The sequence below is a fragment of the Parasynechococcus sp. genome, from assembly GCF_045559935.1.
Classification (GTDB): Bacteria; Cyanobacteriota; Cyanobacteriia; order PCC-6307; family Cyanobiaceae; genus Parasynechococcus.
The window spans coordinates 1-88560 of sequence record NZ_JBJLJL010000003.1 but is presented as its reverse complement, the minus strand read 5'-3'; the positions used below and the strand labels follow the sequence as shown (position 1 = coordinate 88560).

The following is an 88560-nucleotide window of genomic DNA, read 5'->3' as shown; positions in this document are numbered from 1 at the left end:
CCATGGGCGAAGCCCTCCGGTACCCAGAGCTGACACCTGTTCTCCGCGCTCAGCTCAGCCCCCACCCACTGGCCAAACGTCGGCGATCCCCGGCGGATGTCCACGGCGACATCAAAGATCGCACCGGCACTCGCCCGCACCAGCTTGGCCTGGGGCTCCGGCGGCAGTTGGTAGTGCAGTCCCCTCAGCACGCCGCGCAGGGAGCGGGAGTGGTTGTCCTGGGAGAAGACGATGGCGTCACCGACGGCCTCATCGAAGCGGCGCTGGTTCCAGCTTTCAAAGAACCAGCCGCGTTCGTCTCCGAACACCCTGGGGGTGATCAGCAGCGGACCGTCCAGCCGCTGACCCTGCTGGCTGGAGAGCTGTTCAACCTGCATGGGCGGGCACCTCAAGGCTGCTCTGCAGCGCCGCATGGTCGCTGACGCTTTCGGAGAGCAGCTGCAGCAGATAAGTGCCGTAGCCGCTTTTCTTCAGAGGTTGAGCCAGCGTCTCCAGCTGACCGTCTCCGATCCAGCCCTGCCGCCAGGCCACCTCCTCGGGACAGCCCACCTTCAGACCCTGCCGGTGTTCGAGGGTGCGGATGTAGCCGCCGGCGTCATTGAGGGAATCGCAGGTGCCGGTGTCCAGCCAGGCCATGCCGCGCCCCATCAGCTCCACCCGCAGCAGGCCCTCTTCGAGATACATCCGGTTGAGATCGGTGATCTCCAGTTCTCCACGGGCGGAAGGCTTCACCTGCCGTGCCCGCTCAACCACTGAGGCGTCATAGAAATACAGGCCGGTGACCGCATAGCGACTCTTGGGCTGCTTGGGCTTCTCTTCCAGGCTGAGGACCTTGCCGCTGGCATCGAACTCAGCCACCCCGTACCGCTCAGGGTCACTCACCGGATAGGCGAACACCGTCGCCCCCTCCGGGGCTTGATTGCTTCCAATCAGCTGCGGCACCAGGTCGTGGCCGTGGAAGAGGTTGTCGCCGAGCACCAGGGAGGCCGGACGGCCGTCCAGGAACTCAGCACCGATCAGAAACGCCTGGGCCAGGCCGTCGGGGCTGGGCTGGATCGCGTAGTGGATCTCCATTCCCCAGCGGCTGCCGTCCCCGAGTAACCGCTCGAAGGACGGCTGGTCGTGGGGGGTGGTGATGATCAACACCTCCCGGATGCCCGCCAGCATCAGCGTGCTGAGCGGGTAGTAGATCATCGGTTTGTCGTAGACGGGCAGCAGCTGCTTGCTCACCGCCTGGGTGATCGGATGCAGGCGGGTGCCGCTGCCGCCCGCGAGGATGATTCCCTTGCGATGGCTGGGATTGATCGCCATCCGGCCCGCGACAGGTCGGGTTATTTCAGCATGGGGCTTCCCGTGAATCAAGCGGCGCCAGTCGAGGCCGGGCAGCCGGGGAACGATGGCGGGCGTGCTCGCCATGTAAGAGAGGTAATCCGGATGGCGCTCAGCCAGTCCCTGTTCCTCCCGTCGCGCCTTGCCACGGAGCACCGCCGCCAGAGCCAGCAGCAGGCTCAGGTGCAGCAGGCTGCCGGTGGCGATCACGACCCCCAGGGATGCCATCAGCACCGCCTGATACAGGGGGTGTCGGCAGTGGCTGTAGGCCCCGTTCCGGATCAGTTGGTTGTCATCACGGGGTGCGGGAAGGGGGGAGAGGCTGGCTCCCAGCGACAGCAGCGAGCGGGCGGCGAGCAACAGAGCGGTCAGCAGGATCAGCACACCTGTCAGCCGAAGCAGCGGGGGCCAGGCTGTCAGTCCCCAGACAGTGACCGGTGGGGCGGCAGGCAGCAGATGGGCCGTGATCAGCAGCAGCTGAGCCAGCAGCCACCACTCTCCGCGGCGGTTGTCCAGCCAGCCTCCCCAGCTCAGCCCCCAGCCCGATGGCATCACTCGTTCACCACAAGGGCGGTCACCTGATGGCGCTGGATCAGCTCCGCCAGCTGCAGCATGTCGGCTCGATGTACCAGTCCGACGCAGCCGAGGGTGCCGCTGTTGGCGTTGCGATTGGCACTGGGATCGAGGTGGATGCCGAGGTGGCCTCGTCCTGTGGGGAAGAGCGGTTCGATGCCGATCCAGATCGGCCCCAGTTCTGCGGGGTCGCCGGGGCCAAGCGGTTCGATCGGCCCAAGGCTGTAACGGCCGACGGGCAGCGGGGCCCTGGTTCCGGTGCGGTGGCGGTCAGCGGTCTGCCGATGGGCACGGCCGGTGACGGCGTCGAAGCGCTGGATCTGTTCGCCTGCGGCGATCAGCCGCAGATCCCAGATCGGATCCTTCGTGCGCGAGAGCTGTCGCGATGTCCGTTCAAGAACCAGCAGGGAGTCCGTGGAAGGCAGGGCAGCCAGTTCCGTGGCGCAGACCGGCACAGCGGTGGCGCTGCAGAGCAGGCAGCTGGCAAGCAGACGGGCCGGCGTCATCGACGGAACAGGGCTGAGCGGCACCCTATGGAGCGGTTTTTCCCTTCAGGAGAAAAAGAGTCGGTTGCTCAGGCGTCTCCCACTGGACACAGGCCGGGATTCAGAGTTCCTCTCGGACGAGTTTGTCTGCAGCTGCTGCATCCAGCCCTGTGAGCTGGCAGGCCTCGTCCAGTTGGTTCTCGAGCATGGCGGCAGCCTTGCGGACCTGGGGGTTGGCCAGCACGGCGGGGCTGATGCCCAGCTCCTGCAGGGCGATGGCCATCGCCTGATCCGCTTGACGACGCTTCAGCCGTCCTCGCGCCACCTGGCATTCGCCATGGGCCAGGGTGGCTGTGGCAAAGGCCCGGATGCTGCGCGCCAGTTCGAGGCGGGCCACCCGGCGGCTGGTCGCCGGGTCAGGTGCCTGCTCCTGGCTCCATGTCGGTCCGATGGTCACCAGCAGGGCGACCATCAACAGGCGGGTTCTCCAGGAGCCGGGCATCGGTTGCATCGGTCGCTGCGTCAGTCAAGCCCGGGAAAGCGTGCAGCGATGGGGTCACCGGTGTAGTGGGGAACCCAGCCCTCGTTGTCGCGGAAGAAGCGCAGCACGCAGAAGGCGGGCCGGGGACCCATGTCGAACCAATGGCGAGTGCCGGCGGGGATGCTGATCAGATCGCCGTGCTCGCAGAGCGTGAGCAGCACCTCCTGGTCGATGTGGAAGCAGAACAACCCCTGCCCCTCCACGAAGAAGCGCACCTCATCATTGTCGTGGCGGTGTTCCGCCAGAAACTGCTTCCGTCGCGCCTCCCGCTCGGGATGCTCCGGTGTGATCCGCATCGTGTCGACGATGCGGCAGCCGCTCTCCTGCTGCACACGGGTGATGGCAGTGCCGTAAGCCGCCAGGATCTCCGCGTCGCCAGCTCCCGGCGACAGATGCAAAGGCGTCGGCCACTGGTCGAAGCGGATGCCGCGTCGGTCCAGTTCCGATCGGATGATCGCCGGGTCGTTGCTGACCAGCAGCGGAAGCGGTGAAAGGGGCCGGGCTGCATCGGAGCGCTCTGGAAAGATGCTGAGACGACTCATCGTCTGGTTTCCGGGCGACAGAACCGCTGCCCATCCTCAACCAGTCACCCGCGGGTGGACTCACCCTTGTGGGGGTTGGCCCCGGGGATCCCGACCTGCTCACCCTCGCCGCCGTGGGGGCGATTGAAGCGGCTGACCTGATCGCCTGCCCGGTGGCTCGCAGCGGAGCGGAGAGCATGGCGGCTGCGATCGCCGCACGATGGATGCGGCCGCATCAGCGGATCGTTCCCCTGCTGTTCCCGATGGTGGATGCGGCGGAGCCGCGGCGTCTTGCCTGGCACCAAGCCGCGGACACCCTCGCGGCGGAGGTGGCCACCGGTCAGCGCGTCGTGCTGCTCTGTGAGGGGGATGCCTCCCTGTTCGCCACGGGCAGCTATGTGCTGCTGGCCCTGCAGCAACGGCATCCAGATTGCCCATGCCGTGTGATCCCCGGCATCACGGCCGTCTCTGCGGCGGCGGCGGCGGCGAACTGGCCCCTGGCGCTTCAGCAGGATCAGCTCCTGATGAGGCCATGCCCGGAGCGGGAGGACCAGCTGTCGCAGGCTCTGGACCATGCGGCTGGACAGGCCAGGGTGCTGGCTCTGCTCAAACTGGGTCGACGCTGGCTCTGGGTGCGGCAGGTGCTGGAGCGCCGGCAGCTGCTGGAGTCGTCTCTGTTCGCCGAACGGGTCGGCTGGCCGGATCAGACCCTGCGGCCAGCCCAGGATGTACCGGGCGGTGTACGCCCCTATTTCTCCCTGCTGCTGATCCGTCAGAGTTGGCCGGAGGTGCTTCCCTGAGCGGCGAGCGGAACCAGGCTGCGGCGGAAGGCTGCGGGTGCCGGCGTGCCGAACAGAACCCGTTTGAGCAGGGCCAGCAGCGCTCGCCACTCCTGAGGTGCCAGCCGATCACGCCAGCAGCCGGAGCGGCCGTACAGCCATTGCATCAGGGCATGCTGCTGCCGCGCTGTGGTCTTGCCCCAGGCGACCGCCCGGGCCAGGGGGCGTTCCGCTGAGATCTCGATCGGCAGCGGCGGCACGGCCGTGCTCCAGCGGAGTGCGCTGCTGCTCACCAGGGGTGGAACGTGGTTTCGGAAGTGGAGTTCGGCGCCGGTTTCGCTGATGGCCTTGATCCGGCACGGATGCCGGTGTCCGCCGGCATCGAGCACCTCGCCCTCCATGTCCACCGCCAGCCAGGGGGCCGGGTCCCGCATCGGTGGATCCCAGCAGGCCCGCAGAGCCGTGAGTGTGCCCAGCAGATTCAGAACAGCCCAGGCCAGGCCGGCGAAACGTCCGTCATCCCCCCAGGCCTCGCCGTTGCCGAGTTGCTGCAGCAGCCCTGCCAGGTTGGCGGCGTTGAGGGCCGTGAGCACCAGCAGAGGCAGGGCCAGGACCCAGCTCCAGCCCCCCTGGCCGCGGCTCTGGTGCTTGGGGGTGACGCGGAATCCGAGGCGGCGCCCGAGAGCAGTGCTGATCAGGGTGGAGGTCAGGGGAACGGTGAGCACCCAGCCGGTGAGCTCGCTCAGCAGGGCGGCTCGGCTCCCTCTGTTGAGCCAGCCGATGCTGAGCAGCACCGTGGCCCACATCGGCAGCACCAGCTCGAGGATGGCCCTGCCGGTGAGATGGATCGGCAGGATGTTGAGCAGGCCGTAGCTGAGCGGCATCAGCATCAACACCAGCCTGGGCAGGTTGTTGATCCAATGGATCACACCTTCGAGGTAGGCGAGGCGCTGGCCCAGGCTGAGGCCGCCGGCCCGGATCGGTCCGCTCGACAGGCGGAGGCTCTGCAGGGTGCCGGCGGCCCACCGCTGGCGCTGACGCACGAAGTCGGCCATGGTCTCCGCCGCCAGGCCGGCGCTCAGCTTCTCCTGCAGGTAAACCAGTCGCCACCCCTGTTGACGCAGGGCGATGCCGGTGACGAAATCCTCCGAGAGGGCCTGTTCCACGAAGCCTCCCACCTGATCGAGGGCTGCGCGACGCACCACGAAGGATGTGCCGGCGCAGACCACAGCCCCCCAGCCGTCCCGCACCGGTTCGATCCAGCGGTAGAAGCTCTCCTCATCCGGCAGCAGCCAGGGTTCCATGCCCAGATTGCGCATCACCGGATCGGCGTTGAGGAAGCTCTGGGGTGTCTGGACCAGGGCCACCTCCGGGTCCTGCAGAAATCCGATGCAGCGCTCCAGAAAGACCGTCTGTGGAATGAAATCGGCGTCGAAGACCGCCACCAGTTCGGCCTCGATGCGGCGCAGTCCGTCGTTGAGGTTGCCCGCTTTGGCATTGGAGCGCTGCGGCCGGTGGCGGTAGCGGCATCCCAGCTTCCGTGCCAGTTGCCGCACGTCGTCGCGGCCGCTGTCATCCAGCAGCCAGACGGTGCAATGGGGATACGACTGGGCCAGGCAGCCCTGCAGGGTGCGTTCGAGAACGTTGAGGGGTTCGCCGTAACTGGGAACGAGAATCGCGACCTTCGGTTGCCAGCGGTCGGCTTTCCAGCGGCGTGTCAGATCCGCCACCTGGGTTCGTCGATCCGGGAAGGCTCTCCAGGCCAGCCAAAGGGGCAGGAGCCCGGTGACCAGCAACCAGCCCTCGGCCACCAGCATCAGCAGACTCAGGGCGGTGGAGAGCCCCGAGTCGAGGTTGAGGCTGTCCGTGCAGCGCCAGTGCAGGTAGCGCAGCGTCAGCAGGCTGATCAGCAGAATCAGGCTGCGGCGGGCCCAGAGCGGAGAGTCCGCTTCCGGACGACGGGTCAGCCAGAGGGGCCAGAGCAGCAGCAGCAGGCTCACCCCAGGCTCAGACGTTGGGCGTCGAGCAAAGCTAGGGCGTCTGCAGGGGTGGGTGCGCGCATCAGCGCATGGCGCAGCCGGGGAGCGCCGGCGAAGCCGGTGCAGGTCCAGCCCATGTGCTTCCTGGCAATCAGCAGGCCATGGTCACCGCGAGCCTCCACGAGGGCGATCAGCTGTTCCCTGGCCAGTTCCAGCCGCTCGAGCGGCTCCGGCGTCGCCGGCACCGGCCGCCCCGCCAGGGCGGCATCGATCTGACCGACCAGCCACGGGGCTCCCATCGTGCCGCGTCCCACCATCACCCCTTCGGCGCCGGTCAGCGCCAGGCAGCGCAAGGCCTCTTCTGGGGTGTTGATGTCCCCGTTGGCGATCACTGGGATGGTCAGAGCCTGCCTGACCTCGCCGATGGCCTGCCAGTCCGCCTTCCCCTTGAAGCCCTGCTCGCGGGTGCGTCCATGCAGGGTGAGCAACTGAGCGCCGGCGTCCTGGAGCTGGCGGCACCAGGTGACGGGATCGGCGTCGCTGCCGCACCAGCCCAGTCGTGTCTTGACGGTGACGGGCAGGCGAACGGCCCGGACCACCGCATCGATGATCCGCGCCGCCAGATCCGGGTCCCGGATCAGTCCGGAACCTCCTCCTTTTCGGGCGATTTTGCGGACCGGACATCCCATGTTGATGTCGATCAGAAAGGCGCCCGCGTCCTCGGCGCGGCGGGCGGCATCGGCCATCGCCTCAGGACGGTGATCGAACAGCTGGACTCCGATCGGGCCGTTCTCCTCCGACAGCTCCTCGACCTTGCCGCGGCCATGGCCCAGTTCCAGGCTGGTGGCATTGACCATCTCCGTGAACAGCAGCGCCTCCGGTGCCCAGCGCCGCACCAGGCCTCGGAAGATGCGATCGCTCACTCCCGCCAGGGGGGACTGCAGCACGCGGCAGGTCAGCTCGCGCGGCGTGCCACGGCCGGGAAGCTGAAGCGGGGAGGACGCCACCATGGGTCCATGCTGCCGATCGATGTGTCCGCGTTCTGGCCCCTGAGCCGTCCTCTGCTGCATCAGATGCTCGAGGACCGCTGCAGTGACCGCTTCGTCTGTGAGCGGATCTGGGAGCGACTCGGTTACGACTCCGGCGAGGCTGGCTGGCGGGCCGGCGTGCGGACACCGCCGGACTGGGCAGAGGCCTTCCCGCTCGGCCCGGAGGTGATTGCCCTGCGCCCCGCCTCGGTGCGCCTGACGCGCTCGATCGCCAAGCCCCACAAGCAGCTGCTCAAGCAGCAGCTGGCCTTCAGTGGCTACCGGATCGGAGAGCTCTACCCCCGTCGAACCAGGCGGGCCACCGCCGTGAACTGGCTGCTCGCCTGGCTGGCGGACCGGGGGGAGCCCCTTGCGGAGCAGGGGCCGATGGCGCCGGAGTTGCCGCCCCCGGAGAATCCGGTGCAGGGGCATCCCGGGGACCTGCCTGTGAGCTGAGGCCGGCGGATCAGGCCTGAATCGAGACGGGGGTGCCTTTGGGGGTGTTCTCGAACAGCCAGCGGGCCTGGGCCAGGGGCATGCGCACACAGCCGTTGCTGCGCGGCACACCGAAGGCCTTGCCGGCGTTCTCCTGCCACGGGGCTGCATGCATGCAGATGGCTTCGTTGGCGGAGACGCACATGGTGTACGGAACCCCAGGCACCGTGTAGGTGCGGCCTCGCAGGGTGACCGCGCGGTACTTCGTGAACACCTTGGTGTCGAAGATCGGCGTCGGTGTCGAGGCCTTGCCGGTGCTCACGGGGATCACCCGCACCACATCGTGATTGCTGTTGTAAACGGTGAGCTTCTGGTCGGAGAGGTCGACGACGAGGCTGGCCACAAGATCGAGCATGGCGCTGAACAACGCTTCACCCGGACTAGCTGTCTCATTTGAGACTGATTGGTCTCGTTTCGAAAGGTTTCCGTTTCCGCGGGTCTGTAGGGTCAGGAATTGATCGGAGTCCCGCCCCGTGGCGCGTCCCGTCGTTGCGATCATCGGACGTCCCAACGTCGGCAAGTCCACGCTGGTCAATCGTCTGTGCCGCAGCCGTGAGGCGATCGTCCATGACGAACCCGGAGTGACGCGGGATCGCACCTATCAGGACGGGTTCTGGGGAGACCGGGACTTCAAGGTCGTGGACACCGGCGGTCTGGTGTTCGACGACGACAGTGAGTTTCTGCCCGAGATCCGGGAGCAGGCCAACCTGGCACTCGAGGAGGCCAGCGTCGCCCTCGTGATCGTCGACGGTCAGCAGGGCATCACCGCTGCCGACGAATCCATCGCCGAGTTTCTGCGCACGCACACCTGCCCCACCCTGTTGGCGGTGAACAAGTGCGAGTCCCCCGAGCAGGGGCTGGCGATGGCTGCGGAGTTCTGGAGCCTCGGGCTGGGGGAGCCGTATCCGATCTCCGCCATCCACGGCGCCGGGACCGGCGAACTGCTGGATCAGGTGCTCAACTTCCTGCCTCCGAAGGATGAGGAGGGTGATCAGGAGGAGCCGATCCAGCTGGCGATCATCGGGCGTCCCAATGTCGGTAAATCCAGTCTGCTCAATGCGATCTGCGGAGAGCAGCGCGCCATCGTGAGCCCGATCCGCGGCACCACCCGCGACACCATCGACACCAGCCTCGAACGGGAGAACCGCTCCTGGCGACTGGTGGACACCGCCGGCATCCGCCGCCGTCGCAGCGTCAATTACGGCCCGGAATACTTCGGCATCAACCGCAGCTTCAAGGCGATCGAGCGCAGTGATGTGTGCGTTCTGGTGATCGATGCCCTGGATGGGGTCACCGAGCAGGATCAACGGCTGGCAGGTCGGATCGAGGAGGACGGACGGGCCTGTGTGGTGGTCGTCAACAAGTGGGACGCCGTTGAAAAGGACAGTCACACCTTGCCGGCGATGGAGAAGGAGCTGCGCGCCAAGCTCTACTTCCTCGACTGGGCGCCGATGCTGTTCACATCAGCGCTCACCGGACAGCGGGTGGACAGCATTTTCGCCCTGGCGGCCCTGGCGGTCGAGCAGCACCGGCGCCGGGTCAGCACCTCCGTGGTGAACGAGGTGCTCAAGGAGGCGCTGAGCTGGCGAAGCCCTCCCACAACCCGTGGTGGACGCCAGGGGCGGCTCTACTACGGCACGCAGGTGTCGAGCCGTCCGCCGAGCTTCACCCTGTTCGTCAATGATCCGAAACTGTTCGGAGAGACCTACCGCCGTTACGTGGAGCGTCAGATCCGGGAAGGACTCGGCTTCGATGGAACCCCGGTGAAGCTGTTCTGGCGTGGCAAGCAGCAGCGCGATGCGGAACGGGATCTGGCACGCCAGCACCAACGATCCAGCTGAGCCATGGACTGGCTGCGTCAGATCCCCATGGGGCAGTACGTCGACGGCGCCGAGGGCTGGCCGCGACGGCTCGATCCGCGCCTGAAGCTGGCCTGGTCCCTGGTGTTCCTGCTGACCCCTGTGCTGGCTGGCCCCCTGTGGCGCCTCGCCCTGGTGCTTGGACTGCTGCTGATCACCCTGATCAGCGGTCTGCCGGTTCGCCTCTGGTGGAGATCCTTGCTGCTGCTGACCCTGCTCTCCATCGCCGTGGGTCTGCTCTCCCTGCTGCTGCCGGCGGTGGACCCTCCGTCACCTCTGAATCTGCGCGATCCGCAGGAGCTGCCGGGTCTCGGCGCGGACTGGCCGAGCTGGGATCTGCTGCGCCTCGGGCCTGTCCAGCTGGGTCCGCTGACCCTGGGGCCTCTGGTGGTGGATCGGGCTTCGGCGCTGCTGGGCCTGCGCACCTCGACGCTGATCTTCACCGTGATCCACAGCGTCAATCTGGTGCTGCTCACCACGATGCCGGAGGACCTGGTCTGGGCTCTGACCTGGTGCCTGATGCCGCTGGAGCGGTTGGGATTGCCGATGCAGCGGCTGGGATTCCAGCTGCTGCTGGCGTTGCGGTTTCTTCCTCTGGTGCAGGAGGAGCTGCAGAACCTGCTGCGGGCCCTCGCCAGCCGGGCTGTGAGTTTCCGTCTCCTGGGATTCAAGGCTTCCTTCGGCCTGGTGCTCTCCGTCGGCGAACGACTGCTGGCCAACATCCTGTTGAGGGCGGAGCAGGGGGCGGATGCTCTGGTGGCCCGCGGCGGCAGGATCCTCAGTCCGGCGCGGCTGCGACTGCCGGTGGAATCGCCGGCGCGACTGCTCAACGGCGCGGCGGCCATGTCGCTGTTGATCGTGCTGTTTCTTCGCAGCAGGTACGGTGCGTTCTGACTTGCGATCCGGGTGATGGCAGCAGAGCGGTATCTCAATCACCCCACCTTCGGGATGCTCTACCGGGTGGCACCGGCCGGCGAAGGTCGAGACGTCTACGCAACCCTCTACGCGCAGCGGATGTTCTTTCTGGTGACGCTTCAGCCGCGCGGGGCTCAGTTCGAGGTGATCCCGTATCAGGACGCGCGCCATCATGCGGATGTGCACCTGAGCCGTTGCCGCCGCGATGGGTCGCCCGATCTGGAGGATTGGCGGCAGCTGTTTGATCAGACCTTCATCTGAACCGATGACAGCCTCTGCGGTCGATCGCTGGCGGGAGCTGCAGGAGCAGCTGCCCGGATCGGCCCGGCTGCTGGCCGTGAGCAAGGGGCATCCCCCCGAGGCGGTGCGGGCTCTGGCCGGGCTGGGGCAGCGGGCTTTCGGGGAGAGCCGACTGCAGGAAGCGCTTCCGAAGCAGGAGCAGCTGGAGGACCTTGCGCTGGAGTGGCATTTCATCGGTCGCCTGCAGAGCAACAAGGTGCGGGGGGTGGTGCGCGCTTTTCCCGTGATCCATTCGGTCGATTCCCTGGCCCTGGCTGAACGGGTTTCCCGGATCGCAGGGGAGGAGGCCTGTCATCCGCAGGTGTTGCTGCAGGTGAAGCTGCGCCCGGATCCCAGCAAGGGTGGTTTCTCGGCGGAGGGCCTGCTGGAGGCCTGGTCGGCTCTCGCAGCGCTCCCGCATCTCTCGATCACCGGCCTGATGACCATGGCGCCGCTCGAGGCTCAGGAGGAGGACCGCAGTGCCTTGTTCGCGGACTGCCGCGCCCTGGCCGACAGGCTGGAGCTGGCGGACTGTTCCATGGGCATGAGTGGTGACTGGCCCCTGGCGGTGCGGCAGGGCGGCACCTGGTTGCGCATCGGTTCGGCCCTGTTCGGTCCGAGGCCAACGTCACAGGATGGGGCTGAGTGACTTGCTTGAGCGGGGCTGAAACGCTATCCAGGGACAAGGTTGTCCGGCTCGCCCCGGACTTCGAACCTGCCTGCTCATCCACGTCTCAGCCTGAGAGGAATCCAAGGTGTCGCTGATTTCCCGCCTACGTGCCGTCGTCGCCGGAGACGACTATCTCGATGGCGATCTTGACGATCTCGTCTACGAAGACGAGCAGCAGGAGCAGGACCAGCGGGCCACCCATGCCGATGGGGGTGCGCTGGCGACCATTGCCGACAGCAACCCCTTCGATCTCGGCGACAGCCTGCCCGGATCCAATGTGATCGGCATGCCGGGCATCAGCACCGCCGCTGCGGAGGTGAATCTGATGGAGCCGCGCAGCTTCGATGAAATGCCCCGCGCCATCCAGGCCCTGCGCGAGCGCAAGACCGTCATCCTCAATCTCACGATGATGGAACCGGATCAGGCTCAGCGCGCGGTCGATTTCGTCGCGGGAGGCACCTTCGCCATCGACGGACATCAGGAGCGCGTCGGCGAGAGCATCTTCCTGTTCGCCCCCAGTTGCGTCACGGTCACCAACACCAGTCACGAGGAGACCTCCGCCCCCACGGTCGTCAGCCGCGAAAGCGACTCCAAGGAGGAGGAGAGCAGCTCAGCGCCCTCCCCCGCCTGGGGTGCGACCGCTCTCTGAGATCCGAGGTCTTGACTCCCGACGTGGGTGTGATCGGCCTGGGCCGCATGGCCCGGGCCCTTGTTGAACCCCTGCTCCAGCGTGGCGAGCTTGATCCTGGGGGCCTGATGGCCGTGGTCGGACGTGCCGCTTCGATCGAGCCCATCTCCCGTGAGCTGCCTTCCGGCGTGCGGCTGTTCTCTGCTGATGCAGCGACCGCCCGTGAGGTCTGGACAGCACCGCTCCAGCTGCTGGCGATCAAACCCCAGCAACTGGATGCGGTGGCGGCGGAAGCGCCCGCCGTCGTCGGGCAGCCTCTGCTCATTTCCGTGCTCGCCGGGGTCAGTCTGGCGCGATTGCAGCGGCTGTTTCCAGGACATCGCTGCATCCGGGCTGTGCCGAACACACCGGCCCTGGTGGGGGCCGGGTTGACGGCTCTGGCCTGGGGAGACGACATCAACCCTGAATCACGGACCCGGGTGCGTCATCTGTTCGCATCCGTCAGTGAAGTGCTGGAGCTGCCGGAGCCCAAGCTGGACGCTTTTCTGGCCCTCACCTCCTCCGGTCCCGCCTTTGTGGCGGTGGTGGCCGAGGCGATGGCGGATGGAGCGGTGGCGGCTGGACTTCCCAGAGATCAGGCGCTGCATCTGACCCATCGCACCCTGGCGGGCAGTGCCGCTCTGCTGCAGGAGCGACAGCTGCACCCGGCTCAGCTCAAGGACATGGTGAGTTCGCCCGCGGGCACAACAATCGCCGGTCTGCGTCGACTGGAGCAGGCCGGGGTCCGCTCCGCCCTGATCGAAGCCGTGCTGGCGGCGGCTGAGCGGAGTCGGGAACTCGCCTGAACTCAGGCCGCCAGTGGCCTGGTGGCCAGAAGGGTGCCGTACAGCTGCTCGATCGCGTCGATGTTGCGGCTCAGTCGGTAGCGCTCAAGCGCCCGCTGTCGTGCCCGGCGTCCGAGCTCCGCGGTGAGCACCGGTTGATCGCGCAGCACCGGCAGCAGGGTGCGCAGCTGGGTGGCCACTCCCTGGGTGCTCAACACGATTCCGGCCCCACCGTCCAGCACTTCGCCATCGGCACCCGCGTCGGTGGCGATGCAGGCCGTGCCGGTGGCCATGGCCTCCAGCAGCGCCAGAGACAGTCCTTCCACCAGGCTGGGCAGCAGGAAGACTTCGGCGCACTGCATCAGGGCGATGCGGGTGTTCAGGTCCGCTTCGTATCCCCACCAGAGGATCCCTGGCTCGTTGAAGCTGTTCTGGAGGGTGCCGCGCAGCGGACCGTCACCGACGATCACCAGTCGGCATCCCTGGGGTGACACCAGGCGCCAGGCCCGCAGCAGCGCCTCCACGTTCTTCTCCGTGGCAAGGCGGCCCATGTAGAGGAACGTGCGCTCCGATCCGAGGCGCTGCCGAACCCGTTGCAACAGCACGGCATCACCACCGTGACGGGACGGTGCCCAGCGATCGGTGTCCACGCCGTTGGGGATCACGGCCAGGCGGTCGGCCGGCACCCCGAGGCGGATCAGCACTTCCGCCTGCAGCTGGGAGAACACGATCACCCGGTCGTAACGGGCAAGCGCCGGGGCATAGAGCTGGTAGGAGAGCTGCTGGGTCCCGGCGGTGAGGTTGCGCATCCCCGCGTCGAAGGGGGGATGGAACGTGGCGACGAGGGGGACCCCCAGCTGCTGACAGAGGTCGGGTAAGCGGAAATCCAGCGGCGAGAGAGTCAGGCTGGCGTGGACGATGTCCGGCCTGATCCGTTCCAGGGAGTCCCTCAGTTCCCTCTGGGCGCCTGGAGAAGGGATGGTGTAAACCTGCGATTTCACCAGGTAGGGCAGGCTCACATCCGGATCATTGGCCAGCAGTGAGGTGGAACCGCTTTCCGGGCTGCGGGGATTGTCGAAATGAATGAAGTGAGTCTGGTGACCGCGTTCACGCAGGGCCTCCGTGGTGCTCAGGCCGTAGGAGACATTGCCGCAGAACGGAGATTTCTTACCCAGCCAGGCAATCTGCACCAAGCGCTCTGCGGTCCTCCTCTGGCAAGGCAGCAAGTTAGCAGCGCTTCCAGGGTCTCTCCAGCACTGCCGCGCCGAGGGCCAGGGTCGCCAGCAGCAGCAGCACCGGCCTGAGTCCGACGCTGCTCACGAGGGTCCCCGCCAGCACCAGCGGCAGGCTGAGGGCGATGTTGATCAGGTTGTTCTGCAGGCCGAACACGCGGCCCCGTTCCCGTTCCGGGGTGTCCTCCTGCAGTGTCGTCTGGGCTGGGATCGCCACCAGGGCGGCACCGATGCCGAGCAGGGTGCAGAGGCTCAGTGTGATCAGCAGGCGCCCCTGGAGCTGGCCGAGCAGCACCAGGCAGCAGGTGATGGCAGCCAGTCCGGCGGCTCCGAGATGGTGGCGGCTGATGCGATGCCCGAGCTGGGCGGTCAGCACCGCTCCGATCGCCATACCCAGGCCACTCATGGCCAGCAGGCTGCCGAATCCCGTCGGCCCCAGGCTGCTGATCGACCCCGCCAGGCTGATGGCGAGCACGTACATCGCGGCCAGCAGGCTGTAGAGCAGCACCAGATTGCGCATGGCCCGCCGCACGGTCGGCCGTTTCACCAGCACCTGCAGTCCTTCACGGATCTCTTCCCCGATGCCGATGTTGTTCGGCCGCGAGGGGGTCTCGCGCAGACGGATGGTGCTGAGGCTGAGAGCCGCCATGCCGTAGCAGAACGGCAGCAGCAGGAATTCACCTCCCGACAGTCCCAGGCTGGCGAGGCTCTGATTGAGCAGTCGCAGGATCGGTTGACCGAGGGCGAAGCCCACGATGGTGGCCGCCATGCTGGTGGCCTGGTAAAGCGAATTGGCCGCCAGCAGCAGTTTGTTCGGCACCAGCAGCGGAATGGCCGCCTGTTCCGCCGGGGCGAAGAACTGGGTGAGCACCGACTCCAGGAAGGTCATCAGCAGCAGGGCCCAGTACCCCCAGCTGAGCCCGAGCAGTTCAGGACCCGGCAGGAGACAGACAGGGGCCAGCAGCACCAGCAGGGCCCGCATGGCGTTGGAGGCCACCATCACCCGCCGTTTCGGCCAGCGGTCGGCCCAGACCCCCGCCAGCATTCCCAGCAGCACGGCGGGCACGGTGTTGGCCACGTAGATGCCTGTCGCCAGCAGGGTGATGCGCTGAGCTCTGGTCTCGATGTCCATGCGGATGGCGGAGGCGACCTCCGCCATGGCGCCGCTGCTCTGAGCGTCCTGACTCACCCAGTGCTGGGCGATCAGGAACACCATCAGCACGATGTAGAACTTGTCCGCCAGCTGGGAGAAGATCTGGCCGATCCAGAGCCGGCGGAAGTCCTCGAGCCGCACCACGGCCATCAGACCCTGGCGTCCCTCCTCCCGCGCGCTGGAAACCGTGCCGCTCAAGATCCGCCCGCGTCGGGCACATGATCGCTCACCGCAGGGTGAGCCAGCGATTCCCGCAGCATCGGCAACGCCCGGCTGCCTCTCGGCAGATGGCTGCGGATCCAGAGCTCCACGACGGAGAGCAGCCTGAGCCAAACCGGTTCGGGGCCCATCAGCTCCCCGGAGCGTCGGCAGGGCAGATCCGGGCGGGGCAGCCGCTGCAGCAGGGCCAGCTCCGACGGATTCAGCATCAGCCTCGCCGTGGGTTCCGCCCCGATGGCGAAGCCGTCCTCGGGCAGAAGGCTGCAGCGCCAGTCCCACTGACCGATGGGGGGATCCAGCGGGGCGCCGCTGCGGCAGCAGCTCTGCAGCGGCAGCCCGTAGCCCCCGAGGCTCAGCAGGTGGACACAGCCCTGAACGGTGCTCGCCAGCACCATGGTCGGGGCCTCGGCCCGTTGCTCGAGCCGCTCCAGATGCAGCATCAGGGTCGCCAGCATTCCGGTGATCGGATCGTCATCAGCGCCCATCAGCAGGCAGAGATCACTGAGGGCCTGAGCGGCGGCCAGGGTCTCCAGCCGCCGGCCCAGACCGCTGAAACTGCGCTGGACGCGCAGTTGCCGCACCCGGGCCAGTCCGCTGCGGCCTCCCACCTGAAGCTCCAGGAGGGTGAGCGGGGCAGCGGCGGCCAGGCTGCTTTTTGGTCGTCGCGCCCCAGGGACCGCCAGCCGGCTCACCCCCTCCGCCTCGCTGAGCAGAGTGAGCAGCCGGTCGTGCTCCCCCAGGGGACCCACCTTCAGGACGAGCCCTTCCAGCCGTCGTTCCGCCATGGGGTCAACCGATGGGCTGGCGCTGGGCCTGGAGCAGTTGAGGAGCACTGCTGGTGCCGAGCAGGTTGGCGCCGGCGGCCACCAGATCGTGCACCAGCTCCAGGCTGTGGATCCCGCCAGCGGCCTTGATCGCGCAGCGGCCGCGACAGAGCTGTTTCAGCTGGCTCACCTGATCGGGATGGCAGGCGGGGCCGAAACCGTTTCCCGTCTGCACACCGCTGGCCCCGGCATCGATCGCCGCCTCCACCGCCAGTTCCAGCTGCGCGTCGCTGAGCCTGGCCATGTCGAGCACCACCCGCAGGGGGAGGCCCAGGTCACACAGAGCGGCCAGGTCCTCGGCGAAGCGGCCGGAGTCGCCATCGGCCAGGGCGCTGAAATCCGGCACCACATCCAGCTCGTCGGCGCCGTTGGCTGCTGCCCACTGGGCCTCAGCCAGTCGCAGACCGGCGGGGAGGGTGCCGAACGGAAAGTCGATGGCGGCGATCAGTCGTGGACCGTCACCACCCCCGAGTCGATGGCGCAGGGCCGGCAGCCTGGCCAGGGTGCCGCAGATGGCCCGGATGTTGCGTTCCCGGCTGGCATCGCAGCATTCGATCAGCTGCTCGGCATTCAGCAGCGGGTCGAGGATGGCCTGATCCAGAAGGGGAGGCAGATCCGGAAGGTCCTGAAGGGGATCGGCCATGGCGGTTGCGGTCTTCAGTCCCGAGCCTGAATCACGCCGTAGCCCCCATGGTTGCGCCGGTAGATCACCTGCAGCTCACCGCTGTCACTGTCGCGGAAGAGGTAGAAGTCGTGATCGATCAGATCGAGCTGATGACGGGCCTCCTCCAGGCTCATCGGCGGCATCGCGAAATATTTGCGGCGCACGCCGGGGTCGGGGAGCTCGGCATGGCGGCCCTTCAGGAGTGAGCCGTCCACCGGTTCGTCATCGGTGATCGATTCGGTGCCTGGCGTCAGGCTGGCGCTGTGGCCGTGGCTGTGGTGGTGATCGCTGTGGCGCTCCTTCCAGCGCCGCAGCTGACGCGCCAGCTTCCCAGCGGCCATGTCGATGCTGGCGTAGAGGTTCTCACTGCGCTCCTGAGCCCGGATCACGGTGCCGTTGGCGAAGACCGTCACCTCCGCGGTCTGCTGAGGAACACGGGGGTTGCGGGCCACTGAGAGATGCACATCCGCCTCGCGCACCGCCTCAGCGAAGTGATGCGTCGCCCGTTCGAGCTTGGTCTGGGTGTAGTCCCGCAGGGCAGGCGTGATCTCGAGGTTGCGACCATGGATCAGCAACTTCATGCAACGCTCCTGTGCCGATTGTTGACGGCAAATTAGGAACGGTTGGCGATTCGGCACAGTCCTCCGGTGCAATTCTTTTTGAGCCTGCGGAGCCGGTGCCGTTCGAGCAGGCCTGGAGCGCTCAGCGGCTCTGGCAGCAGCGTCTTCTGGAGAATCCCTGCCAGCCGCAGGCGGTCTGGTTGCTGCAGCATCCGGCCTGTTACACCCTCGGTCGCGGTGCCAGCGCTGAGCATCTTCACTTCGATCCGCAGGTTCCGCCGGCTCCGCTGCACCGGATCGATCGCGGAGGGGAGGTGACGCACCATCTGCCAGGCCAGCTGGTGGCTTATCCGGTGCTGGATCTGCGTCGTCACCAGCCGGACCTGCACTGGTATCTGCGTCAGCTGGAACAGGTGCTGCTGGATGTGCTTGCGGAGTTCGACCTGGTGGGAGAGCGCATCCCGGGCTTCACAGGGATCTGGCTGGAAGGTCGCAAGGTGGCGGCCATCGGAACCGGATGCCGTCGCTGGATCACCCAGCACGGTCTCGCTCTGAATGTGTCCTGTGCGCTGAGCGGGTTTGAGCTCATCACCCCCTGCGGTCTCCGGGGCAGCCGGGTGGGTCGTCTGTGCGACTGGCGGCCTGGGTTGACGGTGGAACAGGTTCAGCCCCGGCTGCGGGAAGCCCTGCGCCGACGTTTCGATCTGGTCTGGTCCGCGGAAGCGTGATAGGCCTGAGCCCATCGATGGATCGCCTCCGATGACGGCCAGCTGGACCCCGACACGCCAGGAGCAGGACTCGCTACGACGCCATCAGCACGTCCTCGAGCTGCAGCGGGTTGATGCGATCTGGCCCTGGCTGGCGGATCACCACGGCACCCTGACGGCCCTGGATGCGCCCCATGTGGCTCATCCGGAACGGCTCAGCTTCGCGGAACTGGCTCAGTGCATCGCCACGGCGGCTGCTGCTTTCCGGGAGCAGGGTCTGGAAGCCGGCGAGGTGGTGGCGCTGTTCGCCGAGAACAGCCCCCGCTGGCTGGTGGCTGATCAGGGGCTGATGCGGGCCGGAGCTGCCGATGCCGTGCGGGGGGCGTCCGCTCCGGTGGAAGAGCTGCGTTACATCCTGTCGGACTGTCGGGCCACTGCCCTGGTGGTGCAGAACGCGGAGGTGTGGCGACGCCTGGCGTTGACACCGGAGCAGCGAGCCCCGCTTCGCTTCGTGCTGCAGCTGGAAGGGGAGCCTCAGGACGGGGTGATGAGCTGGGACGCCTTCCTGGCGAGCGGGCGTGGTCGCCCGTCGGTGCCATGCGACGCGGATCGTGAGCCGTCACGTCAGGCGGTGGCCACGGTGCTCTACACCTCCGGCACCACCGGCCAGCCCAAGGGGGTGCCGCTGACCCACGCCAACCTGCTGCATCAGATGCACTCTCTGGCCTGTGTGGCCTATCCGGCACCGGGCTCGCCTGTGCTCAGCGTGTTGCCGATCTGGCACGCCTATGAGCGCAGTGCCAGTTACTACTTCCTGTCCTGCGCCTGCACGCAGACCTACACCACGATCAAGCAGCTGAAGAAGGATCTGCCGCGGGTGCGGCCGATCGCCATGGCCACGGTGCCGCGTCTGTGGGAAGCGGTGCAGGCTGGGTTCGAGGATGTGCTGAAAACCTTTCCGCCGTCGCGACAGCGGCTGTTGAGAGCGGCCCTGGCCAACAGTGCGGCCCAGCGGCGTGCGATGCGGACCGCGCGCAACCTGCTGCTGGAACCGATGGCTCCGGCCGCCCGGCTGGCGGCGGCTGCGGAAGCGGGGCTGCGCTGGCCTCTGCACGCCCTTGCCTCCACGCTGATCTGGCCGAAGCTGCGGCTTCAGCTCAGCGGCGGACAGCTGCGGTACCCCATCAGCGGTGGCGGAGCCATTGCCCCTCACATCGATGCGTTCTTCGAAGCGGTGGGGATCGAGCTGCTGGTGGGGTACGGACTCACGGAGACCAGTCCGGTGGTGAGCTGCCGCCGACCGTGGCGCAACATCCGCGGCAGTGCAGGCCTGCCGATGCCGGAGACCGAGTTCCGCATCGTCGATCCGGAGTCAGGGGAGGATCTGGGACTGCGCCGCAGGGGCCGGGTGCTGGTGCGCGGTCCCCAGGTGATGGGGGGCTATCTGGGCCGGCCGGAGGCCAGCGCCAAGGTGCTCGATGCTGAGGGCTGGTTCGACACCGGTGATCTGGGACTGCTGCTCGCGGATGGTTCGCTGGCGTTGACCGGCCGCGCCAAGGACACGATCGTGCTGAGCAGCGGTGAGAACATCGAGCCCGGTCCACTGGAGGAGGCTCTGGTGGCCAGTCCGCTGATCGAGCAGGTGATGCTGGTGGGTCAGGACGAACGCCAGCTCGGAGCACTGGTGGTGCCCAGGGTGGAAGCGCTTCAGACCTGGGCCTCGGAGCAGGGGATGGCCCTGGCGGAGGATCTCGGAGGGCGCCCGGGGGATGCGCTGTTGTTGAAACGGCTGATGCAGGAGTGCAACCGGTTGCTCAAGGGACGATCCGGGTCCCGCGGGGATGAGCGCTTGGCCGGGGTGGTGCTGGTGGATCCCTTCAGCATCGAGAACGGTCTGCTCACGCAGACGCTCAAGCAGCGTCGCGATCGCATCACGGCCCGGGATGCTGCCCTGATCGAGCAGCTGTACGGCCGATGAGGGGATGATCATGGAGGTGATTGACCTGAGGCCGCACGGCTGAGACGCTTGCTGCTTCTCAAGCAGTCCCATGGCCGACGGCACCATCCTGACGATCAAGCGCCCGATCACCGTTCGTGCCGTGGTGACCCCCACCTGGAAGGAGGAAGCGGAGCGGGAGATCAGCAACGGCATCGCCAACTGCGATCAGCAGCTGGCCCAGCTGGAGCAGGAGGGTCAGCAGGTCGTGGATGAGGTGCGCCGTCAGAGCGCCAACCCGCTCGATCCCCGGGTGCAGGAGCAGGTGGCTCAGATTCAGCAGCAGGTCGCCGCCAAGCGTTCCGAGATCGAGGAGCAGAAACGCGGGTTGCTGCAGCAGCAGGCTCAGGTGCGTGAGCTCGAGCTGGAGCAGATCGTGGAGCAGGGCCAGTTGGAGAGCACCTGTGAGCTCGCCGTCGGCGACAACCTGGTGCAGAAGATGCAGGTGTCGATCGTCGTGCGGGACGGTGTCGTTCAGGCCATTGAGGAGGCCTGATCAGCAGCCATCAGCTGACTCGTAAACTCCCCTGATCTGCCCTCTCGGAGACGGTTTTGGCAACCCACGACATCTTCATGCCTGCCCTCAGCTCCACCATGACGGAGGGCAAGATCGTGGAATGGCTGAAGCAACCCGGCGACAAGGTCGGACGGGGGGAGTCGGTGCTCGTGGTCGAGTCCGACAAGGCCGACATGGATGTGGAGTCCTTTCAGGACGGCTATCTGGCCGCGGTGCTGATGCCGGCCGGCAGCACCGCGCCGGTGGGCGAGACGATCGGACTGATCGTGGAAAGCGAGGCGGAGATCGCTGATGCCAAGGCCTCGGCTCCGGCAGCCCCCGCTGCCGCTGCTCCTGCACCGACGGCCACAGCTCCTGCTCCCGCACCGACGCCTGCCCCCGCACCGGTGGCTGCGGCAGCTCCCGTGGCAGCTCCGCCTCCGGCAGCCATTCAGCCGTCTGCTCCGGTTGTCAACGACGGCCGCATCGTCGCCAGCCCCCGTGCCAAGAAGCTGGCGTCTCAAATGGGCGTGGATCTGGCCACCGTGCGCGGCAGCGGCCCCCACGGCCGGATCCAGGCAGAGGACGTGGAGAAGGCGAGCGGTCAACCGATCTCCGTTCCGAGGGTCGCCGAGGGCACAGCTCCTGCCGTCACTGGAGGCGCGTCCTCTGCTGCAGCGGCACCGGCCGCACCGGCTGGCAGCAGCTTCGGGCGACCCGGTGAGACCGTGCCCTTCAACACCCTGCAGGGGGCGGTGAACCGCAATATGGAAGCCAGCCTGGCGGTGCCCTGCTTCCGTGTCGGGTACACGATCACCACCGACAAGCTGGATGCCTTCTACAAACAGGTGAAGCCCAAGGGCGTCACCATGACCGCCCTGCTGGCCAAGGCCGTGGCCGTCACGCTGGCTCGCCATCCCCAGGTGAATGCCGCCACCACGGCGGCCGGTATGGCCTACCCCGCCGACGTGAACGTGGCCGTGGCCGTGGCCATGGAGGACGGCGGCCTGATCACGCCGGTGCTGCGCAATGCCGACCGCACCGATCTCTATGAGATGTCACGCCAGTGGGGTGATCTGGTGAAGCGCTCCCGCAGCAAGCAGCTGCAGCCGGAGGAATACAGCACCGGTACCTTCACCCTCTCCAATCTCGGCATGTTCGGTGTCGATCGCTTCGATGCGATCCTTCCTCCCGGCACCGGCGCGATCCTGGCGGTGGCGGCATCACGCCCCACCGTGGTGGCCGGCAAGGACGGTTCCATCGCCGTGAAGCGTCAGATGCAGGTGAATCTGACCGCCGATCACCGGGTGATCTACGGGGCTGACGGTGCGGCCTTCCTGAAGGATCTGGCGGAGCTGATCGAGACCCGCCCCGAGAGTCTGGCGCTCTGATCGGAGTGTCCGATCCCAGGGACCGGCAGCTCAGCAGCTACGACTATCCACTGCCGCCTGAGCGCATCGCGCAGGCCCCGGTCGAGCCACGGCACAGCGCCCGGCTGCTGATGGTGCCTCCTGCGGGCAGCGGCGTGGCGTCGACCCGGCATCGTCAGGTCTGGGATCTGCTCGAGGAACTGCAGTCCGGTGATCTGCTGGTGGTCAATGACACCCGGGTGCTCAAGGCGCGTCTGAGGGTGCGCCGCGCCGGTGGCGGACTGTCGGAACTGCTGGTGCTGGAGCCCCGCGGTCAGGGGTTGTGGCTCTGTCTGGCCCGGCCGGCCAAGCGGATGCGGGCTGGGGACGTTCTCACCATCGATGGAACTGAGATCAGGCTCACCGTGGCGGCAGAGGATGCCGCCAGCGGCGGGCGCATCGTTCAGTTTCCGGACGACTGCACCGATGCGGCGACGATCGAGACCCTGCTCAACCGGTGCGGTGAGGTGCCGCTGCCGCCCTACATCGAACGGCACGACCCCGGAGATGCCGAGCGGTATCAGACCCGCTACGCCGAGCGACCCGGAGCCGTCGCAGCCCCGACGGCGGGGCTGCATTTCAGTGATGCACTGCTGGACGCGTTGGCCCGCAAGGGAGTGGAACTGGCCCGGATCACCCTGCATGTGGGACTCGGCACGTTCCGCCCCGTGGAGACGGAGGATCTCACCACGCTCGAGCTGCACAGCGAGTGGATCGAGGTCAGTCCGGCGGTGGTGGAGACGATCCGCCACTGCTCAGGTCGGGTGATCGCCGTCGGCACCACCAGCGTGCGGGCCCTCGAGGGAGCAGCGCAGGTCCATGGCGGAGAGCTGAAGCCGTTCACCGGCCCCGTGGATCTGGTGATTCAGCCCGGCTATCGCTTCCGCGTGGTGCAGGGGCTGATCACCAACTTTCATCTGCCGAAGAGTTCGCTGCTGTTGTTGGTGAGCGCACTGATCGGCCGGGAGACGCTGCTGGGGCTCTACAGCGAAGCGATCAGCAGGAACTACCGCTTCTTTTCCTATGGCGATGCGATGTGGATCGCGCCGGAGGCGGTGCTGGATGCAGCCAGACCCCCGACGCGCTGATCGAGCTCAGACAGCAACAGGTTCCTCGATGATGCCCGTGGGCACCTCGCTGAACATCACCGAGGAGAGGTAACGCTCGGCCAGATCGGGAAGCACCACCACAATGGTTTTTCCGGCGTATTCATCCTGTTCCGCCAGGCGGATGGCTGCAGCTGCAGCGGCGCCGCAGGAGATGCCCACCAGAAGTCCCTCCTCCTCGGCCAGGCGCAGAGCCATGGCGATGGATTCGTCGTTGGTCACCTGCTCCACCTTGTCGACCACGGAGAGGTCGAGGTTCTTGGGGATGAATCCGGCGCCGATGCCCTGGATCTTGTGGGGTCCGGGCTTGACGTCCTCACCATTGAGGGTCTGGGTGATCACCGGACTGTGGCTGGGCTCCACGGCCACCGATTCGATCGCCTTGCCGGCCTCGTTCTTGATGTAGCGGGAAACGCCGGTGATGGTGCCACCGGTGCCGACGCCGGCCACGAGCACATCGATCGCTCCGTCGCAGTCGTTCCAGATCTCCGGACCGGTGGTCTTGAAGTGGATCTCAGGGTTGGCGGGATTGTCGAACTGGCCGGGCATGAAGTACTTGGCCGGGTCGGTCTCGGCGATCTCCTTGGCCTTGGCGATGGCGCCGGGCATGCCCTTGGCAGCTTCGGTGAGAACGATCTCGGCGCCGAGCACGGCCATCACCCGACGTCGTTCGATCGACATCGATTCGGGCATGGTCAGGATCAGCTTGTAGCCGCGCGCAGCAGCCGTGAAGGCCAGGGCGATGCCGGTGTTGCCGGACGTGGGCTCGACGATCACCTTGTCCTTGGTGAGGGCGCCGCTCTTCTCGGCGTCCCAGATCATGTTGGCGCCGATGCGGCACTTGACGCTGTAGGCAGGGTTCCGGCCTTCGACCTTGGCCAGCACGGTGGCCTTGCAGTTCTTGGTGACGTGGTTCAGCTTCACCAGCGGGGTGTTGCCGATGGCCTGGCTGTTGTCGTCGTAGATGCGGGACATGAAGCGTCTGTAAGGGCCCGAAAGGTCAACCTAGAAACACAACCCGCTCGGGAGCCTGGTTGTTAAGGGCTTTTTCAGGCTTCCCTCCCGCTCTCAGGCGTCCAGGGCGTCGCGGAAGCGTTCCCAGAGTTCCCCGGGGTCCTCCAGTCCCACCGAAACGCGCAGCAGGTGGGAGGGCACTCCGCACTCCGCGGCCCATCCGAGTTCGTCGTAGTGCGCCAACTGGGTGTAGGGACAGGCCAGGGTGAATGAGGTGCCCAGGCTGGGTCCCTTGCAGACCCTCAGGGCGTCGTACACCCTCGATGCCTTGGCTTCCCCCTGCTTCAGCTCAAGGGACAGCAGGCAGCCGTGGCCTCCATCCGGGCGCATCAAGGCCAGGAAATGGGGGCAGTCCTTCGGGTGCTGCACACGCGCCACCGCCGGGTGTCTCTCCAGCCGTTCCGCCAGCGCAAGGGCATTGGCATCCAGCTGCGGCACCCGCTGGTCAACGTCGCGGCTCGCCTCCTCCAGGGCGATGGCATCGCCATCCGCCAGCCGGGCAACCGGGGAGATGGCCGTCAACAGTTGATCACTCCAGGGGGAATGGGGGCTCACGAGCAGGCTGCCGGCCATCACATCGCCACGGCCGGCGAAGCTCTTGGTGAGCGAGGTGAAGATCAGATCCACATGGGGCAGGGCCCTGAGGTTGAGGCCGGTGCCGATGGTGTCGTCGGCGATCACGGGAATGCCATGGCGGTGGGCCAGCTCAGCCACGGCCGGCAGATCCACACAGCGCAGCAAGGGATTGCTGGGCAGTTCAACGATCACAGCTGCGGGATCGCGACGCTCCAGGGCATCCTTCAGCTCCTCCAGGTTGTTCCCCTGCAGCAGCTCGCCGCCGTGGAACACCACCTGCGGCTGCTTGAGCACATCCACGTAGGGGAAGCCCAGCTGCAGGGTGGGGCGATTCGGCTTGAGGCTTTGGATGGCGGAGAGCGCCGCATGCAGTCCGGCCATGCCGGCTGGGTGCAGGCTGATCCGATGGGCCTCGATGCCGTGGATGGCGGCCAACCGCTGTCGCACCGCTGTGCGGGCCGCTTCAGCCGTTGCTGGCGCCGGAGCTGATTCCCGTCCCAGCGCAACGGCGGCCTGACGGGAGGAGGCCCCCAGACCCGTGTGCTGCCAGAAGGCCTTGGCGTGGGGGCTGGTGCTGGCGTCGGTGTGCAGGGCCACAAGCGTCTCGTCACGGGTCAGCCGGGTGTGACCATCCGGTTCCTGGCGTTGGCAGTGGGCCTGGGCTGCACGGGCGGCTGCTTCTGTGGAAAACGGCCATGCGGTCAAACCATCCACGGCCATCTGGACGGACAGCTCCTGCAGCAGGGGGTGCAGCCCGAAGCGGGGATAAATCGTCTGCAGGGCCTTGCGACAGGCGGGATCCTTCTCCTCGTAGGCGATCACGTCCTGCCAGCGCGGCAGTGTCATCGAGACGGCATGGGTCGCGTCGGGGAGCGGTTGCCCCAGATCCTTTCCCTGCCAGCAGGGATCGTGCAGCAGATCGCGGGGACTCACACCAGCTGCTCCAGGGCCTGCTGCAGATCCGTCTGCAGATCCACCAGGTCCTCGCAGCCAACGGAGAAGCGCACCAGCCCGTCGTCGATGCCCAGCCTGGTCTTCACCTCTGAAGAGACAGCGGCGTGGGTCATGGTGGCCGGATGGCAGATCAGGCTCTCGATGCCTCCCAGGCTCTCGGCCATGGTGAACCAGCGCAGCCGTTTGCACAGGGCGTAGGTCTGCTCCTGGCTGGCGTCGAAGCTCACCGTCACGATGGCGCCTCCGGCGGCCATCTGCCGGCTGGCAACCGCATGCTGAGGGTGATCCGCTCGGTGGGGGTAGCGCACCCAGTTCACCCTGGGGTGCTCCGCCAGCTGGTCGGCAAGAGCGGCAGCGTTGGCCATCTGCTGCCGCAGCCGCAGCGGCAGGGTCTTGATGCCCCGGGTGATCAGCCAGCAGTCGAACGGCGAGGGCTGCAGACCCAGCGCCTTCTGGGAGAACACCATTTTCTGGTGCCAGTCGGGGTCGTTGGTGCAGACGGCTCCGCCCAGAGCATCGGAGTGACCGTTGATGTATTTGGTGGTGCTGGTGAGTGACAGGGTGGCTCCCAGCTCAAGCGGTCGCTGCACCAGGGCCGTGGCAAAGGTGTTGTCCACCAGCACGGGGATACCGAGGGACTGGGCCACGGCGCAGACCTCCTGGAGGTCGATCACCTTGAGCAGGGGGTTGGTGGGACTCTCCAGCCAGACCATCGCAGGCTTGTGGGATCGGATCTCCTGCAGGGCCTCCGGGCGGGTGAAATCCACCCAGGCGGTGCGCAGGCCGAACTTGGCGAACACCTGCTCGAACAGACGCACGGTGCAGCCGTAGAGGTTCTCTTCGCACAGCACCAGATCTCCCTGCTTCAACTGGGAGACCACGGCGGTGATGGCGCTGACGCCGGAGGCGAACACGGTGGCATGGCTGCAGCCCTCCACCGAGGCGAGCACAGCGTCGAGGATGCGGAAATTGGGGTTGCCGGAACGGGTGTAGTCGAAGCCGGCGGAATTGCCGTGGGCAAAGGTGGAGGTTGGAAAGATCGGAGGCATCACGGTGCCGGTGTCCCCAGCGAAGCTGTCGCCGTGATGGATCACCCGGGTGTTCAGACCTTCGTTGCCGCCTTCCTTCAATGCCACTGAAGCCACAGTGACAGGCTAAGAAATCAAGGTCAGCACGATTTCGTGAGTAAATGCACTCGAAATCTTCACGATTTCGTGCCAATAGAAAGCCCTCGCCGTTGGGCGAGGGCTGATGGACGATCGCAGGCTGAACCGTTGAAGGATCAGTCGAGGTCGGGCATGCCCAGCACAGGCTCAGCCTCACGGCTGATGCCTTTCTCGAAGCCAGCAGCAGCAGCGCGAGCGCGGCCGGCGTGCCAGAGGTGACCGATCAGGAAGAAGAAGGCGAGCACGAACTGCGCTGCACCCAGCCACTGGCGAAGGTTCACGTAGTTCACCGAGTTGGGCTCGGTGATGATGCCGCCCACGGAGTTGAGAGACGCGTTGGGAGCGTGGGTCATGTATTCAGCGGCGCGGCGAACCTGCCAGGGCTGAATATCGTTCTGCAGCTTGTCGAGGCTGAGACCGTTGGGACCGCGCAGAGGCTCCAGCCAGGGACCGCGGAAATCCCAGAAGCGCATGGTTTCTCCTCCGAAGATGATCTCACCAGTTGGGGAGCGCATCAGGTACTTACCAAGACCGGTGGGGCCCATGGCCGAACCGATGTTGGCGCCGAGGCGTTGGTCACGCACCAGGAAGGTGAAACTCTGAGCCTGGGAGGCCTCAGCGTTGGTGGGTCCCCAGAACTCGGAGGGGTAGGCGGTGTTGTTGAACCAGATGTAGGCAGAGCAGATGAAGCTCATGAAGCTCAGGGCTCCAAGGCTGTAGCTCAGGTAGGCCTCACCGTTCCAGATGAAGGCGCGACGCACCCAGCCGAAGGGCTTGGTGATCACGTGCCAGATGCCTCCGAAGATGCAGGTCAGGCCGAGCCAGATGTGGCCACCGATGATGTCCTCCATCGAGTTCACACCGATGATCCAGCCCTCGCCACCGAAGGGGGCGCGGAACAGGTAACCGAAGATCACGCCCGGATCGAGAGTCGGGTTGGTGATCAGGCGGACATCTCCGCCGCCGGGGGCCCAGGTGTCGTAGACGCCGCCGAAGAACATGGCCTTGAAGACCAGCAGCAGGCAGCCGACGCCCAGCAGGATCAGGTGATAACCAATGATGTTGGTCATCTGGTTCTTGTCGCGCCAGTCCTGAGAGAAGAAGGAGGAGTAGTTCTCCAGGATCTCCGGACCGCGCAGGGCGTGGTACAGACCGCCGAGGCCGAGCACGGCGGAGCTGATCAGGTGCAGAACACCGACCACGAAGAAGGGGAAGAGATCAGTGACCTCACCGCCGGGACCCACGCCGTAGCCAAGAGTGGCGACGTGGGGCATGCAGAGGAAGCCCTGCTCATACATGGGCTTGTCGTAGGTGAAGTGGCTCACCTCGAACAGCATCATGGCGCCGGCCCAGAACACCATCAGACCGGCATGGGCCACATGGGCACCAAGCAGACGGCCTGAAAGGTTGATCAGACGGGCGTTACCGGACCACCAGGCGTAGCCGGTGGAGTCGAGATCTTTGCCGCCAGTGGCGCCAAGACCGGGATTAGAGAGCGTTACCACGGGGCAGAACCTCTTCAGGGAAGACGAAGTTTTCGTGCGGCTGGTCAGCCGGTGCCATCCAGGCACGCAGACCTTCATTCAGAAGGATGTTCTTGGTGTAGAAGGTCTCGAATTCGGGATCTTCTGCAGCGCGGATCTCCTGCGACACGAAGTCGTAGGCGCGCAGGTTGAGGGCGAGGCCGATGATGCCGATGGAGCTGGTCCACAGGCCCATCACAGGCACGAACAACATGAAGAAGTGCAGCCAGCGCTTGTTGGAGAAGGCGATCCCGAAGATCTGACTCCAGAAGCGGTTGGCCGTGACCATGGAATAGGTCTCTTCTTCCTGAGTGGGCTCGAACGCCTTGAAGGTGTTGGCCTGCTCGCCGTCCTCAAACAGGGTGTTTTCCACGGTGGCGCCATGGATGGCGCACAGCAGTGCGCCGCCGAGGATGCCGGCCACGCCCATCATGTGGAAAGGATTCAGGGTCCAGTTGTGGAAGCCCTGAAGGAAGAGGAGGAAGCGGAAGATCGCCGCCACGCCGAAGCTTGGCGCGAAGAACCAGCTGCTCTGGCCGAGGGGGTACATCAGGAAGACACTGACGAACACCGCGATCGGACCGGAGAAGGCGATGGCGTTGTAGGGGCGGATGCCCACCAGACGGGCGATCTCGAACTGACGCAGCATGAAGCCGATCAGCGCGAAGGCACCGTGCAGGGCCACGAAGGCCCAGAGGCCGCCGAGCTGACACCAGCGAACGAAGTCGCCCTGGGCCTCAGGGCCCCAGAGCAGCAGCAGGCTGTGACCCATCGCATCAGCGGGGGTGGAGACAGCTGCGGTGAGGAAGTTGCAGCCTTCCAGGTACGAGGAGGCGATGCCGTGGGTGTACCAGGAGGTGACGAAGGTGGTGCCTGTCAGCCAGCCACCGATGGCCATGTAGGCCGTTGGGAAGAGGAGAATGCCGGACCAGCCGACAAAAACGAAGCGGTCGCGCTTGAGCCAGTCATCGAGGATGTCAAACCATCCCCGCTGAGGCGCGCGTCCTACAGCGATCGTCATGGAGGAAACGGAGCGGAAGAGCCGCAGGCTGTGGGATACCGGGCGACCTTAACAATCCTGAAGCGGAGCGCGGGGCCTGTTTGCTTCAGCTGAAATCCCTTGTATCGCTTTGTTTCTTTGGGATTTCTTCCTGTTTGGCCGCGGCGGCCTGCCGGAGGTCACAATGACGCTTCCCTCAGGGTCGGCCATGTCCACCGATGTGCTCGAGCAATCCGTGCTCGGCTCCCGGCGCATTTCCAACTTTCTCGTCGCCGCCGCCGTCAGCATCGGTGGCATCGGTTTCCTGCTGGCATCTCTCTCCAGCTATCTGGGCCGAGATCTGCTGCCGATCGGCCATCCGGCGGCGTTGATCTTCGTGCCTCAGGGTGTGGTGATGGGTCTCTACAGCATCGCGGCCGCCCTGCTCGCCACCTACCTCTGGTATGTGATCGCTGTGGATGTCGGCTCCGGCAGCAACCGCTTCGATCGGAAGGCCGGGTTGGTGACCATCAGCCGCCGAGGCTTCCGCAAGCCGATCAGCGTTGAGATCCCGATGCGGGATGTGAAGGCGGTGAAGGTGGAGGTGAGGGATGGTTTCAATGCCCGCCGCCGGGTGTCCCTGCGCATTCAGGGACGTCGCGACATGCCTCTGACCCGTGTCGGAGAGCCACTCCCTCTTGCCCAGCTCGAGCAGGACGGTGCCGAGCTGGCCCGTTTTCTCGGCGTCAACCTCGAAGGTCTTTGAATCACATGCGTGCGCTGACCCGTTCCCTTCTCTGGTGTCTGCTGCTGCTGCTGACCCCTCTGGTCGTCAGTTGCAGTCCGTCCCCGACGGCTGCGGTGGCACAGGGCTGCGCCGAGGCAGATTCCGCCTGTCTGCAGGGCAAGGCCACCGTTCTGATGAGCACCAGCCGCGGCGACATCACCATCGAGGTGGATGGGGATGCGGCTCCTCTGACGGCGGGCAATTTCGTTGATCTGGTGCGTCGCGGTACCTACAACGGAACCCTGTTTCACCGGGTTGTGCGCGAGCCGGTGCCCTTTGTCGTGCAGGGTGGTGACCCCCAGTCCAGCGACCGCTCTGTTCCTCTGAGCCAGCTCGGAACCGGCAGTTTCGTGGATCCAGCCACCGGTCAGGCCCGTCTGATCCCGCTGGAGATCAGCTTCGAGGGTGAGGACGGCCCCCGTTACGGGCGTGTCAGCACCAATCCGAGCGAGCTGAACAAACTGGCCCTCCGGCACGATCGCGGCGCTGTGGCCATGGCCCGTTCCCAGGCTCCCAATTCGGCCAGCGCCCAGTTCTACATCGCGCTCAAGCCACTGCCGGAACTCGATGGTCGTTATGCCGTCTTCGGCCGGGTGAGTGAGGGGCTGGAGGTGGTGGACGCCATCCGTCAGGGGGACCGCATCACCAAAGCCACCCTGGCTCCCTCCTGATCGCCTCTGCGCTCAGGCAGGAACTCTGCTGTCGCTTGGCGACACCTTGAGCAGCTCGGTGTTCACACCCGAGGCCCGTTCCAGGGCCACCTTGCCGGTGCGGGCGATCTCGAGAATGCCGAAGGCCGTCATCAGTCGCTCCAGAGCCACCAGCTTTCCAGGGTCCCCGACCACCTCCAGCGTCAGAGCTTCGTCGGCCACATCCACCACCTTGGCCCGGAACACCTGCACCAGGTCGAACACGGCGCTGCGCGTCTCCGGGGGGGCGGCCACCTTCAGCAGCATCAGTTCCCGCTCCACGGCAGGTCTCTGGGTGAGATCGAGCACCTGCAGCACATTCACCAGCTTGTCCAGCTGCTTGGTCATCTGCTGCAGGGTCTGGTCATCTCCCTCCACCACCATCGTCAGGCGTGACTGCCCACCGCTTTCGGCCGGGCCGACAGCCAGGCTGTCGATGTTGAAGCCGCGTCGGGCGAACAGGCCCGAGATCCGGCTGAGAGCGCCGGATTCATCTTCCACCAGCACGGAAAGGGTGTGCTTCATCTCCGCTGTTTGTCCCCTGCCGGGCTGCTTTCATCCAAACTACGGTCCAGCCAGGGCAGCACTGCCTGAAGAAAGGCGTCCGGCGTTTCGTCATGCGGGCAGTGCCCGGTCTGATCGATCACCTGCAGCGACAGCCAGGGGTGCCGTTCGGCGGTTGTCCGGCCGATCGCGAGCGGAACGAAGCGGTCCTGCCGCCCCCAGACCAGCAGCAGCGGCAGTCGGCCGTTGAGTTGTCCGAGCAGGGCCGGTGCGGTGGCTCCCCTCGGCCTCAGCGCCATGCCGATGCTCATCGCCCGCAGTGATCGTGCGGCGGTGGCTCGACGGGCCGGGGCGGCGATGAGTTGAAGAAGTTCGCGGTCGTTGGCAACCGAACGGCGATAGGCCCCTTGCAGTCCGGCCCGCAGCAGCGGGGTGCGGCTGATCAACGGCACGATCAGCTCCAGAGGCAGCAGCCGCAGCAGGCCCACCACCAGAAGACGCTGCAGACGCCGGGAGGCAGGTGGCCGCCGGCGCGGCACCGGTTGCATCAGGGCAGGATCCGGCAGTGGCGCGGCCACCACCGCTGTCACCAGTTCAGGCTTCAGCAGCGCTGCGGTCAGAGCGGTCAGCCCCCCGAGTGAGTTGCCCATCAGCACGCAGGGACGCTGGACGACCTCCTGCATGAAGCCGATCACCTGACGTCCCCACAGTCGGTTGTCCACGGGGCGGGAGGAGTGATAGCCGGGTTGTGATGACGCTCCGAAGCCGATCAGGTCCAGCGCGTAGACCCGATAGCCGCGGGTGGCCAGCAGGGGGGCACAGCGACGCCAGTGCGCACTGCTGGCTCCGAAACCGTGGAGCAGCAGCACGGCCGGACCGTGCTCAGGGCCGAGGCAACGCCAGTGGCAACCATGGCCCTGCCAGAACCAGCGGCCATGCTCTCCCCAGTGGGCACTCTGGAGAGCAGAGGTCATCACGGCTCTGGAGAGTTCTTCTGCTCACTATTGCGAAGGGCGGGCCCGGTTGTCGCTCGGCGACGGATTCTTCCGGGCGCAATCGCGACCGGCCCGGGACATCTCGGTGCTGCTGGCCCGGTCTCTGGCCCGGCGTCCCCGTGGAGAAGGAGGCCAGCGCTGGCTGGATCTGATGGCAGGCTGCGGCATCCGGGCTCTGCGCTGGGGGCTCGAAGCGCTTCCGGAGGTCGGTTCCGGGGTGGAGCTGTGGGTCAACGACGCCGACCCAGACCGTCTGCCGTTGCTGAAGACCAACCTCGCACCGCTGGCTTCACGGGTTCAGGTTCTGAAGCTCAGCGCGATGCCTGCCGAGGTGCTGCTGGCGCGTGCCTTCGCGGAGAAGCGCTTCTTCGATCTGATCGACCTGGATGCCTTCGGCAGCCCCTCGGCCCTGATCCAGCCCGTGCTGCAGGTGTTGGCGTTCGACGGTGTGCTCCTGCTGGCCAGCACCGACGGCCGTTCCCCCACCGGCCATGACCGTCCGGGAGCCATCCGCAGTTTCGGCGCCGCAGCCCGGGCCCATCCAGCCAGCTGGGAGCTGGCGCTGCGGCTGCAGCTGGGTCTGCTGGCCCGGCAGGCCTGGATGCTGGGGCGGGGGGTGCAGCCCTTGCTCGCCTTCAGCGAAGGCCGCACGTTCCGCCTGGCGGTGAGGCTTGCGCGGCGCCCGACCGCTGCGGAGGAGGAGCACCTCGGACTGGTCGCCCGCTGTGAGCGCTGCGGCGATCAGCAGCTGCAGCCGCTGCTGCGGTTGCAGGGCTGGCCCCGCTGTCACTGTCCGGACGGGGCCGGTCGCTGGGCGATCAGCGGACCTCTCTGGCTTGGAGCGCTGCAGGATCCATCAGCGCTCCAAGCGCTGATGGATCCCAGGGAGGACCTGGAGACCAGGACCCAACGCCTGATCCAGCGCCTTCAGGCTGATCCCGGTGTCCCTGCCCGCGTCTGGCCCACGGATGAACTGTCCCGGCGGCTCGGCATGGATGGTCCTCCAGGGGTTGCTGATCTGGTGGAGACGCTCAGGCGTGCGGGGCATCAGGCCTGGCCGAGTGCCGTCATGGCTGGTCAGGTGCGGACCGATGCCGATCTTCCCGAGCTGTTACAGCTCTGTGCCGGGCTTCGCTCGGAAGGTCCTTAAATGGGTCGGTGAACATTGAGCCCTGACCATGGCTTCTGAGATCTTCGGTATTGCAGCCGTTTTCTGGGTTCTGATCCCGGTCGGTCTGGCCGGTGGTGCCCTGCTTCTCAAGCTTCAGGGCGACTGAGCCGCGACAGGTTCCATCCCGGGACCATTAAGCTCCCACCTTGAATGTTGGGCCCCATGCAGGTTCTTGTGGTGGGTGGCACGGGCACCCTGGGGCGGCAGATCGCTCGGAACGCTCTTGATGCCGGTCACCAGGTCCGCTGCATGGTGCGAGCGCCGCGCAAGGCGTCCTTTCTGCAGGAATGGGGCTGCGAGCTCACCCGCGGCGATCTGCTGGAGCCCGACAGCCTCGACTACGCCCTGGATGGCGTGGATGCCGTCATCGACGCCGCCACCAGCCGGCCCACCGATCCACAGAGCGTTTACGTCACCGACTGGGACGGGAAGCTGAATCTGCTGAGGGCCTGTGAACGGGCAGGTGTCTCCCGCTTCGTTTTCGTGTCGCTGCTCGGTGCTCACCGTCACCGCGATGTTCCTCTGATGGACATCAAGGCCTGCACGGAGAACCTGCTCGAATCGTCCGATCTCGACTACACGATCCTGCAGGGCGCTGCCTTCATGCAGGGCGTCATCAGCCAGTTCGCCATTCCGGTTCTGGAGAGTCAGACGGTCTGGGTGAGTGGCACCCCAACGGCCATCGCCTACATGAACACCCAGGACATGGCGCGTTTCGCCGTGTCGGCCCTGGGGCGTCCGGAAACCATCCGTGGCAGTTACCCGGTCGTCGGCCCCAAGGCATGGAACACCGGTGAGCTGGTGCAGCTCTGCGAGCGCTACAGCGGCAAGACGGCCCGGGTGTTCCGGGTTCAACCGTTGCTGATCCGTTTGATGCAGGGCGTCGCGTCGTTCTTCGAGCCTGCGGTGAATGTTGCGGAACGTCTGGCCTTCGCGGAGGTGACCGGAGGGGGGCAGGAACTCAACGCACCCATGGACACCTGCTATGCGGCTTTCGGGCTCGATCCCGAGCAGACCACGTCGATGGAGGCCTACATCCGTGAGTACTACGACACGATCCTGAAGCGGCTGAGGGAGATGGAGGCGGATCTGGACAAGGACGCGAAGAAAAAGCTGCCGTTCTGACCAAGTCGATGGTTCCTTTGTACTATTGATCGAGTCCCTGTTTTTCCATGTCCGTCGCCCAGCTCAAGAATCTGCAGCGGCGACTGCTGCTGCTCTCCGATGAGGCGGAGCAGGGTCTCAACCGTGCCTGCGGGCATGAGCTCTGGAAATCCCTCGGGCCTGACGCCATCGATGGTCTGGAGGATCCCGCCCGCCGTGCTGAAGCGAACTACTGGTATGGGCAGTGGAACGTGGTTCGGGAACTGCAGGAGGCGATCGGATGATCGATGACCCCGGCTGCTGTGGCTCTGCTCCACTGGATCAGACCAGGGCGGTGGAGGATCGCTACGGCGCTGCTGCCCAGGAGTTGGAGACCTGTCTCTGCACACCGGTCGGCTTTGACGCCGAGCTGCTGAAGGTCATCCCTGAGGAGGTGGTTGAGCGGGACTACGGCTGCGGCGATCCCACCCGCTGGGTTCGCAGCGGTGACAGGGTTCTTGACCTCGGCAGCGGCAGTGGCAAGAACGCCTTCATCTGTTCCCAGGTCGTCGGTGCTGATGGATGGGTGACGGGTGTGGACCGGAACGCCAGCATGCTGGCCCTGTCGAGGGAGGCGGCCGCACGGGTTGCTGAGGCAATCGGCTACGCCAACGTCCGGTTCCTGGACGGGGCGATCGAGGCGCTGGATGCCCCCGGATCGGATGGGGCGCCGCTTGTTGCGGATGCCAGCGTTGATGTGGTTCTGAGCAACTGTGTTCTGAATCTGGTGAATCCCTCCGCCCGGGATCGGTTGCTCGGCAACATTCAGCGTGTTCTGGCACCCGGGGGCCGGGTCGCCATCAGTGACATCGTCTGTGATCGTCCTGTGCCCCGGCATCTTCAGGAGGATCCGGAGCTGTGGAGTGGCTGCATCAGCGGCGCCTGGCAGGAAGAGGCTTTTTTGGAGGCCTTCCGGCAACGCGGGTTTCAGGATGTGCGCTACGCCGATCGCAGCCTTGATCCCTGGCGGGAGCTGGAAGGGATTGCGTTTCGCGCCGTCACCCTGGTGGCGACCCATCCCTCGGCCGGCCGCGCCTGTTGCTGATCAGGCGCGTCAACCGCTTCTGCTCCTCCGCTGTTGTCGGCCGCCAGCAGCCCTGAGCCAGTCCCTCAAGGTTCAGGCGCGGGCCTCCATCCATCAGGTCGATGCTGCTGCGGACCAGCCGCAGTGTCGGCAGCCCCACTGCGGCGGTCATCCGGCGCACCTGGCGGTTGCGTCCCTCCCGCAGGGAGAGCTCGATCCAGCTGGTGGGAATGGAGGCTCGCCAGCGCACCGGTGGCGTTCGCTCCTGCAGGGCGGGGATGGCATCTCCCTGGAGCCAACGCGCCTTTGCGGGCCGGGTCAGCTTCTCCTGGATCACCACGCCGTCACGGAGCTGCTGCAATCGCTGCTCATCAGGCACCCCTTCCACCTGAACCCAGTAGGTCCGCCAATGTCCGAAACGCGGATCGGTCAGCTGCTGCTGGAGGCGCCCGTTGCTGGTGAGCAGCAGCAGTCCCTCACTGTCTGCGTCCAGGCGACCTGCGGCATACACATCAGGAACGTCCACAAACTCAGCCAGGCATCCCCAGCGGCTGCCGGATTCACGGGTGAACTGGCTGAGCACGCCGTAGGGCTTGTGCAGCAGCAGGGTGGTCAACCGGCGTTCTCGCGTGCTCTCCACAGGTTCACGACACCGATCGAGATCAGCAGCAGCCCGAGATCCATCGTCAGGGGAGGAAGAATCATGGCTGCACACTCAACGGTGGGGCACCCTAAAGGGCTTTCCTTACGGACGGGCCTGCGACCCACCCTCGTAAAGTGGTTTGAGGCAAACCGTTTAAGGGCGAATGATTGAAACCTCGGGAGTGATCGAGAAGGAACAGGGAAACGGGTTCTATCTGGTCACGCTCGAGCAGCCTGCCGGTCACCAGTGCCTTTGCCGAGCAGCAGGCAAGCTCACGAAGTTCAGGATCAAACTGCTCGCCGGTGACAAGGTGCTGGTGGAGATCAGCCCCTACGACCTCACCCGCGGTCGGATCACGTACCGCGAGCGGAACGCTGGAGCCCCCGGCGGGCGCCCGGGTGGCAACCGTCCCGGTGGGCCCCGCCGCCGCTGATCTTCAGGCTGGTTCCAGCAGCGCTTCGATCGCCGATTTGAACGTGCTGCGCTGTTTGACACCGCGCCACTGTTCCACCATCGATTTCCGGTGGAAGAGCTGGACTGTCGGGGTTCCGTTCACGCCGGCCTGTTCAGCAATGTCCTGATCGGCCTCGATGTCGATCACCACGGCCTGGGCCCGGCCTTCCAACTCGGTGATCACCCGCTTCAACTGCGGTTTGAGCACGTGGCAGGGCCCGCACGAGGGTGAGGTGTAGATCACAAGCAGCGGGCGGCTGCTGTCGTGATACAGCTTGCGCAGGGCATAGCTGCCTTTCTGCCAGGGAGCATCCGGGGCATAGGTCTCCTCGGTCGTGACGGCCACATTCACCGGCATCTCCGCCTTCGCGGGGTCAACCGAGCGTCTCTGCACCCGTTGCGCCAGATCGTGATGGGTCAGCCAGCGCTCAGCGGCCAGGGCCGCCTTGCAACCGCTGCCGGCTGCTGTGATCCCCTGCCGCCATTCGGCATCGGCGACATCTCCGGCAGCGAAGACACCTTCGATGGAGGTTTCCGGTCGGCCTGGCTCGGTGATCACATACCCCTTGGCATCCAGAGACAGCTGCTCCTTCAGCAGATCCGTGTTCGGTGTGTGGCCGATCGCATAGAACAGGCCCTTGGCAGCAAGGCTGGCCTGATCTCCGGTGGAACGGTCGCGCAGGGTCAGGCTCTCCATCCAGCCGTTGCCGCTCACGTCCACCACTTCGCTGTTCCAGTGAAGGGTGATGGCGGGGTTGGCCCGAACCCGGTCGGCCATGGCGGCGCTGGCCCTGAGTTGCTCGGAGCGCACGATCTGGTGAACGTGACTGCCGTATTTGGTGAGATAAACCGCTTCTTCGCAGGCGGAGTCGCCTCCTCCCACCACGGCCAGTTCAGCGTTGCGGAACTGAGGAGTCGCTCCGTCGCAGATGGCGCATGCACTGATGCCGCTGCTCCAGAAGCGCTCCTCTGAGGGCAGGCCGAGTCGGTTCGCGCTTGCACCCGTGGCGATCACCAGGGCATGGGTCAGCAGAGTGCGTCCATCCGCCTTGATCCGGAAGGGCCGCTGACTGAGATCGATCTCATCGGCATCCGCTTCCAGCAGGTGTGTTCCCCAGCGCACGGCCTGGGCACGCATCAGATCCATCAGGTCCGGGCCCAGGACTCCGTCGGGAAAACCAGGGAAATTCTCGACATCGGTGGTGGTCATCAACTGACCGCCAGGAATACCGCCGCGTTGGAAGCCTGTGATCAGCAGCGGTTGCAGGTTGGCCCTGGCCGCGTAGATCGCTGCGGTGTAGCCGGCCGGGCCCGAACCGACAATCACGAGATTCTCGACAGTCTCCGAGGCGCTGCCGGCTGCCATGGCCTTATACGGAATGAATATGAGTTGACTTTAAAAGGAGGAGCCGCTCACCGCGCGCAAGCCGGTCAAGAAAAAAATCGGCGGACAATGATTCCAGGAATTTAAGGATCTCTTCAGATTTCGAGGGGATTGTCGCTGCTGTTCTGGCCAAGCAGCCTGTATCGCTTGTCGGGATTGCGGGGAACGGCGTGCACGCTCTCCTCGAGCATGTCGCTGTTTTCTCCCAAACAGGTGATCCACTCGCGGAATTCCTGGGTCACCGCATAACTGTCCTCATAGCGCTCTTCGCTGTCCAGAACGGCGATCCTGGTGGACGCCCAGCCGGTGGCAACGCTCACCCGGCGTTCCATTGCTGCGTCCATGTTCACTCCTTTGCCGAGGTACAGGTTGAAGGATCGAGGTCCAGGGAAAGACCTGATTTCGCAGAAATTCGCATTTTTCTACCGATAAAGATGTCGTCAGCGCTGCAGAAATGTAGGCAGTTGCGGAGTTTTCAGGCGGATCACCTCACCAGCCCCGTCCTCCACTGCCTCCAGGGGCAGCTGCAGTGTTGCGCCGGATGCGGTGCTGGGATCAGCTGCGTCTCCCTCCTCCGCCGGATGGCGGAGGACGTAAGGCTCCGCCACGGACCAGGTGCGGGCGTAACCCATCAGCAGAGGGTCAGCCGGTGCATAGACATAGGAGGGGTGGCGCGGAATCGGTTCCGCAGCGGCCAGGTCCGCCGTCATCCGCACGGCCCGGGTGATGCCCTGCACGAAGCGGCTGCGGGTCACCACCGTCGTGAGATAGGCGACCACCCGCAACCGAGGTGCGTCGAATCCCTCCGCACACATGTCGATGCTCACCAGCCAGTCGGCCTGTCCCGTCTGGAACAGCCGCAGTCGATCGGAGGCCTCACGCTCCTGGGAGTGCACCAGATCCACCCGGTTGCCGTCGTCCTCGAGGATCTGGGTGATCGCTTCGGCATGGGCGATGTCTCTGGCGATGACCAGGCCGGCAGCCTGGGGATGGCAGCGGCGGATCTGCTCGAGTTTTCTCTGGGCCCGCAGCAGCACCTGCTGACCGATGCAGCTGCTGTCCGCCAGCCGGATCGCGCGACGCAGGTTGCGGGCCCGCCAGCTCTCCCGCCGTTCGCCGGACAGCGGGGAGACATCCCGGTCCGGCACCCCCTCACGACCGTGCTCCACCCAACCGTCCTGGAAATGGAACTCCAGGGGACGCACGTCTCCGGCGGCGATCAGTTCGCGCGGCTCCACGCACAGGTCGGGACTGATCAGCTCCACCGGCATCCCGCCCTGGACGCTCCGTACCCGGCGTGCGGCACAGAAGGCGAGGTTGTCCGCCCGGAACGGCGTGCCGGTCAACCCCAGCCGCAGGCGGCTGCGGCCCGTCAGATCAAGGAATGTCTGCCCCCAGGCCAGACCGTCGGGCTCGTCGGGATCCACCCCGAGGTGATGGGCTTCGTCCGCGATCGCCAGACAGGAGGTGCCCATCCAGGGTTCCAGGGTCTCGCTGAGATGGCCCAGCTGCCGGCGTGCCCCCTGGTAGGTCAGCACCAGACCGTCGGGGGGCTTGCCATCGGGGCCTTCGCCGTCGGCTGGCCATGGCCACTCCTTCAGGTTCAGCCCGAGCCGCTCCCCAGCGCTCAGCCACTGATGAAGGATCGAGGTGCGGTGGCAGAACACCAGGCAGCGCTCCAGCTGTCTGTCCTGCTGGAACGTCCGGAATGCCAGCAGGGCACCGAGGGTCTTGCCGGCTCCCGGACCGGCGAACACCAGCACATCCTGTTCGCGCTCGGCCGTCGTCAGCAGACGTCGCCGCAGCAGCTGGATCAGCTGCTGCTGCCAGCGTCGCGGCCGCAGGGAGGAGGGGGCCGCAGCACGCGGCAGATCAAAGGACGGCGCGGCGATGGCGTGCCTGGGGAAGATGAGTCTTTTTAACCATTCCTTTCGGCAGCGGCATCTCTACGGTCCGGCCATCGGCATCCGTCGGGTCCTTTCCCGTCACCGCCATGGCCAAGCGTCGTCCCTCACCTGAATTCCGAGATCAGTTGCGCCAGCAGCTCGATCGCTGCTGGCAGAACGATTGCGATATCGATCCCTTGATTCTTCGCGCACGACAGCTGCGCCGGCTCGGACGTTTCCGGCTGGCGCGCTGTCTGGATCAGGAGGTGCTTCCGATCGTCTGAAGCCCTTTCAGAGCGCTTCGGCGTGGTTCACCACCAGACGCTCCACCTCCATCAGGGCATCCTCGGCCGCTCCGAGTGCGGCCTGGAAATCTCCTTTGGCCGTGACCAGAAGCTGCTGAGCCAGCCGGTCGAGAAGCTCCTGACGCCTCTCTTCCAGCATCGCCACGATCTCCGTCTCCACCAGGGTGCGGACGGCCTGGATCCGGAGGTCATCGGCCGCTGCTTCGGCGAAGGTTCCCTGCACCAGTTCCTGGATGAACAGACGGTGCACCTCACTGCTGCGCAGGAAGCTCTCGGTGGCGTTGATGATCCCGTCGACCAGGGTGCGGTCCGGTTCCGATTCCTGCTCGTTGAGCTTGAACTCCCAGTCGAGATGCCGGCGCTGCCAGCCCGCGGAATGCAGGCTCGGCATCACGCTCTGGGAGAAGGTGTCGACGGAGATCTCGTAAATCCGTTCGGCCAGGCGCTCGCACCAGTCCTTCCCATGGCTCTCCAGGGTCGACTGCATGGTTTGCCGCTCGACCGCATGGCCACCGTGATGGCTGTGGCAGACGCCGTCAGGACATTCGATCGCGGTGAGGCCCATGGAAAGCACGGTGGTGTTTTCCTCACGTAGCCAGAGGTCCTGTCGTCGCTCGGTTTTCTTCAGGAAACCTCCCGGTCTCCCGGGGGTGACCTCGTAGTCTCGCTCGGGTCGGTGGATCTGCTCACCTTGCCCAGACTTCTCATTCCTGTGGAGGCAACGCCGGGTGAAACCCGGGTGTCGGCCACGCCCGAGACGGTCAAGACGTTCGTCTCTCTCGGCTGCAGTGTCTGCCTTGAGCGGGGTGCCGGTACCCCTGCCGGTTATCTCGATGCCGCCTATGCCGATCAGGGGGCTGACCTGGTGTCGCCAGGTGATGCGGATGCCTGGTCCGGTGCCGATGTGCTCCTGTGCGTTCAGACGCCCAGCAGCGACGCCCTGGGACGGCTGCGCCGCGGCGCCCTCGTGGTGGGTCTGCTGGAGCCCTATGCGAACGAAGCTCTCTCCGCTGCCCTCGAGCGCGGTGGATTGTCCGCCATGGCGCTGGAGCTGCTGCCGCGGATCAGCCGGGCTCAGGCCGCCGATGCGCTGTCGTCCCAGGCCAACATCGCCGGCTACAAAGCCGTGCTGCTGGCCTCCGGGGCGCTCGATCGCTATTTCCCGATGCTGATGACGGCGGCGGGCACGGTTCAGCCGGCGAAGGTGGTGATCCTCGGTGCCGGTGTCGCCGGTCTGCAGGCGGTGGCCACAGCCCGACGCCTGGGAGCGGTGGTCTACGTGAGCGATATCCGTCCTGCGGTGAAGGAGCAGGTGGAGTCGCTGGGAGCCCGCTTCATCGATCCCCCTGAGATGGACGACAAGCCGGCGGAGTCCGGTGGCTATGCCAAGCAGGCCTCCGATGCCTTCCTGGCAGCCCAGCGCCAGCAGCTCTCGGATCAGCTGGCGGAGGCGGATGTGGCCATCTGCACCGCTCAGGTTCCAGGCCGGCGCGCGCCGCGCCTGATCAGCGAGGACATGCTCGATCGCATGCGTCCCGGTGCCGTGGTTGTGGACCTGGCGGTGGCCCAGGGCGGCAACTGCGCCGACACCGTTCCCGGCCGCACCGTGGACCGCAACGGCGTCAAGCTGATCGGCGGCAATGATCTGCCCTGCACCGTGGCCAACCACGCCAGTGCCCTTTATGCCCGCAACCTGGTGGCACTGCTCAAGCCCACCCTCGCCGATGGCGTGCTGACCCTCGACACCGAGGATGAATTGATCGCCGGTTGTCTCGTCGCTCAGGACGGTGGCATCCGCCGTGGTGACGTTCTCACACCAGGAGCCAAGTGATGGATCCCACCTTTGTTGAATTCCTCTGGGTGCTTCTGCTGGGCAGCCTTCTCGGTCTGGAACTGATCGGCAAGGTGCCTCCCACCCTGCATACGCCTCTGATGAGCGGCGCCAATGCGATCTCCGGCATCACCGTGCTGGCAGCGCTCACCGCCATCATCAAGGCCGGCGACAACATCGTTCTGCTGCTGCTGGGTTCGGTGTCGCTCGGCTTCGCTCTCTTCAACGTGATCGGTGGCTTTCTGGTCACCGACCGCATGCTGGCCATGTTCAGCCGCAAGCCTGCCCGCAAGGAGAACCGCTGATGACCGACATCCTTCGCTACGCCATCGAACTCGGCGCCGTCCTGCTGCTGGCGCTCGGCATCAAGGGACTCTCCAAGGTGCGTTCCGCCCGCGGGGCCAACCAGCTTGCCGCCGTGGCCATGGCCCTTGCGGTGCTGGGTCTGCTGTTCAATTCCCTGGCCACCACCGGGATCAGTGCCTCTGCCTGGATCTGGATTCTTCTCGGCACGCTGGCCGGTGGTGTGCTCGGCGCCATCACGGCCCAGCGGGTCCCGATGACATCGATGCCCGAGACCGTTGCGCTGTTCAACGGCTGCGGTGGCATGTCGTCGTTGCTGGTGGCTCTGGCGGCAGCGCTGTATCCCCAGGCCCTGGAGGCCACCGGGGCTGTGGCTCTGGTTTCGATCGTCGTCTCGGTGTTCGTCGGAGCGATCACCTTCACCGGTTCGATCGTGGCCATGGCCAAGCTCCAGGGCTGGCTCTCCACGCCGGGCTGGATGCAGAGCCGGCTGCGACATGCGGTGAACATCGCTCTCGCCGTGCTGGCCCTGATCGGCGCGATCGAGATGTTGCGCACCTCCGGTGGTGCCACCGGTCTCTGGATTGTGGTGATCGCCTCAGGTCTGCTGGGTATCGGCGTCACCCTGCCCATCGGCGGTGCCGACATGCCCGTCGTCATCTCCCTGCTCAACAGTTATTCCGGCGTTGCGGCCGCTGCAGCAGGCTTTGTGGTGGGCAGCCAGCTTCTGATCGTGGCGGGTGCCATGGTCGGGGCCGCTGGCCTGATCCTCACCCAGGTGATGTGCGACGGCATGAACCGTTCGCTGCTGTCGGTGCTGTTCGGCGGCGCACTCGGCGCCTCGGCGACCTCCGGTGGCGGCGGTGGTGAATACACCAACATCACCAGCTGCAGCACCGAGGAGTGCGCCCTCACTCTCGAAGCCGCTGAACGGGTGGTGATTGTGCCTGGCTACGGCCTCGCCGTCGCCCAGGCCCAGCACACCCTGCGGGAGGTGACACGGGTGCTGGAGAGTGCCGGAATCGACGTCACCTACGCGATTCATCCGGTCGCCGGCCGCATGCCCGGTCATATGAACGTTCTGCTGGCCGAGGCGGACGTTCCCTACGAGCAGCTGATCGAGATGGACCAGATCAATCCTGAGTTTCCGGCCACCGATGTGGTGCTGGTGCTCGGGGCCAACGATGTGGTGAACCCTCAGGCCAAGAGCGATCCAAGCTCTCCTCTCTATGGCATGCCGGTGCTGGATGTACAGGAGGCCCGCACGGTCTTTGTGGTCAAGCGCGGCATGAGCGCCGGTTACTCAGGAATCAAGAATGATCTGTTCGAGCTGGCCAACACCTCGATGGTGTTCGGCGATGCCAAAAAGGTGCTCGGGGATCTGCTGGTCGAGTTGAAGGATCTCGGACTCGGCAAGACGTGAACGATCGGGCCGTCAATGTCATCGATGACCCCCAGCTGCTGCTGCAGCTGGGGGTTTCTGTCTATCGGCAGCGCTGGCCTTGGTTGGGGGGCGATCTGCAGACCCTGAGGGACACGCTCCGGCCGGCGGCTTTCCCCGTTGATGGGGGGGAGCCCGTTCAGATTCCTGTGCCTCCGCTGGCGAGTGGTGCTGCTGATGCAGGAGAGCTGCTGGCCTATCTCGATCGTCCGCTCCGAACGGGTGAAGGTGGTTCAGCGACGCACGCAGCGATCGCGCCGAAAGCACTGGTGGTGGTGTTGCACGGCCTGGGGGGCTCGAGCCGCAGACAGGGGTTGCGCAGGTTGACACTCAGCCTTCAAGGGGCTGGGTTTGCTGTGTTGCGGCTGAATCTGCGCGGTGCCGACCCTGGCCGCCATCTGGCCGGTGGCACCTATGCCGCCGCTTGCAACAGCGATCTGCTGCCGGTGCTGGAGCGGGCTCGGCATCTGGCCGCGGCCTTGGCCCTGGAGGCTGGCCTGTCCCAGCCGGTGCCTCTGCTGGGCGCAGGGATCTCCCTGGGGGGAACGATGCTGCTGAACGCCTGTCTGGATCAAGCCGGGGCTCTGGATGCGTTGTTTTGTGCCAGCAGCCCTCTGGACCTGGCTGCCTGCAGCGCCTCGATCGAACGCCCGCGCAACAGGGTTTATCAACGCTGGCTGCTGCAGCGTTTGGTGCGACAGACCCTCGCCGATCCCTTCGGGGTGAGTGCTTCAGAAGAGCGTCAGCTGGGTGGCAATCCTCCGCGCTCGATCCGCGCGTTTGATGCGGCTGTCACGGCGCCGCGCTGGGGATTTTCTTCGGTGGATGAGTATTACCTCAGTGCTTCTCCCCTGCAGCGTCTGGCCAAATCGCCGCAGGGACTTCCTCCGACGTTGCTGTTGCAGGCCCTTGATGATCCCTGGGTTCCGGCAGCTTCAGCACGGCAGTTGCAATCGTCGCTGGCTGAGCGTTCGGCACAGGGATCGCAGACGCCCGTGGAGATTCTGTTGACGGCCCGTGGTGGACACAACGGCTTCCATGGCCCCGGGGACAATCTCAGTCTCGGTTGCTGGTCGGATCGGTTGGCTCTCGCATGGTTCAACCGCAGCATTCCATCTGCGGTTTGTCGTCCTTAGATGTGCGGTAATAAAAGGCCTGATCGGTTGCATCCTGATAGACAGTTCCACACGTTGTGGCAATACGCCAAAGGGCTTGAGGAATCGGGGTTGAGTCGTAACGAACGAGATCGGGAAAACGTTGCCTCAGCAGGGCTGTGCCGCGCCAGGCGTTGTAGTGAGGGATCGTGGAATTGATGTGATGACAGACATGAGTTGATCCGATGCCATGGTGCAACAAGTTCAGAATGCCGCCGTAGGGGCGATCAACTGTTTGCAGCGCGCCTTTCGACCAGCTCCATGTCTCGTCAGAGAAATGAGGAATGTTGCGATCAGTGTGTTGCAGCCAGGTGTATGTCGTCAGCCAGATATTGATGACAACGTAGGGAAGTCCGTAGAGGCATAGAACCCGCAAAGGTGAAAAATAACTCCCCGCTGTGATCAGAAGCATGATCATCGCAATCAGGCCCAGGTTCGAGCGCACCATCAGAGGGCGAAAAGAAGCCGGAAAGAGTTCACGTTTGCCGTTCGTGAATGGAGCTCCATTCCAGAAGTGAGAGGTGGGAAAGCCGTAGTCTTCACCTCCAGTGGCGCCTGAAAAAAGATAAATCTGCCAGCCGATGATCAAGTGATTAAACAGCGAAATGATGCCAAACAATCGCCTGTTGAGCTTGCGCTGCAGATGTTCCATTGCCTGCCCCTGAGGTGAGCTTGCTCGCGGTGGAACATGGGTTTCGCCGCCCTCGAGATGGTTGCAGTGAGCATGGTGAACGGCATGACTGCGCGCCCAGCTGTAGTAAGGAACCAGCAAGGTGCTGTGCAGAACAAATCCGACGACTCCTTCAATCCGCCTGTTCGGGTGAAAAGCGTTATGGCCGCATTCATGAGCCAGCACCCAGCAGCCCATGGCGATGGTGCCGGTGACAGCGGCGTAGACCAGCCAAAGTGGGATGGCCTTGAGCGTCAGCGGAATGGTTGTACCAATGCCAACAGCTGCAAGGGAAAGGCTCACCGACATCGCCAGACTTCCCCAGGCTTTGCGAGGATTGAAGGTGGTGAGGTCAGTGGGTAAGACGCTCAGAAGCTCTTTCTTGCTTGGATAGCTTGGGGCTGCGGTGGTTGTCGCTAACGCGCCCTCAAACGGTGGCGAGGGAGAAGTGAGTGTCAAATGAAAAGATCAGGCAGGCCAAGAAATGCCTGGTCTGTTTAAAACGCCCCGGCAGTCTAGGTATCGCTCCTGGTTGCTGTGGATGCCAGAGAAAAGCAGATCAGACGTTCATGTTTAAAAGCTCGATGTTCTGAGGATCCACTCCTGAATGGGTTGCCTGTTAATGATGTGTTGATGAATGATTTGATTGATCCTCTCGACGGTCACTTCCGAGTACCAGACGCCATCAGGCCAAACCAGAAGGATCGGACCTTTCTCGCAGATCCTCAGGCAGTCAACTTTGCTTCTGAGGACGACTCCTTCCGGTCGATCACTGTGTTCCAGTCCAAGCTCCCTGACGAGCCTTTTCAATTCATTCCAGGTCGCCAGGCCTGCTTCCGGGTCGCAGCATTTTGCCTTGGTGGGAGTCGCGCAGAGCAGCAGATGGTGGCTGACCTGGTGGGTGCTCATGCCGCCAGGGCGGCGACCGGCACGCGCCGGGTGCCTCGGCTGACCTGCTCACGGACGGCCTCGCGGGCCCAGCGGTCGACGCTCAGCACATCCTCGAGCTGGGGATGGTTCATCAGATCCGGTTTGTGGCGTTCACAGGCAGCCTCGATCACCTCCGGGATATCCAGGAAGTGGATGCGTTCCTCGAGGAATTGAGCGACGGCTTCCTCGTTGGCCGCATTCAGCACGGCAGGCATGGTGCCACCCGCACGCCCGGCGGCGTAGGCCAGTTCCATGCAGGGATATTTGGTGGTGTCAGGAGCGCGGAAGGTCAGCTGTCCAACCTCGGTGAGATCAAGTCGTCGCCATGGGGTCTCCAGGCGGGAGGGCCAGGAGAGGCAGTACAGGATCGGCAGTTTCATGTCCGGCCAGCCCAGCTGGGCCAGCACAGAAGAGTCCGCCAGCTCGATCATCGAGTGGATGATGCTCTGCGGGTGGATCACGATCTCGATGTGGTCGTAATCAAGGCCGAACAGGTAATGGGCCTCAATCACTTCCAGGCCCTTGTTCATCAGGGTGGCTGAGTCGACCGTGATCTTGCGCCCCATGCTCCAGTTGGGATGGCTGGTGGCATCGGCCACGGTCGCGTTCTCCAGGTCGGCCGCCTGCCAGTCCCGGAAGGCGCCGCCGGAGGCGGTGAGTTGAATCCGCCGCAGGCCAGGGGTGGGCACGCCGGTGGACAGGCGGGCGTTCTCGGCCCAGGGGGTTCCCTGCAGGCACTGGAAGATGGCGGAGTGTTCGGAATCCGCCGGCAGCAGCCGGCTGCCGCTCTTCTTGAGTTCCGGCAGCACCACCGGTCCGGCCGCGATCAGCGTCTCCTTGTTGGCCAGGGCCAGATCCTTTCCGGCGCGGACGGCGGCCAGAGTCGGCAGCAGCCCCGCGCAGCCCACGATTCCGGTGACCACCAGATCGGCTGTGTCCCACGAGGCCGCCACGTTCAGTCCATCCGGACCGCCCACCAGCTGAGGGGGCTGACCCGGCTTTTGGGAGGGGTCGAGGGCGTCGAGACGCTGCTGCAGTTCCGGCAGCCGCTCGGCATCGGCGAGGGCCACGAGCTCAGGCTGGTGGCGTTGGATCTGCTCAACGAGGAGATCGAGATTGCGCCCTGCTGTGAGGGCAACCACCCGGAACTGATCGGGGAACTCCTCGGCGATCTGAAGGGTCTGGGTGCCGATCGAGCCCGTGGAGCCCAGCACGCTGATGGCTTTCACGCTGATCCGGCAGTTGCGACAAGTCTCCCACCAGGACCGGCAAACGCTGGCAAGCTGGCCCACAGCGTGATCAGAGCCGTTGGCGAAGGAGCAGTGGAGATCAGGGCTGGGCTTTGTGCTGGCAGCGGCGGGCAGTGCCGTTGGCCTCGGCAATCTCTGGGGATTCGCTTACCGCGCCTCCCAGGGCGGCGGTGGCGCCTTTCTGCTGCTGTACGTCCTGATCGTGCTGCTGGTCTGCCTGCCGGTGCTGGTGGCTGAGATGGTCCTGGGCCGCAGCACGGGGCACAGCCCCCTGCTGGCACCGGTGACCGCTGCGGGCAGTCGCTGGCAGCCGATGGGGTGGCTGTTCGTGCTGGCGGCCAGCGGCATCCTGGCCTTCTACGCCGTGCTCATGGGCTGGACCGGCGCCACGCTGGTGCAGACCCTCACCCAGGGCCTCCCGAGCGATATCGATGCCGCCGAAGCCTTCTTTGCCGGGCTGAGCGGAGGTCGCACGGCACTGATCGGTCAGCTGCTCAGCCTGATCGTCACCGCTGCGGTGGTGGCTGCCGGCGTCCGGGACGGGATCGAGCGCCTCTCCCGCTGGGGGCTGCCGCTGCTGTTCCTGCTGCTGATCGGTCTGGCTGTGTGGGCCGCCGGGCTGGACAGCGCAGCTGAGGGCTACCGCACGTTCCTGCTGCGCTGGGACAGCGCGGAACTGATCAATCCCACCACCATCCGCAACGCCTTCACGCAGGCCTTCTTCTCGATCGGCACTGGAATCGGCTGCATCCTGGCCTATGCGGCCTATCTCGATCGCCGGGCTCACCTGCCCCGTGAGGCCGTCGCGGTCGTGGGCATGGATACGGCCGTCGGCATCCTGGCCGGCATGGTGACCTTCCCGGTGGTGATGAGTTTCGGGCTGGAGGAGGTGATCAGTGGATCCACTCTCGGCACGATCTTCATCGCCCTGCCCACCGGCCTGGCCTCGCTCGGAGCAGCTGGACAGGTGGTGGCGGTGCTGTTCTTCGCGCTCGCTTTGATCGCGGCGATCACCTCGGCGGTCTCGCTGCTGGAGGTGCCTGTCGCCTGCCTGATCGACCGCCTCGGCTGGAGCCGATCGCGGGCCGTCTGGCTTTCAGCGGCCCTGATCTTCGTGGCGGGGCTGCCTGCCGCCACGTCGATGGAGGTGCTCGGTTGGATGGATTCCGTCTTCGGCGGATTGCTTCTGATTCTCGGTGGACTGCTGCTGGCCCTGCTGCTGGGCTGGGTGGTTCCCAATCGCTTCGAGGACGATCTCGCCCGGTCGCTGACGCCGCCGCCGCTGCGACGTCTGCTGCTCGTGATGCTGCGCTGGGTGTCGCCGCCGGTGATCGCCACCGGACTGGTGATCAGCGTGGTGGATCTGCTGAAGAGCTGAACCGACTCAGCCCTTCGGATCGGGTTTGTCCTTCATCAGGTCCTGCATCTTGCGGATCCGCAGCAGCATCTTCTGCCACACCTCAAGCCTCCAGATCTCCTCGGCATCTCCACCGCCGGCGATCTGGGCCTGAGCGTCCAGTTTGGCGTCGAGATCCTCTCCCGCTTCGAACGCCTTCATCAGCTCCATCTCCAGCTTGGCGGTCTCCATGAAATTGAGGCGCTTCAGCCAGAGCATCGGAGTGATGGAAGGGCTCGACAGTCTGCCCGCATCAGGAACGGATCCACTCGGTGATGCCACCGGGTTTGTCGATCAGTTCGATGCCCTGGGCCGTCAGTTCGGCCCGGATCCGATCCGCTTCGGCGTAGTTCTTCGCTGCCTTGGCTGCCGTCCGGTCGGCGATCGCCGCATCGATGGCCGTGTCATCCAGTGCCGCAGCGGCCTCCGCTTCATGGCGCAGCCCCAGGACTGCAGCCAGATCGCGCAGCAGCAGCCAGCGGGTCGCCAGGGTCTGCACTTCCTCGCCGGGCAGGCCGGCGGCATCACCGCGCTCCAGCCGGTTGGCCAGAGCCCGCAGGGGCTTGGCCAGATCAAAGAGCACAGCGAGAGCACCTGAGCTGTTCAGGTCATCGTCCATCGCTTCGATGAAGCGTTGTTCCAGGCCCTGCAGAGCCTGGTCGGCGGAGCCGCTGCCGCTCTGGAGCGCCCCATCCGGCAAGGGAGAGGGACTGCCCCAGCCGAGGGGAACACCGTGACGGTCGCCCAGGCCAAGGGCTGCATTGAGCCCCTTCCAGCCGGTGGCGGCGGCTTCCAGGGCTTCAGCGGTGAAATCAAGCGGTTTGCGGTAATGCGCCTGCAGCACGAACAGGCGCAGGGTCATGGCGGAGACACCGCTCTCCAGAAGGGCGCGGATGGTGGTGAAGTTCCCGAGCGATTTGCTCATCTTCTGGCCGCCCACATTGACCATGCCGTTGTGCATCCACACCTGGGCCAGCTGGCGGCCGGTGGCGGCTTCCGACTGAGCGATCTCGTTCTCGTGGTGGGGGAACACCAGATCGGCACCGCCCAGATGGATGTCGATCGTGTCGCCCAGTTCCGCCCGCACCATGGCGGAGCATTCGATGTGCCAGCCCGGACGCCCGTCTCCCCAGGGCGAGGGGAAGCTCGGCTCCTCCGGCTTGGCCCCTTTCCAGAGCGCGAAGTCGAAGGGATGCTGCTTGCGAGCCTCCTCGGCATCCGCGATCCGACCGGCGGCATTGTCCTGCTGCTCGCTGAGGTCGCGGCCGCTCAGCTTGCCGTAGCCGGCATGTTTCATCACAGCGAAATAGACATCGCCGCCGGCGCTGTAGGCGGCTCCTTTGGCCTCAAGTTCGCTGATCAGGTTGCGGATGCCATCGAGGCACTGAGTGGCGCGGGGCATCCGGTCCGGCCTCAGGATCCCCAGCGCATCCATGTCCTGGTGGAAGGCGTCGATGTTGCGTTCGCTCACCTCCGTCATCGAGCTGTTCTGCTCGGAGGCCCGTTTGAGGATCTTGTCGTCGATGTCGGTGAAGTTCTGAACGAAGGTCACCTCCAGTCCGCGCCAGATCAGAAACCGACGCAGGACGTCCCAGTTGATGTAACTGCGGGCATGGCCCAGATGGCAGAGGTCGTAGACCGTGACACCGCAGCAGTAGATGCTCGCTTTGCCTGGGGTCAGCGGTGTGAACGGCTCCGTGCGGCGGGTGAGGGTGTTGGTGAGCCGCAGCGACACAGCTGTTCAAGAGCTGAAGCTGAGGTTACGGCGTTCCCTGCAGGAGCTATTTCGCTTCCATCCAGTTGGCGCCGACCCCTGTTTCCGCCACCAGAGGAACACTGAGCTGCACGGCGTTTTCCATGGTGGTCACCACCAGGTTGCGGGTGGCTTCCAACGCGTCCGGCTCCACTTCCAGCACCAGTTCGTCGTGCACCTGCAACAGCAGCCGCGCCGGCAGTGCCTGGCTCTGCAGCGCCGCCTGAAGCTGCACCATCGCCACCTTGATGATGTCGGCGCTGGAGCCCTGGATCGGAGCATTGGCGGCGGCCCGCAGCTGCTGTGCCTCCATGCCGCCTCGCCGGGCCACATCCAGATCGATCTCCAGCGGATCCTTCCCGAGCAACCGACCCAGACCGTTGCGGTCGAAGTGGAACGGGCGGCGGCGACCCAGGATCGTCTCCACGTAACCGCGGCTCAGGGCCAGCCGTTCCTGCAGCTCCAGGAAGGCGAACACCTTCGGGTAGCGCTGCTTGTACTTCGTCAGGAACTCCTTGGCCTCCGCCTGGGAGACGCCGGTCTCCCGTGCGAACCGCTGCGCCCCCATGCCGTAGATCACACCGAAATTGATCGTCTTGCCGAGGCGTCGTTCGTCGGAGGAGATCTCATCCTTCTCGAGCAGAAGCCGCGCGGTGAGAGCGTGCACGTCGTCTCCTGAGCGATAGGCCTCCTGCAGCACGTCTTCTCCGGAGAGGTGGGTGAGGATGCGCAGCTCGATCTGGGAATAGTCGGCGCTGATCAGCGTCCATCCCTCCTGGGGCAGGAAGGCCTTGCGGATGCGTCGGCTGTACTCGGTGCGAACCGGGATGTTCTGCAGATTCGGGTTGCTGCTGCTGAGGCGACCCGTGGCTGTGACCGCCTGGTTGAAATCGGTGTGCACCCGTCCGGTCTCCGCTTCCACCAGCTGGGGAAGCGCATCCACATAGGTGCTCTTGAGCTTGCTGAGCACCCGGTGCTCCAGCACCAGCGGCACCACCGGATGATCGTTTTCGAGCTTCTCCAGCACGGTGGCATCTGTGCTGAAGCCGGTTTTGGTGCGCCGGGATTTCCTGCGGTCGAGTCCCAGGGTGCCGAACAGCAGTTCACCGAGCTGTTTCGGCGAACCCAGGTTGAAGTCGGTGCCGGCCGCCTGTTTCGCGTCGGCCTCCAGCCGCTCCAGGGTGCTGCCCATCTCACTGGAGAGTTCCGCCAGGTAAGGAACATCGATGCGGATGCCGGTGGCTTCCATCAGGGCCAGCACCGGTTCCAGCGGTTGTTCCACCTGCATCAGCAGCTGAACCATCTGGGGGCCCATGGCTTCGAGCTGCCCGCGCAGCCGCAGGGCCAGACGCCGGGTCACGTGCACATCCATGCCGCAGTACAGGCTGGCGGGTTCGATCGCCACATCGGCGAAGGTCTGCTTCTTTCCCACCAGATCGCTGTAGGCCGTGGGCGAAAACCCGAATTCCCGCTCAGCCATCACCTCCAGGCCATGCTTGGCTGCGGCATCACGCAGGTAGTCGGCCAGCAGTGTGTCGATCACCACGCCCTCGAGGGCCAGGCCGTGGCGCAGCAGGATCAGCCGGTCGTACTTGGCGTTCTGCAGCGCTTTGGGGTGATCGCCGCTGGCCAGCCACGGGGCCAGGGCGGTGAGCACGCTCTCCAGCGGCAACTGCTGGATCTGTTCCGCGGTGAGATCCTCCGCCGGCCGATGGCCGATCGGGATGTAGGCGAGGGCTTCCGGCTCCTCTCCCCAGCAGACACCGATGCCCACCAGCTCGGCCTGGAACGGGTTCAGGGCCGTGGTCTCGGTGTCGAGTGCAACCGGGGTGGCGGCGTCGGTGATGGCCATCAGCCGTTGCATCAGGGCAGCGAGGTCGGCTGCTGTGCTGATCAGCTGGGGCCGCAGCATCGGAGTCCGGTCGTCAGCACCGGCGTCCTCAACAGTGTCTGCCCTGACCTTGCCGTCCTTGGCACCGTCATCGTCACCGCCTGTCGGGGCTGCCGCCGTGCCTGCGGCGGAGAAGGTGACGGTGAAACCGTTCACCTGCCGCAGCAGGCTGTTGAGTTCCAGATCCTCCAGGCTGCTGCTGAGAGCGGCGGCATTCACGGCCGCCAGCGGCAGGCGAGGTTCCTCCGGCAGCGGGATGTCCACCAGGATCTCGGCCAGCTTGCGGGAGAGATAGGCGTTGTCCCGATCGCTGCTCAGCTTTCCCTTCAGGGCTCCCTTGATCGCACCGCGGCTGGCTTTCGGGCCTTCCGCCTCCACCTCGGAGAGAGCCGCATAGATGGCATCGAGATCGCCGTTCTCCTTGAGCAGGTTGATGGCGGTTTTGGGCCCCACCCCACGAACGCCGGGGATGTTGTCGGAGCTGTCGCCGGTGAGGGCCTTCAGGTCCACCACCTTCTCCGGCATCACCCCGAGCTTGCCGACCACACCCTCCTCATCGATCAGGGTCGGGCCGCTGTTCTTGGCGTAGGGGCCGCCTCCCATGTACAGAACGGCGATGTCCCGCCGGTCGTCCACAAGCTGGAACAGGTCGCGGTCGCCGGAGAGGATCCGCACCCGCCAACCCTGCTCAGCTGAGCGGTTCGCCAGCGTGCCGAGCACGTCATCGGCCTCATACCCCGGAGCCATGCACAGGGGCAGCTGCAGCTGCTCCCGCAGGATCTCCTGCAGCTGCTCGAGATCCTGGAAGAACACCTCCGGGGCGACATCCCGGTGTGCCTTGTAGTTCGCATCCGCGACATGCCGGAAGGTGGGCTCAGCGGTGTCGAAGGCGATGGCGACGCCCTGGGGGGTCAGGCTTCTACCGATGTCCAGCAGGGATTTGAGGAAGCCGTAGGTGACGCTGGTCGGTCGACCGTCCTTGGTGGCCAGACCCCCTTCACCTCCCTTGCTGAAGGCGTAGAAGCTGCGGAAGGCCAGCGAGTGGCCGTCCACGAGCAGCAGCAGGGGCTTGTCGGCGGCCTCGGGCATTCTCAGCAGGGGTGATCAGGGTCAGTTGCGCTCACGCTTCGCCCAGGGGGGCAGGTCGATGAACACGCGGGTGCCGGATGGCAGGCCATTCAAGATCGCCGTGCGATCGCCGCTGCTGCTGCCCAGCTCCACCGCCTGGAAACTGGGCTGCTGCTGTTCGCCCACCAGCAGCACGCCGGGTTTGCCGTTCTCCGTGACGATCGCAACGGTGGGAACGAGGGTTTTCGGTGCGCTGCGACCGGTCTGGAAATTGATATCGGCCGTCATGCCGATCCGCAGCCGCTCCGGAGGATCCTTCAGCTGCAGCTTCACCGTGAACGAGGTGACGTTGTCGCGTTTCTCGGCCCGTGGCGCGATTTCATTCACCGTCGCCTGAAAGCGTTCGTCAGGGAACGCATCCACCCGGATCTCCGCCTGCTGCCCCAAGGCGATCCGTCCGATGTCGCTCTCCGGAACCTTGGCGGCCACTTCCCGACCCTGGGACAGCTCGACGATCGAGGAGCTGGTGGCCCCTGCGTTGGCCGAGGCCGTGGTTGTCGGCGTCACGAAGGCGCCGGGTTCGGCGAAACGGGCGGTGATCGTGCCGCTGAAGGGGGCGCGGATCCGCAGTTCCCGGCCTTCTTCCTCCAGCTGCTGGATCCGTTCCCGTGCAGCGATGACGGCCGCCTGGCTGGCCAGCATCTGATTGCGCACGCGACTGAAGTCATCAGCGCTCACCACCTCCTGCTCATGGAGCTGGCGTCGCCGCTCGAATTCATCCCGTTTGCCGAGGAAGTTGGCTTCCGCCTGGCGCAGCAGCGCACGGCGTTCGTCGAGGCGGTCGCCGTAATCCCCCGGATCCATCAGCGCCACGACCTGGCCGGCCTCGACGACATCCCCCTCATCCACCATCAGCTCCTTCAGAAGCCCCTGTTTGCGGGGGCTGATGTTCACGCGGCGGTCGGCCTGCAGTTCGCCACTGGCGGTGATCACACCGGACAGGGAGCCGGTTTCGGCCAGCACGGTGTAGGGCGTCAGATCACGTTCCCGTGCGCTCCAGGGGGCGAATCGCAGCAGCGCCGTTCCGCCCGCCAGCAGGGCCAGCAGCAGGCCGAGTCCAAGAAGTCGGTTGCGCTGGAGGAAGGATCGCTGTGGAGGAGGGCTGTCCGGCACGGTTGGGGTGGGCTGAAGCGCAGGGCGCTGCTCGGTCTTCAGCATGGGCCAACAAAAGTTCACAACAGTCTCGCCGCTTGCCGGTAGATTCCGGCGCATGCTCAAAGCTGGAATTGTCGGGCTGCCCAACGTCGGCAAGTCCACCCTGTTCAATGCGCTTGTGGCCAACGCTCAGGCCCAGGCGGCGAACTTCCCTTTCTGCACGATCGAGCCCAACGTCGGCAGCGTCGCCGTGCCGGATGAACGCCTGGACCGGCTCACGGAGCTCAGCAGCAGTCTGAACACGATTCCCACCCGGATGGAGTTCGTCGACATCGCTGGCCTGGTGAAGGGTGCCAGTCAGGGTGAAGGCCTGGGCAACAAATTTCTCTCCAACATCCGCGAGGTCGACGCGATCGTTCACGTGATCCGTTGCTTCGAGGACGATGACGTCATTCACGTGTCCGGTTCCGTGGGACCGTCCCGTGACGCTGAGGTGATCAACCTGGAGCTGGGGCTTGCGGATCTCGCTCAGATCGAGAAGCGCCGCGAGCGACTCAAGAAGCAGGTTCGCACCAGCAAGGAGGCCCAGACCGAAGACGCCGCCCTCGAGCGCATCCAGTGCGTTCTTGAAGAAGGGGGTGCGGCGCGCAGCGTTGCGTTGACCGAGGAGGAGGCGCCTCTGATCAAGCCGCTCGGTCTGCTCACCGGCAAACCGATCATCTACGCCACCAACGTCAGCGAGGAGGATCTCGCTGGCGGCAACGCCTTCTGCACCGAGGTGATCGCACTGGCCGAAAAGGAGGGCGCGGAAACCGTGCGGATCTCCGCTCAGGTGGAGGCGGAACTGATCGAGCTCGGGGAGGAGGAACGGGCCGATTACCTCTCCGGACTGGGTGTCGAAGAAGGTGGACTGCAGAGTCTGATCCGGGCGACGTACCGCCTGCTGGGCCTGCGCACCTACTTCACCACCGGCGAGAAGGAGACCCGTGCCTGGACCTTCAAGGCCGGCATGACAGCGCCTCAGGCCGCCGGCGTCATCCACACGGATTTCGAGCGCGGCTTCATCCGGGCGCAGACCATCGGCTGGGAGAAGCTGCTGGAAGCCGGATCCCTGGTGGAAGCCAAGAGCAAGGGGTGGCTGCGCAGTGAAGGCAAGGAGTACGAGGTGGCGGAAGGGGATGTGATGGAGTTCCTCTTCAACGTCTGAATCACCGGTCGCCGAGCGTCCCGTCCGGTTCGGATCGGTGCCGGTCCGATGCATGGGGCACGTGTGACACTGGCGATCCTCCAGGGACTGCTCGATGCCACGCAGCCGGCTTCGTCAGACACTTCTGATCGGTTTCATGCTGCTGGCGGCGCCAGCGTCGATGGCCGCGATGTTCACGTTGCGCCCTGGAACCAGTCTGTATTCCAGGCCTGGTTTCCGGATGACCCATCGGCTGGATCTGCGCAGCGAGGAGATTGTGGTGGAAGGCCCGGCGATCGAGCAGAGCGAGCAGTTCTGCCTCTACCGCCTGCTGGACCGATCCGGACGACCGTTAGTCCCCGAGAAAGCCTGGGTTCCCTGTTACGCCATCGACCGTCTCTTCGAGAGCCCCCGATGAGTCGGTGAAGCGGGGTTGGATGCTGCGCACCACCGGAAGCATCAGCAGGCAGGCCGCTGCCGTGAGCAGCCAGAGCAGCAATCCATGCCCCTGACGGTCCAGGAGGGCACCTCCGATCAGAGGTGCCGCCATCGCACTGATGGCGAAACACTGGGAGAACAGTGCCATCGCCAGCCCCCGATGGCCGGGCGGCGTCTCCTCGATCACCGCCTCCGTGGCGGTGGGCAGAAAGGCAGCCTGTGCCAGGGCCATCGGCATCAGGGCCGCCAGAACGAAGTGGAGGCCGTGTTCGGAGAGGGAGGAGAGCGCCAGCAGCACCGAACCGACGCTGAAACCCGCCACACTGACGCTGAGGCCGAACATCACGCTGCGATCCGAAAGCCAGCGGCCGACCGGCCACTGCAGCACGACCAGAAGGCTGAGCTGCAGAGCGATCAGGCCGCCGCTCTGGCTTTCGCTCAGACCGGGGCGCTGCAGGCCTCCCTTCACCAGATCCAGGGGCAGGGCACTCTGCTGAAGCGCCAGGATGCCTGTGGCGATCACGCTGACCGCCAGAACGGGCAGCAGTGGACCGAGCCAGCGCAGGCCGCTGGATCCGGCTTCCCGTTCGGTCGGTCTGGTGCTGTCCTTCCCGGGGCGAGCGCGGGAATCCTCGAGTGGATGGAGGCTGATCAGAATCAGCACAGCCGTCATGCACAGCGCTTCCACCCCGTAGACGAGGCGCAGCTGTCCCACCAGGGCGGCCACGGTGCCCAGCAGAGCGCCCAGGCCGATGCCGAGGGCATCTGCACTGCGGACCAGGGCATACCCCCGACCGGAGGGAACACTGCCGCAGCTCAGCGGTACAGCAAGTTCGATCGCCGGCCAGTAGAGCCCTGCCGCAGTGCCCAGCAGCAGCTGGCCCAGCAGGTATCCGCCGTAGGTGTCGGCCCGGAACAGGGTCAGATCAGCCAGCACCGCCAGCAGCGTGGTGGCGCGCACCGGCCATGAGCAGCGGAGACCCCGATCCAGCAGCGACCCACTGAGCAGGCGGACGGCCGTGCCGATCAGCGCGGAGACCGCAAGCCCGCTGCCGACCTGACTGGCGGAGAAATCGATGGCATGGAAGATCAACGGGGTCATGAAGATGACTCCGCCAGCCCCGATGGATGCGAGCAGCCTCAGCCGGGTGACATTTCGCAGGCCTGAAGGAAACTGGTTCCACCACCGCATGGGGTCAGGCGTTGCTGCGCGGACGCTTAACAGGGCGAAGCCTCGCGATAGGACTTGTCGGCAGTCTGCTGCTCTCTCCCCTCGCACCGTGGCCCGTCCGGGCTGCTGAACGGCTCGAGGTGGTGATCGACGGCATCACGTTGCCGATCACCGTGGATGAGCTTCAGGGTCTGGCTGGCGCCGGCGCTGGCGAGCGATCCGAGCTCACGACCTGGTTGAGGCTGCTGGACCAGGACAGCCGGTCTGGGTTGATCCGTCTGTTGAACGCGCCGGTGCTGACCCGCAGGAGCCTGGGCCAGCAGCTTCTGCGCAGCTGGGCGGCCCAACCGCTGATCGATGCGCTCGGTGATCTGATCCAGGTCGACAGCGTCAAGGGCACGGAACGGATCAGCAGTGAGCGGATTCTCTCCACCATGGAGAAGCTGCTGACGGAGGCACCGCAGGTTTCGACCCTCGATCTGCTGGAGGCCCTGCCCGCCGAGCGTCTGAGGGTGAACCTCGATGCGTTGCTGCAGGCTGCAGGGCGCTGGAAAACTCAGGTGGAACGCCAGCAGCGGCTCACCAGTCATCTGTCCCGCCAGCCGGTCGAGGTGCTGGACCCGGTCGCATCAGGGGTGGAGCGCTCCAGGCCGGGACCTCGACGCATCCGGCTGTCGGTTCCCCATCGCGTCGAGGATCTGGAACTGCAGAGCTGGTCAGCGGCCCGCTCCGATCGTCGCCGGCCCTGGATCCTGGTGATGCCTGGGCTCGGAGGCGATCCGGATCATTTCCAATGGTTGGCCCGCGGGCTGGCATCAGCCGGGTGGTCTGTCGTGCTGATGGAGCATCCAGGCAGCGACTCCGCCGCCGTGCAGGCCTTGCTGGAAGGTCGCGAGCCGTTGGCGGGTGCAGAGGCTCTGCGTCAGCGGATGCAGGATCTCCAGGCTGTCCTGCTGGCCCAGCGCCGCGGCACCCTCGATGTGCCGGGGGATCGCGTGGTGCTGATCGGCCATTCCCTCGGAGCCTTCACGGCCTTGATGGCCACGGGTCGGGTGCCGCAGCCAGGCCTGCCGCAGCGATGCCGGCAGGCTCTCGATGAACTGCCGCTCACCAACCTCTCCCTGCTGCTGCAGTGTGAGCTGGCCAAGGAGGGTGCTCTGGAGGCGCGGATCTCAGTTCCGGAGCTGGCAGCTGTGGTGGGTCTCAACAGCTTCGGCAGCCTGATCTGGCCCCCCGGCCCGTCGCGCCCCGCTTCGATCCCGGTGCTGCTGATGGGCGGCACGCTGGATCTGATCACCCCGCCGCTGGCCGAGCAGTTGGGGATGCTCGCCTCCTTCGGACAGCACCCCTTCAGTCGGGCGGTGATCGTGGAGGGGGGCAGTCATTTCTCCGCCATCCGGGTTGAGGGCCAGAGCAGCAGCGGCGACGGAGATGATCTGTTCCGTCTGGGCGAGGAGCTGGTGGGGGTCAATCCCCTGGCAGTGCAGGAGCTGCTGCGTCGCGAACTGATCGCGTTCCTCGAGCAGCTCGAGGGGGCCGCCGAGGCCACGGCCTCGCACCATTACCAGGAGGGTTCCGTTCGCTGGCACCGCTTCAGCAGCAGGGATGCCGCCGCGCTGGAGTCGGCGCTTCAGTAGCGGATCCGTGGGTCGAGAGCTGCCACCAGCAGGTCCACCGCCACACTCACCAGCACCACCAACGCGGCGATCACCACCACGATGCCCTGAACCACCGGGTAGTCCCGTTGGTTGATCGCTTCCTGCAGCCGCAGGGCGATGCCGGGCCATGAGAAGGTCACCTCGATCAGCAGCGCGCCACCGATCAGGGAGGCCACGGTGATGCCGGCGATGGTGAGCACCGGCAGCAGTGCATTGGGCAGCCCATGCCGCAGCACCACCCGGGATTCCATCAGTCCCCGGCTGCGGGCCGATTCGATGTAGTCGCTCCTCAGCGTGCGGCGCAGGTTCAGGCGCAGGGCTGTTGTGAACGTGCCGCTGAGCAGCAGGGCCAGGGTCCCCGCCGGAAGCAGCAGATGCCGGATGGTGCCGCGCAGCGCCATCCAGTCGGCCTGTCGGATGCTGTCCAGCAAATAGAAGCCGCTGCCCTCCGGGGGGAGGAGGCTGGGGGGGAAGCGTCCTCCCACCGGCAGCCAGCCCAGACTCACCGCGAACAGCAGCTGCACCAGCATCGCCACCCAGAAGGGGGGCAGGGCATAGGTGCCCAGTCCGTAGAGCCGCCCGGCGAGATCGAGCTTGCCCTCAGGGCGTGCGATACCGCTGAACCCGACGCTCAGACCCACGATCGCTGCCACCAGCAGCGCGATCGAACTCAGCTCGAGGCTGGCCGGAAGTGTGCGCCCGATGATCGTGCTCACCGGTTCCTGGTTGATCAGGGCCTGGCCGAGATCGCCGTGCAGCAGGCCGTTGAGGTAGTCCAGATACTGCTGCAACAGGGATTGATCCAGGCCGAGCCGGGCCCGCATCGCCGCCTTCGCCGCTGCGGGAGCCCGACTGCCGAGCACCGCATCCACCGGATCTCCAGGGGCGAGTCGCAGCAGCAGGAACACCAGGCTGGCGATCAGCCAGAGCATCAGAGGTGCCAGCCCCAGCCGTGTGGCGCTGTAGGTGAGCAGTGCGCGGGCGCGTCCCATCAGCGAGTCCTCCGAAGCCGGTTCAGCCGCACGTGGCCGCTGCCGTCGAATTCGGGCACCGAGAGATCGGTCTGCCCCCAGGCGCGCGGTGATTCGAGCCAGACCGGGATGTAGGCCGCTCCAAGCGCGGACATGCGTTCGATGCGCTTCAGCTCAGCGTGACGGGCGGCGCCCCTGAGCTCATCGCTGCTGCGCAGGGCCTCCTGCAGACCGGAGGTGGACCAGAAGCTGCCGCTGATCGCTGCTTCGCCGTCGAGGCAGATCTCGCCTGATGGATTGCTGCAGCTGAGCAGCGGCGTCAGATAGGCCTCCGGATCGGGATACGTGCCGCGCCAGTCGAGCATCACGGCCTTGAAAGCACCTTCTCCGAGCTGGCGGTAGACGGTGGTGGATTCCACTCCATCCAGTTCCAGCACGAGGCAGTCGGACAGATCGCGCTTCACCTGCGCCTGCCAGGTGAGGGCCAGCAGCTTGTCTGCCGGCACATTGGATCGGAAGGTGAGTGGCACCTGCAGGAGCCTGCCGTCGCAGTACCCGGCGCTGCTGAGCAGGGCCCTGGCCTGCATGGGATCGTGCGCCGGCCAGATCGGGCCGCCTCCCCCGGCGAGGCTGGGAGGGACCAGGGCACGCAGGGGGCGACGCAGGCCGTAGCTCACCCGTGCACTCAGCTCCGTGCGGTTCAGACTCAGCGACAGGGCACGACGCAACCGCGGATCCTGCAGCGGCATGGCGTTGCTGAGCAGGGTGATGTAGCCGATCTCCATGGCCGGCCCCACCGCCTCATGCAGCTGTCCCGCCTCCGCCTTGCGGTGCAGCGCATACCTCTGGTCCTCATCGATGGAAGCAGAGAGCAGCACATCCACTTCACCGCTGCGCAGGGCGCCGTAGAGAGCAGTGGAGTTGCTCAGGGTGATCAGGTCGAGTCCGCTGTTGCGGGGGGCCTCTCCCCAGTAAGCCTCGAAGGGTTCCAGTCGCTGCTGGTGTTCGCTGAAGCTGCTCAGGCGGTACGGTCCGGTGCCGACGAACCGGTCCGTCAGGAAGCGATCGCGGTGGTCCCGGTAAGCCTGCGGCGAGACCGGGGTGAGGTTCACCGAGGTGAGCAGTCCTTCGAGGGATGTGGACGGGCGGCTCAGCCGCAGCCGCAGCCGGTCGGGGGCGGCCACCTCCACGGCGGCGATGCGGTCTCCGACGACATAGCTGAGGGTGCCGATGCGCAGGAAGCGCCGCAGGCTGAAGGCCATGGCGGCCGCATCGAAGCGGCTGCCGTCATGGAAGCGGACGTCGGTGCGCAACGGGATCGTGACGGTCGTTCCGTCGGCGCTGATCTCAGGAGATGCCGCTGCGAGACGGGGTTCCAGCTCGCCGCCTTCGGAGAGGCTGTAAAGAGGGTCGCCGAGGGCGCTCAACAGCTGGATCGTGTTGACGGTGCTGGCCTGAGCGGGATCCAGCGAACTGATCTTTCCCGCTGAAGCAACCGTCAATTGCTGGTCCGCGCGGCGGGGCTGGCAGGACAGCTGACTGAAGCAGACGCTGATCAGCGCGAACGCCATCACCAGTGGCTGGCGCCATGGCCGTTCTGCTGACATCCGCTCCGAAGCGCTCTCGCGGCTTATTCAACAGCGAAAGAACCCTGACGCCAATCAACGTTCCTCTCAGGCCGCGACCGGCTCGATCTGCTGCATGGAGATCTCGAACACCGGGGAGCCACCCTTCGCCTCGATCGGCCAGCGCCGCACCCAGCAGCGATTGTGTTCTCCGTCGACACCGATCACCTGGAAGGTGCCCTGATCACTGCGAAGGTTCACGCAGTCGCCCTGATGCACATCCATCGTCGGAGGGGGGTCCAGGAGGCTGCAGCCTGAAACATCGTCGGTCATGGTGACGTTCGTCATGAACGGGACCCAACACAGATCAGCAACTTCAAATCAGAGCTGTCGTGATTATTGACACTCTGGACCATCCAGCGCTGTTCCCGCCAGTCCGCCTTGGCTCGGTCAGGGCTTCAGAGACACCCGAGATGGGCGGCGAGTCCCGAAACGTCCGGCAGGGCGCGGATCGCCGCCAGGGCCTCGTCCATGCGCCGCTGGTCGACTTCGTGGGTGATCACGACGATTTCAGCTCCGGCAGAGCTGGCGTTGAACTGCACGATCGACTGGATCGAGATGTCGCGATCGCCGAAGCAGCCGCCGATGCGTCCGATCACACCCGGAGCATCCTGTGTGTTGAAACGGACGTAGTGCCTCTGGCGGACATTCCCCGGGTCAACAAGGCTGCAAGTCCTCCAGCTGCCAGCCGCCAGCAGCGGATCCAGCCGGCCGTCACCACCACTGGCCTGCCGGATCCCGGCGATGTTGAGAATGTCGGCGACCACCGCCGATGCGGTCGGTCCTGCTCCGGCTCCCGGGCCGTAGAACATCACCTGGCCGATGGGATCGCCCTCGACCAGGATGGCGTTGTTGACGCCCTGAACGCCCGCCAGGGGATGGTGACTGGGCACCAGGGTCGGCTGCACCCTCAGTGACAGTGCCAGCACTTCTGCGCTGGCGTCGGATGTCGCCATCCGTTCGGCCACCGCCAGCAGCTTCACGCCATAGCCCAGCTGGCGTGCGTAATCCACGTCTTCTCCCTGAAGCCGGCTGATGCCCTCGGTCGGGATGCTCTGGCGATCCACGCCTCCGCCGAAGGCGAGGGTCGAGAGAATGGCGATCTTGTCCGCTGCATCGAGACCGTCCACATCCGCTGCGGGGTCGGCTTCGGCGTAGCCGAGTCGCTGGGCTTCCGCCAGAACATCCTCATAGGCCGCGCCCTCATCGGCCATGCGGGTGAGGATGTAATTGGTGGTTCCGTTGATGATTCCGCTGACCCGGTTGATCCGGTTGCCACCGAGGGACTGCTTCAGCGGTTCGATGATCGGGATCCCCCCGCCGACGGCGGCTTCGATCAGCACGTACACACCTGCGGCTGCGGCGGCCTCTGCAATCTCTCCGCCGTGACGGGCGATCACCGCTTTGTTGGCGGTCACCACCGATTTGCCCGCTTTGATCGCCGCCAGGATCAGAGAGCGAGCCGGTTCGATCCCTCCGATCACCTCCACCACGACGTCCACGCGCGGATCCTCGACCACGGTCTGAGGATCTGTGGTGAGTTGTTCGGGCGACAGATCGACCGGTCGGGGCCGCTCCAGATCACGCACGGCCACACGGATCAGCTCAAGATCAGCGACCAGAGGATGACGTTCCTGCGGGGACAGCAGGATTGAGGCGACCCCGCCACCCACCGTGCCGAGGCCTAGCAAGCCGACGCCGATCCGTGCACCCATTCCCGTCGATCCGCCCACTGAACGATCAAGCCTGACTCTATGAATCAGCGGGGCCGCCGGAACTGTCCAGGGCGGCCGCCTGGGCCTGCATCATCCGAAGGATGTTCAGGAAGCCGTTGGCCCGGGAGGGGGTCAGGCTCGCCTGCAGTCCGGTGGCTTCGATGAAGCCGGGGTCGATGGCCCTGACCTGTGGTGGGGTCAGTCCATTCAGACCCTCGATCAGAAACGCCAGCAGTCCTTTGGTGATCAGCGCGTCGGAGTCTCCCTGCCAGCGCATCACACCCTGATCCAGTTCCCCCCGCACGAAGACCTGGGACACACATCCCCGCACCCGCAGGTTGTCGGTCTGCTGCTCCACAGGCAGTGGCGTCAGTTTCTTGGCCAGCCAGAGGACGTACTCATACCGACGTCGGGGATCCGCTGTTCCCCCGAGCCGTTCCACCATCCGGTCAAGAGCCTCACTGCCGGTGCTGGCGGCCATCGTTGCGATCAGTCACATCGACGTCGCACGCTAACCAGCAAACCGACGAGCATCAGCGTCAGGGGGGCCTGCACCACCTCATCCAGCCGGACACGTCCCTGCTGGACCGGAATGTCCAGATAGTCCCGGTGCCCGGGCCCGCCGTCCACCTGAAGGTCGTAGCGACCGTCCTCGATGGCCTGCAGATCAAGCCTCACCTGGCCATCGGCATCCGTGCGACCGAGTTCGACCCCAGGGGTGCCATCTGGATTGAGCAGACGCACGACGGCACCGCTGGCCGGCTCACCGTTCGAAAAACGCGTGCTCAGTTCCAGATCGCCATCGAGATACTGCAGGGCCGACTCGATCTGGTGCGCCTGTCCTGGGGAGGCGATGCCTGCCGCGAGACACGCCGCTGAGAGAGTCAGGAAGGCGAGCAGGGGACGCATGGCAGCCGGGCAGCAGGTGACGCTCATGATGCGGTGGTCCCCTGGGGACGACCAGGTCCCTGCTCGCTGATCCAGCCATCGAAGGGGATGTCCCAGGGATCCCGCGGCAGTGGCGTGTCGGTGATGCAGGCCGACGGCAGCACCGCCAGGGCGCGCACGGCCCGCCAGGGCGTCTGTTGCCGCAGCCGGTCGTAGTAACCGCCGCCGTAGCCGAGGCGGACTCCCTGGCGGTCGATGGCAAGGGCCGGCACCAGCAGGCAGGCCAGCTGCTCCGGCCGCAGAGTCCGGCCTTCCGCGGGAGCCGGGATGCCGCAGCCGTCAGGTTTCAGGATCTGAGCGTTCTCACTGTCCACGGCCCAGTGGCGGTAGACGAGCCCCCCCTGACCATCCGCCACCGGCAGCGCGACGGGCCCCTGCTGTCGCAGCGCACGCAGATCCACTTCGTCCGCCAGCGGCCAGTAGATGCCGATCATCTGATCGCTGGACAGCGGCCGATGGGCGGCCTCCATGTCTGCTTCAACGGCGGCGCGAATGGCGGGGAAGAGGCAGGACTGCTCACGTCGCAGCTGCCGGAAGTGACGGCGAAGCTTCTGCTTGGTGGTGATCGCCGGAACCAGGCCTTCATCACGCATGTCGACCTAATGGTTGTGAGAGTTCTGGTGTTGTTCCGGGATTGTTGCGGTGAGGGATGCGACGAACGGAAGGTCAGGCAACGGGCTGTTCCTCGATCCAGGGGCCCTCAGCGTGGGTCTTCGGACTCCCGCAACGCATCATGAGCCGTGATTGATCAGGCGCTTGTCTCAATTCCTTGATGGCACGAACAAAATCGCACGAATCTGCCCTTCGTCGTTGATTTTTGGTCTTGGAATGTGATGAACAGAAAGTAGCGATTCAACCTCGATCACTGGAGGTTGATTGAGCACTGAACTGCTGTGCCTGAAGATGAAGATCTCACTCTTTGAGGCAAGGAAGAGGTGGATGGAGAAGGGATGCAGCTCTGCAAATTCCCTCCTCATCCGCTGGGAATTTATGATGATCAAGACGAGGGGTCAATCAAAAGCATTCTTTTTGTATCACCTCACATCACGCATGAGAATGGTTGTCATTTTTAGGTCATGCATGGAGGTCTTCCCGATGCACGGAGTGCCTGAACGCCGTTATCTGGACTGATCAAAAGGATGGGGATGGGGTGGCAGGCTGACCCTGTGGAGCTTTTCGGATGCGGGCTTCCATTGCACAAGATGTAGAGGATCAATTTGATTGCTTTCGAGGCATTCCCATATGTCATTGCCGATCAAGGTTGTCTTGGACCAGTTGTCACCCTGGCTGATCATCTGCTTCCGGTTGTCATCTTTCCAGTCTGTCCATTTCAGTTGTGAATAGGAGAGAATATGCTCATCAAGAATGACAATTGTGAACTCCACGGTGCAGTTGATACCTCAATCGTGATTCTACAACAAATGGCTTCTTGCATTCACGTGTTTAAAGGCGGGGAAGTCGGTGATCTTCGGCGGAACGATCTGGATTCCGTTTTGTTGATGGAGGGGCTTCCACCAATGCTTTCAGCTTCGACATCCCTGGATGTTGGTTGTCCTCCGGTTGATCAAGGCCAAAAAAACATGCCTGTTGATCACTGCAGGTGCAAGGATGTCGTTAGAACAGATCAATAGCCCGCCTTAATTGTGCAGATATTTAGCGAATGACCATAGTCAGCTGGACTCAATACCTGACCCAGCGATAAGACATGCGGCCTGTTTTCGATGCCTCGTTGATGGCGTTCTTGTAATGTTTGCGTTCGTATTTAATTTGAGTGTGAGTCTGCGGATCGACAGAAGTTTCGTAGCGAACGCCTCGATAGGTGCAGACAGGCATGTGAGCGGAAGTGTTGCACGCGCAACTATGCAGGCTTTTTTTTCAGCTTTCAACGCGCTCTGTATCGCCAGCGCCGCCATTTAAGGATTAATCCAGAATTATTGTGCTGGTTGCTACTGCTTTTTGCTTTTTTCGTAGCGGATTAGACCATCAGTCAGCGGCTTTGTTAAGAGCTGTTCAAGAGGTTTCTCGGCATGGCTCCGATGGTCGGCCGAGCGTTTCGAGGGTTCAGATCGGACGCGTTCCAGCTGCCTCAGTTGATGCTGTGGAGTTGCGAGAGCAAGGTGGCTGCTCGTTGCCTGGACAGGCGACGCTTCACCAGCAGATCGCAGATCCAGTCGAACAGTGGTGGGGCATCCTCGACTGACGCCAGTCGCTGCTCAAGTTCCTTCAGCTGTGTGGCCTGTTTGCACCCACGTAAGGCGTCGATCAGGGTCTCTTCCGCTGGCTTCTCAAGCATTGGCAGCGCTTGCATGGTTATGGACTTCCAGATCTCATTTCTGGTCTAGTTCAACGCAGGCCCGTGTGTCAGCGGTGCAGCTGCCATGAACGCTGAACGCTGATCGCTGGACATGAAAAAAGGGCAAGCCCTCCCACTCGCCCAGTGCCTGGGCCCCCAACGACCCGACAGACTCATTGTGTATCCCGGCAAACTTTATGACCTGAGTAGGAGTGCTCATGGATTCTCCCTCTAAGCAGACTTAGGACAGATGTATCAGGGAATGGTCAGATGTCTGTTGACTACAGCAAACCGCTCCAATCAACGCTTCGGCCTGCATTTCTGGATGTCAAGCCAGGTGATGTCGTCGTTGTCTGGGAGCACCCCGAGCTGGTCAACACCGATACCAACGGCTGGTACTTGGCAGAGGTGCTCTTCTGTGAAGGCAGTGCCCGTGATCCACGGTCTCCTTCGCTCTTCCAGGTTGCGGATGTGGATACAGGTGCTCTTCGTTGGTGCAATGCCGACTGCGTGCAAAGAGTGTTGATTTCTGTCACTCACCCTGTGACCGACTTCTGTTAGGTGTTGACAACTCAAGTTGATGTTTTGAGTCTTCGGGCGTTCGTTGTTGTCCTTCTGGATGGACCATCGACCGATGGCTCTTAGTACCAGATCGCTCCGTAGGCGTTGGGGTATAACGTCCTTGACTTCTCGGCGATTTGGCGCATTTTTGTCAGGCAATCGCCTTTTCCATCAATCAGACCTTTATCTTGTGCGTCGGATAGTGCGTAGTAAATCGACATTCCTTTTGCCATGTTCTGTTCAACGTCGTTGATCGCAGTCCACGCAAGGCAGCGTGAATGTGCGGATGTCGCGCCGAACCCGATCAATAGAAGAGTCGTGGCGACAGAGGCAAGCGCTTTCATCGCAGACGCATGACTTGGCGAATGTTAACAACTGACTGTTCTCGCGTCCAACGGAGGTCGCTTTCGCAAGATTGGGTTTTCATATCCAAATATCACCTTTGGTTTGGCTTCGTCTCGATGGCTGATGCGGTCTAGCCTAAGTGCGAATGAGGGCTCGGGTTATGAACGGCAGGCTCCTTGTCATTGGCATCGTCATTTTCTTCTTTCTGTTCTTTGTCTATGAATCCTGGTTGATGCGCGGGTTGCCGCACTGAATTTGGACGTTCTGCAGAGGCTTTGAAACGAAGAAGTGGTTCTTCAATCAACGCTGTACAGCTTTTTCAATCTCTTTCTGGCAGTCCTCTCTTGTTGCCATGTGGACCATCGTCGCCACTCAATTTCGTGGGCGGTCAGGCATTGATCCTGAAGTGAATCTGGATCATCAATGCTCTCAAGAGCCATTCGTATCGGGCAGCTTGGCGCTGAATTCACGAAAATTCTTTTCCAGTTTAAGTGAAATTTTGGCTGCTGATTTTCCGGGTGTTTGTAAGGAATGAGACCGTTTGTCAAGGTTGAGCATATCTGCTTAGTTGTGCTGAGCAGGACGGCGAGCCTGTGGCTTGTCGTGCGATGGAGATCATTCCAATCGGATCAAAAATCAAGTGTTCCAGAGCAATCTCTGCAACTGGAGGATTCAGGTGAAAAGGACTTGAACGTCAGTGGAGATCGGGGCATGTTTTTTGGTTCTTGACCCGTGGATGGGGGGTGGTCCAGGCAGCTTTTGCTTGAATAAGAACTGTTGATTTGCACTTCTCATCGCTGCTCCGGAGTCGCAATGTGAGCGCTAGCGATCAAGCGAAACATGGGGCCCTTCTCTGGACGACAACTCCGGATCACCACTGGAGTCGCGAATGGCTCCAGGCCTTCCACTTCGCGCGCCATCAGCCTTGACACCCGATTCATGGGCCAGTGGATGAAGGCGGCAAGGCAATGTGGAATCCCCATCGAAGCTGTCGGAGACACGCGGACCTCAGCCGCAACGAGCAGTCCCGGCACTCAGAAGCAAGAGGCCCCAGTGACGGCAAGCTCTCAAGCTGGTGCTCCAGTCAATAACGTGACTTCGATCGAAGCCGGCGCGGCGAAGAAAACGAGCCGTCGCAGAGGACGCCGCAAAGCGTCGTAATCAATCCCCTCGATTGCGCAGGCATCGGCAGAGCGATTGGGGCGTTTGGTTCATCATCAGGCGGATGAAATCAGTGTTTTTTCTGCGAGGAATCGATGCCTGGCGGGCAGGGCTTGTTTATCGCTGGAACCAGCCGGTGAGGGCCACCGCCAGAGCGTCGGCGGCATCATCGGGGCGTGGAGGATCCGAGAGATTCAGTTCCCGCATCACGGCTTCCAGCACCTCGTCCTTGTCGGCATGGCCGAATCCGGCGAGGGCAAGCTTGATCTGCATCGGCGGGAACTCCACCACCGGCACCTTGAACCGCGCCAGGGTCATCATCACCACACCGCGGGCCTGCACCACGCTGATGGTGTTGCTTGAGCGATAGAAAAAGAACTTCTCCACCGCTGCCAGTTGCGGTCGCCAGCGGCGGATCAGCTGGCGCAGATCCCCGGCGATCTCCACCATCCGTTCACCATCGGGTCGGCCTGGATCGGTACGGATGATCCCGCAGTCGAGCATCCGCTGCTGCCCGCCTGTGGTGTCGATCACCCCATAGCCCACCCGGGCCAGGCCCGGATCGATGCCGAGGATCCGCATGCAGTTCCTGGCGGATCAGGCCGCCAGGGCCAGTTCGAAGCCGGCGCGGTCGCTGCTCTCACTGCGCTCGAACACCTTGCAGAACACCTTCACCACCCGCTCGCCGGAATCCACCTGCTCCAGGGGGTCCTTGCGCAGGCGGTGGCGCAGACAGCAGGAGGCCACCCTCGCCACATCGTCTTCACTCACCTCGATGCGGCCTTCAAAAGCGGCGAGGGCGCGGGCTGCCCGGTTGGTGACGATGTCGCCGCGCAGGCCATCCACATCCAGTTCGCCGCAGACCGAAGAGATGCGCAGGCGCAGATCCTCATCGATCACCACCTGCTCCAGCCGTTGCTGAGCCTCCACCACCCTCTGCTGCAGGGCTTTCTGGTTCTCCTCCATCGCGGTGCTGAACCGGTCGGGATCACTGTCAAACGCGGTGCGCTGGTCCACCACCTGCACCCGCAGCTCCGGGTCCCGCACGGTGCGCACCTCGACGCTCATGCCGAAGCGATCCAGCAGCTGCGGACGCAGTTCCCCTTCTTCCGGGTTTCCGGAGCCGATCAGCACGAAGCGCGCAGGATGGCGGACGGACACCCCTTCCCGTTCCACGGTGTTCCATCCGGAGGCGGCTGAATCCAGCAGCACATCAACCAGGTGGTCATCCAGCAGATTCACCTCATCCACATAGAGCAGCCCGCGGTTGGCCTTGGCCAGAAGGCCCGGTTCAAAGGCACGCACCCCTTCGCTGAGGGCTTTCTCGATGTCGATGGTTCCGCAGAGACGATCCTCCGTGGCGCCAAGAGGCAGATCCACCATCGGCACCTGGCGCGGTTCGGTGGTCAGCGCCTCACCCTGCTCCTGCCGCTGACGCACCTCGCTGCTCTGCAGGTCTGGATCCGTGGCCGAGCTGTTGTAAGGATCACCCGCCACCACGTCGATGTCCGGCAGCAGATCCGCCAGGGCACGGATGGTGGTGGATTTCCCTGTGCCCCGATCCCCCATGATCATCACGCCGCCGATGCGCGGATCGATCACATTGAGCAGAAGCGCCAGTTTCATCTCCTCCTGACCGATCACGGCGGTGAAGGGGAAGACCCTGCGCTTCCGGGGTGCACTCACAGACTCACGTGTCAGGTGTCCTGGATTGTTTCACAGGCCGGAGGGTGAGCACCTGCGGGGGGGTGGCATCGGCTGGATAAACCAGACGGACCCGCACATTGCGCTGCTCACCGGGGGCAAGGGTCAGTTGCCCGAGGGCCGGTCCCTGCTGTCCCTGACGCAGCACCAGATGAACGGTCTGGCGGCCGAGTGGACGTCCGTCGTGGTCATCCAGGCCGGCGACCTCGATCGGGCCGCGGTACATCACCGGACCGGTCATCGAGGTTCTGAACCTGAGGCTGTCGCTGGGCTGATCGGATTTGAGCGGCGATTCCAGTGCCAGTTCAACGCTGGCGGGATGGTCGCCATCGTTGCTGAGAGGAAGGCTGAGGTCATAGGTGACCCCGTAGTTGCCATGGGCGGCCCAGGCGGTGTCCGGATGGAACGCCTGCAGCTCCGCGGTCTGCACCTGTCCGGTGCCGAGGGATCCCCGTTCCAGGCTGCTGATCGGCCACGACAGCGGTTGGGACGGAATGGCCAGATGAGCGCTGCCAGGATCGGTGATCCGTGTGCTCCAGCTGCTGCCGATCTGCACACCGCTGACGCGGGAATAGACCATCTTTCCCTTGGCGCCCCGCGGTGTTGGGCTGTGTTCCTTGGAGCTGAGTTCCCCGCTGTGGAGCATCTCCTGCCAGCGGCTGGTGGGAGGCGGGGTGTGGGCACTGCCGTAGGCCGCCAGGGTGGCGAGGGCCACGGGGGCGGAACTGCGCAGTCGCAGCTGCAGATTGCGTCCGTTGAGCAGGGGGTCGAGGCCGGCCACGGGGATCGGCAGCACCACAATCGGCGTCGCATCGCCCGGCTCCAGCGACCAACGCGTCGTGTGCAGTTCCGGAGCCCGACGCTTCGCCAGCAGATCACCGGCCACCCGGCTGCCGGGCCCGGCGGCAACGATCTCCGTCGTCTCGCGCATGAATGCCGGCAGGGGCAGGAAGGGAGCGGCGGTCTGGCCGGGGCGGGTGGCCTGCGACAGCGATGTGCTGCCCTCCAGCAGTTCCAGGGTCACGGGGGTGCCGTCAAGAGGGGCGACCATCACCGCCAGCCAGAGGGTCGAGTCGAGCGTGTCGTCGTTGCCGGCGTAGACGTGATGGCTGAAGAGATCGAAGCGTCCGTTCAGCGGCACCGCCAACGCGTCGGTGCCTCCCTCCGGAAAGGTCGACAGCAGGATGCCCTCGTCCCGGATCAACTCGGGATTGTTGTCGTTCACCATCAGCACCTTGTCCAGCGCGCCTGGCAGCGGACGGATCTCCTGTTGGCGCGCGAAGGCGTCGGCCCGCACGGCCGGGCAGGCGGGTCCCGTGGCGATCGCGGCGGCCGGCAGGGCGATCAAGGCAGCGGTCAGCAGGGCTCTCAGGCTCATGGGGAAGGCTGGGCGGAGACGGCTCGCGGTGGGCTCGGCGCTGGCTTGAGATGGGGAGCCATCGCTGCAGCCATGGCTCGGATCAGGTTGGTGGAACGCGGATCGTTGAACGGTCCCTTCACGAGAAAGCCTGCCACGGCCCGACGTCCATCGGGCAGTTCGATCAGTCCTGCATCGGCGTAGGCGATGCCGATGTCGCCGGTTTTGTTGTAAACGCGGTAGCCCTTGCGGCTCAGAGCTGGATCAGGCCGACCCTGCTCTCCCCCAAGGCCCTGCATCAGTCCCTTGGGCAGAAGCGTGTTGGTGACCGATGTGCCCATCACATCGCGGAACAGATCCCGGGTCCGCAGGGAGAGCGTTCCTCCGGTATCGACAAGGGCGATGGCACGACTCAGGTCGCGGGCGCTCGTGGTGTTGGTGCCATCCAGATCCGGGAGCCAGTTGTTCACCTTGGTGGCGGTCAGCCCCAGGGCCTGGAAGCGGCTGTTGAGACGTTCCTTGCCGCCGGCTCTCTGAATCAGCAGATTGGTGGCGGTGTTGTCGCTGATGCGGATCATCTCGGTCGCCACCTCGTAGGTCGGGAACCGCGTTCCCAGAGGCTTGGAAGCCATCCAGCCGGCACCGCCTCCCACCACCGGCTTGGTGAGCGTCAGAGGTTCGTTCCAGCGCAGATCCCCACGGTCGATCTGCTCCAGGCTGACCAGCAGGATCGGCGTCTTGATGGAACTCGCGGCCGGCATCGCACGGTCCGCCTGCATCTGGGCGTAGCGACCGTCATCGAGAACCAGCAGAAAGGCACTGGCTTCGAGGTCGTCCTGGGCTGCGGCCAACTGTGTCCATCGCTGACTCAGGGCGGTGATCTCCTGGGTCGGAAGAAACTGTCCCGGCAGCAGAGCTGGCGTGATCGGCTGCTCCTGGGAGGGAGCGGACTCGCTGGTCGCCGTTGTGTTCGTGTCGTCCGGCTGATCGTCGCTGGTGAGGGCGATCAGGTCGCTCAGCCAGGGGAGTGCGGGCAGGGTCTGCTGACGCACCTGCGGAGCCAGCATCTTGAGGGCCGTGCCGCTGAGCACGCCGAGCCCGACGCCGAACAGGATCAGACGAAGCAGCAGCCAAAGCGGCTGCTGCCAGCCAGGGTTGGAACGGGATGAACGTCGGCCCGTCACGCCTGTTGCTCGCGGATCATCGGCAGAGGTTAGGGGCGTCGGGTGGTGAGCGCCCAGCGAAGCTGACGCACCATTCCCCGGATCAGAGCCACTTCCCCGGCCTGGATCGAAGCCCGTTGCAGCAGATCGCGAACCTTGTTCATCCGTGCCGCGGCGGTGTGAGGCAGCAGAAAGCCCACGTCCAGCAGGAGGTCTGAAGCATCCTCCAGGCAGTGATCCAGCTGGCGCGGCGGGGCCGGGTCCGGTTCGGCATCGCCGTCATGCTCTGGCAGGGTCTGCAGTCGGGCCAGCTCGTGCAGCACCACGGCGACAGCATGCGAAAGGTTGAGCGAGGGATAACTGCCGGAGCTGTGCAGGGTCAGCACGCGCTGGCAGAGCCGCAGCTCATCGTTGCTGAGCCCCCGGTCCTCGCGGCCGAACACCACGGCGACGGGTTGATCGTCGCTCTGATCCTGCCTGCCGGTGAGAAGCCAGCCCAGCGCCTCTTCCGGAGCATGCAGGGGGATCGAGCCGTGATCCAGGCGTCCGCAGCTCGCCACCACGCGCCGGCAGTCGGCCACCGCCTCCAGCAGCGATGTGCAGCTCCGTGCTGTTCTCAGCAGCTCCAGACCATGGACGGCCATCCGGCAAGCCTCCGGATCCATTGGGTCGCAGACGGGGCTGACCAGACGCAGTTCCCGCACCTCGAAATTGGCGCACAGCCGCGCAACGCTGCCCACGTTGATCGGCCCGGCCGGCTCCACCAGGACGACCACCGTCTGCGGGCGCTTCAACTCAGCTGGTGCAGATGGGCCAGAAGATCAGCCATGGCCTTCGGCTCAATCTGGAAACTCGGCATCGGCGGGGTCTCACCGCTCACGATCTGATGAATCAGCTGCGCATCACCGACTCGCTCGGTGATGCCCTTGAGCGTGGGCCCGAGCAATCCCTGTCCGGCCAGACCGTGACAGCCGGCGCAGTTGATCCGGAACAGCTGCCCGCCATGGTCCGTGGAGCCCTGCAGATCCAGGGTGGCCCGGATGTAGGGATCCTGGCGGGCATTCCCCAGAACCCAGAGCAGCAGCACGATGCAGGCGCTGGCGGCGAGTACCACCAGGGCGGTGATCAGTCCGCGGCCCCCCTCTTTGATGACGGCAGCCTCTTCCGCAGCAGTTGATGTCGACTCCATGCTCGGATGAACAGGTCATGGAAGAATTGTGTTCGATTCTCCCTGCCGACGCGTCGTCATGATCGAACCCCTTCTCTGCGGCATTGTTCTGGGGCTGATTCCCGTCACGCTGCTGGGTCTGTTCGTGGCGGCATGGAACCAGTACCGCCGCGGTGGTGCTCTGGAGGGTTGAGCAGCAGCAGGCCGCTGATGCCGTAGCGGCGGCGGTCCTTGATGGTCCACCCTTGCGGCAGCTCGATGCTGGCATTCGCGGGGTGTTCGCAGATCACCAGGGCATCCGGGTTGAGCCAGGTTCCTTCGCTCAGAAGTGTGAGGGCAATGGTGAGGAGGCCCGAGGCATAGGGCGGATCGATGTAGACGAGATCGAATCCCGGCCGCGTCCAGCCGCGACGCAGACAGCTGGCCAGGTCCTGACGGATCACCTCGAACCCGCAGGGTTGTGGCGCGGATTCAACCGCGATGCCCAGGTTCTCCGAGCAAACGGCCGCCGTCTTCGCGTCCCGTTCGACCGCCACAACGGCGGCGGCTCCATGCAGCAGCGCCTCGCAGCCCATGATTCCGCTGCCACTGCAGAGGTCGAGCCAGCGACAGCCCTCAAGACGGCTGCCGAGCATGTTCATCACGGCTTCTCTCACCCGGGCGGTGGTGGGGCGCGTGCCTCGGCCCGGAGGACTCTTGAGTCTGCGTCCCCCGCTGAGGCGCAGTTGGCCGCTCATGGCAGCAGGGGGGCCCCGGCGCTGAGCCATTCGATCCAGCGACGCAGCAGCCCGTTCCCTGCGTCGGACGATTTCTCCGGATGGAACTGACAGGCCCCGGTCCTGCCCTCCCAGACGATCGCCGTCACATCGGTGGCACCGAAGGGTGCCGTCGCGGCGGTTGTTTTCGGATCGGACGGAACGGCGGCGAAGGAGTGCACGAAATACACCCAGGGCGCCGGTTCCTCGGGAGGCAGCAGCGGACAACTCTGTCGCCAGGAGAGTGGAGCCCAGCCCATGTGGGGGATCCGCTCCCCCTGCTGAACCGGAAGTCGTTCAATCCGACCCTGCAGCAGTCCGAGCCCGTCGCGTTCCCCTTCGGCGCTGGAGTCGAACAGCAATTGAAGCCCGAGACAGATCCCGAGGATCGGACGCTGCTCCTCACCCCAGCGCTTCAGGTGGGGAACCAGCCCGGTGGCCTCCAGGTTCTCCATAGCGGGGTCGAAGGCGCCGACCCCCGGGAGGATGAGGGCATCGCAGCCCTGGAGCTGGTGGGGAGCTGAAACAGGGCGCAGGCTCTGACCAAGTCGTTCAAGGGCTTTCCGCACGGAGTGCAGATTGCCCATGCCGTAATCGATCAGTCCCAGTTCCAAATCAAAGAGGGAACGCGTCCCCGATCAGAGGTACTTGGAGATGGTGCCGGAGAGGGTTGCCTTGGGAACAGCACCAACGACGGTGTCAACCTTTTGCCCACCCTTGAACACCATCAACGTGGGGATGCTGCGGATGCCGTACTGACTGGCGACGTTGGGGTTCTCGTCGGTGTTGAGTTTGAAAACCTTGATCTGACCTTCGAATTCCTTGGCGATCTCGTCAACGATCGGAGCGACCATGCGGCAGGGTCCGCACCATGGGGCCCAGAAATCGACAAGAACCGGCACATCACTCTGGAGAACGTCCTGCTCGAAGGAAGCGTCAGTGACCGGAGCGGCGCTGGACATAAACCCGGAGTGGATTGCGAGGAATGTAGCAACGAAATCCAGGCCTTTCAGAGATCCGGTGGACGCCCTTGGAATCAGCGATGGCTCCGCAAAAAGAGAGAAAGCCCGAGCTCGTCGGGCCGGGGGGTGTGAGGAGTGTGTGGACCTAGGCCCGCACACAACCCGACCCTAACTCCGGGATCCGGTTGCGTCTCCGCTCCCGGGTCGGAGTTGTTGCGGATTACTTGCCCATCCCCAGATGTTGTGCTTTCTGATACACCTTTCCTTCCGTCAGCAGGGATGGAGCCACCACCACCTCCACCTCCTGCATGTCCCGCAGCGTCTTGGCTCCCAGGGTGCCCATCGAGGTCTTCAGAGCACCGAGCAGGTTGTGGGTGCCGTCGTCGAGCAGTGCGGGTCCGCGCAGGATTCGCTCGATGCTTCCGGTGCTGCCGACGTTGATGCGCGTTCCGCGGGGCAGAACAGGGCTCGGGGTCGCCATGCCCCAGTGGAACCCACGACCCGGCGCCTCGTCAGCACGGGCGATCGGGGAGCCGATCATCACCGCATCGGCTCCGCAGGCGATGCACTTGCAGATGTCTCCGCCGGTGACGATGCCACCATCCGCCACGATCGGCACGTGGCGGCCGCTCTCCTGTTCGTAGTCGCGGCGGGCGGCTGCACAGTCGGCCACCGCCGTGGCCTGGGGAATGCCGACTCCCAGCACCCCACGGGATGTGCAGGCGGCCCCCGGACCGATTCCCACCAGAACGCCGGCGGCACCGGCCCGCATCAGCTGCAGGGCGACTTCGTAGGTGACGCAGTTGCCGATCACAACGGGAACACCCATGTCGCGGCAAAGGGCTTCCAGGTCAAGGCTGGCCCGTCCCTCAGGTCCGATGTGCTCCGTCGACACCACGGTCGCCTGAACAAAGAACAGATCAGCACCGGCTTCCGCGATCGCTGACCCGAAGCGCATCGCGGCCACAGGGGTGCCGCTGACCGCGGCGATGCCCCCCCTCTCCTTGATCTCCCTGATGCGCTGCCGGATCAGGTCTTCCTGCACAGGAGCGCTGTAAAGCTCCTGCATGAGCGGCACAAAGGCGTCCTTCCCGACCGCTGCAATCCGATCCAGGATCGGGTTGGGGTCTTCATAACGGGTCTGCACGCCCTCGAGGTTCAGAACCCCCAGCGCTCCCAGTTCCGACAACCTCGCAGCCATGGCGACATCGACAACACCGTCCATGGCGCTGGCGATGATCGGAATCTCCCGCTCGATCCCCCCGAGGCTCCAACGGGTGTCCGTGACGTCGGGATCGACGGTCCTTCCCCCTGGCACCAGGGCGATTTCATCAATTCCGTAGGCCCGGCGAACGGTCTTGAAGCGTCCGAGCTGAATGTCCACCGCGCGGTCTGGTCGAGTCGGTTCAAGCTACCAACCGGGATTGACCGCAGTGCCGCTCGGCAGGGGGGACTCAGCGTCCGATCACCTTGTCCCAGCGGGCCCGAAGCGAGCTGATCACCTCGGCGCGATCACTTCTGCGGATCAGGTTGGTCAGGCTGAACCGCACCAGCCAGATCAGACCGATCAGCTCCAGCAGTCCTGAACCGACGGGCACGCTGTTGATCGTGCGGATGAGACCGCTGTAGATCTGCACGCCCACCACCAGAAGGATCAGGGCGGTGATCAGGCGGATCGGCAGTCGCAGCTGGATCCAGAGGACCTTGAGCTGATCTCCGTCGATCAGGCCCCGCAGCTTCTCCAGCAGCAGGTTCCATTCGCCGCCCTCGCCTTCCGCGTTCCCCTGAGCGGGGATCGTCACGCTGGCCGTGATGGTCGGGTCTGCGGAAGGTGATGGTGTTGGAGCCGGTGTGGCAGCGGGCGTCGGCTCCGGGGTCACGGCAGGGGTTGGGGCCGGCGTTGGAGCGGGTGTCGGCTCCGGCGTCACAGTGGGAGTGGGGGCCGGTGTGGGTGTCGGACCGCCGCTCGCCGCAGCGTCGGAGAGGGGTTCGTCAGTCGGTCCCATGACACCGGCGAATCTGGAAACGGCAGCCTATCTGAGGTTTTTGGGATGTTCCGCAGGCCGAGATAAACTGAAGCGAGGCAGACAAACCCTTGTATGGCGGTTTCAGTGGGGCCCGGAGGCGGCGGTCCCGGCGATTCCGACGATCGAATCATCCAGACGGATCTGCGCAACGAGATGTCGCGTTCCTATCTGGAATACGCGATGAGCGTGATCGTGGGTCGGGCGCTGCCCGATGCCCGCGATGGCCTCAAGCCGGTGCATCGCCGGATCCTTTACGCGATGTATGAGCTGGGCCTCACCAGCGACAGGCCCTACCGCAAATGCGCCCGTGTGGTGGGCGAAGTGCTCGGCAAATATCACCCCCACGGCGACACCGCCGTGTACGACGCCCTGGTGCGCATGGCCCAGGACTTCTCGATGTCGATGCCCCTGATTGATGGGCACGGCAATTTCGGCTCGGTGGACAACGATCCACCGGCGGCCATGCGATACACCGAATCGCGGTTGCGGGCGCTGACCACCGACAGCCTCCTGGAAGACATCGAGGCGGAGACGGTTGATTTCGCCGATAACTTCGACGGCTCCCAGCAGGAGCCGACCGTGCTTCCGGCTCGGATCCCGCAGCTGCTGCTGAATGGTTCAGCGGGCATCGCCGTGGGGATGGCGACGAACATTCCGCCCCACAACCTCAATGAGCTGATTGATGGCTTACTCGCGTTGATCGCGAACCCAGAGATCACCGATCAGGAGTTAATCCAACTGATCCCTGGCCCGGATTTCCCCACCGGTGGTCAAATCCTGGGGCGTGAAGGCATCCGCGAGACCTACCTGGGCGGCCGCGGCTCGGTGACCATGCGCGGAGTGGCCAACATTGAAACGCTCGAGGTGCCGGGACGCCCCGATCGCGATGCCGTGATCATCACGGAGTTGCCGTATCAGACCAACAAAGCGGCGCTGATCGAGCGCATCGCAGAGCTGGTCAACGACAAAAAGCTCGAGGGCATCTCCGACATCCGCGACGAAAGCGACCGCGATGGCATGCGGATCGTGGTGGAACTGCGCCGTGACGCCTACCCGCAGGTGGTGCTGAACAACCTGTTCAAGCTCACCCCGCTGCAGAGCAACTTCAGCGCCTACATGTTGGCGCTGGTGAATGGCGAGCCAATCCTGCTCACCCTGCGCAAGATGCTCGAGGTGTTCCTCGACTTCCGGGTCGAGACGATCGAGCGCCGCACCCGCTACTTGCTGCGCAAGGCCGAAGAGCGCGACCACATCCTGCTGGGCCTGCTGCTGGCGCTTGATCAGCTGGATCCGATCATTGCCTTGATTCGGGCTGCTCCCGATACGGCCACGGCTCGGCAACAGCTGCAGGAGCGCCATGGCCTCTCCGACGTCCAGGCCGACGCCATCCTGCAGATGCAGCTGCGTCGTCTGACGGCTCTGGAGGCCGACAAGATCCGTCTTGAACACGAGGATCTGGTCACCAAGATCGCCGACTACAAGGACATCCTTGGCCGGCGTGAGCGGGTGTTCGGCATCATCCAGGACGAGCTCGGTCAGCTGCAGGAGCGCTACCCCATCCCTCGTCGCACGGAGATCCTTGACCTCGGCGGTGGGCTGTCCGACATCGATCTGATCGCCAATGAGCGTTCGGTGGTGCTGCTCACTGAGACCGGTTACCTCAAGCGGATGCCGGTGAGCGAATTCGAGGCCACCAGTCGCGGCACCCGCGGCAAGGCCGGAACCCGCAGCCAGGGTGAGGATGCGGTGAAGCTGTTCATCAGCTGCAACGACCACGACACCTTGGTGCTGTTCAGCGACCGCGGTGTGTCGTATGCGCTTCCCGCCTACCGCGTGCCCCAGTGCAGCCGCACGGCAAAGGGCACGCCGGTGGTGCAGCTGTTGCCGATTCCCAGAGAGGAGGAGATCACCTCTCTGCTGGCCGTCTCGGAGTTCAACGACGACACCGATCTGCTGATGCTCACCCGTGGCGGTTTCATCAAGCGGACCCGTCTTTCGGCTTTCAGCAACATCCGCTCCAACGGTCTGATCGCCATCGGGCTCGAGGACGGCGACGCGCTCTCCTGGGTCCGTCTGGCCATCCAGGGAGACAGTGTGCTGATCGCTTCAAGAACGGGGATGACCATTCATTTCCGCCTCAGCGATGACGAACTGCGGCCTCTCGGCCGCAGCGCCCGCGGCGTCCGCGCCATGAACCTCCGCAAGGGGGACAGCCTGGTGAGCATGGATGTGCTGCCGGCTGAGCTGGCGGATCAGGTGGCAGCCAGTGATGCTGACGATGACGAGGGTGGCGATTCCGCTGCCGTCGAGGGGCCTTGGGTGCTGGTGGCTTCCGCCTCAGGACTCGGCAAACGGGTGCCGGTGACCCAGTTCCGTCTGCAGAAGCGGGCTGGGATGGGGCTGCGGGCGATCAAGTTCCGCACCGACGTTGATGCGCTGGTGGGTCTGCGGGTGCTTGGCGCCGGTGAAGAGCTGCTGCTGGTGAGCGAGAAAGGCGTGATCGTGCGCACCAGTGCGGATGCGATTCCCCAGCAGTCGCGTGCTGCCACAGGCGTGAGGCTGCAACGCCTGGATAAGGGAGATCGCCTCTCGGAGGTTGTGCTGGTTCCCCCGGAAGCCGAGCAGGAGGACGACCAGGACGAGGACGCCACCGCAGCGGACGACTGACGTTGACGCACGATCCGGATGTGCTGGTGCTGGGTGGTGGTCCGGCCGCCCTCTGCATCGTGTCGGAGCTGGTCCGGCATGGCGTCTGCGTGGAGGGCATCGCACCGGAATCGGTGCATGCTCCCTGGCCGAACACCTACGGCATCTGGGCGTCGGAACTGGAATGCCTCGGTCTGCAGCATCTGCTGGCCCATCGCTGGAGCGACACGGTCAGTTACTTCGGAGAAGGAGGAGGAACGGATCGCGATCGGGCCACCCTCCACGGCATCGACTACGGCCTGTTCGACAGGGCTGCGCTGCAACGGCACTGGCTGGAGAACGCTGCGGGTGTGAGCTGGCATCAGGACGCGGCTGAGCGGGTGGATCCCGGCCTCGACCACACCACCGTTCACTGCCGCTCAGGTCTGCAGCGCCAGGCACGGCTGGTGATCGATGCCTCCGGTTCCCGCACCCCTCACATCAGGCGTCCCGACCATGGCCCAGTGGCGGGCCAGGCGGCCTACGGCGTGGTGGGGCGCTTCTCCTCCGATCCGATCGCGCCTGGGCGGTTTGTGCTGATGGACTTCCGCTCTGATCACCTCACAGATCTCCAGAGAACGGAACCGCCCACGTTTCTGTACGCCATGGATCTGGGTGATGGGGTCTTCTTCGTGGAGGAGACCTCCCTCGCCCTGGCGCCAGCCGTTCCTGATGCGGTGCTGCAGCAAAGGCTTCAGCAGCGTCTGGATCGGCGTGGGGTTCGGATCACGGAGGTGATCCACGAGGAGTTCTGCCTGTTTCCGATGAACCTGCCGCTGCCGGATCGAACGCAACCGGTGCTGGCTTTCGGTGGGGCCGCGAGCATGGTGCACCCGGCCTCGGGGTACCTGGTGGGTGCGCTGCTGCGTCGCGGTCCGGATCTGGCTCGGGCGATCGCTGAGGCACTGTCGGAGCGGCCCGGTCTGGGATCAGCCGCTCTGGCGCGTCGGGGCTGGCAGGCCCTCTGGCCCACGGAGCTGGTGTTGCGTCATCAGCTCTATCAATTCGGGCTGGGGCGTCTGATGGGGTTCCAGGACAGCTTGCTGCGCCGCCATTTCGAGACCTTCTTCTCCCTGCCTCAGGAGGAGTGGAGCGGCTTTCTCACCAACACACTGCCTCTCCCCAGGCTGATGGCGGTGATGCTGCGACTGTTCGCCAAATCGCCCTGGGAGCTGCGCAGGGGGCTGGTTCTTGGCGCTCCCGCGGATCAGGCTCCGGTCTTCGCCCAGTCCAGCGGCTGAATCAGGGGGAACAGGCGGTCATCCCGTCTGACGTTGTCCAGCCACTCCGCAGGCACATCCTGGCGCTCATCGATGGCGGTGATCAGGCGCCAGAAGCGCTCGAGATGGCGTTCGATCCGCTCGCGGGCCAGTCCGGTGGTGGTGCCGGCCCTGAGGATGAAACTCCAGTCGGAGGATTGAGACAGCAGCAGCTCCCGGGCCGCCTGCCGCAGCAGCTCCAGGTCGCTCTCGCGGGCGACACCCTGGCTGCAGCGCCGCACCATGGCCTCACCCGCCCGCTCCCATTGCGGCACCACCCAGGCGTTGGTGTCGTTCAGCCAGTAGTTGTGGTAGCCGCCCTGTCCCCAGCTGGAGGGACATGGGTCGCAGAGCTGCAGCTGGCCGGCGCTGGTCAGCACATCCCGCAACCGTGTGAAGCCCACCCCCTGGTCGGGCCCCTGACGGAACAGTTCTTTCAGGAAGGCCGGTCCTTCGAACCACCAGTGTCCGAACAGTTCGGCGTCGAAGGGGGCGACCAGAAGCGGTGGCACCGCCATCGATCCCCCCAGCTGCCTGAGCTGGCGTTGACGTCCCTGCAGGTAGTGACGTGCGTGATCCCGGACCCGTCCGGCGGCGATGTCCGGTTGATAGGGCTGTTTCGCCTCCAACGGTGCACTGTGATCGGTCACGCGATGCAGCTTCAGGCTGAGCGGCCGCGGCTGGGAGAGTCCCAGTGGAGCCAGCTTCTCGAGGGGTAGATCCCAGCCCAGATCGCGATGGAATTCCCGGTAGTGCGGGTCGCCGGGATACCCATCCTTGGCGGACCAGACCGGCAGGGTCGCTTCGCTGTCGCGCCCGAAGAAAGCGACGCCGTTACGGCTGCAGATCGGTGCATAGACCCCGTAGCGCGGGCGCGGCCGGCCATGCAGCAGCCCGTGGGCGTCGAGCACCGCATAGCGAAGCCCGGCGTCGCGCATCCAGTGATCGAGGCCTTCGTAGTAGGCGCATTCGGGCAACCAGATGCCGAGAGGACGTTCGCCGATCAGGCGGTGGTGTTCACGCACCGCGGTGCGCAGCTGCCCTCGGACGGCTTCCGGATGCTGTCGCAGCAGCGGCAGATAGCCGTGGGTGGCTCCGCAGGTGAGCAGATCCACGACATCCCGTCGCTGCAGAGCCGCGAAGCGGCCGATCAGATCACCACCGCAGGCTTCCCAGGCCCCCTGGTGCCGTTCGATGGTGGCAGCGAGGTGGTCGGCGGGGCTGCGCAGCTCCGGCGCGACCTCCACAAGCAGGTCAAGACGCTGATCCAGCCAGCCGGGGAACCGCTGCCTGAGATCGGGGTCATCCAGCAGAGAGAGCAGGGTCGGTGACAGCCCGATGGTGACCTTGGGCTGACAGGCCGGATCCGCATCCGCCTGTTCCAGGGTCTCCAGCAGCGGGAGATAGCACTCGATCAGCGCCTGGAAGAACCAGTCCTCCTCAAGCGATCCAGGTTCCGCTGAGCGGACGTAGGGAAGGTGGGCGTGAAGAACCAGGGCGATTGCGCCTTCGGTCACGGAACCACCCAATAGGTGGCTGAATTTAGACCGTATTTCTGCTGACAGAAGGCCGATCCGGAGACTCGCCTAGGATTGATCAACTCATAGTCAGTCCGACTAACGCCCGCCGCTGCAGTGTCGCCATGGCCAAGGACCCCGGTCGCGTCCTCATCTTTGACACCACCCTGCGGGACGGGGAGCAGTCCCCTGGTGCCAGCCTGAATCTCGAGGAGAAGCTGGCCATCGCTCAGCAGCTTGCACGGCTGGGAGTCGATGTGATCGAAGCGGGCTTCCCCTTCGCCAGCGCCGGTGATTTCGCTGCCGTGCAACGCATCGCTCAACAGGTCGGCGGTGAATCCGGTCCGATCATCTGCGGTCTGGCCCGGGCATCGAAGTCCGACATCAAGGCCTGCGCGGATGCGGTGAAACCGGCTCTTCACAGCCGCATCCACACCTTCATCGCCACCAGCGACATTCACCTCGAGCACAAACTCCGCAAGAGTCGGCAGGAGGTTCTGGGGATCGTCCCGGACATGGTGGGCTATGCGCGGTCGCTCGTTGAGGATGTGGAGTTCTCCTGTGAGGACGCCGGACGCAGCGATCCTGATTTTCTCTACGAGGTGATCGAGGCGGCCATCAACGCTGGAGCCACCACCATCAACATTCCGGACACTGTGGGGTACACCACCCCCAGTGAATTCGGGACCCTGATCGCGGGGATCAACCAGAACGTCCCCAACATCGGGGAGGCGGTGATCTCGGTCCATGGCCACAACGACCTCGGCCTCGCGGTGGCCAACTTCCTCGAAGCCGTCAAGAACGGAGCCCGGCAGCTGGAGTGCACGATCAACGGCATCGGAGAGCGGGCCGGCAATGCCTCGCTGGAGGAGCTGGTGATGGCTCTGCATGTGCGCCGTCGTTACTACAACCCGTTCCTCGGACGCGACGCTGACAGTCCGACACCGCTGACGGCGGTCCGCACCGAGGAGATCACCAAGACCTCACGACTGGTCTCCAATCTCACCGGCATGGTGGTGCAACCGAACAAGGCGATCGTCGGCGCCAATGCCTTCGCCCATGAGTCGGGCATCCATCAGGACGGCGTGCTCAAGAACCGGCTGACCTACGAGATCATCGATGCCCGAACCGTCGGCCTGAGCGACAACCGCATCTCTCTCGGCAAGCTCAGTGGCCGCAGTGCCGTGCGCGCCCGCCTCGAGGAACTCGGCTATGACCTCACCCGAGAAGATCTCGATGAGGCCTTCGCACGATTCAAGGATCTGGCCGATCGGAAACGGGAGATCACCGACCGTGATCTGGAGGCGATCGTCAGCGAACAGGTGCAGCAGCCGGAAGCCCGCTTCCAGCTCAAGCTGGTGCAGGTGAGCTGTGGCAGCAGTCTGCGGCCCACGGCCACCGTCACCCTGAGTGACGATGACGCCGGCGAGCGAACGGTTTCGGCCGTGGGAACCGGTCCGGTGGATGCGGTCTGCCGCGCTCTGAACACGCTGGCCGGCATTCCCAACGACCTGATCGAGTTCTCGGTGAAATCCGTGACCGAAGGGATCGACGCCATGGGTGAAGTGACCATTCGACTCCGGCGCGATGGAAGTCTCTACTCCGGCCATGCCGCCGACACCGATGTGGTGGTGGCGGCGGCCATGGCGTTCGTCAACGCTCTGAACCGACTGGTGGCTGGGGAGGCCAAGCAATCGCTGCATCCGCAGAAGGATGCGGTGGTCCCCCCCTCCCGTCCGACGCTCTGAGATCGAGGCGATGCGCCGCACGTTCACCCGCGCTCTGCAGCTGGTGCTGCTGATCCTGCTGGCCCTGCTGGTGCTGGTTCCGCTGCTCTGGCTGGTCAGCACCTCCCTGAAGGGCCCCAGCGAAGACATCTTCAGCAGTCCGCCGGCGCTGCTGCCGGCGGAACCCAGCCTCGAGGCCTATTGGCGCCTGTTCCAGGACAACCCGCTCACGACCTATCTGCTGAACAGCACCGTGGTGAGCGTGCTGGCGGTGGTTGCCAACCTGCTGTTCTGCTCGATGGCGGCCTATCCCCTGGCGCGGATGCGCTTCGCCGGACGCGGGCTGGTGCTGGGTCTGGTGGTGGCCACGATTCTGATTCCGTTCCAGGTGGTGATGATCCCCCTCTACCTGCTGATGGTTCAGCTCGGACTCCGCAACACCCTGGTGGCCCTGGTGATCCCCCAGGCGGCGACCGCCTTCGGGCTCTATCTGCTGCGTCAGAGTTTTCTGGGGGTGCCTGTGGAACTGGAGGAGGCCGCCAGGATCGATGGCTGCAGCCGTCTGGGCGAGTGGTGGAACGTGATGATTCCAGCGGCGAGGGCAGATCTGATCACCCTGGGCATGCTGGTGTTCATCGGCACCTGGAGCGATTTCCTCTGGCCGCTCGTGATCCTGGATGATCCAGGCCTCTACACGCTTCCGCTCGGTCTGCAGCAGCTTTCGAGCAGTTTTTCCCTCGACTGGCGGATCGTGGCTGCCGGGTCGGTGGTCTCGATCCTTCCGGTTCTTGTGCTGTTCGTGCTTCTTCAGCGCTTCATCCTCCCGAGTGCCAGTGGAGATGCCGTGAAAGGTTGAGCGGCACGGCCTTCGCTCTCTGAGAACCGTCGCTGCCCTAGAACAGCGCCTGATGCAGAGCGAAGGTGTCTCTCGAGGATCTCGACCGGCTGCTGGAGCTGCGCCATACCGATGCGGCGCTGGCGGCCCGCCTGGCCTCACCGATGGAGCTTCCCGAACTGATGGCCCTGGCGGCCGAGCGAGGCTTTCAGGTGAGTGGGGATGATGTGCTGCAGGCACGGGAGCGTGAGCTGGCCCAGCGCAGCTCCGAGGATCTGCAGCGGGAACAGGGCGAGGAGGCCCGTCGTCTGCGGCATTTCATTCACGGCTGACGCCGGCCCGCCGTTGTCGGCAGCACAGGCGGCCGTGTCGCCGTTGACTTCTGAGACCAGCTCCGTCCCGAGAGACTGTTGAGATGGATCAGATCAGCATGTCGTTCTGGAAGGACGTCGCGGACTCGAGCTCGAGATGGATCTCAGTCGCCGAACACCTCGCCGAATCGGCGGAACTCAAACCGCTGCTCTCCACAGAGGAACGTGCGACGGGCCTCTGTGATCCCTCCAAGTTCCTGAGCTGGAACGATCTGGTCGGGGAGCGCTGAAGCGTCAGACGGTCAGTTTCACCACATCAGGTGTTTCACCGTGCACTTCGCCGATCCAGCGGGCGTGGGTGACGGCTCCCTCGTGGGTGTGAAACACCCAGGCATCCTCCACGGAATCGCGCACTTCGATCTGACTGCTCGATGCGTTCACGCCGAGGTAGAGCCCCTGGGAACAGGACCTCAGCACAAAACGTTCTGCGTATTTGGTGAGCATCGGCTGTGAAAGGGCTCTCTTTGAGCGATAGCTGACGTAGAGCCCGGCAAATCCCATGTTTGGTATCTCTACCGATTTTCACTCGCTGAGGGTTAATAAAGTGCGTCTGTTGGTCCATCAGTGTCTCCGGTGGACTGAACCGCAGCTGATGGCCTCCGTCGCGGAACCACGGTTCGTCGCAGGTCCGAAGCTGGAGGGCATCGGCTTCCAGTCCCCAGGTATCGCGCAGATAGAGGGCGATCAGCGATGGTTCCGCCGCCTCTGGCTGCTGCCAGTGCACCAGAGCCAGTTCTCCCGGTCGGCAGGTGAGCGTCACCAGGCGGTGATGAGCAACGCCGTCGGGTGCCGGCTGTTCGAGTTCTTCGCAACGCTCCTGGCAGACGAACAGTCGCAGGGGGCCGTTCTGATCCGGCTGCGGCAGGGGGTACTTGTTCAGATACAGGCTGCGAGCACGCCGGAAGGCCGCTCCCGGAGCTCTGGACATCAGGGCGGTGTAGGCCTCCTGCAGGGTGCTGCTCACGGCTGGATGAATGAAGCCGTTCCAGTGTCCGTGATCCGGAGGAGTGGCTGACGTGGGAAGATGGTGACAATTTCGGGATTGGACCGCGATGGCGCTGCATCGCTCCCGCTACCGGCTGGTTGGCCTGGATGGTCTGCCGCATCCGGTGCTTGATGCCCATTACGACACGCTTGAGACGGCTCTGGACGAAGCGCGCTCCTGGTGCGCCGGCCAGGGTGCGGCTTGCGCCCTCGCCGGCCGCGGAATCGCCGTGGAGGTGAGAACCGGCAGCGGTAACTGGCGCACCATCGACTATCCGGTCAGTTGCCTGAAACGACCGATGTCTCCCGCTCCGTGAACTGGGTCAGCATCGATCTCTGTGTGGTGCCGATCGGGGTGGGCGTCAGCCTGTCGCCGTACATCGCCGCCTGTCAGAGGGTGATCGAGGCTGCTGGTCTGGAGCATGAACTCGGAGCCAACGGAACAGCGATCGAAGGACCCTGGGACGAGGTGATGGCCTGCGTGCGGGCCTGTCACGACGAGCTGCACCGGCTGGGGGTTCCGCGGGTCTACACCACCCTCAAGTTGAACACCCGCACAGACCGTCATCAGTCATTCCGCGAGAAGGTCGAGGCTGTGAAGCGGGAGCAGACCTCCTGAAATCTGGAGATGTTCGGGTGAATCAGCGAATTCGGCGTCTGATTCT

Annotated in this window: 97 protein-coding genes and 2 pseudogenes; 42 read left to right on the top strand and 57 right to left on the bottom strand. The window is 64.9% G+C overall.

Annotated features, from left to right (window positions below; genetic code table 11):
• The 6 genes and pseudogenes from rfbC to ACJ0G7_RS01745 all read right to left on the bottom strand — a co-directional run.
• On the bottom strand, positions 1-377 hold a 377-nt coding region (rfbC, locus tag ACJ0G7_RS01770), incomplete at its 3' end, for a dTDP-4-dehydrorhamnose 3,5-epimerase (RefSeq protein WP_407394942.1).
• Positions 367-1311, bottom strand: a complete 945-nt coding sequence (gene rfbA, locus ACJ0G7_RS01765) for a glucose-1-phosphate thymidylyltransferase RfbA (protein WP_407394948.1) — start codon at positions 1309-1311, stop codon at positions 367-369. The genes rfbA and rfbC, both read right to left, overlap by 11 nt.
• 54 nt (positions 1312-1365) lie before the next feature.
• Positions 1366-1881, bottom strand: a pseudogene (locus tag ACJ0G7_RS01760) (methyltransferase family protein); the annotation flags it as partial.
• The gene (locus tag ACJ0G7_RS01755; RefSeq protein WP_407394940.1) at positions 1881-2408 is read right to left on the bottom strand and encodes a L,D-transpeptidase; all 528 of its coding nucleotides are present in this window, start codon (positions 2406-2408) and stop codon (positions 1881-1883) included. The pseudogene ACJ0G7_RS01760 and the gene ACJ0G7_RS01755, both read right to left, overlap by 1 nt.
• Positions 2409-2508: 100 nt before the next feature.
• Entirely contained in the window at positions 2509-2898 is a 390-nt protein-coding gene (locus ACJ0G7_RS01750; protein ID WP_407394938.1) for a hypothetical protein, read from the bottom strand.
• An 11-nt stretch (positions 2899-2909) separates the two neighbouring features.
• Positions 2910-3470, bottom strand: coding sequence for a 1,2-dihydroxy-3-keto-5-methylthiopentene dioxygenase (locus tag ACJ0G7_RS01745; protein ID WP_407394936.1), 561 nt, complete (start codon positions 3468-3470; stop codon positions 2910-2912).
• A 68-nt stretch (positions 3471-3538) separates the two neighbouring features.
• Between ACJ0G7_RS01745 and cobI the strand changes: the two genes are divergently transcribed.
• The gene (gene cobI, locus ACJ0G7_RS01740; protein ID WP_407394934.1) at positions 3539-4249 is read left to right on the top strand and encodes a precorrin-2 C(20)-methyltransferase; all 711 of its coding nucleotides are present in this window, start codon (positions 3539-3541) and stop codon (positions 4247-4249) included.
• On the opposite strand, the gene ACJ0G7_RS01735 is transcribed toward cobI, so the two are convergent.
• Both ACJ0G7_RS01735 and dusB read right to left on the bottom strand, forming a co-directional pair.
• Entirely contained in the window at positions 4222-6228 is a 2007-nt protein-coding gene (locus ACJ0G7_RS01735) for a glycosyltransferase (RefSeq protein ID WP_407394933.1), read from the bottom strand. The genes cobI and ACJ0G7_RS01735 overlap by 28 nt on opposite strands.
• Positions 6225-7217: a tRNA dihydrouridine synthase DusB gene (gene dusB / locus ACJ0G7_RS01730; RefSeq protein WP_043692256.1), complete on the bottom strand. Its 993-nt coding sequence runs from the start codon at positions 7215-7217 to the stop codon at positions 6225-6227. The genes ACJ0G7_RS01735 and dusB overlap by 4 nt, the downstream gene beginning before the upstream one ends.
• Positions 7218-7223: 6 nt before the next feature.
• Here dusB and ACJ0G7_RS01725 point away from each other — a divergent pair, with 6 nt between their 5' ends.
• Positions 7224-7691 (top strand): DUF1823 family protein, encoded by a 468-nt coding sequence (locus tag ACJ0G7_RS01725; RefSeq protein WP_407394931.1) that lies wholly within the window; start codon positions 7224-7226, stop codon positions 7689-7691.
• Positions 7692-7701: 10 nt separating this feature from the next.
• On the opposite strand, the gene ACJ0G7_RS01720 is transcribed toward ACJ0G7_RS01725, so the two are convergent.
• Positions 7702-8085, bottom strand: coding sequence for a L,D-transpeptidase (locus ACJ0G7_RS01720; protein ID WP_407394929.1), 384 nt, complete (start codon positions 8083-8085; stop codon positions 7702-7704).
• Positions 8086-8203: 118 nt separating this feature from the next.
• On the opposite strand from ACJ0G7_RS01720, the gene der reads away from it, so the two are divergent.
• The 6 genes from der to proC all read left to right on the top strand — a co-directional run bounded on the left by der (position 8204) and on the right by proC (position 12926).
• Complete coding sequence (der, locus tag ACJ0G7_RS01715; RefSeq protein WP_043692250.1) at positions 8204-9571, top strand: ribosome biogenesis GTPase Der; 1368 nt, start codon at positions 8204-8206, stop codon at positions 9569-9571.
• 3 nt (positions 9572-9574) lie between these two features.
• On the top strand, positions 9575-10483 hold the full coding sequence (locus ACJ0G7_RS01710; RefSeq protein ID WP_407394927.1) for a CbiQ family ECF transporter T component: 909 nt from the start codon (positions 9575-9577) through the stop codon (positions 10481-10483).
• A gap of 15 nt (positions 10484-10498) precedes the next feature.
• Positions 10499-10765: a PipX family protein gene (locus ACJ0G7_RS01705; RefSeq protein ID WP_043692244.1), complete on the top strand. Its 267-nt coding sequence runs from the start codon at positions 10499-10501 to the stop codon at positions 10763-10765.
• Positions 10766-10769: 4 nt separating this feature from the next.
• Positions 10770-11432: a YggS family pyridoxal phosphate-dependent enzyme gene (locus ACJ0G7_RS01700; protein ID WP_407394924.1), complete on the top strand. Its 663-nt coding sequence runs from the start codon at positions 10770-10772 to the stop codon at positions 11430-11432.
• A 106-nt stretch (positions 11433-11538) separates the two neighbouring features.
• Positions 11539-12102, top strand: a complete 564-nt coding sequence (locus tag ACJ0G7_RS01695) for a cell division protein SepF (protein WP_043692236.1) — start codon at positions 11539-11541, stop codon at positions 12100-12102.
• A gap of 47 nt (positions 12103-12149) precedes the next feature.
• Entirely contained in the window at positions 12150-12926 is a 777-nt protein-coding gene (gene proC / locus ACJ0G7_RS01690) for a pyrroline-5-carboxylate reductase (RefSeq protein WP_407394946.1), read from the top strand.
• A 2-nt stretch (positions 12927-12928) separates the two neighbouring features.
• Here the strand turns inward: proC and ACJ0G7_RS01685 are convergent, their stop codons facing one another.
• From ACJ0G7_RS01685 to hpf, 5 genes are read right to left on the bottom strand one after another with little or no spacing between them, the layout of a single operon-like run.
• A complete protein-coding gene (locus ACJ0G7_RS01685) occupies positions 12929-14098 on the bottom strand; it encodes a glycosyltransferase family 4 protein (protein WP_043692231.1) in 1170 nt (389 codons plus the stop codon).
• Between the two features lie 34 nt (positions 14099-14132).
• Positions 14133-15440, bottom strand: coding sequence for an MFS transporter (locus ACJ0G7_RS01680; RefSeq protein ID WP_084188106.1), 1308 nt, complete (start codon positions 15438-15440; stop codon positions 14133-14135).
• Positions 15441-15484: 44 nt separating this feature from the next.
• Positions 15485-16294 (bottom strand): DNA repair protein RecO, encoded by an 810-nt coding sequence (gene recO, locus ACJ0G7_RS01675; protein ID WP_186483887.1) that lies wholly within the window; start codon positions 16292-16294, stop codon positions 15485-15487.
• Positions 16295-16298: 4 nt separating this feature from the next.
• A complete protein-coding gene (locus ACJ0G7_RS01670; protein WP_407394921.1) occupies positions 16299-16976 on the bottom strand; it encodes a 2-deoxyribose-5-phosphate aldolase in 678 nt (225 codons plus the stop codon).
• Between the two features lie 14 nt (positions 16977-16990).
• Positions 16991-17578: a ribosome hibernation-promoting factor, HPF/YfiA family gene (hpf, locus tag ACJ0G7_RS01665; protein WP_043692222.1), complete on the bottom strand. Its 588-nt coding sequence runs from the start codon at positions 17576-17578 to the stop codon at positions 16991-16993.
• Positions 17579-17589: 11 nt separating this feature from the next.
• On the opposite strand from hpf, the gene lipB reads away from it, so the two are divergent.
• The 5 genes from lipB (at position 17590) to queA (ending at position 23253) form a co-directional block, all read left to right on the top strand.
• Positions 17590-18285, top strand: coding sequence for a lipoyl(octanoyl) transferase LipB (lipB, locus tag ACJ0G7_RS01660; RefSeq protein ID WP_407394919.1), 696 nt, complete (start codon positions 17590-17592; stop codon positions 18283-18285).
• 31 nt (positions 18286-18316) lie between these two features.
• Positions 18317-20242 (top strand): AMP-binding protein, encoded by a 1926-nt coding sequence (locus ACJ0G7_RS01655; protein ID WP_407394917.1) that lies wholly within the window; start codon positions 18317-18319, stop codon positions 20240-20242.
• A gap of 70 nt (positions 20243-20312) precedes the next feature.
• A complete protein-coding gene (locus tag ACJ0G7_RS01650) occupies positions 20313-20756 on the top strand; it encodes a YlqD family protein (protein ID WP_043692213.1) in 444 nt (147 codons plus the stop codon).
• A gap of 56 nt (positions 20757-20812) precedes the next feature.
• Positions 20813-22147 (top strand): dihydrolipoamide acetyltransferase family protein, encoded by a 1335-nt coding sequence (locus ACJ0G7_RS01645; RefSeq protein WP_084187959.1) that lies wholly within the window; start codon positions 20813-20815, stop codon positions 22145-22147.
• A 5-nt stretch (positions 22148-22152) separates the two neighbouring features.
• Entirely contained in the window at positions 22153-23253 is a 1101-nt protein-coding gene (gene queA / locus ACJ0G7_RS01640) for a tRNA preQ1(34) S-adenosylmethionine ribosyltransferase-isomerase QueA (protein ID WP_407394914.1), read from the top strand.
• A 6-nt stretch (positions 23254-23259) separates the two neighbouring features.
• On the opposite strand, the gene cysK is transcribed toward queA, so the two are convergent.
• The 5 genes from cysK to psbD form a co-directional block, all read right to left on the bottom strand.
• Positions 23260-24246, bottom strand: a complete 987-nt coding sequence (gene cysK, locus ACJ0G7_RS01635; protein ID WP_043692206.1) for a cysteine synthase A — start codon at positions 24244-24246, stop codon at positions 23260-23262.
• Positions 24247-24339: 93 nt separating this feature from the next.
• Positions 24340-25794: a PLP-dependent transferase gene (locus ACJ0G7_RS01630; RefSeq protein ID WP_407394912.1), complete on the bottom strand. Its 1455-nt coding sequence runs from the start codon at positions 25792-25794 to the stop codon at positions 24340-24342.
• Entirely contained in the window at positions 25791-26960 is a 1170-nt protein-coding gene (locus ACJ0G7_RS01625) for a trans-sulfuration enzyme family protein (RefSeq protein WP_407394910.1), read from the bottom strand. Before ACJ0G7_RS01625 ends, ACJ0G7_RS01630 begins: the two co-directional genes overlap by 4 nt.
• A 137-nt stretch (positions 26961-27097) precedes the next feature.
• Positions 27098-28486, bottom strand: coding sequence for a photosystem II reaction center protein CP43 (gene psbC, locus ACJ0G7_RS01620; protein WP_186483874.1), 1389 nt, complete (start codon positions 28484-28486; stop codon positions 27098-27100).
• Positions 28470-29525: a photosystem II D2 protein (photosystem q(a) protein) gene (gene psbD / locus ACJ0G7_RS01615; RefSeq protein ID WP_043692195.1), complete on the bottom strand. Its 1056-nt coding sequence runs from the start codon at positions 29523-29525 to the stop codon at positions 28470-28472. Before psbD ends, psbC begins: the two co-directional genes overlap by 17 nt.
• Positions 29526-29712: 187 nt before the next feature.
• Here psbD and ACJ0G7_RS01610 point away from each other — a divergent pair, with 187 nt between their 5' ends.
• The gene (locus tag ACJ0G7_RS01610; RefSeq protein ID WP_043696814.1) at positions 29713-30249 is read left to right on the top strand and encodes a photosystem I assembly protein Ycf4; all 537 of its coding nucleotides are present in this window, start codon (positions 29713-29715) and stop codon (positions 30247-30249) included.
• 5 nt (positions 30250-30254) lie between these two features.
• Positions 30255-30941 carry a peptidylprolyl isomerase gene (locus ACJ0G7_RS01605; protein ID WP_043692192.1) on the top strand — a complete coding sequence of 229 codons (687 nt, stop codon included), beginning with the start codon at positions 30255-30257 and terminating at the stop codon, positions 30939-30941.
• A 12-nt stretch (positions 30942-30953) separates the two neighbouring features.
• On the opposite strand, the gene ilvN is transcribed toward ACJ0G7_RS01605, so the two are convergent.
• Positions 30954-31484, bottom strand: a complete 531-nt coding sequence (gene ilvN, locus ACJ0G7_RS01600) for an acetolactate synthase small subunit (RefSeq protein WP_043692189.1) — start codon at positions 31482-31484, stop codon at positions 30954-30956.
• The gene (locus tag ACJ0G7_RS01595; protein ID WP_084188104.1) at positions 31481-32437 is read right to left on the bottom strand and encodes an alpha/beta fold hydrolase; all 957 of its coding nucleotides are present in this window, start codon (positions 32435-32437) and stop codon (positions 31481-31483) included. The genes ilvN and ACJ0G7_RS01595 overlap by 4 nt, the downstream gene beginning before the upstream one ends.
• Before the next feature lie 49 nt (positions 32438-32486).
• Here ACJ0G7_RS01595 and ACJ0G7_RS01590 point away from each other — a divergent pair, with 49 nt between their 5' ends.
• The 5 genes from ACJ0G7_RS01590 to ACJ0G7_RS01570 are packed head-to-tail and all read left to right on the top strand — an operon-like array spanning position 32487 to position 35817.
• A complete protein-coding gene (locus ACJ0G7_RS01590) occupies positions 32487-33608 on the top strand; it encodes a N2,N2-dimethylguanosine tRNA methyltransferase (protein ID WP_253912821.1) in 1122 nt (373 codons plus the stop codon).
• Between the two features lie 28 nt (positions 33609-33636).
• Positions 33637-33735, top strand: a complete 99-nt coding sequence (petM, locus tag ACJ0G7_RS01585; protein WP_011130544.1) for a cytochrome b6-f complex subunit PetM — start codon at positions 33637-33639, stop codon at positions 33733-33735.
• A 56-nt stretch (positions 33736-33791) separates the two neighbouring features.
• The gene (locus ACJ0G7_RS01580; RefSeq protein WP_407394906.1) at positions 33792-34754 is read left to right on the top strand and encodes an NAD(P)H-binding protein; all 963 of its coding nucleotides are present in this window, start codon (positions 33792-33794) and stop codon (positions 34752-34754) included.
• A 47-nt stretch (positions 34755-34801) separates the two neighbouring features.
• On the top strand, positions 34802-35017 hold the full coding sequence (locus tag ACJ0G7_RS01575; RefSeq protein WP_043692181.1) for a hypothetical protein: 216 nt from the start codon (positions 34802-34804) through the stop codon (positions 35015-35017).
• A complete protein-coding gene (locus tag ACJ0G7_RS01570; RefSeq protein WP_407394904.1) occupies positions 35014-35817 on the top strand; it encodes a methyltransferase domain-containing protein in 804 nt (267 codons plus the stop codon). Before ACJ0G7_RS01575 ends, ACJ0G7_RS01570 begins: the two co-directional genes overlap by 4 nt.
• Here the strand turns inward: ACJ0G7_RS01570 and ACJ0G7_RS01565 are convergent.
• Entirely contained in the window at positions 35771-36412 is a 642-nt protein-coding gene (locus ACJ0G7_RS01565) for a pseudouridine synthase (RefSeq protein ID WP_084187957.1), read from the bottom strand. The two genes, ACJ0G7_RS01570 and ACJ0G7_RS01565, sit on opposite strands and share 47 nt — an antisense overlap.
• Positions 36413-36602: 190 nt before the next feature.
• Between ACJ0G7_RS01565 and infA the strand changes: the two genes are divergently transcribed.
• A complete protein-coding gene (infA, locus tag ACJ0G7_RS01560; RefSeq protein ID WP_006041809.1) occupies positions 36603-36872 on the top strand; it encodes a translation initiation factor IF-1 in 270 nt (89 codons plus the stop codon).
• Positions 36873-36875: 3 nt separating this feature from the next.
• Here the strand turns inward: infA and trxB are convergent, their stop codons facing one another.
• From trxB to ACJ0G7_RS01545, 3 genes are all read right to left on the bottom strand, one after another.
• Positions 36876-38258 (bottom strand): thioredoxin-disulfide reductase, encoded by a 1383-nt coding sequence (gene trxB, locus ACJ0G7_RS01555; protein ID WP_043692170.1) that lies wholly within the window; start codon positions 38256-38258, stop codon positions 36876-36878.
• Between the two features lie 113 nt (positions 38259-38371).
• The gene (locus tag ACJ0G7_RS01550) at positions 38372-38620 is read right to left on the bottom strand and encodes a hypothetical protein (protein ID WP_407394901.1); all 249 of its coding nucleotides are present in this window, start codon (positions 38618-38620) and stop codon (positions 38372-38374) included.
• 96 nt (positions 38621-38716) lie between these two features.
• On the bottom strand, positions 38717-40168 hold the full coding sequence (locus ACJ0G7_RS01545) for a DEAD/DEAH box helicase (protein WP_407394944.1): 1452 nt from the start codon (positions 40166-40168) through the stop codon (positions 38717-38719).
• 101 nt (positions 40169-40269) lie between these two features.
• Between ACJ0G7_RS01545 and ACJ0G7_RS01540 the strand changes: the two genes are divergently transcribed.
• Positions 40270-40446 carry a hypothetical protein gene (locus ACJ0G7_RS01540; protein ID WP_407394899.1) on the top strand — a complete coding sequence of 59 codons (177 nt, stop codon included), beginning with the start codon at positions 40270-40272 and terminating at the stop codon, positions 40444-40446.
• Between the two features lie 7 nt (positions 40447-40453).
• On the opposite strand, the gene ACJ0G7_RS01535 is transcribed toward ACJ0G7_RS01540, so the two are convergent.
• The gene (locus tag ACJ0G7_RS01535) at positions 40454-41032 is read right to left on the bottom strand and encodes an EF-1 guanine nucleotide exchange domain-containing protein (protein ID WP_043692159.1); all 579 of its coding nucleotides are present in this window, start codon (positions 41030-41032) and stop codon (positions 40454-40456) included.
• A gap of 126 nt (positions 41033-41158) precedes the next feature.
• Between ACJ0G7_RS01535 and ACJ0G7_RS01530 the strand changes: the two genes are divergently transcribed.
• The 4 genes from ACJ0G7_RS01530 to ACJ0G7_RS01515 are packed head-to-tail and all read left to right on the top strand — an operon-like array spanning position 41159 to position 45178.
• Positions 41159-42298, top strand: coding sequence for an NAD(P) transhydrogenase subunit alpha (locus tag ACJ0G7_RS01530; RefSeq protein ID WP_173402127.1), 1140 nt, complete (start codon positions 41159-41161; stop codon positions 42296-42298).
• Positions 42298-42603, top strand: coding sequence for an NAD(P) transhydrogenase subunit alpha (locus ACJ0G7_RS01525; protein ID WP_043692155.1), 306 nt, complete (start codon positions 42298-42300; stop codon positions 42601-42603). The genes ACJ0G7_RS01530 and ACJ0G7_RS01525 overlap by 1 nt, the downstream gene beginning before the upstream one ends.
• Positions 42603-44024 carry an NAD(P)(+) transhydrogenase (Re/Si-specific) subunit beta gene (locus ACJ0G7_RS01520; protein WP_407394897.1) on the top strand — a complete coding sequence of 474 codons (1422 nt, stop codon included), beginning with the start codon at positions 42603-42605 and terminating at the stop codon, positions 44022-44024. Before ACJ0G7_RS01525 ends, ACJ0G7_RS01520 begins: the two co-directional genes overlap by 1 nt.
• Entirely contained in the window at positions 44021-45178 is a 1158-nt protein-coding gene (locus ACJ0G7_RS01515; RefSeq protein WP_407394895.1) for a YheT family hydrolase, read from the top strand. Before ACJ0G7_RS01520 ends, ACJ0G7_RS01515 begins: the two co-directional genes overlap by 4 nt.
• On the opposite strand, the gene ACJ0G7_RS01510 is transcribed toward ACJ0G7_RS01515, so the two are convergent.
• From ACJ0G7_RS01510 to ACJ0G7_RS01500, 3 genes are all read right to left on the bottom strand, one after another.
• Positions 45141-46325, bottom strand: coding sequence for a fatty acid desaturase (locus ACJ0G7_RS01510; RefSeq protein WP_407394893.1), 1185 nt, complete (start codon positions 46323-46325; stop codon positions 45141-45143). The two genes, ACJ0G7_RS01515 and ACJ0G7_RS01510, sit on opposite strands and share 38 nt — an antisense overlap.
• Before the next feature lie 114 nt (positions 46326-46439).
• The gene (locus ACJ0G7_RS01505) at positions 46440-46775 is read right to left on the bottom strand and encodes a ferredoxin (RefSeq protein WP_043692150.1); all 336 of its coding nucleotides are present in this window, start codon (positions 46773-46775) and stop codon (positions 46440-46442) included.
• On the bottom strand, positions 46772-48025 hold the full coding sequence (locus ACJ0G7_RS01500; RefSeq protein ID WP_043696791.1) for a 1-deoxy-D-xylulose-5-phosphate reductoisomerase: 1254 nt from the start codon (positions 48023-48025) through the stop codon (positions 46772-46774). Before ACJ0G7_RS01500 ends, ACJ0G7_RS01505 begins: the two co-directional genes overlap by 4 nt.
• A gap of 79 nt (positions 48026-48104) precedes the next feature.
• Here ACJ0G7_RS01500 and ACJ0G7_RS01495 point away from each other — a divergent pair, with 79 nt between their 5' ends.
• A complete protein-coding gene (locus ACJ0G7_RS01495) occupies positions 48105-49424 on the top strand; it encodes a sodium-dependent transporter (RefSeq protein WP_043692147.1) in 1320 nt (439 codons plus the stop codon).
• Positions 49425-49430: 6 nt separating this feature from the next.
• On the opposite strand, the gene ACJ0G7_RS01490 is transcribed toward ACJ0G7_RS01495, so the two are convergent.
• From ACJ0G7_RS01490 to ACJ0G7_RS01475, 4 genes are read right to left on the bottom strand one after another with little or no spacing between them, the layout of a single operon-like run.
• Positions 49431-49661, bottom strand: a complete 231-nt coding sequence (locus ACJ0G7_RS01490) for a hypothetical protein (protein ID WP_043692144.1) — start codon at positions 49659-49661, stop codon at positions 49431-49433.
• 34 nt (positions 49662-49695) lie between these two features.
• Positions 49696-51177: a cysteine--tRNA ligase gene (cysS, locus tag ACJ0G7_RS01485; protein WP_043692141.1), complete on the bottom strand. Its 1482-nt coding sequence runs from the start codon at positions 51175-51177 to the stop codon at positions 49696-49698.
• Between the two features lie 46 nt (positions 51178-51223).
• Entirely contained in the window at positions 51224-54175 is a 2952-nt protein-coding gene (gene polA, locus ACJ0G7_RS01480; protein WP_407394890.1) for a DNA polymerase I, read from the bottom strand.
• Between the two features lie 21 nt (positions 54176-54196).
• Entirely contained in the window at positions 54197-55372 is a 1176-nt protein-coding gene (locus tag ACJ0G7_RS01475) for an efflux RND transporter periplasmic adaptor subunit (RefSeq protein ID WP_407394888.1), read from the bottom strand.
• A 52-nt stretch (positions 55373-55424) separates the two neighbouring features.
• Here ACJ0G7_RS01475 and ychF point away from each other — a divergent pair, with 52 nt between their 5' ends.
• Positions 55425-56516 (top strand): redox-regulated ATPase YchF, encoded by a 1092-nt coding sequence (gene ychF, locus ACJ0G7_RS01470; RefSeq protein ID WP_043692132.1) that lies wholly within the window; start codon positions 55425-55427, stop codon positions 56514-56516.
• A 94-nt stretch (positions 56517-56610) separates the two neighbouring features.
• Positions 56611-56913 carry a hypothetical protein gene (locus tag ACJ0G7_RS01465; RefSeq protein ID WP_407394886.1) on the top strand — a complete coding sequence of 101 codons (303 nt, stop codon included), beginning with the start codon at positions 56611-56613 and terminating at the stop codon, positions 56911-56913.
• On the opposite strand, the gene ACJ0G7_RS01460 is transcribed toward ACJ0G7_RS01465, so the two are convergent.
• Positions 56848-58035: an MFS transporter gene (locus ACJ0G7_RS01460; protein WP_253912820.1), complete on the bottom strand. Its 1188-nt coding sequence runs from the start codon at positions 58033-58035 to the stop codon at positions 56848-56850. The two genes, ACJ0G7_RS01465 and ACJ0G7_RS01460, sit on opposite strands and share 66 nt — an antisense overlap.
• 101 nt (positions 58036-58136) lie before the next feature.
• Here ACJ0G7_RS01460 and ACJ0G7_RS01455 point away from each other — a divergent pair, with 101 nt between their 5' ends.
• Positions 58137-59741: an alpha/beta hydrolase gene (locus ACJ0G7_RS01455; RefSeq protein ID WP_407394884.1), complete on the top strand. Its 1605-nt coding sequence runs from the start codon at positions 58137-58139 to the stop codon at positions 59739-59741.
• On the opposite strand, the gene ACJ0G7_RS01450 is transcribed toward ACJ0G7_RS01455, so the two are convergent.
• From ACJ0G7_RS01450 to ACJ0G7_RS01410, 9 genes are all read right to left on the bottom strand, one after another.
• Positions 59735-60754 carry an ABC transporter permease gene (locus ACJ0G7_RS01450; RefSeq protein WP_043692122.1) on the bottom strand — a complete coding sequence of 340 codons (1020 nt, stop codon included), beginning with the start codon at positions 60752-60754 and terminating at the stop codon, positions 59735-59737. The two genes, ACJ0G7_RS01455 and ACJ0G7_RS01450, sit on opposite strands and share 7 nt — an antisense overlap.
• Positions 60754-62304 carry an ABC transporter substrate-binding protein gene (locus tag ACJ0G7_RS01445; protein WP_407394882.1) on the bottom strand — a complete coding sequence of 517 codons (1551 nt, stop codon included), beginning with the start codon at positions 62302-62304 and terminating at the stop codon, positions 60754-60756. Before ACJ0G7_RS01445 ends, ACJ0G7_RS01450 begins: the two co-directional genes overlap by 1 nt.
• A gap of 102 nt (positions 62305-62406) precedes the next feature.
• Complete coding sequence (locus tag ACJ0G7_RS01440; RefSeq protein ID WP_407394880.1) at positions 62407-62646, bottom strand: hypothetical protein; 240 nt, start codon at positions 62644-62646, stop codon at positions 62407-62409.
• Between the two features lie 110 nt (positions 62647-62756).
• A complete protein-coding gene (locus tag ACJ0G7_RS01435) occupies positions 62757-64073 on the bottom strand; it encodes a homoserine dehydrogenase (protein ID WP_407394878.1) in 1317 nt (438 codons plus the stop codon).
• Between the two features lie 37 nt (positions 64074-64110).
• Positions 64111-64554, bottom strand: a complete 444-nt coding sequence (locus ACJ0G7_RS01430) for a SufE family protein (protein WP_407394876.1) — start codon at positions 64552-64554, stop codon at positions 64111-64113.
• 8 nt (positions 64555-64562) lie between these two features.
• Positions 64563-64982, bottom strand: a complete 420-nt coding sequence (locus ACJ0G7_RS01425; protein ID WP_043696783.1) for a hypothetical protein — start codon at positions 64980-64982, stop codon at positions 64563-64565.
• 23 nt (positions 64983-65005) lie between these two features.
• Complete coding sequence (locus ACJ0G7_RS01420; RefSeq protein ID WP_407394874.1) at positions 65006-65614, bottom strand: 5-formyltetrahydrofolate cyclo-ligase; 609 nt, start codon at positions 65612-65614, stop codon at positions 65006-65008.
• 525 nt (positions 65615-66139) lie between these two features.
• Positions 66140-66406, bottom strand: coding sequence for a hypothetical protein (locus ACJ0G7_RS01415; protein ID WP_407394873.1), 267 nt, complete (start codon positions 66404-66406; stop codon positions 66140-66142).
• 701 nt (positions 66407-67107) lie between these two features.
• Entirely contained in the window at positions 67108-67329 is a 222-nt protein-coding gene (locus ACJ0G7_RS01410) for a hypothetical protein (RefSeq protein WP_052378165.1), read from the bottom strand.
• A 255-nt stretch (positions 67330-67584) separates the two neighbouring features.
• Here ACJ0G7_RS01410 and ACJ0G7_RS01405 point away from each other — a divergent pair, with 255 nt between their 5' ends.
• Positions 67585-67875 (top strand): DUF3104 domain-containing protein, encoded by a 291-nt coding sequence (locus ACJ0G7_RS01405; protein WP_071839655.1) that lies wholly within the window; start codon positions 67585-67587, stop codon positions 67873-67875.
• Positions 67876-67955: 80 nt separating this feature from the next.
• On the opposite strand, the gene ACJ0G7_RS01400 is transcribed toward ACJ0G7_RS01405, so the two are convergent.
• Positions 67956-68219 (bottom strand): hypothetical protein, encoded by a 264-nt coding sequence (locus ACJ0G7_RS01400; RefSeq protein ID WP_043692091.1) that lies wholly within the window; start codon positions 68217-68219, stop codon positions 67956-67958.
• 353 nt (positions 68220-68572) lie between these two features.
• Here ACJ0G7_RS01400 and ACJ0G7_RS01395 point away from each other — a divergent pair, with 353 nt between their 5' ends.
• Positions 68573-68755 carry a hypothetical protein gene (locus ACJ0G7_RS01395; RefSeq protein ID WP_407394870.1) on the top strand — a complete coding sequence of 61 codons (183 nt, stop codon included), beginning with the start codon at positions 68573-68575 and terminating at the stop codon, positions 68753-68755.
• A 743-nt stretch (positions 68756-69498) separates the two neighbouring features.
• On the opposite strand, the gene ruvC is transcribed toward ACJ0G7_RS01395, so the two are convergent.
• From ruvC to ACJ0G7_RS01365, 6 genes are read right to left on the bottom strand one after another with little or no spacing between them, the layout of a single operon-like run.
• The gene (gene ruvC / locus ACJ0G7_RS01390; RefSeq protein ID WP_043692089.1) at positions 69499-69963 is read right to left on the bottom strand and encodes a crossover junction endodeoxyribonuclease RuvC; all 465 of its coding nucleotides are present in this window, start codon (positions 69961-69963) and stop codon (positions 69499-69501) included.
• Positions 69964-69978: 15 nt separating this feature from the next.
• Complete coding sequence (gene bchI, locus ACJ0G7_RS01385; protein WP_043692082.1) at positions 69979-71067, bottom strand: magnesium chelatase ATPase subunit I; 1089 nt, start codon at positions 71065-71067, stop codon at positions 69979-69981.
• Between the two features lie 4 nt (positions 71068-71071).
• Positions 71072-72463, bottom strand: a complete 1392-nt coding sequence (locus ACJ0G7_RS01380) for a DUF3370 domain-containing protein (RefSeq protein WP_407394867.1) — start codon at positions 72461-72463, stop codon at positions 71072-71074.
• Positions 72460-73626 carry a serine hydrolase gene (locus ACJ0G7_RS01375; RefSeq protein ID WP_043692078.1) on the bottom strand — a complete coding sequence of 389 codons (1167 nt, stop codon included), beginning with the start codon at positions 73624-73626 and terminating at the stop codon, positions 72460-72462. The genes ACJ0G7_RS01380 and ACJ0G7_RS01375 overlap by 4 nt, the downstream gene beginning before the upstream one ends.
• Positions 73627-73655: 29 nt before the next feature.
• The gene (locus ACJ0G7_RS01370) at positions 73656-74399 is read right to left on the bottom strand and encodes an RNA methyltransferase (protein ID WP_407394865.1); all 744 of its coding nucleotides are present in this window, start codon (positions 74397-74399) and stop codon (positions 73656-73658) included.
• Positions 74396-74794 carry a c-type cytochrome gene (locus tag ACJ0G7_RS01365; protein ID WP_407394863.1) on the bottom strand — a complete coding sequence of 133 codons (399 nt, stop codon included), beginning with the start codon at positions 74792-74794 and terminating at the stop codon, positions 74396-74398. The genes ACJ0G7_RS01370 and ACJ0G7_RS01365 overlap by 4 nt, the downstream gene beginning before the upstream one ends.
• Before the next feature lie 58 nt (positions 74795-74852).
• Here ACJ0G7_RS01365 and petG point away from each other — a divergent pair, with 58 nt between their 5' ends.
• Positions 74853-74966 carry a cytochrome b6-f complex subunit V gene (gene petG / locus ACJ0G7_RS01360; RefSeq protein ID WP_071839763.1) on the top strand — a complete coding sequence of 38 codons (114 nt, stop codon included), beginning with the start codon at positions 74853-74855 and terminating at the stop codon, positions 74964-74966.
• 10 nt (positions 74967-74976) lie between these two features.
• Here petG and rsmD read toward each other — a convergent pair.
• The 5 genes and pseudogenes from rsmD to ACJ0G7_RS01335 form a co-directional block, all read right to left on the bottom strand.
• Positions 74977-75510, bottom strand: a pseudogene (rsmD, locus tag ACJ0G7_RS01355) (16S rRNA (guanine(966)-N(2))-methyltransferase RsmD); the annotation flags it as partial.
• Entirely contained in the window at positions 75507-76142 is a 636-nt protein-coding gene (hisH, locus tag ACJ0G7_RS01350; protein WP_407394862.1) for an imidazole glycerol phosphate synthase subunit HisH, read from the bottom strand. The pseudogene rsmD and the gene hisH, both read right to left, overlap by 4 nt.
• A 24-nt stretch (positions 76143-76166) precedes the next feature.
• Positions 76167-76490: a thioredoxin gene (gene trxA, locus ACJ0G7_RS01345; protein ID WP_043692066.1), complete on the bottom strand. Its 324-nt coding sequence runs from the start codon at positions 76488-76490 to the stop codon at positions 76167-76169.
• Between the two features lie 220 nt (positions 76491-76710).
• Positions 76711-77874 carry a GuaB3 family IMP dehydrogenase-related protein gene (locus tag ACJ0G7_RS01340; protein WP_043692057.1) on the bottom strand — a complete coding sequence of 388 codons (1164 nt, stop codon included), beginning with the start codon at positions 77872-77874 and terminating at the stop codon, positions 76711-76713.
• Positions 77875-77944: 70 nt separating this feature from the next.
• Positions 77945-78496: a CAAD domain-containing protein gene (locus ACJ0G7_RS01335; protein WP_407394859.1), complete on the bottom strand. Its 552-nt coding sequence runs from the start codon at positions 78494-78496 to the stop codon at positions 77945-77947.
• A 93-nt stretch (positions 78497-78589) separates the two neighbouring features.
• Between ACJ0G7_RS01335 and gyrA the strand changes: the two genes are divergently transcribed.
• Entirely contained in the window at positions 78590-81184 is a 2595-nt protein-coding gene (gene gyrA / locus ACJ0G7_RS01330; protein ID WP_407394858.1) for a DNA gyrase subunit A, read from the top strand.
• Positions 81185-81186: 2 nt separating this feature from the next.
• The gene (gene crtL / locus ACJ0G7_RS01325; RefSeq protein WP_407394856.1) at positions 81187-82443 is read left to right on the top strand and encodes a lycopene beta cyclase; all 1257 of its coding nucleotides are present in this window, start codon (positions 81187-81189) and stop codon (positions 82441-82443) included.
• Here the strand turns inward: crtL and ACJ0G7_RS01320 are convergent.
• The gene (locus ACJ0G7_RS01320; protein WP_407394854.1) at positions 82410-83978 is read right to left on the bottom strand and encodes a glycoside hydrolase family 57 protein; all 1569 of its coding nucleotides are present in this window, start codon (positions 83976-83978) and stop codon (positions 82410-82412) included. The two genes, crtL and ACJ0G7_RS01320, sit on opposite strands and share 34 nt — an antisense overlap.
• A 125-nt stretch (positions 83979-84103) precedes the next feature.
• Between ACJ0G7_RS01320 and ACJ0G7_RS01315 the strand changes: the two genes are divergently transcribed.
• From ACJ0G7_RS01315 to ACJ0G7_RS01300, 4 genes are all read left to right on the top strand, one after another.
• On the top strand, positions 84104-85726 hold the full coding sequence (locus ACJ0G7_RS01315) for a 2-isopropylmalate synthase (RefSeq protein ID WP_043692031.1): 1623 nt from the start codon (positions 84104-84106) through the stop codon (positions 85724-85726).
• 10 nt (positions 85727-85736) lie between these two features.
• Positions 85737-86561 carry a carbohydrate ABC transporter permease gene (locus tag ACJ0G7_RS01310; protein ID WP_043696774.1) on the top strand — a complete coding sequence of 275 codons (825 nt, stop codon included), beginning with the start codon at positions 85737-85739 and terminating at the stop codon, positions 86559-86561.
• Positions 86562-86626: 65 nt separating this feature from the next.
• The gene (locus ACJ0G7_RS01305) at positions 86627-86872 is read left to right on the top strand and encodes a Nif11-like leader peptide family RiPP precursor (RefSeq protein WP_043692027.1); all 246 of its coding nucleotides are present in this window, start codon (positions 86627-86629) and stop codon (positions 86870-86872) included.
• Between the two features lie 83 nt (positions 86873-86955).
• The gene (locus tag ACJ0G7_RS01300) at positions 86956-87141 is read left to right on the top strand and encodes a hypothetical protein (RefSeq protein WP_043692022.1); all 186 of its coding nucleotides are present in this window, start codon (positions 86956-86958) and stop codon (positions 87139-87141) included.
• Between the two features lie 4 nt (positions 87142-87145).
• On the opposite strand, the gene ACJ0G7_RS01295 is transcribed toward ACJ0G7_RS01300, so the two are convergent.
• Entirely contained in the window at positions 87146-87355 is a 210-nt protein-coding gene (locus ACJ0G7_RS01295) for a hypothetical protein (RefSeq protein ID WP_043696771.1), read from the bottom strand.
• Between the two features lie 148 nt (positions 87356-87503).
• Between ACJ0G7_RS01295 and ACJ0G7_RS01290 the strand changes: the two genes are divergently transcribed.
• From ACJ0G7_RS01290 to ACJ0G7_RS01280, 3 genes are read left to right on the top strand one after another with little or no spacing between them, the layout of a single operon-like run.
• Positions 87504-87926 (top strand): hypothetical protein, encoded by a 423-nt coding sequence (locus ACJ0G7_RS01290; protein ID WP_407394851.1) that lies wholly within the window; start codon positions 87504-87506, stop codon positions 87924-87926.
• A 37-nt stretch (positions 87927-87963) separates the two neighbouring features.
• Entirely contained in the window at positions 87964-88212 is a 249-nt protein-coding gene (locus ACJ0G7_RS01285) for a hypothetical protein (protein WP_043692018.1), read from the top strand.
• The gene (locus ACJ0G7_RS01280; RefSeq protein WP_253912817.1) at positions 88179-88514 is read left to right on the top strand and encodes an MTH1187 family thiamine-binding protein; all 336 of its coding nucleotides are present in this window, start codon (positions 88179-88181) and stop codon (positions 88512-88514) included. The genes ACJ0G7_RS01285 and ACJ0G7_RS01280 overlap by 34 nt, the downstream gene beginning before the upstream one ends.
• Positions 88515-88560 lie beyond the last annotated feature (46 nt).

Coding starts and splice junctions, on each gene's coding strand:
- rfbA (WP_407394948.1), bottom strand. CDS start 1,311: ATGGCGATCAATCCCAGCCATCGCAAGGGAATCATCCTCGCGGGCGGC.
- ACJ0G7_RS01755 (WP_407394940.1), bottom strand. CDS start 2,408: ATGACGCCGGCCCGTCTGCTTGCCAGCTGCCTGCTCTGCAGCGCCACC.
- ACJ0G7_RS01750 (WP_407394938.1), bottom strand. CDS start 2,898: ATGCAACCGATGCCCGGCTCCTGGAGAACCCGCCTGTTGATGGTCGCC.
- ACJ0G7_RS01745 (WP_407394936.1), bottom strand. CDS start 3,470: ATGAGTCGTCTCAGCATCTTTCCAGAGCGCTCCGATGCAGCCCGGCCC.
- dusB (WP_043692256.1), bottom strand. CDS start 7,217: ATGGTGGCGTCCTCCCCGCTTCAGCTTCCCGGCCGTGGCACGCCGCGC.
- ACJ0G7_RS01725 (WP_407394931.1), top strand. CDS start 7,224: ATGCTGCCGATCGATGTGTCCGCGTTCTGGCCCCTGAGCCGTCCTCTG.
- ACJ0G7_RS01720 (WP_407394929.1), bottom strand. CDS start 8,085: ATGCTCGATCTTGTGGCCAGCCTCGTCGTCGACCTCTCCGACCAGAAG.
- ACJ0G7_RS01710 (WP_407394927.1), top strand. CDS start 9,575: ATGGACTGGCTGCGTCAGATCCCCATGGGGCAGTACGTCGACGGCGCC.
- ACJ0G7_RS01705 (WP_043692244.1), top strand. CDS start 10,499: ATGGCAGCAGAGCGGTATCTCAATCACCCCACCTTCGGGATGCTCTAC.
- ACJ0G7_RS01700 (WP_407394924.1), top strand. CDS start 10,770: ATGACAGCCTCTGCGGTCGATCGCTGGCGGGAGCTGCAGGAGCAGCTG.
- proC (WP_407394946.1), top strand. CDS start 12,150: ATGGCCCGGGCCCTTGTTGAACCCCTGCTCCAGCGTGGCGAGCTTGAT.
- ACJ0G7_RS01680 (WP_084188106.1), bottom strand. CDS start 15,440: ATGGCCGTGGTGCGGCTCGAGGACTTCCGCCGGCTCTGGATCGGCCAG.
- recO (WP_186483887.1), bottom strand. CDS start 16,294: ATGGCGGAACGACGGCTGGAAGGGCTCGTCCTGAAGGTGGGTCCCCTG.
- ACJ0G7_RS01670 (WP_407394921.1), bottom strand. CDS start 16,976: ATGGCCGATCCCCTTCAGGACCTTCCGGATCTGCCTCCCCTTCTGGAT.
- hpf (WP_043692222.1), bottom strand. CDS start 17,578: ATGAAGTTGCTGATCCATGGTCGCAACCTCGAGATCACGCCTGCCCTG.
- ACJ0G7_RS01655 (WP_407394917.1), top strand. CDS start 18,317: ATGACGGCCAGCTGGACCCCGACACGCCAGGAGCAGGACTCGCTACGA.
- ACJ0G7_RS01650 (WP_043692213.1), top strand. CDS start 20,313: ATGGCCGACGGCACCATCCTGACGATCAAGCGCCCGATCACCGTTCGT.
- cysK (WP_043692206.1), bottom strand. CDS start 24,246: ATGTCCCGCATCTACGACGACAACAGCCAGGCCATCGGCAACACCCCG.
- psbD (WP_043692195.1), bottom strand. CDS start 29,525: ATGACGATCGCTGTAGGACGCGCGCCTCAGCGGGGATGGTTTGACATC.
- ACJ0G7_RS01610 (WP_043696814.1), top strand. CDS start 29,713: ATGTCCACCGATGTGCTCGAGCAATCCGTGCTCGGCTCCCGGCGCATT.
- ACJ0G7_RS01605 (WP_043692192.1), top strand. CDS start 30,255: ATGCGTGCGCTGACCCGTTCCCTTCTCTGGTGTCTGCTGCTGCTGCTG.
- ilvN (WP_043692189.1), bottom strand. CDS start 31,484: ATGAAGCACACCCTTTCCGTGCTGGTGGAAGATGAATCCGGCGCTCTC.
- ACJ0G7_RS01595 (WP_084188104.1), bottom strand. CDS start 32,437: ATGACCTCTGCTCTCCAGAGTGCCCACTGGGGAGAGCATGGCCGCTGG.
- petM (WP_011130544.1), top strand. CDS start 33,637: ATGGCTTCTGAGATCTTCGGTATTGCAGCCGTTTTCTGGGTTCTGATC.
- ACJ0G7_RS01580 (WP_407394906.1), top strand. CDS start 33,792: ATGCAGGTTCTTGTGGTGGGTGGCACGGGCACCCTGGGGCGGCAGATC.
- ACJ0G7_RS01575 (WP_043692181.1), top strand. CDS start 34,802: ATGTCCGTCGCCCAGCTCAAGAATCTGCAGCGGCGACTGCTGCTGCTC.
- ACJ0G7_RS01570 (WP_407394904.1), top strand. CDS start 35,014: ATGATCGATGACCCCGGCTGCTGTGGCTCTGCTCCACTGGATCAGACC.
- infA (WP_006041809.1), top strand. CDS start 36,603: ATGATTGAAACCTCGGGAGTGATCGAGAAGGAACAGGGAAACGGGTTC.
- trxB (WP_043692170.1), bottom strand. CDS start 38,258: ATGGCAGCCGGCAGCGCCTCGGAGACTGTCGAGAATCTCGTGATTGTC.
- ACJ0G7_RS01550 (WP_407394901.1), bottom strand. CDS start 38,620: ATGGACGCAGCAATGGAACGCCGGGTGAGCGTTGCCACCGGCTGGGCG.
- ACJ0G7_RS01540 (WP_407394899.1), top strand. CDS start 40,270: ATGGCCAAGCGTCGTCCCTCACCTGAATTCCGAGATCAGTTGCGCCAG.
- ACJ0G7_RS01535 (WP_043692159.1), bottom strand. CDS start 41,032: ATGGGCCTCACCGCGATCGAATGTCCTGACGGCGTCTGCCACAGCCAT.
- ACJ0G7_RS01525 (WP_043692155.1), top strand. CDS start 42,298: ATGGATCCCACCTTTGTTGAATTCCTCTGGGTGCTTCTGCTGGGCAGC.
- ACJ0G7_RS01520 (WP_407394897.1), top strand. CDS start 42,603: ATGACCGACATCCTTCGCTACGCCATCGAACTCGGCGCCGTCCTGCTG.
- ACJ0G7_RS01505 (WP_043692150.1), bottom strand. CDS start 46,775: ATGAGCACCCACCAGGTCAGCCACCATCTGCTGCTCTGCGCGACTCCC.
- ACJ0G7_RS01490 (WP_043692144.1), bottom strand. CDS start 49,661: ATGCTCTGGCTGAAGCGCCTCAATTTCATGGAGACCGCCAAGCTGGAG.
- polA (WP_407394890.1), bottom strand. CDS start 54,175: ATGCCCGAGGCCGCCGACAAGCCCCTGCTGCTGCTCGTGGACGGCCAC.
- ACJ0G7_RS01475 (WP_407394888.1), bottom strand. CDS start 55,372: ATGCTGAAGACCGAGCAGCGCCCTGCGCTTCAGCCCACCCCAACCGTG.
- ychF (WP_043692132.1), top strand. CDS start 55,425: ATGCTCAAAGCTGGAATTGTCGGGCTGCCCAACGTCGGCAAGTCCACC.
- ACJ0G7_RS01465 (WP_407394886.1), top strand. CDS start 56,611: ATGCCACGCAGCCGGCTTCGTCAGACACTTCTGATCGGTTTCATGCTG.
- ACJ0G7_RS01460 (WP_253912820.1), bottom strand. CDS start 58,035: ATGACCCCGTTGATCTTCCATGCCATCGATTTCTCCGCCAGTCAGGTC.
- ACJ0G7_RS01450 (WP_043692122.1), bottom strand. CDS start 60,754: ATGGGACGCGCCCGCGCACTGCTCACCTACAGCGCCACACGGCTGGGG.
- ACJ0G7_RS01445 (WP_407394882.1), bottom strand. CDS start 62,304: ATGGCGTTCGCGCTGATCAGCGTCTGCTTCAGTCAGCTGTCCTGCCAG.
- ACJ0G7_RS01440 (WP_407394880.1), bottom strand. CDS start 62,646: ATGACGAACGTCACCATGACCGACGATGTTTCAGGCTGCAGCCTCCTG.
- ACJ0G7_RS01435 (WP_407394878.1), bottom strand. CDS start 64,073: ATGGGTGCACGGATCGGCGTCGGCTTGCTAGGCCTCGGCACGGTGGGT.
- ACJ0G7_RS01430 (WP_407394876.1), bottom strand. CDS start 64,554: ATGGCCGCCAGCACCGGCAGTGAGGCTCTTGACCGGATGGTGGAACGG.
- ACJ0G7_RS01425 (WP_043696783.1), bottom strand. CDS start 64,982: ATGCGTCCCCTGCTCGCCTTCCTGACTCTCTCAGCGGCGTGTCTCGCG.
- ACJ0G7_RS01420 (WP_407394874.1), bottom strand. CDS start 65,614: ATGCGTGATGAAGGCCTGGTTCCGGCGATCACCACCAAGCAGAAGCTT.
- ACJ0G7_RS01410 (WP_052378165.1), bottom strand. CDS start 67,329: ATGCAAGCGCTGCCAATGCTTGAGAAGCCAGCGGAAGAGACCCTGATC.
- ACJ0G7_RS01405 (WP_071839655.1), top strand. CDS start 67,585: ATGTCTGTTGACTACAGCAAACCGCTCCAATCAACGCTTCGGCCTGCA.
- ACJ0G7_RS01400 (WP_043692091.1), bottom strand. CDS start 68,219: ATGAAAGCGCTTGCCTCTGTCGCCACGACTCTTCTATTGATCGGGTTC.
- ACJ0G7_RS01395 (WP_407394870.1), top strand. CDS start 68,573: ATGTGGACCATCGTCGCCACTCAATTTCGTGGGCGGTCAGGCATTGAT.
- ruvC (WP_043692089.1), bottom strand. CDS start 69,963: ATGCGGATCCTCGGCATCGATCCGGGCCTGGCCCGGGTGGGCTATGGG.
- ACJ0G7_RS01380 (WP_407394867.1), bottom strand. CDS start 72,463: ATGAGCCTGAGAGCCCTGCTGACCGCTGCCTTGATCGCCCTGCCGGCC.
- ACJ0G7_RS01365 (WP_407394863.1), bottom strand. CDS start 74,794: ATGGAGTCGACATCAACTGCTGCGGAAGAGGCTGCCGTCATCAAAGAG.
- petG (WP_071839763.1), top strand. CDS start 74,853: ATGATCGAACCCCTTCTCTGCGGCATTGTTCTGGGGCTGATTCCCGTC.
- trxA (WP_043692066.1), bottom strand. CDS start 76,490: ATGTCCAGCGCCGCTCCGGTCACTGACGCTTCCTTCGAGCAGGACGTT.
- ACJ0G7_RS01335 (WP_407394859.1), bottom strand. CDS start 78,496: ATGGGACCGACTGACGAACCCCTCTCCGACGCTGCGGCGAGCGGCGGT.
- gyrA (WP_407394858.1), top strand. CDS start 78,590: ATGGCGGTTTCAGTGGGGCCCGGAGGCGGCGGTCCCGGCGATTCCGAC.
- ACJ0G7_RS01315 (WP_043692031.1), top strand. CDS start 84,104: ATGGCCAAGGACCCCGGTCGCGTCCTCATCTTTGACACCACCCTGCGG.
- ACJ0G7_RS01310 (WP_043696774.1), top strand. CDS start 85,737: ATGCGCCGCACGTTCACCCGCGCTCTGCAGCTGGTGCTGCTGATCCTG.
- ACJ0G7_RS01300 (WP_043692022.1), top strand. CDS start 86,956: ATGGATCAGATCAGCATGTCGTTCTGGAAGGACGTCGCGGACTCGAGC.
- ACJ0G7_RS01295 (WP_043696771.1), bottom strand. CDS start 87,355: ATGCTCACCAAATACGCAGAACGTTTTGTGCTGAGGTCCTGTTCCCAG.
- ACJ0G7_RS01290 (WP_407394851.1), top strand. CDS start 87,504: ATGGCCTCCGTCGCGGAACCACGGTTCGTCGCAGGTCCGAAGCTGGAG.
- ACJ0G7_RS01285 (WP_043692018.1), top strand. CDS start 87,964: ATGGCGCTGCATCGCTCCCGCTACCGGCTGGTTGGCCTGGATGGTCTG.